Below are 115,343 nucleotides of genomic sequence, written 5' to 3' on the forward strand. Positions count from 1 at the left end.
CCTGGGGTGGAGAATTTTATCCGGGTATTGTTGGATCATGGCGTGAGGATTGCTTTGGTGACTAGTTCCAATGACATGAAAATGTCATACGCTTTGAAGGCTCACCCGGAGTTTACCGGGTATTTTGAACGAATAATTACGGCGGATAAGGTCACGAAATCCAAACCGGATCCGGAATGTTTCTTGTTGGCGGCGAAAGAGTTGCAGATGGAAACGGATGTTTGTTGCGTTTTTGAAGATTCTTTTGCCGGTATTGAAGCCGGACGCAATGCCCGCATGAAAGTTGTCGGATTGGCTACCACGAACCCGGCAGAAAAAATTCAAGGAATGGTGGATTGGGTACTCCCGGATTTCACGGGATACACGTATGATGAATTTGAAGATTTATGGTTATTCAAATAAAAAACGGCAGTTTTCGGGCTGCCGTTTTTTATTTGAATAATCACATCATTCTTATTTTACGATTCCGGAGAATCCCATAAATGCCAGGGCTAATAATCCGGCGGTGACTAACGCGATAGGAGTGCCTTTCATGCCTTTCGGGATAGAGGTCAGTTCCAACTGTTCGCGGATACCGGCAAAGATAGTTAGGGCAAGCCCGAAACCGATAGCGGTAGAGGCAGCGAAAACCACGGATTCCAATAAATTATAGTTCTTTTGAATCACCATGATAGCAACACCCAATACAGCACAGTTTGTGGTGATCAGGGGAAGAAATACCCCTAGAGCCTGATAAAGTGACGGGCTCACTTTTTTCAGGATGATTTCCACCATTTGCACGAGAGCCGCGATAATTAGGATAAACACGATGGTCTGCATGAATCCTATTTCGAAGGGATCCAGTATTGTTTTTTGCACGATAAAGGTTACCAGCGTGGCTAAAATCATCACGAAAGTCACGGCTCCCGTCATACCGAGTGCAGTGGGAACACTCTTGGAAACCCCGAGGAACGGGCAGATTCCCAAGAACTGTGCCAATACGATATTATTGACAAATACTGCGGCTATGAATATAAATATGTATTCCATAATAATTTACGATTTATGATGGATGATTTTTTAATTGGTTTTTCTTATTCTGTTGATAAAGGCGATCAGGTAGCCTAGTGCGATGAAAGCCCCAGGGGCTAACACGAAAACGATCATCCCGTAGTTTTCACTGTACAGGGTGATGTTGAAAAGTTTCCCGCTACCCAATACTTCACGAATGCATCCCAATAAGGTCAGAGCCATCGTGAAGCCCAAGCCGATACCCAAACCGTCCAACATGGAAGGAATCGCCTTGTTCTTGGAGGCGAATGATTCGGCACGTCCCAACACGATACAGTTTACCACGATCAACGGGATGAATAATCCTAATGATTCGTGCAAACTGGGCAGATAGGCTGCCATACACATGTCTACCACGGTAACGAATGCCGCGATGATAACGATAAAACCGGGGATACGGATTTTATCGGGGATAGAGTTTGCCACGAGTGAAATAGCGAGATTGGATAACACGAGCACGAAGGCGGTAGCCAATCCCATACCCAAGCCGTTGATTGCCGAAGTCGTGACCCCTAGCGTGGGGCACATCCCGAGCAACAGTACAAAGGTCGGATTTTCTTTAAAGAACCCTTTGGTAAAGTTTTGCCAGTTGTTCATATCTTTATTTTTTCGATTGTTCTACTTTTGTTTGGAATCTTTGTCTAGCGCTCGGGCGGCACGGTTTACCGCGTCCAAGAAGGCTCGGGATGAAATGGTTGCTGCCGTGATAGCATCCACGTCACCCCCGTCTTTTGAAACCTGCAATCCTTTTGTTCCCGGGTTTTTACCGATAATGTTGCCTTTCGCGCCTTTCACGAACCAAGAATCCATTTTGGAACCCAATCCCGGTGTTTCCTTGTGACTCAACACGGAATAATTGTAAATCACGCCGTCCGGGGTGAAACCGACCATCAATTCTATTTTTCCACCAAACCCGTCGTTCGTGTAAGTTTTGATGGCGGTACCCACTAATTCTCCATTTTGTTTGGCAGGGTAAAACTCGACCGCTTCTTCGTTGTCAGAAGCTTTCACCATGTATTTGTCTGTCATCGGGTCATTATCGAAAGCCGGAACCACGGCACGTATTGCCTGTGTCTGTTTTTCGATTTGTACCTTTTCTATTAATCCTGCCGTGAGTGAGTTGACAACTCCTACGGCAGCGGAGGATATTAGTGTTACCAGAAATAACACCAGTACCATATTCTTAAAGCTCGATTCTAATTTCTTTCCCATCTGTTAAATCGTTAAATCGTCAATTATGCAAATCTCGCGGGTTTACAATATCTGTTGATTAGCGGCGTGAATCCGTTCATAATCAATATGGCAAATGACATTCCTTCCGGATAGGCTCCGAATACGCGGATAATCACGGTTAATACCCCGATACCTACACCATAGATAATCATGCCTTTATGCGTCATGGGGGAGGTCACGTAATCCGTTGCCATAAAGATCGCTCCTAACATCATACCTCCCGTGAAAAGATGGAACAGGGGATCGGCAAAATGCACGGGATTTACCAAATGCAATATGCCGGCAAACACGATAACCGTGGCGAAGATGGTCACGGGGATATGCCAAGTGATGATCTTGCGGATCAGCATATAGGCAAAACCGAGCAGAAGGCCGATGGCGGCAACTTCTCCCAAACTACCTCCCATGTTACCGATAATCATGTTACTGGATGAAAGTCCGGTAGAAGCAAGTGCGTCTGTCACGGACTGCCCGTTTTTCACGGCTTCTTTCACAATCGCTAACGGGGTTGCTCCCGTCACCGCATCCACGGTGGAGAATCCATTAGGTACAGGCCATGAAGTCATTTGCACTGGGAACGAAATCAACAGGAATACACGTCCCACGAGTGCCGGGTTGAAGATATTGTTTCCTAATCCCCCGAAACTCATTTTACCGATACCGATGGCGACTAATGCCCCGATAATCACGATCCACAAGGGAAGAGAGGAAGGAAGGTTGAAAGCTAGCAATACTCCCGTGATGATTGCCGAACCGTCCCAAACCGTGGGGCGTTGCTTCATCAGGTATTTTTGGATAATAAATTCAAAGATCAGACAGGCTACCACGGAGGTCAGCGTTACCAGTATGGCTCCTATCCCGAAAAACACGATAGAAAAGATGAAAGCGGGGATCAAGGCAATCAATACTCCGTACATATTTTTTTCTATCGAATCCCCGCTATGAATGTGAGGGGAGGGTGATATGGTGAAATTACTCATACTTTATAAATTATTTAATTTTTACGTGTACGTATCATTTGTCCTGTTCTGGCTTTACCCAAGCGAATCACGTCGAGTAATGGGCGATTTGCCGGACAGGTATAGCTACATGAACCACATTCGATGCAGTCCATCACTTTCTCGGCTTCCAGGGCTTCCAGTTTGTTGTGTTCCCCGAGAAGCATCAAATGATAAGGTTCCAGTCCCATCGGACACACGCTGACACATTTAGTGCAACGGATGCAATTGCGATTTTCTTTTCGAGAGGATTCTTCCTGGCGCATGAGTAATACACCACTTGTTCCTTTCGTGATAGACACGTTGGTTGTCGTCAAGGCTTTCCCCATCATTGGACCTCCGCCGATCACTTTTCCCGTGTCCTCGGGGAGTCCTCCGGCAGCCTCAATCAATTGAGCAAGCGGGGTTCCGATGCGGCAAAGGTAATTACCCGGTTCTTTCAGTGATTTCCCGGTTACGGTAACCACCCGCTCGAACAGAGGTTTGCGTTTCATGACAGCCTCGTAGACGGCATATACTGTCCCGACATTCTGGACGACAGCTCCCACGGCGATGGGAAGTGCCCCGGAGGGAACAAATTTTCCCGTGGTGGCTTGTATTAATTGTTTTTCACCTCCTTGCGGGTATTGTATTTTTAACGGGCAGATTTCAATGCCGTCAGCTAGTTTCGCGTGTTTCTCGAGTTCCTCGATTGCGTCTTTCTTGTTGTTCTCGATACCCACGATGGTACGTTTCACCCCGAGGGCTTTCATCAGTAACTCGATTCCGGCGATAAGTTCTTTCCCGTGTTCCAGCATTAGGCGATGGTCTGCCGTGAGGTACGGTTCACACTCGACTCCGTTGATGATTAGTACTTCTGCGGTACTTCCGGGAGGCGGGGATAGTTTTACGTGTGTGGGGAAGGTGGCTCCACCCATACCTACGATACCGGCGGCGTTGATTGCCGCTATGATTTCTTCTTTCGTGAATGTGTTGGGATGTTGAGAGAGAGGTTCTTTCAATATTTTCTCGTCCCATTCATCCCCTTCAACTTTTATCGTGATGGCAGGTCGGGGATAACCGCTTGCATCAATCACGGGATCGACACTCGTGACGGTTCCAGACACGGAACTGTGAATGTTGGCAGAGATAAATCCTGCCGCCTGACCGATAAGTTGTCCTACTTTTACTGTATCACCTTTTTTCACCGTGGGTGCGGCAGGTGCCCCGATATGTTGAGATAATGGAATAATAACTTGTTCGGGGAGGGGAAGCGTGATGATTTCCCCTTGTGCTGATAATTTATTTTCGGGTGGATGTACACCCCCTATTTTAAATGTCTTTAGCACGGCGTATTAATTTTAGATTTACGATTTTAAATTTAAGATCTTATGGATTCAGTGATTTATAATCACATAATCATTGAATCGACAATTACTGAATGGATTCGTCGTTTTTCGCTTCCGTGGTTGCCGGTTCCGTGATCTTTCGCGGCGGGAAGTTTACCTCGTGGATAGCGTGTGTCGGGCATACGCTTACACACTTGCGGCAAAGTTTGCACTTGCGGAAATCGATGTAGGCCAAGTTGTTTTCCAGGGTGATAGCCTCGAATGGACATTCTTTGACGCATTTTCCACAACCGATGCAAGCGACTGTACAAGCCTTGCGGGCGATATTCCCCTTGTCCTTGTTCACGCAGCACACGAAAACACGGCGGTCTTTCGGACCTTTGTTCCGCAATTCGATGATGTTTCTCGGGCAGGTTTTCACGCAGGCACCGCAGGCAACACATTTCTCGTCGGAAACGACGGGCAGACCGTTGGCATCCATGTGTATGGCATCGAATGCGCAAACGTTGACGCAATCGCCGCAACCAAGACATCCGTAGGTACAATCCGTTTCACCCCGGTAGAGGGAATGCTCGATCGCACATGAACGGTACCCGTCGTAGGTACTCGTGCGTTGACGATGGTCACAAGTGCCGTTACATCTCACGACCGCTATCTGCGGTGTTTGTGCCGATACTTCCATACCTAGCGCGGAGGCGACTTTCGCCATAGTTTCCGCTCCTCCCACCGGACAAAACAGTCCATCCAATGAAGTGGCTTTTACCGTGGCTTCCGCGAAACCCCTACACCCGGGTTTGCCGCATCCCCCGCAATTTGCCCCAGGCAGAATGCTTTCCACGATATCAATTCTCGGGTCTTCCTCGACCTTGAACTTTTGCGCGACAAAATAAAGAATCACTGCCGATGCGATCCCTATGGCGCATAAAAAAATGATGGTGTAAATAATGGTAGTAGTCATCATAAGGTGTTTGTTTTGTCTCCTCTAGTTCTGTTATAACGCCCGTAAAGTTATTATTTTTTTTCTAGGTTATGCTATTTTAACCTTAAATTTTATTTTCCGGGCAAAGCTATTTCTGCAAAAATACAGTATGGTAAAGTAAACTGCGACGGCTAGGAGAACAAGAGAGGCGGCAACGATTTCACTCGTCCCCGATAAAGTTAGCAGGGCGAGTAACGCGATAATCAAGACAGAGGGAAGAATATAGGCGAAAACGACTGATAACGTGGCGTTCCGGGTGCTGGCGGTGACGATGACTTTATCACCGACAGCCACGGGAATGTCAGGTCGTTCCGCCGTGATATTTTTTTGCACGACTTCCGATAGACCACAAGCGCTTTTGGAATGGCAGGATGCACACGCCGATTGATTCTGTATTGCCACGATGATAGAGGATTCCTCTACTTTTATAACAATCCCGTCGTGTTCTATCGTGTCTTTTGCCATCTCTGCCTTCCCTTTCTTATTTTTTACGCATAAACACGTTGATCGGAACCCCGGTGAAATTCCAGTGCTCCCGGATTTTGTTTTCCAGGAAACGCTTGTACGGGTCTTTCACGTATTGCGGTAAGTTGCAGTAGAATGCGAAAGACGGCGTCTTTGTGGGTAATTGCGTTACGTATTTAATGCGGATATATTTTCCTTTTAAACTTGGCGGGGGATAGTTTTCTATCTCTTCCAGCATAATCCGGTTCAATTCCGAGGTCTTGAGTTTCTGTTTCCGGCTTTCGTAAGTTGCTATGGCGGCTTCCAGTGCTTTCAGCAAGCGCTGTTTCGTGAGGGCGGAGGTGAAAATGATCTCCACGTCGTTGAAAGGAGCCATTTTAGCCCGCAGGTCTTTCTCGAAATTGATAGTGGTCTTGTTGTCCTTCTCGATTAAGTCCCACTTGTTCACTAGAACCACGATTCCTTTCTGGTTACGCTCGATCAGGTGAAATATGGTCAAGTCCTGGGCTTCCATGCCCCGGGTGGCATCAATCAATAGCATACACACGTCGCAATCCTCGATGGCACGTACGGAACGCATCACGGAATAGAATTCCACGTCCTCGTTTACTTTGGCTTTCTTGCGCAGTCCGGCTGTATCCACGAGCAGGAAGTCGTGCCCGAAGCGGTTGTAACGGGTGGTCAACGTGTCGCGTGTCGTTCCCGCTATTTCGGTAACGATATTTCGCTCTTCCCCGATCAAGGCGTTGATCGTGGAGGATTTTCCCACGTTGGGGCGTCCCACGATAGCAATTTTCGGCAGCTCGTCTTCTTCTTCCAGCGGTTCGTCGGTAAAGTGGGATACCAGTTTATCAAGCAATTCTCCCGTTCCCGATCCGTTGATGGATGAGATGGGAAATATTTCTTCCCCGACACCTAGTTTGTAGAATTCGTGAACGTCGTAAAGTCGTTCACCGTTATCCACTTTGTTGGCAACAAGGTAGATTGGTTTCGTTACTTTCCGCAACATGCGGGCGAAACTATAATCCAGGTCGGTGATGCCTAGTTCCACGTCGCACACGAACAGGATCACGTCCGCTTCGTCCATGGCTAGTAGCACCTGTTTGTTGATTTCTTCCTCGAAAATATCAGAACTGTTGGAAACGTACCCTCCCGTGTCGATAACGGAAAAGTCTTTGCCGTTCCACACTGATTTACCGTAGTTCCGGTCACGGGTCACACCGCTTTCCTCGTTCACGATGGCTACACGTCCACCGACCAAGCGATTGAAAAGTGTTGATTTTCCCACGTTGGGGCGTCCTACTATGGCAACAATATTACTCATCTTATGAATTGAAAATTGAAAATTGAGAATGATGATTTGCAATCTCAATTTTAGTTATTAATGTTATAATTGTTTGTAACCGAAGCGTTTCAAGTCATTTTCCTTGTTGCGCCAGTCTTTCAGGACTTTGACGTACAGGTTGAGGAAAACTTTTTTACTGAAAAAAGCTTCGATGTCGGCACGGGCTTCCGTTCCGACTTTTTTCAAGGCAGAGCCTTGGTGCCCGATGAGGATGCCTTTTTGGGAATCGCGTTCGACGTTGATAACCGCCATGATGTTGATTCGTTTGGCATCTTCTTTGAATTCTTCGATGACCACCTCTACGGAGTAAGGAATTTCTTTGTCATAGTTCAACAAAATCTTTTCCCGGATAATTTCTGTCACGAAGAAACGGGCGGGCATATCCGTCATTTCTTCCTTGTCAAAGTAAGGTTCCCCGACGGGAAGCAATTCCAGAATCCGTTTGTACAGGTTGTCAACGTTGAAGTTCTCGGTTGCCGAGATTGGAAATATTTCCGCTTGCGGAATGATTTCCTTCCATTTCGTGAATAGTGCATCCAGCTTATCCGGCGTGGTCAGATCGATTTTGTTCAATACCAACAGGATGGGAACTTCGCTTTTCTTTACCTTCTCGATAAAGTCGGCATTCTTCTCGAAATTCTCCACCACGTCAGTAACGTAGAGGATGATGTCCGCATCGATGATGGCAGTCTTCGAGAAGTCCAGCATATATTCCTGCATCTTGTAACTTGGCTTCACGACTCCCGGGGTGTCTGAAAACACGATTTGAAAATCCTCTCCGTTCACGATACCTTTGATGCGGTGGCGTGTGGTTTGGGATTTAGACGTGATAATCGATAATTTTTCCCCGACTAATCGATTCATCAAGGTGGATTTTCCCACGTTGGGATTTCCTAAAATATTGACAAAACCTGCTTTATGCTCCATGTACTCAAAAATTTATTGGGTACAAAAGTACAATTAAAAATTGGATTTGAGAAATCAACTCTTATCAATCTCCAATCTATCCTCTATCGGGATAGATTTAGGATAGCCTTTTATTTGCAATTAGAAAAAAATTGTTATAAATCAACTTGCAGGTATGTTTATTATTGAATTCCGACAGGGGTAGTTCCTCTCCGTTATCACGGCTTTATCTTTTTAGGAAATGGAACAAGAAAAGTTATTTATGCTATATGACTCGCTTGGCTGGACGAGCAGATTGAAAAATGGTAATACCCCGCCGTTTGCACGTGGCGGGGTAAATGCTTGTATCTGCGGTATGACCGGGATTGGTGGAATTGTTACTTGTATATGTATTCTATCTTTTCCGAGTTGGCGGGATTTTGCGGGTCGGTTTTGACAATCCATGCTCCCGTGTTGTCGTACTCGTACTTGTAACGAGGATCGGTCTGGTTGCCGAATTCATCGTAATGGATGGTCGTGTTGCCCGTGATCTTCTCGTTTTGCAGGTTTTCTTTCTCGTAGGATATGGCGGTGAGGTAACCGTAAGGGTTGTAACCGTAGCGCGACGTTTGTTTTGTGATCGGGTTATGGATGTCCGGTTTCAGGTTTATTTTGATTTCTTGCATCAGGCGTCCTTTGTTGTCGTATGTCAGATCGGTTTGGGCGTATATTTGCCCGTTGGCGTATTCTTGTATTTGAATGATTTGTCCTTCGTTGTTATAGGTTTCTATACGGTTCCTGTCGTTATGCCATTTCGTGTTTTTCATGCTGATATGCCCTTGTATGTTGTACTGGCAATTGACTTGGCACAGGATGTTCTTGGAAAGGGAATCCACTGTTTCCTCCTCGAAGCATTTGCCGAGGTCGTTGTATTTGAAGGTCGTGACGACCGTGGACAGGGTGGAATCTTTTACCAGTGTCGTGGTGACGGATTCCAATAAATAGCCGTGATCATTGTATTTATAGCAAACATTGGTAGTGGTATCTCCCGTCACGAGGGTTTCGCAAGTGATTTTGTTGCCCCTGTAATATTTCGTGCACGAGGGGGTAGACCATATCATGGAGTCCACGAATTGTTCTCTTAACTGGTACGCCTTGTCCCTGAATGGCTTGTACTTGTGGTCTTGCAGGTATTTTTTCACGAGAGGGAGTCGTGCGGACGAGTCAATTTGGGCGATCAGGATCACGAGATCGACGCTGTCATTCGTGTATTCTACTTCCGGCAGGAAGTTTCTCGGGCAGCCGCTGAGATACGGGCAGTTCAGGTAGGCGTTGATGGCAGTTTTCATTTCTTCCGGGTTGTAGGCGTTCTTGATTTCGCCGTACAAATGTATGTCGTACATTTTTTCCACGTCTGCTTTATAGGGACGAGGTTCTTTCGTGCCCGAGTAGAATGTTTTCAGCACGGGGTTGTTGAAGAAAGCCAGTATGCTCGAGTCGGTGGTACAAGTACAAGCACCGTCGTAAAGTAGTTTGTTGTAAATGGTGGCTACTGCCGGATAGTTGTACAAGGTGTCGAAATCCGTGAAGTAGGTTTCGCATTTGCCCAAGGTCGGTTGTGATTTCAGATCGGCGAATTGTACCTTTTCTTTCAGTACGATGATCGAGTTGAATATTTTCGGGGTTATCGCGTATTTGTATTTTGCCAGCAGACCGAGCAAGGTGCGCGAATCTTTCAGTTGAGAGTCGGAATACGCCAGAATGGCGTAGATCGTGGAGTCGGCTTTCCAAACGAAAGTTTCGTAGTTCAGCCCAGCATCCCGGCAGATGGAACGGACACGAGCCCCGTCGTCCTGTTGATTTTCTTCCATGCTGGTTTTCAAGTAAGGTTCGACAGCCCCGAGGCTAGGGTCGAAAAGAAGTGTTTCCAGTGCATCGGCAAGAGCGATTTCATGTTTATACGTTTCGGCACTCTTGAGGTCAATCCTCTCTTTTACCCTCGCGTATTTATCCCGTTCCACTCTTGCGATGTGCTCGTATAGTTTTTCAATCCTGTTTTGCTTCTGCGCGAAAAGGTCGTTGGTGAAGCCCCCCGTGAAAAGCGTACAAATGATAATCGTTGGTAATAATTTTTTCATATCGTTCTCAAATTTAGCGTAGTATCTACGTAAAAATAGGGATAAAGTTCGATGTGGATAACAGTTTTAGCTATAATTATCTATCTTTGTTAGGTAATTTTAAATACGAGTTATGATTATTGATGTGATTGGCAATACGGAAAAAATAGAAGGATTAAATCCTTGGTTTAAAGTTGTTTTTGAGTATATAAGAACGCATGATCTCGTGAATATGCCCGTGGGGAGGATCGATGTGGCGGGGGATGATGCTTATATCAAGATCGAGGATGCCCGGGGACGAAGTGTCGGGGAGGCTGTGTATGAACGGCATGATAAATATATCGATATTCAGATGCCTCTGTCCGGGCAGGAATCTTACGGGTGGAAGGCAAAAAGCCGGTTGGGTGAGGAGTCTGCTCCCTATAACAAAGAGGGAGATTATACGTTTTATAAAGATCGGGTGGAGGATGTATTATTTACGCTTTCTCCCGGTGAATTCGTGATCTTCTTCCCGGAGGATGCCCACGCGCCTTGTATTGGCGAGGGAGTAATCCGGAAGATGGTGGCGAAAGTGAAAAATTCTGTAATTTAGTGATTTTCGATTGTCGATTTATGATTGGCTGTCGTGAACCTAGGAGAAAATTATAAATTGAGTTATTATGAAGAAATGGCATAAAATTGTATTGGGGATCGTGGCGGTTTTGGTGATCGCTTATTTTTGTTTGCCTTACTATGCCCGGCAGGCTCTGTTGTACTGGTATCCTTCCATTGACGATTTGTCGATGTTTGACAGGCACACGGTGCGGAAAGCCGATTCTACCTGGAATTGGGCTCAGGCAAGGGATTACAATACTTACGAGATGAGTTCGGAGGATGATGCTTACCTGGATAATTTTCGTACGGTGTCGTTTCTCGTGATTCAGAATGACAGTATCGTGTACGAGGAATATCGTTCCGGGTGGAATGACACGAAGACTTCGAATATATTTTCTTCGACGAAGAGTATCGTGGGGTTGTTGGTCGGGGTGGCTTATGACGAGGGGAAGATCGAGAGTTTGGACGATCCCGTGTGGAAATATGTTCCCGAGTTCAAGGAGGGGGAGAAGAAGAAGATCACGATTCGCGATTTGTTGACAATGAGTGGCGGGTTGAACTGGGACGAGGCTTATGCTTCCTTGTTTTCCGTGACGACACACGGGTATTACGGGAATGATTTGTACGAGTTGGTAACCGGGTTGGACGTGATCGAGGAGCCGGGAAAGCGGTTCTCTTACCGGAGTGGCGACACGCAGATATTGGCGTTTGTTGTGGAGAAGGCGACGGGGAAGACGATCAGCGATTACGCGGAGGAGAAGCTGTGGCGACCGATGCAGGCGGGGCAGGATGCTTACTGGTTGCTGGATAAGAAGGACGGGGACGAGAAATCGTTCTGTTGTTTCCATACCACCGCCCGTGAGGTGGCTCGCTTTGCCCGCCTGATGTTGCATCACGGCAATTGGAACGGGAAGCAATTGATCTCGGAAGAGTATATCAACGAGGCTATGAGTCCGGCGAGATACCTGAAAGACGAGTGGGGAAAGGATTCCCTGGATTATTACGGTTTCCAGATTTGGATTATGAATTATCACGGTCAGCGTAACCCGTATTTCCGGGGAATGCTGGGACAGTATATTATTGCCATACCGGAACGGAACGCTATTATTGTCCGGCTGGGACATAAAAAAGATGAAAAACGTATTCGGGAAACTACCCGTGACGTGTACCGCTATATGGATATCGGGATGAAGATTTTGGATAATAGACAATAGAGTGTTTTGTAGATTTTAAAAGAAAAATCTATATTTGTATATTCAACAAGGGTTGATTTACATGGATATGGATGAAATACGTTCAGATGAAATCTTCGAGGCTATAAAGCGGAGGGAGCATGGTGTCTTTAAGCAACTTTTTGAAACTTATTTCAAGAAGATGACGCTTTTTGCCGAATATTTTCTTCTGGACAGGGATGAGGCGGAGGATATCGCACAGGAGATTTTCGTGGATTTGTGGAATAATGCACCGACGCTTCCGGGAATTGCAAATTTGAAGTCTTATCTTTTCGTGCAAGTCCGGAATAAATGTTTGAATCGGTTGAAGCATCTTCACGTGGAAGACCATTATAAGCAATGGTTAGCGGAAGCACAAGCATATGCGGAGATCCCGGAGGTGGAGATTGACCCGGAATTGTTGCAGCGGGTGTATGAGGTGATCGAGGAGTTGCCCGATCAATCCCGCCTTGTTTTTAAAAGTTGTGTGTTGGAAGGGAAAAAGTATAAGGACGTGGCGGAAGAAATGGGAATTTCAGTCAACACGGTGAATACCCAGATGAAACGGGCGTATAAATATATTCGAACCCGTTTGGGAGTTTCTTTTTTGATTATTCTTGCTGTTGTCTAGGTCGGATAATCAGTGTTTTACAAAAAAAAAAAAAATTCTTCGGATTTTTGTCACTGTGTTTTTCCTTGAAGTTGTCTTATATATGATTACAGCAAATAAATGCTATGCAAAAAATAGATTGGTACATATTGAAACGATCGATAAAAGGCGATTTGACGGACGAGGAAAAGCAGACTCTAGGTGTTTGGCTGAATGAATCGGAGGAGAATAGAGGCTATTATCGGAAAATGCAGAGTTTCTTTGCCCACGGAGAGGAGGACAAAGAGATTGATGTTTTGAAGAATTTCAGGCAATTTGAACGGAAAACATATGGTAAACGGCGACGTTTGATTTTTGGTGTATTAAAATATGCTGCTGTGCTGGTTGTGTTGGTCGGGAGTGTTGTCCTGTGGCGAGGATTGGGTACTGATTCCCGGGAAACGGGTACGAGACAATTCGCTTTAGCACCGGGTATAGAGAAAGCTATATTATACACGGGGACGGGAGAGCGGATTGTGCTGGAAGCACAAGTGAGGAGAAATATCGTGGTTGCCGATAGTTTCCGGGTACAGCAAGATAGCAACGTGTTGAATTATGCAGCGATGAATGCGGAAGGAAAGGTCATCAACGAAATGCACATGATGCGGGTGCCCCGGGGCGGAGAGTTCTCCATGAAGTTGAGTGACGGTACGATGGTGTACCTCAACGCGGAAACCGACTTGCGTTATCCCGTGCAGTTTAACGATGACGAAAGACGTGTAGTTCTCATGGGCGAGGCGTATTTCGACGTGACGAAGTCGGGTAAGCCGTTTGTCGTAGAAGTAAACGGATTCGAGGTGAGGGTGTTGGGTACTCGTTTTAATGTGCATGCTTACAAGGGAGAAACTCGTTTTGAAACGACCTTGGAGCAGGGAAGCGTGGAAGTAAAGACCAAAGATCATTTTTTGCTTCTGGAACCGGGAGAACAAGCGGTGTTGACCGACGAGGGTAGATTAAGCAAGCAGAAAGTAGATGTCCATCGCTACACGGCATGGAAGGATGGGCATTTTGTCTTTGATGACGAGCGGCTGGAAGACGTGATGAACACGGTAGCCCGGTGGTATGATATAAAAGTGTTCTATCATAACCAGGACGTGAAAGATGTTCGAATAAACGGGAATATTAGCCGGTACAGGGATTTTTCCGTGTTATTGGAGAAAATAGAAAAATTGGATGTGGCACAATTTGAAATAAAAGAGAATACAATCATAGTGAAAAGTAGATAAAAGGAAGAGGAGTGTCCCCACACTCCCCGTTCCTGATTACAAAATTAGTCTTATTCAAACACTACAAAGTTATGACAAAAAAATGGAAAGGTGACTTTCTCTACCCGAGAAAGTGTACTCAAATTATGCGATTTATGAAAATTTATGTATTACTGATGGTGGTGGGTATGCTTCACGCGTATGGACGTGTACATTCACAGAATCTGACACTTAAGGTGAAAGATGTCACGTTAAAGGAGGTTTTTAAAGAGATCGAGAAAAGCTCGGAGTATCGCTTCTTGTTTAAATCGGACGATGTGGCGAACGTCAAGGGATTGACGCTGTCTGTTTCTATGGCTGACATTGACGAGGTGTTGGCATTGTGCCTGAAAGGGACGAAGTTGGTGTACGAGAAAGATGGTTCTTTAATCATAGTAAAGCGAGGAACAGACGAGGAGAAACCCCAGAAAAAACTGATAAAAGGAAAGATATTGGATGAAAACGGGGCAACTCTACCCGGGGCAACGATCGTGTTGAAAGGTACGGCTTTGGGGGGAGTGGCTAACGTGAAGGGTGAGTTTGCTCTTGAGATTCCTTACCGGGATTCCGTCGTGTTGTTGATTACTTTCGTGGGGTACGAGATGCAAGAGGTCGCTTTAGGCAAAGAGGATAATAAGGAGTTGGTTATCCGTTTGAAACCGGATGTGACGGAAATCGAGGAAGTGGTGATCACGGGATACGGGAAAGTGGATAAGCGATTGTCCGCCAGTGCGACCACTACTATAAAGATGGATGACATCCGTATTCCGAACGTGGCTTCGGTCGATGCAATGTTGCAGGGACGTGTGCCGGGATTGATGGTGATGACAAGTTCCGGTAGTCCGAACGCGACGCCTCGCATGAGAATCCGTGGTTCTTCCACTATTCATGGGAATGCCGCCCCGGTATGGGTGGTCGACGGAATTATCCAGGAAGATCCGGTAGAATTGTCTAACGACGAGATCAATAACGTGATCGCCGGTACGGATGCCACGTTGCGGGGACAATTGAACGATAACGCTAGTTTCAGTTTGCTGGGAAACGCTATTTCCGGTTTGAACCCGAGCGATATTGAAACGATGACATTCTTGAAGGATGCTTCCGCCACGGCTATTTACGGAACACGTGCGGCGAACGGGGTAATCGTGGTTACAACTAAAAAAGGACGGGTAGGTAAGCCTTCGGTTAATTTTTCTTCTTCTTTTGGTTTCACGGCTCGCCCGAGATACGAGGATTATAAATTGATGAATTCCAAAGAGCGGGTCGGGGTTTCCCGGGAAGTGGCGGAGAGTGGCTATCTGTATTCGGTAATGCCTTTTTCTACCGGTTACGAGGGGGCGTTGTTTGACTACTATGACGGAAAGATCAGTAAAAGTGAATTTGATGCACGTGTGGCTTCACTGGAAACGATGAACACGGACTGGTTCAAAATCTTGTTTCGGAATGCTTTCAATCAGGATTACGCTTTGAGTGTATCCGGGGGAACGGAAAATACCCGTTATTATCTTTCTGTCGGTTTTAATGATAGCAAGGGAAGTACCAAGGGCGACGATTTGCGGCGGTATAACGTGAACATGAATATCAATACTAAAATTGGTCGTTTCGTGGATGTCGAGGGAAAGTTGAGTTTTTCAGACCGGAAATCGGATGGTTTTTACATGGTGAATCCTTTGGATTACGCTTTGAAAGCCTCCCGGGCGATCAGTAAAGACGAGTTTTACACGACACAGTTGACAACGGTAGCGGGAATATCATCCAATTTTCCGTTGACCTATAATATTCTGAACGAGATCAAGCATACAGGCAACGAGGCAAAGGTTCGCCAAACGAACGCGAGCGTGGGTATCAATGCCAAGATTTTACCCGAGTTGACTTTGAATACACTTTTCGGGGTTACTTATGCCAATACCTTGAACTCGAAGTGGGCGGGTGAACGTTCAAATTATATTACTCAGATTCGAGGATATGATTACGGGAGTGTGGCGCCGAATAGCGCAGAGGAGAAGGCTTCCCGCTTGCCCAAGGGTGGTATTTTGATCTACGAGAACAAGAATAACACGACATTCACGGCTCGGGCTTCCATGAATTATAACAAAGTATTTTCCGAGGATCACGTGATTAATGCCATGTTGGGGTACGAGATTCGTTCTATCAAGTATGACGGTTTCAACACGACGGAATGGGGTTATTTCCCGGATCGGGGATTGGGTATCAGCTACGAGTACGACACGGGGACTTCCGGAAGTACATCATTAACCGGTAATTCTTCACTGGAAAAACACACGTCGAAGTTGACGAATACGGTATCCAACACGGTGTCGGGGTATGCGACTTTGGTGTATGCTTTCAAGAATCGCTACGTGCTGAATGCCAATATCCGTATGGATGCTTCCAATCGTTTCGGGCAATACACGAACAACAAGGCTCTGCCCGTGTGGAGCTTGGCGGGACGTTGGAGCGTATCGGAGGAACCCTGGTTCCGGCAGTTGGGCGAACAGGCGGAATTGAGTTTGCGCGCTTCTTTCGGTCGTCAGGGAAACGTGCCGTCTTCCGTGGGACCGAATTTGGTGGTAAAGTACCCGCAGACGGTAATCAATCGTTGGTCTGGAGAGTACGTGTTGAATATTAGTCGTTTGCCTTACCCGAATCTGCGTTGGGAGAAAACGAACACAATCAACTTGGGATTGGATTTCTCTTTCTTGAAAGGACGTATCAGCGGTACGGTGGATTATTATTACAAGAAAGGAAACGATATTATATTTAGCTTGGATGTGCCTGCCGAGTTTGGTGTGGCTAAGACTTATAAAAACGGGGCGGATATCAAAAATACCGGTTTCGAGTTGGCGTTGACTTTCGTGCCCGTGCGGACAAAGGATATCACGTGGACAATATCCCCGATATATTCAAAGAATAGTAACAACGTGGACAATACCGGAAAGAGTGAATACACGTACTTGGACTATTTGGCAGGAAATGCTTTCGAGAGCGGTAAGCCGGTGAATGCCATTTATTCGTGGAAATTCACGGGATTAGACCCGCAATACGGTTATGCTACTTTCGCGAATACTTCGCGGGTACAAAGTGAGGTGGTGAAAATGGATGACCCGAAAGAATATTTGGTGTATTCCGGTCAGAAAGATCCGAAGATCAGCGGAGGTTTTACTACTAGCTTGCGGTACAAAAACTTGACGTTGAATGCGAATTTCGCTTATAGTTTCGGAAACGTGAAACGTTTGAATTTCTTGTATGATGGCAAGTTCATGATGCCGTCGCCGCAGGATAATCTGCATTCCGATTTGCTGAAGCGTTGGAAAAAACCGGGTGACGAGGCGAAGACTAATATTCCGGGATTCGTGCTTGATGGTACCAGCGAGTATAATTTGTACGTGCCGATTCCGTCAACCGTATCGTTGAATTCTTATGATATGTACAATTACTCGGATATCCGGGTTGTTAAGGGTGATTTCTTGAGATGTCGTAATTTGTCGTTATCTTACGTGGTCCCCCCGAAGTTTATTCAGGATTTGGGTTTATCCTCGGCGTCCTGCACGTTCAACGTGACGAACCCGTTGACGATTTGCAGCAGCAAGTTCCGCGGACAGGATCCGGAACAGGAAGGAACGGGAGGTACGGCACTACCGATAATCCAGACTTACACGTTTTCTTTAAACATCAGTTTTTAATCTTTCAAAACGAGTGAACTATGATTTCTAAATTGAATATAATCTTATTAACCGTACTCGTTTTCGCGAGTGTTTCTTGCGGGGACTTTCTGAAAGAAGTTTCGCAGGATGAGTTCGAGCCTTCAACAACCACCGCTTACACGGAATTGTTGAATGGAGAAGGGTATAATTATAGCGTGGTAGATGCGTTGACTTGGTACATGGACGATGATGTGGACGGATGCGTGTCTTATACGCCTTCCGATGCACAAATGGCTTACAAGGATGTTTTCACGTGGCAATATTATATGGATCAGTCTTTGAAAGAGGCTTATTCGCAAGATCAGAGCACGTACGAGAATTTTTATTCCAAGATCATGGCGTGCAACGTGGTGATCGATAACGTGGAATCTTCTTTGGGAACAGAGTCGGAAATCGCTAACGTGTTGGGAGAGGCATTGACCTTGCGGGCGTACTATTATTTCCACCTGGTGAATATTTTCGCTACCCCGTACAATGATGCTCGCTCGGCTCCCGAGCAGAGATTAGGTGTGTCTTTGGTGACAAAATCCGAGATATTGGACGAAGGATACGCCCGTAATACGGTGGCGGAAGTGTACAAACAGATAACAGAGGATATCGAGAGGGCGATTGTTTTGTTGGAAAAGGATAAGGTCGATAACGGGCGTTTCCGAGTGAACTATGTGGCAGCCCATTTGATTGCTTCCCGGATTTACCTTTACATGGAAGAGTGGGATCAAGTGATAGACCATGCCACGAAAGCCATAGCAGGGGCTCCGGGATTGGTGTATTTGCCGGGATATACGTTTAGCGTGCCCAATTATCCGGAGAACTCCACGAATCCGGTTGTTTCATCTAATTTCCCGGAAACGATATTCGTGTATGGTTCGATGCCGTCGACGATGGGATTTGCCGGAACTCCGGTTTGTTTATCCGATGCCGTTGTCAATAGCTATACGGATAATGGTGACAGCCGGGTCGGGGCGTATTTCAAGAGGACAGCAAGTTATCTGAATTATCCTTACATGGAATTGAAGCACGGGAGAGCGGAACGGGGTTATGTGTGGCGTACCGCCGAATTGTACCTGAACAGGGCAGAGGCATATATGCAGAAATACAAGGAAGGGGAATCTTCTGCCGGGCAGTTGGCGGTGAATGATTTGAATGAATTGAGGAGCAACCGGATCACGAATTACACGAACTACCAGTTGAGTACGGCGGAGGATCTGGAAACGTTGTGCAAGCTGGAACGTCGTCGTGAATTGATTTTCGAGGGACACCGTTGGTTTGATTTGCGCCGTTACGGGATGCCACAGATTCAGCACAAGTGGATTGCCGATGAGGGAAGAACTACCACGTACACGTTAAGCGAGAAAGACCCGGGATACACGGTACCCATCCCCCAAGCCGTGTTGGATAGGAATAAGAAGTTGGTGCAAAATGAATTGGCTCCGGATAGACAAGGTTATTAACTGATAAAACACGAGAAAGATGAAAAATATATTATTTCTGTTATTGCTGATGGCTGGTATCATCGTGGCTTGCGATGAGGATAAGTTGACCCCGTCGGAACCTCAGGAGTTTTATGAGTTCCCGCAAGGTGATTCTGATTACGACCGGGAATTTGTAACTTTTTACGAGAAGTATAACACGCAATTCCTGTATAGATATAATGAATCTGATTTCCGCTGGAACGTGACGAGTTATATTCCTTTTTATTCAGTACCGGCGGATGAGGCATACGTGGAGAAAGCTTATCATTTTATAAAAGAGAGATGTTTGGACACGTGGGGAGAGGGCTTTTACAAGAATATATTACCGATGCGAATATTGTTGTCATCCAAAATCTATAGTGTGGCACAGAAATATGGTTCCATCTGGAATGAAGAAACGCAACAGTGGGAGTATAAAAGTTATTATGACACTACTTATCATGCTTCCACTTATGGTCTGAATCATATCGCTTTTGGTTACACGAGCGAGAAGTTTGATGAGTTGACGCCGGCGGAACAATTAAATGCAGTGGGAGAGTTGAATAAATCCTTGATCGGGTATGCGGCTTCCCGGGATAAAATTGTCATACCGGCAGAGTTTGTCGAATGGTATGATAAATATAGAAACAGTGTTTGGGAGGGTGCAGAGAATCGTTACGGTTTCCTTGAGTACTACAAGGATATGGATGTCGCTTATGATTTCGGGCTTTACGTGAAGTACCTGACCACGATGAGTGAAGAAGCGTTCAAGGCATGGGCGTTGTCAGATGATGTCGATACGAGTCAGGATTGGGATCAAGCGTCCGGTACGTACAAGCGGACTTACGCGATTACTAATAAATACAAGATCGTGTTGGAGTATTTCAAGACCGAGTTTAATATCGATCTTCATGCTATCGGAAATCAAGCTAATTAAATGATAGATATTGCCGATGAAGTAATCATCGGCAATAAAGAATGATAAAATAATCACTATGAAAAATAAGTTCGTAATTATTGTAATGCTGTTATGTGGTCTTGCCGTCAACGTGTTTGGGCAAGAGGAAAGCGTGGTTCAAGACCAGCAAGAGATTTCACGGTTGACGTTAAATCCGGAAGTTCCCCTGGTCGGGCGATCACTAGAATTGACCTATAACCCGGCGGGAGGACCGTTGGAGGGGAAGACAGATTTGGTCGGGATTGTCTATATGTATAATTTTTATCGTTGGGAGATTGGTGATGTACAACTGAAGCAGGAGGGGAAACTTTGGAAAGGAACGTTTGAAATGCCGGAGAATTGTGCATTTGTGGCTTTTAAATTCCAATCGACTTTTACTTTGCAACCGGATACAACGGATAACAACGGGGATAAAGGATTTATGTTCATTCCGAAAGATGCTACCGGGAATTATCTGCCGGGAAGGTATCTGGCTTGGGGGGTATTTCGTATGCCTTCGTTGGGCGAAGGGACGGGAAGTTATTTCACAGGGAATTACAAAGAGATTTCCGACGACGCGATTATGCTTTGGATAGATCAGGAGGCGAAGCATTATCCCCAGTACGGGCGTCTTTTTTTCGGGGTGATGAAGTCTGCTTTGAGAAAAATTCATGGAGATAATGCTAGTCGGGGGATTGCGCATTTGCTTAAAGTGATGGAGAATCAAGAAAATCTGACGGAAAATGAATACATGGAGATAAGTCATACTTACCGGTATGATTTAAAGAATAAAGAGAAAGCGGACAGTCTGGATCAAGTTATTCTTAAACTGTTCCCGCGTGGCGGATTGGCAAGGTTCAATCGTTCTTTGATCATGAATACAGTTCCGGCTGAAGAATATTTTGTCGCTGCCGATCAGTTTAGAAAAGATTTCCCGATAGCAGAATGGCGGAAGAATCCGGATTCAAGAGGATTCGTGTATGGTAATTTCTACCGGGAGTTAGCCACTAGATATTATAAAGCGGGAGATTACGGCAAATTGGAGGAAATATTACCGGAGATGAGTATGGTTATGCTGAATGATGTTTTTCGGAAAAGCGTGGAATTCGCGATTCGGAAAACTCCCACGCCGGCAGAAACTTTTGTCGATATATCCAAAAAGTTTATCGACCAGATGATCGTGAAAGTGGGTGATGGTTCGTATATGCAGGGAATGCAGTATTCTCCCCGTCAGGCGGAGGATCTGGCTCGTTTGTGGTTATATTATTACATTGGGGTTCATGCCCAGGTGGCAGAGAAGAGCGGTCGTTACGAGGAAGCCGTGAACTCGATGAACTTGATAGAAGAAGACCAACGTTATCTGTTCTATCCGGCGGGGAACGAGGCATATATTACAAGTTTGGAGAAATTGGGACGTCAGGCAGAGGCTTTCGAAGCGATGAAAGGAGCGGCTGGAGCAGGACAGATGACCCCGGTTATCTATGATAAGTTACGGGAGTATTATACGAGTTTGGAGAAGAAACCGGCAACTTTTGAAGCTTGGGTCGCGTCATTAAAACCTCGGAGTGAAGTAGAGAAAATAAAAAATAAACTTCGGGCAAAGATGATCGATATACCTTTTGAATCTTTTGTTTTGGAATCGCATCTTGGTGGTAAGGTGAAATCTGCCGGTTTCAAGAAGAATGAAATTGTGATACTTGATTTTTGGGCGTTGTGGTGTGCCCCGTGTATTGCCGCTTTGGATGGGATGCAGATGGCTGTGGATCTCTATGCGGACGATCCGAGTGTAAAATTCTATTTTATTATCACGCAGGACGAACCTAATAAGGTGAAGATCGATGCCTTGTGGAAAAAGAATAATTTCCATAACATGGAAGTGCTTTATGATGCTAACCGGGATGGAAAAAAATCTCGTGATGCCGTGTATAAATCCATGTTCCCCGGAACCTCGGGTATTCCCCAGAAAGCGATCCTTAAAAACGGTCGTATCCGTTATCTTGCAGAGGGATACGGGGGTAGTCCCAGTGGTTTGATGGATGAAATTTCTTACGTGGTTGAAATGCTAAAAGAAGAGAAATGATGATGTTGAAAAATAGTTTTATTGTCCTGTTGCTTGCGGCAACGGGACTCTTTTGCTCCTGTGGGAACGGGAATAATTACACGCTTACCGGTAGTTTGCCGATACGTTATGATGGTTGCCGTGTCTTCATGTCGCCCGCTACATATTATTTCTCTCCGGAAAAGCCTGCTCCGGTGGATAGTGGTGTGATCCGGAATGGAGAGTTTCAGTTCAGGGGAACGATTCAAGAACCCGCGGTGTTTGTCCTGACAGTCGAGGATGTGCGTGACAATGAAATTCCGGGTATGTATTCCACCCCGGTGATTATCGAACGGGGGAATATTAAAATTCTTTATGACACGGCAGGAATCACTTTATCCGGAACCCCTATCAACGATCGCTATATGGCAACTGTCGGGAAGGGACGGCTGGAGGAAAGGCGTAAACGACAGATATTGTTTCACGAGAGGGATAGTGTACTGCGTTTATCGGGACACGCCGGCAATGAGGTGAATAATTACTATAATACGCGAAGTCAAATCCTTTTTAGAGAAATCATGATTCCTGCAGCGGAAGAATTTATTCGAACGTATGCCGGAACAAGCGTAGGAGATTATTTCTTCTTTGATTGTTGTGCAAAAGATCTTTATAGTGAAGCTTTTGTCGAGGCTGTCTATCCAACGATCCAGCCGAAACTACGGGATCAGTATGAAACGTTAATTAGGACACGTCAGGAAAAGCAGAATTATTTTTCCAGTTCTCAGAAAGCGACGGAAGAGGGAATGCCTTTTCGTGAGATTGCGGCTCAAACCATCGAGGGGCAGGAAATCCGTTTGTCAGAATGCGTGAAAAAAGGAGGACTCGTGTTGTTGGATTTTTGGGGGTCATGGTGTATTCCCTGCATTCAGGAAATGCCTTTGCTGAAGGAATTACACGAGAAATACAGGAAGAAAGGTTTGGTGATAATAGGTATTTCGCTAGATAAAGATCGGGAAAAATGGCAAAATTCTCTCGAGAAATATAAGCCGACAGGTATTCAGGTTTCCGAGTTGAAGGGATGGGAAAGTGCTTCCCGTAATGATTACGGGGTTCAAGCGATCCCGTTTACACTATTGATAGACGGTTCCGGGAAAATTATAGCCCGCAACCCGCATGGTCCGAAATTAGTTGAAGCCATTGAGCAATATTTTGGTCATAAATCAAAATAGGGATTGTAATTAAAACCGTGGCGGCAAAGACTGGATAATTCTAATCTTGCCGCCACGGTTTTAATCATTTGTGTTCTTCGCAACTGCCGCATCCTTTGCAATCCTGTTTTTCGTTCTTTACAGCCGGATTGTCTTGCCCGCCTCGTTGACCGTGGTGATTCATGCCTTCCTTGCGGCGTTTTTCCATTTCTTGTTTTCTCTTTTCCAGGTTGGTTTGATAAATTTTATATTGCTCTTCCGTCAAAATTTTCTTTAAGGATAAATTCTGTTGGTCTTCAATTTTCTTGTTGTAGAACATCACGGAATCACGTTGTCCTTGGTATTTTTTCATGAGTTCGCCTCTTTTCTTGAAGTTTTCCGTGAACAACTCTTTCACTTGTTTTTCTTGTTTCTCGTCGAGTTTCAGTTCGGTCTTCATTTGTTCGACCATCTTTTTGACCATTTCTTCGGGATTCATGTGACCTCTTGGTCCGCGGTGTTGTTGCCCACGTTCTTGTGCGTTCAGATTAACAGTCATTAAAATGAATAATGACGAAATGATAAGGGTTAAAGTTTTCATGTTTTTATTCTTTAATTGTTTATAATTGCACGGGATTTAGGGGAAAAGAATATCCGTAAATCTCATGCTCGTTATTAAAATAGTTCTGCTTCTAAGACAAAACGGGAAAGAAAAGGTTTATCTGTATATATTTCATTTTCAAAAAAATCTTTAGGCGTGCGTCCAAAAAGGCTTTGTCTGCTTGCTATACAATTTAGAAATAAAATGAAGTGGAAAAAGTTTTGTTTCTACGGTTTTCTTCATAAGTTTGTGGTGTTTGACATATATGTCAGATTTGATCGTCAATCATAGGTCTATTTGTTATGAATGTTTATAAAGTTGGTCTTGATATTGGTTCTACCACGGCTAAGATAGTCGTATTGGATAAGAACGGAACGGATGTCCTTTTTTATAAGTATGAAAGGCATCAGGCAAAAGTGCAGGAATGTTTGTCCGGCTTTTTCCGGGAATTGGGAGAATTGGTCGGGGATGCCCCGTTGGCTGTTCAGGTTACCGGTTCTGTCGGTATGGGAGTTGCCGAGAAATGTGGCTTGCCATTCGTGCAGGAGGTCGTGGCAGCCACGAACTACATTCGTCAGCATCACCCCGGTGTTGCCAGTATGATTGACATCGGGGGAGAAGACGCCAAGGTCGTGTTCTTTCAGGATCATCAGGCTACCGACTTGCGGATGAACGGGAATTGTGCCGGGGGGACGGGAGCGTTCATCGATCAGATGGCAATACTGCTGGGTGTATCGGTTGAAGAATTGAATGAATTAGGATGCCGGGCGACACAAGTCTACCCGATAGCCTCCCGGTGTGGCGTGTTTAGCAAGACGGACGTGCAGAATTTAATCGCTAAAAACATATCGAAGGAGAATATCGCTGTTTCTATTTTTCACGCGGTAGCCGTGCAGACGGTTGTTACTCTTGCCCGCGGGTGTGATATAACAGCCCCAGTATTGTTTTGTGGCGGACCTTTGACTTTTATTCCGGCTCTTCGGAAAGCTTTTGCCGATTATTTGAATTTGTCTTTGGAAAAGGATTTCGTCCTGCCGGAGAAAGGTAATCTGATCCCGGCTTGGGGTGCCGCTTTAGCCATGACACCCCATGACATAAGTTTGTCCGCTTTACTCCGACTTTTGGAAACCCGCTTGGGCAATATATCATGTTCGGGTAGTAGCCTTCCGCCTATTTTCAAAGATCAATCGGAATATTCACGATGGAAAGAACGATTGGTACGGTACGGAATACAACGTGCAGAATTGAAAGCGAGAGTACAGCAGGTTGTTATCGGGATAGATTCCGGTTCCACCACGACAAAAATCGTGGTACTCGATGCGGATGACCGGATGGTTTATTCCTATTACCACGATAATAACGGGAATCCGATAAAAGCCGTGGAAGACGGGTTGCGGGAATTGTATGAAGAATGCCAAAGAAAAGGAACGACCTTGAAAATCAAGGGTGGTTGCTCTACCGGGTATGGAGAAGAATTAATCAAGGCGGCATTCCAGATGGACGCCAGTATTATCGAAACCATAGCCCACTATACTGCCGCCAAGCATATAGATAAGGACGTGTCTTTTATTTTGGATATTGGCGGGCAGGACATGAAGGCGATTTGCATCCACGACGGGGTAATTAACCGGATAGAAATCAATGAAGCCTGTTCGTCCGGTTGTGGTTCTTTCATCAGTACCTTTGCGCAATCCTTGGATTACGGGATTGACGATTTCGCCAAAGCTGCTTGTCATTCGCGAGCCCCGAGTGATCTGGGTACGCGTTGTACCGTTTTCATGAACTCCAAGGTGAAACAGGTACTCCGGGAAGGTGCTTCCGTGGCGGATATTGCGGCGGGATTGTCGTATTCGGTGGTTAAAAACTGCCTTTATAAGGTCTTGCAATTGAAAAACACGGACGAGCTTGGCGAGCATATCGTCGTGCAAGGGGGTACAATGCGCAATGACTCTATCGTGCGGGGACTGGAAATACTCACGGGACGGGAAGTTGCTCGTGGTGATTGTCCCGAATTGATGGGAGCCTTGGGATGTGCTTTGTATGCGCGACATATTGAACAAGCCCGAGAAATGGATTTGCGGGATATGATACATCTTGCCCGGTTCACTTCCAGCCAGTTGCAATGCCGGGGGTGCGAGAATCAATGCGCTGTTACCCGTTACACGTTTGATAACAAGAACAGTTATTTTTCCGGAAACCGGTGCGAGAAGGCGTACACGAACAAGGGAAACATCTCGGGCGAGGGAGTGAACGTGTACGAGAGAAAGATCAAGTTACTGTTCGACCGGGAGGCGCCCGTCGCTCGTCCTTTGCTGACCATCGGTATTCCCCGTTGCCTGAATATGTATGAAGAATATCCTTTTTGGCATACCCTGTTTTCCCGTTGCGGCATTCAGGTCAGCCTGTCATCCCCTTCCACCTTTGACAAGTATGAAACGGCAGCCAATAGGGTGATGTCAGACAACATCTGTTTCCCGGCGAAGTTGGTACACGGTCACGTCCAAGATCTTGTAGAACGTCGTGTCGACCGGATATTCATGCCGTTTGTCGTGTTCGAGAAAATGGACAAGCAACAGCAGAATAGTTACAATTGCCCCATCGTGTCCGGTTACTCGGAAGTGATCAAGAGTGTACAGTCCGAGGATATACCGGTTGATGCCCCGGCTATCACGTTTAAAGACCAAGCCTTGTTGTACAAGCAATGCGCTGAATACCTCGGGGCATTGGGTGTTCCCGGGCACACGTTTCGGGCGGCATTCGAGCGGGCATTGAAAGAACAGGATGCTTTCGAGCGGGAGATTGCCGCCTATGCCCGTGAGGTCATGGAAGAAGGGCGTCGGAAGCATAAGCTGGTGATCCTGCTTGCCGGGCGTCCTTATCATTCCGATCCGCTGATACAGCATAAGGTGTCGAATATGATTGCCGCGATGGGAGTGTACGTGATCACGGATGATATTGTCCGTCAACAAAAAATCTCGTTGGAAGGAGTAAATTTTCTCCCTCAATGGGCGTTCACGAACCGTATCTTGAAAGCGGCGAAATGGGCTGCCGGGCAAGGCAACGAGGTACAGTATATGCAATTGACCTCCTTCGGTTGCGGACCGGACGCATTCCTGACCGACGAAGTCCGCGCTTTATTGAAACAGTACGGGAAAAATCTTACCCTGCTGAAAATAGACGACGTTAGCAATATCGGTTCCATCAAATTGCGGGTACGTTCTTTGGTGGAGAGCCTGCATATCAGTCTGCGTCAGTCCGCTGACGGGTCAAAACGGATCGTTTCTACTCGCCCTTTCGTGAAAGAAGACAAAAAGAAGAAGATCATCGTTCCTTTCTTCACGCCTTTTATTTCACCGCTCATCCCGCCGCTCATGAAAGTAGCGGGGTATGATGCCGAGAATCTGCCGATAAGCGATACCCGTTCGTGTGATTGGGGGTTAAAGTATTCCAATAACGAGGTGTGTTACCCGGCTACCCTGATCGTGGGCGACATCGTGAAGGCTTTCAAGGACGGGCTTTATGACCCGGACAACACTTGTGTTGCCATTACCCAGACGGGTGGTCAGTGTCGTGCCAGCAATTACATTTCTCTGATCAAAAAGGCATTGATCGAGAATGGATACGTCAATACCCCGGTCGTGTCGCTTGCCCTCGGAAGCGGGATCAGTAACGATCAACCCGGGTTCAGCATCAATTGGTCTAAGATCGTGCCGATAGCCCTTGCCGCGGTATTGTACAGTGATTGTATCGCGAAATTCTATTACGCCTCTGTCGTTCGGGAGAGGGAGCAAGGGCAAGCAGCCGGGTTAAGGGATCTGTATCTAGAAAAGGCAAAAGTGGCTATTTTACGGAAAAGCATGGGCGATTTGTACCGTGATCTCTCGTTGGCAGCCCGCGATTTCGACAGGATTTGCCAGCAAAAGTTCACACCTAAAGTCGGTGTCGTTGGAGAGATATTCTTGAAATTCAATCCTTTCGCTCAAAAGAACGTCATGTCGTGGCTTGTCGATAAACAGATTGAGGTGATCCCCCCGTTGATGTCCGATTTCTTCATGCAGAGTTTTGTCAATTTGAAAGCGATGCAAGACAGTCATTTGAAACGCAAGTATGTACCGGATGTCGTGATCGACTGGCTGTATGGCAAGGTGCGGAAGCAAATCAACCGGATCAACGAGATCGGGAAAGAGTTTAAATACTTTCTTCCGTTCGAGAGTATTTACGAGAAAGCGGAAAATGCCAAGCGGGTGATCTCCCTGAACGCCCAGTTCGGCGAGGGATGGTTGATTGCCGGGGAGATGGTGTCGTTTGCCGCCCGGGGGATCAATCATGTCATCAGTTTGCAACCTTTCGGCTGTATAGCCAACCATATCGTGGAAAAAGGAATAGAAAAACGGATAAAATCTTTTTATCCGCAAGTGAATATACTATCTTTAGACTTTGATAGCAGTGTCAGTGATGTGAATATTGTCAATCGAATGTTATTGTTCATTGACAACATAAAAAAGTGAAACATGGGAGCATTAGAAAACAACGAGTTAGAGCAACAAATAATAGAAACGGCGAAGCGGCTTTTTGTGGAAAAAGGGTTTGTCGAAACCAGCATGAGTGATATTGCGGCAACCGTCGGGATAAACCGTCCCACGTTACATTACTATTTTAGGACGAAAGACCGGATGTTTCAGGCGGTGTTCAGTTCGATCGTCATGTCCTTGTTGCCGCGGGTACGGGAAATCATGAAACGGGATATTCCGTTTATGGAACGGGTGAGTATGGTACTGGATGAATATTTGGTACGTTTTATCGAGAATCCCTATATTCCTAAATTTATATGCGAGGAAGTACAACGGGATGTGAATCATCTACTTGCGACTGCCAAGGAAATGCAATTTGAGGAAACTTTTGCCATCATCAAGGAGGGATTACAGTCCGAGATGGAGGCGGGACGCTTGAAAACCGTGCCCCTGCATATTTTATTCCTGACGTTTTATGGTTTACTTCTTTTCCCACTTTTGTCGAAAAATTTGGTGGTCACCCTGTTCTTGAAAGAGGATTCCGAATTTGAACTTTTGTTGTGGGAGTGGAAACAATATATCCTTCTCCATTTGAAGAATTTGTTGTGTGTCGATGGATAAATGGAAATTAAAAAATTACCCAAAAAGAAATGGGAGTAGTATCTTTTGTCGTATTTTTGTGGGGAAATAGGTGATGAGAGTCAAAGAGGTATTCAAAAAATAACTTTCATAATGGTGGTAATTTGGGAAACGAAGAAGTAGATATTATTCTTGAATTTGCCCGTGGGGAGGAGAAAGCGTTCCGCGTGCTGTATGACAGGTATGCGGTTGCCTTGCGTTATTTTGCGGCGAAGTACGTGAGCGATGAGGATGTGATCGAGGATATCCTGCAGGACGCTTTCGTGGCATTGTGGGAGAAAAGAACGGAATTTTGCGTGGAAAATGCCGTGAAGGCTTATCTTTATAAGGTCGTGCGGCACGGTTGCCTGAATCTGATCCGACACAAACAGGTCGAAAATAAGTACGCAGAGAAGATATTGCAAGAGGGGGATGAGGCGGAGTCTTTTCTCGACCAAATACTGGAATCCGAGATATTCCAAGTATTGCTTACCGTGTTCGATGAATTATCTCCCGCCTGTAAAGAGGTTTACCGGATGAGTTTGAATGGGGACAGTCACGAGGAGATTGCCCGAAAGTTGAATATCTCTATCAATACCGTGAAAAAACACAAGAATAACGCTAACCATTATATGAAGGAGCGTTTGAAAAATGTGTTGTCCATCTTGTTGTGGATTTCCTGAAAAAGGGGATGTTTCAAGACAAATTCTAGCGTGTTAAGTGTGAAATAATATCAATGAAAGATATTTTATAGTAATCATTTTCGTATTTTCTTGGTAGCCTCTCCCATTCATCTCCCATTCTTTCCCTATTCATAGCCTATTTTAATAGTAAAAATATAGGATTTTTAAATAATTTATATGGTGTAAAATTCCTTATTGATATATAAAATATTCGAGATATATAAGGAGCATTGGTATAAATTGTATAGGACTTCGGTGGAAAAATAAAAAAAGTGCGGTTTGCTATTACACCAAATGGTACTTTGCGTGCTTTAGTATAAAACTAAAGAATGAAAGTATGCGAATGCGAGATGATAATAGGATAAAACAGTTGATCGTGGACCACGTGAAAGGAGTGTTGGACGACGTGGGGGAACGGGAGTTGTGGGTTTGGCGGAAAATGAGCGTGGAGCACGAGGAGATGTTTCAGCGGTTGGTATACATGCAGCGTTTGGAAGAAGGATTCCGTCGGTTCGTGAAGTCGCCGGAGGCGGAGAATCGGGCATGGGAAAGGATATTGAACCGAACGACACGTAAGGGACAGCGTGTAAGGAAATTATCGTGGCTTAAGTATGCGGCGATATTCGCTTTGCCGTTATTGATAGGAGGAATGATTTATTTTGCCTTGAACCGTGAGGACAAGAAGGTGCCGTTGGCTGTCGTGACAGAGATTATGCCGGGTAAGGCAAAGGCTGAACTTGTTTTGCCGGGAGGAGATAAAGTTTTGTTGGCAGACGGGACAAGACGGACGGTACGAAATGGGGTAAGTAATACGGGAGATACATTGCGTTATGAAGAAACGGAAGGCGAACCGTCGGACGGAGTGGAGGAATATCACTTGTTGCGGGTGCCGCGGGGTGGGGAATACACGCTCGTGTTAGCGGATGGGACGACGGTGTACCTGAATGCCGAATCGGAGTTGAGGTATCCCGTGAAGTTCTCGGGCGAGAGGCGGAAGGTGTACTTGCAGGGGGAGGCTTATTTCGACGTGGCACGTGATGAACGGAAGCCTTTCACGGTGGAGGCGCAAGGGATGGAAGTGCTGGTGTTGGGAACTTCTTTCGGTGTGCGGGCATACGGGAGTGAGGAAAACGTGCTGGCTACACTCGTGCAGGGACGAGTAGATATCTTGGTCGATGGGCAACGTGCCGAATTGGTACCCGGGCAACAGGCTGATTTTAACCGGAAGAGCGATCGGTTGACAGTGGCGGAAGTGGATGTCGAGTTGTATGTCGGTTGGAAGGATGGTCGGTTGGTGTTTGATAATCAACCGTTGTCCGTGATCTTGAACGAGCTGGGACGCTGGTATTCGTTCGACGTGGTTTACACGAACAAAGAGTTGAAGCGGATACCCTATTCGTTGAATATCAAGAAGCATGAGGATATAGCCCACGTGTTGAAGTTTATTGAACGGACGGGGAAAGTGAAATTTGAAATTAACAAGAATATGATTATCGTGAAATAAAAATAAAAGAGCAGTGCTGCGAACACTGCCCTTTGTCAAACTTTTCAATCCTGCTGCGAACAGGAGTTGAAATATTGTTCAATCATAAACACAAAGTTATGGAAAAAAGATGTTATGCCTATATGGATAGGCGTAGAAAAGTAATGAAGTTTATTTTAATGATGAAAGCGACGTTTATTTTATCGGTTTTATTCGTGCTGCAAGTGCACGCGGGGGTGTATTCCCAGCAGATTCGGATGAGTATGACGTTGGACAAGGCGTCACTTAAGCAGATTATTGGGGAGATCAAGAAAAACACGGAATTTAGTTTCGTGTATAGTGATGCGGATATTGCCGGGGTGGTGCGAGAGCATGTATCATTTAAGGATGAAACGGTGGAAAAGATTCTGGAGGTTTGCCTGAAAGGGACAGGGTTGCACTTCTCTATCGAGGAAAAAACGATTGTTATCCGGAAGGAGAATCCGTCGGAACAACATGCGGTTGAAAAAAAAGTGGTGAAAGGTTTGGTGACGGACGAGAAGGGGGTGCCGCTTCCTGGCGTGACTGTGTTATTGAAGGGAACGACGATGGGGGTGACGACCGATGTGAAGGGGAAATTTTCTATTTTGATTTCAGATACGACAAAGACCGAATTGGTTTTTCGTTTCGTGGGGATGAAAACCCTGACACTCAAGTATCAGGATCGCCCGAAAAAGGGAGAGTGGACGATACAGATGGAAGAGGATTTAGTGGCAATGGATGAGGTAGTCGTGGTGAGCACCGGTTATGGAGATGTGGATCGTCGTCGTTTGACGAGTGCCGTGACTTCTTTGAAGATGGACGATATCATGGTTGCGGGATTAAATTCCGTGGATCAGATGTTAGAAGGACGTATCCCGGGAATGATTTTCATGCAAAATTCTGGACAAGTGGGTGCTACCCCGAAGGTGAGAATCAGGGGGAATTCCACGGTGATTGGTAATAGGGAACCCTTGTGGGTGGTGGACGGTATCGTGCAGAGTGATCCCGTGAATGTGGATCCTGCACAGTTGAATGACTTGGATTTCGTGAATTTGTTAGGTAACGCGATTGCCGGGTTGAACCCGGAGGATATCGAACGGATCGACGTGTTGAAGGACGCTGCCGCCACGGCAATTTACGGAACCCGGGCGGCTAACGGGGTAATTGTGATTACGACGAAGAAAGGTAAGATGGGACCTCCGACTGTTTCTTATGCTTTCACGGGAACGTTTACTCGTCGTCCCCATTACACGGATGATGCGATCTATATGATGAATTCTAAGCAGCGCGTGGAGGCTTCCAGGGAGTTGTTCGACCGGCAGATTGGTTACGAAAATGTTTACAATTTCGTGGGATTTGAGAAAGCTGTATTGGATTATAATGCTGGACGCATTGATTACAAGGAGCTTTCCCGATTGACCGATTACTACGAGACGTTGAACACGGACTGGTTCGATATCCTTTGCCGGAATTCATTTTCAAACAAGCATACTTTGAGTTTGAACGGAGGGTCCGAGAATATTCACTATTATGCTTCCGTGGGGTATAATGACCAGCAGGGTGTGATTAAAAAGGAAGAGTATAAACAAATGACCGCGAATTTGAAGTTGAACGGGACATTTAATAAGTTGCAATTCCAATTCAGCACGAATTTCAATACTTTGAAGAAACATTATACCCCAAGTGTGGATGGGGTCAGCGTGACACAATATGCTTACGAAACGAACCGGGCATTGCCTGCTTATAATCCTGATGGTAGCCGGGCTTTTTACCAGAAGAGCGAGGTCGGGTTGAACAAGGAGTTGTTGTTCAATATGGAGAACGAGATGGATAAAACCTACCAGAAGATCGAGGGCAATACGGTGAATCTTACCGGATTGGTGAAATACATGTTTTGGGATGTTTTGACCGTGGAGGGGACGGCTTCGTATTCTTCCAGCGTGACGAACCAGGATGATATTTACGAGGAGGGCTCCTATTATATCGGAAAATTGCGAGGAACAACTGATAATAAATATAATCTGTGTCCTGTTGGTGGCGAGTGGAATAATATGAATACGCGGCAAAATTCATGGTTAGCCCGTTTGCAACTAAATTATATAAAGGAATTCGGAGAAAATAATGAGCATTACGTGGTAGGAACTTTAGGAGGGGAGCTTTCGTCTAAAAAGTACAACACGGTAAAGATGACTCAAAGAGGGTATTACCCGGATAGGGGATTGAGTTTCGGGAATGTGGATAGTAAGGATTTGCTTGATAACGGTCTGGACGGGTATACTGAGTTCCGTAATTGGTTGGCCTCTAATGAGCCGAAACTCACGGAAATGAAGACGAATTTAGGTTCATTGTATTTCTCTGCCAGTTACACGTATAATAATTTGTACACGATTAATTTCAATACCCGTATGGATGTTTCGAATCAATTCGGTAGCCGTAGCCGGGAAAAGTTGTTGCCTATCTGGTCCGTGTCCGGGCGTTGGGATATCGGGCGCCAGTTTTGGAAAGATAATGATAACGTGAATGAATTGGCGTTAAAGTTGTCTTATGGGCACCAGGGGAATATGATTGACGGGCAGACTAGTAGAATGATTATTAATAAAGATGCTCCTGATGAGTATTTCGGAAAATTTGTTTCCACGTTAAATGCGTTCCCGAATCCGGATTTGAAATGGGAAACGACTTCTTCTTATAATGCCGAGTTGACGTTTTCGTTGCTGAAGAATAAAATCTCGGGTTCCGTGGGTTATTTCTACAAGAAGACGAGCAATGCTTTCTTGAATAAAACGATTTCTACGGTGAACGGGCGTAAAACTTACGTGGTAAACGAAGGAACTTTGGAGAATCAGGGAGTGGAAGTTACCTTGAGTTTTATGCCGTTTAATCAACAAGTTGGGGCTAACGGTAAGCGGGGATTCGTGTGGCGTTTCGATCCGCAAATCGGTCAGGTCGTGAATAATTTGATCAATAAGGCTATTAATAATGATAATAACGTGTTGCGCAATGACGTGACTTACGAAGATTTCTTAAACGGTGATGCGGAAGTGTCCGGGAAACCGTTGGAAACTTTTTATTCATACCGGTTTAAGGGATTAAGTCCAGAGGATGGTAGTCCCTTGTTTTATGGGCTTGAAGCGGATCGGGCAGAAGAGTTGGCCGAGAAATATAGTAAGATGTCGAACGAGAACGTGATTTTGGAGGTGATGGAGTCTAGTGGAACCCGTGTGCCGGTGTTGCAAGGTGGTTTCTCGAACTATTTCGGGTATCGTCAATTCGGGTTGTCGTTTAATTTTACATACAGTTTGGGAAACAAGATTCGTATGTTGAAGTTGTGCGAAGATTTTAATATTCGTCCTTATCCGCATAAAAATATGCGTCGCGAGTTCGTGAATCGTTGGCGGCGTCCGGGTGATGAGGCAAAAACCAATATCCCGGGATTGGTTACCGGTGATAAAGCGGGTAGAGGTTCTAGCTGGTGGAATAATACAAGTTATACGTTTGAGTTTGCGGATAGAGCTGATTCTTATTACTCTTTATATGATTATTCAGATGTCCGCGTGATAAAAGGTGATTATTTGAAGCTGCAATCCCTTTCGTTACGTTATAACGTGGATGACAGGCTTTGCCAGAAATTGGGGTTGAAGTCTGCTTATGTTAGTTTGTCGGGAACGAACCTTTTCACTTGGCAAAGTAAAAAAGCAAAGGGAATGGACGTGACTTCGCAGTCAGGAAGCGCATCGGTGATTAATTTGTCCGTTCGTCCGAGTTATTCATTATCCTTAAATGTAACTTTTTAATTGAACTATCATGAAGATATTGAAATTGTTGTTTGTCGGAATCATAATCATTCCTACGCTTTGTGCATGTGGTGATTTCTTCGAGGAAGATTCACAAAATCAGGCTTACGTGAGTAGTGTCGCGGATTTGGATGAATTGTTGATGGGGGAGGCATATATTAATGTGCCCGGTTTTGCAATCAGCTTAAAAGCTCATCAAAGTCAATTACTTACTCACACGGATAAATATTTTCCATGGATTCATTTACAAGATGACGATATCACGGAGTTTGCAGAGGGATATGATAGTTCAATCGATAGTTGGATACGTTCGAATACGGCTTCCGCTTACCGATGGCAGGAGAATCCGTTTTGGAATAAAGAGCATGTGGAGTATAAACCGGATGATTGGGAAAAGGCGTATAAACGAATTGCCATATTGAATTCCATTCTTTCAGAGTTGGATAATGTGCGGGAAGGGGAGTCGGATACGTTAGCTAACCGGGTGGCTGGAGAAGCATATTTCTTGCGGGCGTATAATTATTATTGGCTGGTGAACGTTTATGCCCAACCTTATGCCTTGAGCTCGGCGGATAAGGAGTTGGGAGTTCCTTTAAAAATTGTAGGAGAGGTGGAGGACAAACACTTCTCTAGGGCTTCGGTGCAAGCTGTTTATACGCAAATCCGGAGTGATTTGGCAAATAGTGTCGCAGCCTTTCGGGAGATTCCCAAGTACAGTCGTCCGATCAGGGCGGATTACACGGCGGCTTGTATCTTGATGAGTAGGGTGTGTCTTTACATGGAGGATTACGAGGAGGCTGTTGCTTACGCGGACTCCGCTATTCTACGAGAGAGTCATTCTATTTTGGATTTAAATAGTTTAGAAGAAGGGGACAGTTTTACTTACGAGGGGTCGCCGGAAACGGTGTTTACTCAAGGAGGGTATATTATGGCTCAAATACATACGTCTGATGCTTGCTGGTGGAATTCTTCCAGTACGGCTTCTTCTTATAAAACTTCGGATGATTTGTTGAATTGTTACGGGGAGAATGATTTGCGTCGTAAGATTTTTTTCACGCACCCACCATTCTCCACGGATGCTTGGCGTTGTTTGAAGTTTCGTGAAGAATCCGGGCGTATCGGGGATTACATGTTGTTCCGTTTTCCCGAGGCTTATTTGAATAAGGCTGAGGCACAGGCGATACTTGGAGATGAAGCGGGGGCAAAGAGTACTTTGAACGTGTTGCGAGAAAAACGTTTCCTCGTGGGAGAAATGCCCGCGATCGAGGAGGAGATGGCAAGGAGTGGAGAGAATTTAGTGAACTTTATCCGGAGTGAACGCCGCCGAGAGTTCTGTTACGAGGGACAACGTTGGTTTGATTTACGCCGTTATGCGGTAAATAGCAAGTATCCGTTTAGTAAACCGATTCGCCATGAGGTAAGAGAACGGCAAGGAGGAGAAGGGGCAGAGGGACATTACGTGACGGTCGGATATTACGAGTTGAAACCTTATGCCGAGGATCGGGCTGCTTACGTGTTCCCGTTGCCTTCCAGCGAAATTATTTTTAACAAGGGAACTTTGGTGCAAAACGAGGACCGTCCGGCAAGAAAAATGGTTCGTTATTAATTTTTAGAAATGATAGTTATGAGGAATATATATATTATTGGATTATTGATAAGCCTCTTTTTAACAATCGCTTGCGAGAAAGAGGATGCCTTGAGTCCTTCCGGTTACGGGAGAGATTGGAAAATTATTGAAGAGCCGACGACGGATGATCCCGTGGATTGGGTGCGTTATGAAATCTATAAGAATTACGGTATTTCCACGTATTATAATGATACGTTAGGTTTCGAGAAACGGACAGATATGTCGGGTAACGATTATATATTTTACGAAACATTGAAAGTGTATTATATGCCGGGAAGTAGTAAACCGGACGGGATCTACGATTTACTGGAGGATCATTCCGTTTTGGAACCGATACTTACGTATTTTTCCAAACATGTATTTCCCCGTTTTGGCAATGCTGATTTGTTACCTTCTTTTTTATTCGTGGACAAAATATGGAGTGATAAGTGGCGTGATTCAGAATTGAATGATTATTTCGGCTATAATACAATGGTTTTCAAAGCTGTGAATGGTTTTGCCTCTTTGCCTGTCGAAGAGCAACAAGCATACGCCAATTCTTTCATATCTGCTTATTTTGGTAATATGTTGGCTTCATCCACTCATGCCGCCTGGCGAGATAAGTTTTTAGGAATTAGTAAGGCATTGAATCCTAATAAACCGGATTTGTATTCGACGGAATTAAATTATGGAACACTGTTGAATGCTTATCAGGCTTTTAAAGGGACGAATTTCACGGAAAAGGAACAATTGGGATTTATCGCGTCTGTCAAGAATTCGAGAGGGCAGGATATCACCCCGACAATAGCGCTTGATTTGGGTTCTTATGTTGAAGCCGTGTTGACTTGTACCCAAGCCGAATTTCAGGCTATGTACGGGAAATATGATGGAGTGATGAAGAAATTCAAGATGATGCGGGAGCAGTTGAAGGCATTGAAGTTTGTATTGGAAGATTGATATAGACAATTTAAAAATCATTTAAATTTTTAACAGTAATCATGATGAAAAAGAGTATTGTATTACTAGCACTGGTATTGTTTGTTTTACCATTTTTTGAGGTTACGGAAGCGTGTGCAAAAGAAAAAAAGAAAGGGAAAAAAGGAGAGGTTGAAAAGGTGGAGAAGGATAAAACTCAAAGCAAGTATGATAAATTATTGAAAAAGCCGGAAACGCAAACGGTTGCCGGTAAGTTTATCACGTTGCATCGGGTGGGGAATAAATTGTATTTTGAATACCCTGTGAAATTTTTGGGGCGTGAATTGTTGATCGCTTCCACAATTACGGAAACCAGTAATCCTCAACTTTGTACGGTGGGTTACAAACCGTCTGATCCGTTACATGTTCGTTTTGATTTGATTGATAGTAATCTGTATATGCGTTCGGTAAATTCCGTCGTGGATTTTGATAAGGCGGATGCCAATATCGGAGAGGCTGTCCAGTTGAATTATATTGATCCGTATATGAAGAAATATTCAATTGCCGCTTATAATGCGGATAGTTCGGCTGTCGTTTTTGATGTGACACCGTTATTTGCCGCAAATGAGCCGGATTTGGCTCCCGTAGGGGAAATGGATATGGGAATGATTTCACTGAGTTCGACTCCTAAAACGGAATTATTCTTTTTAGGAGAGATGAAAGCTTTTGACGATAACGTGTCTATCCAAACTACGATGACCCATAGTGTAAAAGCATCAGTACTTTTTTTCTCGATGGATTTGGGAGACGTTTCTAACAAGATGACCCGTACGGTGTTGTTATTACCTGAGGACAAGGATCGGATGAAACCGAGAATCTCGGATTCGCGTGTTGGTATTTTCTTGACGGGGAAACAATATATTTCCACGGAAGAAGACGGTATTCAAGCGTACACTTACGCGAATCGTTGGAGAGTAGAGCCGAAAGACGCACGGGCTTGGGAACGCGGTGAGTTGGTTGAAGCGGTAAAACCGATCGTATGGTACGTGGATAATACTTTCCCGGAAGATTGGAAAGGTGCGATTCGTAAGGGGATTTTAAGATGGAACCAAGCTTTTGAGAAAATCGGTTTAAAAAATGCCGTTCAGGTACGTGATTTCCCGACGAAAGAGGAGGACCCTGAATTTGATCCGGATAATTTGAAATATTCTTGCGTTCGTTATTCTCCTGTGAGAATGATGAATGCTTTCGGTCCGAGTTGGGTAGACCCGAAAACCGGAGAGATTATTAGTGCTTCCGTGGTTATATATAATGATGTGGTGAAGTTGAATAACATGTGGCGTTTCACGCAAACAGCGCAGATCGATCCTCGCGTAAGAGCTAAAAAGATGCCTAAAGAGGTGATGGATGAATCGTTGGAATATGTTGTCGCTCACGAGATCGGTCACACGTTGGGTTTGATGCATAATATGGCGGCTTCCAGTGCCTTTCCTGTCGACTCTTTGCGGTCTGCTTCTTTCACGCAAAAATATGGAACTACAGCTTCTATTATGGATTATGCTCGATTTAATTATGTAGCACAACCCGGGGATAAAAATATTAAATTGACTCCTCCTGTACTTGGTTGTTATGATGAGTATGCTATTAAATGGTTGTATTCTCCGATAGCCGGAAATTTGAGTGTCAAGGAGGAAGCGAAAATCTTGGAATCTTGGGTAGATGAAAAGGCCGGAGATCCGTATTATCGTTACGGGAAACAGCAAATAGCTTCTCGCTATGATCCGAGTTCTGTGGAGGAAGATTTGGGTGATGATCCGTTGAAAGCCGGTGAATATGGTATTAAGAATTTGAAATATATAATGGCTCATTTGAACGAGTGGGTACCGGATGATGCTTCTACCGCTCACCGTCAATTTTTGCACCAGGGGATTATAACACAGTATTACCGCTATTTAATGAACGTGTTATACAATGTGGGTGGTATTTATTTGACAGAGGTAAAAGATGGTACTCCAGGTGCTCGTTTTCAACCTGTAGATGCCAAGTGTCAGAGCGCTTCCTTGAAATGGTTTATGAAGCAATTGAGTGATAATGAATGGTTGGATGATGAAAAGGTGCTTTCTAAATTTGGCTTCTCCGCAACTGGAACGAGTATGAAATTGTATACCAAATTGATTGAGTCGGCATTTAAAGCAGGTGTAAAGGTGAATGTGGCTTCTCAACTTGCCGGTAGCGATTATACACAGAAAGATTTTTATGATGATTTGTATGCTGCGGTATTCGCTAATACAATAAAAGGTAATAAGTTGACGAGAATTGATAAGGCTATGCAGCGTGAGATCGTGAAGCAAGTTGCTCTCCGCATGAAGGCTGCGGGAGCAGACGCAAAGAGCAAATTGACAGATGTTGCTCCTTATACTCCTTCTTTTGATGAAGTATTGGCGTATGGGTTGGATGAAAGTGGTTTTCTTGCTTATTTTAAAGAGCAATTGCAAGAGATTGAAAGTAAAGAGGGAATTGGAACGGTAATGTCTCAAATGAAACAGCAACAGTTTGGTGATGTCTATGGGTATGGTTTCTTGCGTGAAGTGAATGCGGGGTTGTATGATGAAACGGCGACTCATTACGTGTCGATGTATGCTAAAGTACTTTCTTTGTTAAAGTCAAAGATTGATACAGCTCATAAAGACGACCGTTCACATTATCAAGCAATGATTGTTGCTTTGCAAGCAGTGCAGAATAAATAGTATTATATGTTTGTATAAGTAGGGGGAGTCCATGGAGTTCATGGCTCCCTTTTTCTTGACTTCGTCACTCAAAAAATGCTAATTTTTAAATTCCTTATAATTAATTATTTGTAGCTTTGCATACCCTGATTTTGGGGTACGCAAAGTGTTTTCATAAGAAAATTGTTATAGGACACTTGTATACAATGTATCACTAGTACAACTTTCACATAGAAGTTATACCATGTAATCGTTCTAAATAGTGGTCAATCATTGATCGTTATTTGGAACGATTTTATCTTTATTAATTTTCTCGTTACAAATATCAAAATTATAAATAGTAATTTAAATAAATCAAACATTTTTGCCGCAAAGTACTATATAAATACCAAAACTATTGCAAAAGCGCTAGCTTCAAGTGCAGGTCGAGCAAGGAACCGCAAAAACGCAACTCCGTCGTCTTCGGCATGGTGACCGGTATGGAACGCTGGCTACTCAAAATTATCCGCATCGAGTTCCCCGGTCACAACGATTACCCGAAAGGAGCCAATGGCTTCGCCACGAGTGCTTCCGGGAAAGAAGCTTCCGACTCGATATGCTTGCGGGAACCCTGCGGACAACCTGCTTGACCAAGAAACCACCGAACAACAAGCATACAAATATTTAAAATTTCACTTCTTTATTTCCTATTTTTCAAATAGCTTTGCATAAATACAACATATTTTTGTACGGATGTGTGTGAAACGAATGATATGAAAACAGGGAATAAATACAGTAACCCGGAAGAGGAAGAATACCTCTCCGAACCGGAAGATGAAAAGTATCAAGAGAATAATCGGGATGTATCCCGCGACCTTAAGCCTAATATCCGCCTCAGGAAGATCGGTAAGAAATACGCGGGCATCCCGGAAGAAGATTTCTATCAATTCATGCTTTACAAATTCCGTCAGGATGACATGGATTTCATCATGGACATTTTCGAGGGAGCGGATTTCCTCGGACCATCAATATTGAAAGCCTACAAGAAAGATTACCGGGGAGAATTGACGTTCAGGGAACTGATGGATGAACTTTACCTTCACCTGAAAGAAAATGACTGGAAGGCCCTCTCGGATTTCAGGGGGGAATGCAGCCTGGTCATCTGGTTACGTTCGATCGCCTCCAATTTCTTCAAGAGATTTTACAAGCAAAATCACTTGAATCATCCAACTTCCCCAAAAGAACAATTCAACATCGAATCACCTTATGCCACGGAGTATGACGTGGTCAATCTCATCAACCGGATCAGCGAGGAAAAAGAAAAAAATCTACTTTTTTTGAAATACGTTCAGAGAATTCCCGACGAGGAGACTCTTATAAAAATGAAGCTGAAGGATAACAAGAGCCTCGAACGCCTCCACCGCTTGGCGATCGAACGGGCCGGAAGGATGGCCGCCCAAGACGAATTTCTGAGCGCTATCTTTTTCGAGCAAGTCAACGGGGGAGTAGCAACGGTCCCGTTATCCGCGGTAAATTTAAACCATCACCACGGGTTGCTTGAAGAGCCCGAATGGAGTTATAATTTAACGACAGAGCAAATGAAAGATATTGTAAGAAATACGATTTCAAAATGGAAAACGGAAACCTATCGACGGGTCATCGAACTCCGGCTTTTGGAAGGGAAATCGACCGAGGAAACGGCCGAGGAAATGGGAGTTACACCCGGTAAAGTGTATAATTACCTGAACATCGCTTACAAGCGATTGCTGACGGAGATTCAAAACAATAAAAATAAATACTATGCCTGAAAGATCGAAACAAACGAAGAAAATCACTCTTGACCAGATAGAGAAAATTCTTGACGGCAGTGCCTCGGCGGAAGAATCGCTTGCCGGATTAAGTGCGGCCGTCGCTAACGAAGAGGTGGGAGAACTACTGACATCGGAGACCCCGGAAAACGACAAGCAAGACATCCGTTTCTTCAACAATATGTTTGCGAAGTATGAAGACGAGATCAAACGTTTTATAGAGAAACGAGAAAAGGGTAAAGTCGTTAACGTTGATTTTAAACCGGGTAACACCGGGGTCGCCGCAGCCCTGCCCCAAATCCCATCAAAAAAGAAGAAAAAGAAATAAATATTACCGATCATGAATGAATTCAATCAGTTGTGGGACGAAGTCTCGATCATGGTAGATTTCGAGGCCAAAAGAATTAAAAACAGTTCAGGCAAAGTGAACGTGCAACAAATTGAGAACTATTATAAAATCGAGATTATTGATAAACTATGGTTCAATTTCACGTTTCCCAATAAATACAACAAGTGGGTATGTGATTATTACGGAGAAAAACCTGCCGTTCAACAAGCGATCAGGAAAGAGATGGACCATTTTTCTCCCGCCTCCCGGGGAAAACGGTCTATCGGATTACTCGCGACCGGAATCGTGATTCTCATTCTGGGACTTCTATCTTACGCGATCCCGGATATAAAAAACGTTGTCCCGCTCGGCCTGACGTTAATCGGGATCGGTCTCACGATAGGCGGGACGGTCAAAAATGGTAACTCCCGAAAGTATTGTGATATGGCAAGCCTGACCGGAGAATTAAACCGAATAAAGAATCAAGTAAATACCCTCATACATGAGCATGCAAATATTTGACAACACGTATCTTTCTCTTTCCGAATACATGGAGAAAGAGGTACAAGGGTTCAAGAAATTTATCGACCCCCCGTTGTACGTGACCGAACAGGAAAAGGAGTTTTTGGACAGTATCGCCAAGTTTAACGAGGTGGCACCGGGATTTATCAAGTACACGTTCAACGAGAGTAATATGCTGCGTATTCAAGTTCTCCGGAGCGTACTTGACAGACAACCTGTTAACGTGAACAATAATTCTCGTCTTTTTGATATTATCACGACGCTATGCAAAAATCTGGGCATCCCGATGCCGTTGGTATACGTGTATTCGGACGAGGATATATACCGGATGGAACGGGCTTTGGAGGAAACGAGTCTGAAAGGACAAGAGCTTTTCCAAAGCAACAACGCTTTTACCTGCGGGTCAAAGGAGATGTTGTATGTCTTTATTTCCGAAGAATTGATGGCAAAGACGGAATACACGGACTTGGAGATCATGGCCCTGATCGGGCACGAAATCGGGCACGCTTTGGCGAATCACCCGATTAAAGGCAGTATCATGGCAACAGATTTGTCAACGATAACCAACCCGCAGGTGATTGCCCGGATCAAGCAATTGCAACAGAATAATCAATATTCCCGGTTGCAGGAGATCACGGCAGACCGGGCGGCGGTGATCGCTTGTCGCGACGCCGCAGCAGCTCAATCCATGATCAAGAAAATGAATAACCTGGACGAGGCTCTTTGGGATTATGATCATTCGGAAGCAAGTCATCCTAACGGAAAGACCCGCGCACGGGCGATCGAACTTTTCGGGAAATCGCTTCTCTATGCCCGTTGTATCGAATTGATCGATCACACGACCGTTGACAAGAGTGCTTATCTTTTGTCAGCCCGTGATTTGCAAGCAGAAATCATGAAAATCATCTAAACCTATAAACCCGTTATGAGTGACAAAAATGATATATTGATTCCGGATCTACCCGGAGAGATCGGTTCGAAAGTGCAGGAGATGGTTGATCTCATTCCCTCTTCCGAGAAACAAGTATGTATCGCGTGTAGTCGGGATATTGAAGCCGAGGTCTGCTCGCTGTTCTCGGGGATGCTTCATTCCGGGATGTTTGAAGATTACACGTTTGAATTTTCTTCTATCGGCAACGACGAGGATATTTCCCGAAATGCACCTGTAAACCGGGCGGCACGTAATGTACTCGTGATGGATGCACAACACCTTCTGAAAGGTTCAGATGTAGCCTTACTTGATTACATCGCAGTACACGACGCGCTCCGGGCCGGACTGGCGATAGTGCTTCTTCACGCTCACTTGATCCCTTCCGTGACAGAGGCGGTAGCCACCGTGGAAAAGGTGTTGGAGGTAAAAGGGATCACGGCTCCCGTACACGTGGAAGGCAAAGGGAATACCGGGGTGTGGCTCGTGCAGCATTTCATATCAAATCCGGTTAACCTGGATGATGTGGCTCGCGAGAAAGCACGTGATATAGACGTTTTCGTGCAGGCTTCTTTGGAAGAACAGTTAGCCCGGGTGGAGGGCAAGCTGGAAACTCTCGAACAGGCTATCGCTCGTTTCAAAGAGCGGCGGGAATCGTTCGAGGTATACGCGAAACAGCTTGACCTGACGTTATGGGTGAAGATTCAGAATTACTGCTCGACTCATTTTGACGAGGATATCACGAAGTTCGCCCGAGAAGCTCGCTTACTGATTGACAAGGAATTGCATGCGATAGATGTTCAGAAAATACAATTTTATTTCAGCCCTTATCTCAACTACCTGTGGGGAGAGTTCTTGTGCAACGAGATCAGGAAGACGATGGACGTGGTGCGTGATGACATGGAATACAAATTGGCTTCGTTGACAGCGAAGTACAAAAGCTATTTCGGGAAAGAGATGGATGTTTTGCATCTGGAAGCGGACGGGGTTCGTGCGGGAAATCAACCGATCAGTTTCGACACGGTCGATTTGTATAACAATTCGATCAAGAACGCGGTTGAAGGCGTGATTCGTAACGTGCTCGTGTTCGTGGCTAGTTTTCATGGCGGATTCTGGGGATATTTGCTGGGAGAGGTCGTGACGAATATTCTCATGAAGCTTTTTGGCGGCTTGCTGAAGATTAAACGCAGTAACACGGAACTCGTGCAACTTTACTCGGAGGCATTGACCCAGCAGTTTCAAGAAGGGCTTGAACACATCAAAACGCAACTCAAAGAGACGCTGATGCCCTTGCTGGAGAGAAATTTCAAAAATTCTATTCACGAGATCAAGGAGATGTTCCTGAAAAATATCGACGAGATCGGACAACAATACGAGGGGGAAAGGACAAACCTTCTGGCTCGTCAGGCGAAGTTGAAGAATTTGCTAAATAAGATGATTTGAGTGTTATAAAAACAGTTGGTTATACAAAAATAATCTTTAAGATTGTATGAACGTAAAAGAATTTAACGAGACGGTTAACGTTTGCAACAAGTCTCTTCAAGATGTATTACTTAATATCGGTCATGAAGCACCCGCGTTGCAGTCCGCGGCTACGATCGAATACGCCGAAGCTATAGCGAAAGAATCCGTACGTAATAACATGGGACTTGTACGGGTGCTGTTCTTGGGAGCATCAAATTCGGGTAAGAGTGCGCTGATCAACAATTTGGCACGTAAGATTATTGTCCCGGAGGTAATTCATACCTCGACGCTCATGCCTACCTGGATCGGACGCACGGAGGATTACGCGAACGAGGGGGTTACGGTGAACTATTTTGATATTGACAAGGAAGGACGCCGGAAAGGTAGTTTGAAATCCAAACGGGAGACGATTGATGATTTTCGCTGTTATTATTGTTACACGGAGAAAGATTTGGCCGATCGTGATCGTCTCGTGAAACCCGATCGCTTTAAAAGTATGGAACTGAACGAGGCTTATATTTCGCTTCACGAGGTGGAGGGTGCCTGTAAAGATTACGCCCTCGTGCTTGTCGATACATTGGGGAACGGGGCTTCAAGCGTGGATGACGAGAAGGCCCAACACAACATGAAGAATTGCGATTTCGCTTTCGTGTTGGTTGATTCCCTTGGGAATCTCACGGATCAAGATATTGATTTTTTCGGTTCCACGCTTTTTAACCCGAAGGTTTCCAATATCAAGCCGGAGCATATTATTTTTGTCATCAACAAGATCGACCTGTCTCCCTCTCGGCATGGTTCAATCGAGAATTGCAAGAACAATATCGCGGCCCTGTTGAAAAAAGCCTATTCCGGTAAAGTGCCCAAGGAACTTTATGAACGATTGTGTTCGCAGATCGTGACTTACTCCGCTTTATATAATCGTCTGGCATTTTGCGGCGTGTATCCCTACAAGGAAGATGCCATTAAAATCAATGGCCTGAATCGAAAGGAGTTGGAAACTTCGGATGAGAAAAAGGTGGAGACCATTCGCACGATCGTGAAGGAGAAGGAAGAATTTGAAGAGGAAAAATCCTATCTGCCTAAAGAAATGTTACTTAAAAAGGGGTATTACGAGGATTTTAACGCCATATTGGGCAAGGTGATCGGCAACATGTTCGCTGACGGTACGATCTATGATAATCACCTGAACGGCACGAAAGAGATGGCGATGAATATTCGGCTGGCGATTCAGAATAGGATCAACGCCCTCGCATCAAATGCCGAGGCGATCGAGGCAAAGATAGCGGCATTCCAGAAAGCGAAAGAGACGATCCAGACCCTTTCCGGCAATTACGAACAGGAGAGCGAAACGATCGCCCGCAACTTCCCGTCGGAAGTCGATACGTATATCAAGCATCATTCCCAACAATTGCTTATTAGCGCAACCGTGGGGATCAACAAGATGATTGACGGGATCAAAATAGATGTCCCTCATGGTAATTACACGCCAAAGTCTTTGAAGGAGCTGACTTCCATCGAGATTGAAAATGACTTTTTACCTTCCCTGCTTAAACCGGTTCCCAAGATTGTCGATTTGATATGTAACACGATTAGCGCAAATATATTCACTCCCGTACAAACAACCCGGCAAACCCCGTATCGCCAGATCGTGGATAAGTTATCACAATCCATGAATAATTATATCACGTCTGTATTGGATGAGATTCGCGCTATCAATTCGGATAACAAATTTAAGGTTACCGTGGTGAACAAATCTATTTTCGAGAAAAAGATCAGCGACAGCCTGTACGAGATGAGCGTGCTTCTGATTATTATTATCCAGAAACAGATTGACGAGATCATCAACACGTCGATCTCTTCGACGGTCAGGAAATCGTTACGCGGGTGGTGGACTAGCGTGAAGATATTTTTCGGAGGCGGTAACGTGGATAAGATGTTCGAGAAGATGGAGGAAGCAGCTCGTACAGAGTTGCGGAACAAGATAAATTCGGATATTGCCGGACGTTTGGTTCGTTCGGAAGGTTTTCTGGGCAAGGATGCTACCCTGAATTTGTATAGCCTTCTTTCGAAAGCCACCCGCGAATGTGATAATATGGTCAAACTTTATCTCAGCAATATCGAACACGAGCTTAACGCTCTTCGCGATCACCTGCAGGAGAATCAGGGGCGTATAGAGTTCTATCGTGATTTTGCCACGGAGAAGGTGAATAAACCCCTGGATCACGTAATCGAGGAAATTGATCGGTTGCGCGCGGACGTGATCGCTAACGGGATAGATACGATAAATTAGTGCCATGCCAACTCTTGATATAGAAGAAATAACCGAGATTCAGAAGCACCTGCTACTTTGTAAATCTTTATCTTTCCGCCGTAAGTTGGCCCTTGATTTAGGACTGTACAAGGTGGTAGTGGCGGGGACTTCGAATTCCGGGAAAAGTACGCTTGTCAATGCACTCTCGGGGCGGGAATTACTCCCGGAATCCATGTCTACGAGCACAAAAATCACGACTTATATCGGGCGTTCGTGTCTCGGGGCTAGCTATGATGTTATCGTTATGGGAGGCCAGGACAGGACACGGCAACACATGGAATATGACGCTTTTCTTCGCGAGTATGTTTATGGTTTGAAAGAAATTTATCAGGGGGAGCAAAGTGCCGAGAATTTAATGTCGGGATTCGTCAATTGTTCCCATGATTTGACGGATCACGGGGTGTGCCTGATTGACACGATCGGTATCGGGATTAATGACTACGACGTGAAACGCACGGCTGAGATTATGCGGGAGGCTGATGTTGTCGTGTTCCTTTATGACGGTTCCAAGCATGGAAATCTCACCAGTGATGAGATTGATTTTCTCAAAGCAACGTTGTTCAAAGATAAGAAACGGCCGTTGTTGCCTTACGAGCGAATGATTTTTGCCCCTAACAAGATGGATTGTGTCGCCTCGACGGCTCAGATCAAACAGATATTAAGTTATGATCTTGGTAATTTCGTCCCATCGGGTTCCGGGGAATGGCAGCAACTCGTGAAGAATATTTTCCCGATTTCAGCCCGCTATCACCGTTTGGCTCAAGTGGGAATCGCGAATTACTCGGCCGTGAAGGATTCAATGACCAGAGCCGAATTGATGAACAATGATTTTGAAATTATACAAAACGCCAGTTTTCGAAGCGGTGATTATAAAAATTACCTGAAAGAACGGTCGGGAGTGAACCTTTTAGTTGATCGTATCGTTGATATATTAGGAGATATCGACATAGACGATATTATAGATAAATATATTTAAATGCAACTTGTTATGGAAGCGTATTTAGTAGATCAGTTCAAGACACTATGGGACGAGGTAAAGGTCATGGTGGATTTCGAGACCAAACGGTTGGTAGGGATGCACGATCAGAATATCGTGAAAAAACTCAACGGGTATTACGTTTATGAAATTCTTCGCGGCTTGTGGTTCTCCGAATCATTTCCCAACAAGTATAATGCCTGGTATGCCGCTCTCGCCGAGGCTGACCATCTCCGTGCGGAGAAAGTTGAAAAGATTTTGATGAAAAATAATGCTCTTCTGGATGATAATGATGAAGATCGGCTTGTGCGTAACGTGATCACGGGAGGATTGACGGGAACCGGATTGTTCGCCGCTCTTGCCAAGAAGCCCAAATTGGCATTGTTTATGCTTGGAGCAGCTTTGATTACCTTCTTTTTCACGGGCAATGAAAACAAGATTATCGCCGAGGCCCAGTCGCTCGTATCCAAACGATTATCCGAGATTGAAAACGAGATTCTCTCTATTCTCGTGGAACCGTAAATCCTACGTTATAGACCGATAGAAAGCAAGTGCGACAAAAAAATGTCGCACTTGCTTTTTTATTTCAGAGATTTTCTTCGAGGATGCCTCTATTGTATTTAGAAAGCGAATAATAATACAAATAACATGAACGATTTTGTAAATACATTTGTACATCCGGAAGATGCCGCCGCCCTCAAATTGATGAAATCAATTCCCGGCTTTGATCTGGTGGTGAAGAAGGTTCTCGACCTGAGCTACGAAACTCTCTTGTACGGGATCAACATGGCCTCGAAAATCAGGCTCTCGGAAAAGCAAATGCCCAAGTTATATTATCGCCTTGTCATCATATGCAAACGACTGGGCATTGATGTTCCCGAGTTCTACCTCGAAATGAATCCCTATCCCAACGCCTACACATTCGGAGATACCCGGATATTTCTGGTTATCACCTCCGGCTTGCTTCAATACCTCAAAGAAGATGAGGTCGATTCCGTGTTAGCCCACGAATGCGGACACATCCTATGCCGTCACGTGCTATATACCACGATGGCCGACCTGCTGAAAACAGGCGGGGATGCCTTGGGACTTCTCGGACCTTTCCTAGTCCCGCTTCAATACGCCATGCTATACTGGTCACGCAAGAGCGAGCTATCGGCAGACCGCGTGGGAGCGATTATCAGCGGCAAGGATACGATCGTGAAAACTCAATTGCGACTGGCCGGTGGACCGGAAGAGGTTACCGGCGAGGTTAACGTGGAAGAGTGGGCGAAACAGGCCGACAGTTACGAGGAAATTCGGGACGGGAAGACATGGGACAAATTCCTCCAGATCGTGGCAACCGCAAATCTTGATCACCCGTTCGCCGCCGTCCGGGTGAGAGAAATCATGAAATGGTGTGACACTCCCGATTTTCAGGATGCCCGAAAATATATTCACGAACATTACGCGATCAAAAATCGCTGTCCCCGTTGCGGGGCCAAAGTTGAGGAAAACTGGATCCATTGTATCTATTGCAACACGAAACTTTAAACGCTCTTGTTTCATAAGTTCTAATCCAATAAATCATTTGTCATGAAAAAAGAAAAGACAATCAAGCATTCCTCCCTCCGGGAGAAACTGTTAGAATATTCGAGAAAAGTGGGAAGGGCAAGCGCTCGCCCGGTACTACTCATGTACCAAGTCATGAAAAGTCCGAAAACCCCGAAGGGCGACAAACTTCTGATCTTTGCCGCGCTCTCCTACCTGTTACTACCCATGGACATTATCCCAGTAAAACGGTTGCCCCTTCTCGGCTGGTTCGACGAGATATTCTCGCTAACCGTAGTTTACCAAAAAGTCTGCAAGTATATCACCCCGGAAATAGAATACAAGGTTAATTGTACCCTGGACAAGTGGTTCCCAGAATACTCCAAATACGAGGTATTAACCCAATAACAAAGAACACCCGCATGAACAGAGAATTACGATATGCTTTACAGGGGACAGCCCGACACACTATCTTCGAGGGTGAAACATGGGTCAGCGATCTATTGGCCGACCTCACGGAAGAAAACGCGCGACACCAGATCTCCCAAAGATTTGACGACCGTTTTTCATACACCTGGTTCGGGATTTTGTTCCAGCGAGGCCGAGCAAGCTGGGTCGAGAAATACGGGCTATTGTCGTTATTCAACAAGGGAAGTCACTTCATGTACATGCCGATTCACAAGAAACAATTCCGAGATCCCATCTGGGATAATTATCTGCCGGAACGTCTGAAAATGCTAAAGAAAGGGCATGTTCTGGCAGAACTCTCCTGGATTTCGGAAGACGAGATCGAACTCAACAAATGCATCCGAAAATATACCGACTGCGACAACGAGGAGTACGATGAACTGGAAATCCGGATGAAAGGATTTTATAACAGGAACGGTCATTTGAAAGCCCCGTTTACTATTGAAAAAGTTGAAATATATTAAATTAAAATACAAAACCATGAAATATTACGAAGTATGGGGACAGGACACATTTGCCGGAGAAGACTACTTTTGCGGGCGGTATCTTACCCGTCAGGAAGCTGTTGAAGCACTCCTGCAAAAAGAGAAAGAAGTCGAGAAAACACAAGACGAAGAAATACGAGATACATATTCCATTATCGTCATTACCGAAAACGAAATCGAAGAACGGGAAAAAGAACAAAACCGGATTAATATCGAGAAAGCAGCCGAAGTGTCCTTCAACGTAAAACACTTGACCCTCCACATTCGCGAACTTTTAAGGCTATTCAAGAATGCATGGGAAAAAACCGATCCAATAGATTTATTAAGAAAAAACGAAGAAGAAAACAAGTTAATCCAAGAAGTAACATGCAATAATGAAGAAGATTGTTTCTCTCAAATAGGATTCAGCACATTTCACAGCAACGGGTGGCTCATCGTCAGCATTAATGTCACGGTACGAAGCGGAAAATATTTCCACGGAGGCCGTATCACGTCCAACCACGTGTTTATAAACTCCCGACGGGCTATGTTGGAATGGGCCGATACGAAGGAAGCCCTGGACGATTGCACGAACAAGATAAAAGAATTAATAAAAACTTTTTACAAAGACTAGTCTGAATAAAAAAAAGAAAGCTATGAAAAGATTGAAAAACATGACCATATTCTGGAAAATCATTGCCGGGAGCCTGACCGCTTGTATTTTGATTTTCACGCTGGCATTCTGCTATTTTTTCTACGAGAAAGAAATAAAAGATGACTTGTTTTATACATCCGAGTATTATGATACACAAATATCAAGGCATATATGGTACCACAAAAGCAGTTATGACGGCAAGGGATACATTTTCAACTGTGAAACCGGGAAGAAAACATTGAAAGATGTTAGCTGGATTACCCTCTCGGAAGAAGGAGATCCTCTTGCTGTCTTCTCCACGGGAGAGAAAAGAGGATATTTCAATATCCACACCGGGAAAGTATCCTTACCCGCCCAGTATTCCAAAGCCTGGATATTCTCGGAAGGTGTTGCAGCCGTGTCAACGAATGACAGCCTATTTTTTATAGACCACACGGGAGAGAAAATATTCGAGCATGGTTTCATCCTCCCGCAAGAAACAAGGGATTACTGTTTCCACAACGGTTATTGCCTGTTGGCAAACGAAAAAGGACAAATGGGATTGATTGACAAAAGCGGTAATTGGGCTCTTGCCCCGGAATACGATAACCTAGTACGTGAAGGACGCAATTACTGGTCCGCTTGCAAGGATGGACACTGGGGTGTTTACTCCGATTCTCTGGTAGAGATTCTCGCTTGTGAATATGAAATGGTCACCGTGTCGGAAGACCGCGGGATTTACATCTCCCAAAGCGATCACATCCAAAAACGTTGCGACTACGACGGTACGATCCTCGACGATTTTATTTGCGGAAGTATCTATCAACTCAGTTACGACACGGGAATATACAACGAAAACGGAGAGACCATGATGGCCACGGCTCAATGCTGGATGTACGCGGTGGAAACCGGATATTACGGATTAATAAGTCCCGAGGGTAAACTCATCACCCCTCCTCGCTATAAAAACATCGAGGCTCTTGGCAAAGATATTTATCTCTGTTCATACGATTATAACGGAATATTCAGCCTTCTCCTTGACAGCAAGGGAAATATTATTCATCCACAATCGAGCAACCATTAATCGGGACATGATGAAATTCAAAATTCATAAAGCGACAATCTACCAAGATGCTTTCGACAAAGAAATCGGAACCTGTATCACCGTATATATCGAAAACGGGATTCTCTCGATCATTCAAGTCGATTGGGGCGGCATTACCCACGAATACTCCCGCGACGGCGAGGTCGAAAGCTTCCTGTTCTTCGATCTACCGAACATGAAGAAACTCGCCGGGACCTTACATGTCAAAGGAGATGAAATGCTGGTAAAGAAAATCGCAGAACATTTCGGACGACACAAGAGTTTTGCCAAGCACGAGATCCAAAAATACTGCGACAAACGGGAAATCATGTATAAAACTCACGTGTATTACTAGCGGATAATTTCTCCCGTTCTTTCTTGGTAAGGCCGTTGACTACAATATCGTAAGATTTTTTCACAAGTTCCCGGATCTTGTTATCCGGGACATCCTGGTTGAAATGGACGCTAATCCAATATTTCTTGTTCATGTGCCAGCCGGGGGTTATCCCGACGTACCGGGCCCGTAATTCTACCGATTCGTCGGGATCACACTTGATACAACAAAAATCGAACACCTCGATATTCATTTTATCTGACTTTTTCCGATTCCGGTTTTACCCGCACCCAAATATAAAGAATTCTAAAGAGTATGATTGTGTACAAAATAAAGAGAATGAGTTATATGTTCAAAGTCCGTCTTGTATTTATGAATTACTAAAAAAAGAATATCTCATGGCTATCTTGTAACGTATTTCAATAAAAACTTGTCCTGTGTTTACTTTATTTTAATCTTTTTCCCTTTCGACTCGTTGTGGAAGCGGTCGATGGCGGTAATCACGTAACGGTATTTTGTTCGGGAGACGGGGAGATAACATTCCGTGTAACGCGTGATGGCGGCGATTTTGGTGGGATCGTTGAGGTTGATCTTTTCTTTCGGGGCAAAGCGGTAGATCACGAAATATTGGGGATTGCGCGGATCTTCGCGGTCGCCGATAGAGAACCATTTCACGGTGTAGCCTTTGTCCGTGCGTTCGGTTCGGGGTTTGGCGATTTTCTTGGGGTGTCCGTTGTGCATATGCGTGTACGCGGGAATCAATGCCGGGTAGCGGTGGTAATGCTCCCGGAGGCTGTCGGCGACGCCCTTGTTATTCCACAATATCTCGTTGGCAGGCCAAAAGCAATTGCCTTTCACGTGGCGTAGGGAACGGGCGGTTTCCATTTTGGTCGTCAGGTCGCCGGCTTTCATCGTTCGAGCCACGTCTTGCCCGAGGTAAAGGTGGATGTCGTGAGCGTTTTTGTTCCACCATTGGGCAAGGGTGATATAGTCTGCTGCCGGGTGTCCGATTTCCCAGTATACCTGGGGGATGTTGTAATCGATCCATTTCTTTTTAACCCACAGCGTCACGTCTGCGTACAGGTTGTCGTAGTTCTGCAACCCGTTGGTATTGCTGCCGCTACCGTCCGGGGTGCTTTGTTTGTTGCGGTATATCCCGAAGGGGCTGATACCGAAACGTACCCAAGGTTTGGTTTGAACGATTGTTCGTTTCAGATCCCGGATGAGTTGGTTCACGTTCTCTCGGCGCCAGTCATCCCGTTCGTCGGGTGAATATCCTTTCGCCTGCCCGTAAGTATGGAAACTATTGTCGTCGGGGAAAGGCATCCCGTTCACGGGATACGGGTAAAAGTAGTCGTCCATGTGAATGGCGTCCACGTCATAGCGGCTTACGATGTCTTCCACTACCCGGCAGATGTATTCCCGGCAGGCGGGGATGCCCGGGTCAAAAAGCAATTGCTTGTTATAGGTGACGAACCACTCTGGATGCTCGTGATAGACGTGGGAATCCGACAAGGTGGCGGTTCCCGAGGTACACGCCCGGAAGGGGTTCAACCAGGCGTGAAATTCCATGTTCCGGCGGTGGCATTCTCGGATGAGGAAAGCCATCGGGTCAAAGAACGGCTCCGGGGCAACTCCTTGTTTACCGGTGCAGAAACGGCTCCACGGTTCGATCTCCGAGTGATACCATGCGTCGGCTTCCGGTCGTACCTGGAAAACGATAGCGTTTATCCCGCATTCCTGCAAATAATTCAATTTGCGGATAAAGTCAGCTTTCATCTCGTCCGGTGACATCTTGGCATATTCGCTCTGGAACACGGTTTGTATCCATGCCCCGCGAAATTCGTGTTTCGGGTATTCCTGTGCCGAGAGGCGTGCCGTGCCGAGAAGTGCTAGAAAAATGAACGATAGAATATATTTCATGTTTCGGGTCTTTGATTTTGATTGTCGCGAATATACGGATTTATAGGTATAAAAGAAAAGGGAGACTTAGAATGTCTCCCCAAAGTGATGGATTTAGATGTACTATGGTGTGAATGGACCAGGACGGTCCTAGGTGGGCTTTTTTAATGGATACTCCTAATGAGTGACTCCATTTGCTTTTTCATTTCCTGTGTTTCTTTTGATTCTTTTTTCGTTTTTTGCGTGATTACTTGTTGGGCGCATTGCAGGGTTTCGTCGTGCAGTCCCATTTCGTGGTAAAGGTTTGCCAGCAAATAATTGGAGTACACGAGGCTGGGGGTCATGTAATGAGCCCTTCGGAAATTCTGTTCGGCAAGCTTGTACTCACCCATGGCCTGATAATTTTTCCCGATAATATTGTATATCATCGGGTCGGATACAGATTGTGACACTTCTTGGAGAACAGTGATACTATCTTCATATCGACCTATTTGGGAGAGTGCTTGCCCGTATTCAAACAAGAAATTAGGATGTTTCAATGTTTTCGTCAACGGGGTATATATATTGACCGCCACCGCGTATATTTTCATGTCGTAATAGCGTTTGCCGTTAGCCCACGAGCGATAGGTTTTGTATTCTTCCAATCGGGGGTACGTGCACATGATGGCAATTCCTGCCAGCACGAGGTAGATCAGGTTGAAACTTAGTTTGGTTTTTTCGTTGCGGACAGCCCGGGGAGTGCATAAGACTAGTAAAAGTGTCAGAACGATAGCCAATGGTAACGATTTGAGAGGGGATGATAAGATCCCTGCCAACGAGAACGTGACCAAAGCCCCGAGGATAGCCAGTTTCTCCGGATGTCCTTTTAAATCCCGGAAGCCTTTCACGAGAATGGTACCGATAAGCCCAAGGATGAGCAGGAGCCCGAGGAACCCGGTTGCGGCAGTAATCCGGATAATATCACTGATAGGGTGTTTGGGCGTGTTTGCTAACGAGAGTTCCCGCTCGTCGTGATCGCCGTGTGCAAAATAGTCGGATTGGGCGTCACCGAATGCTTTTTGGAAGTTTCCGATGCCGATGCCGAATAACGGGTTTTCGGACAGCACGTTCATGGATATTTTCCACGACAGCAATTGTTCGTCCACGGCGTCTTTCCGGAGTTTATAATAGCCTCCCAATGAGCAACAAGCGATCAGGAAAACGATTAATGGGAAAATGATTCTTTGTTTTCGAGTTTGCAGGTAACGACTTTTGATTCTCGTGTAAATATTCAATTTGAAGTACAGGATAAGCCCGCACCCGCAAGCGGCAGTGAACCAGGCAATCCATTTCCCGGTGAAGGGGAGAATGGTGGCAATCCCGATAAGCCCGAGAGCGGATAGCAAAAATAACATGATCTCGTCGATGGTTTCAGACCTGCTTTGCTCGGAATAGGAGGGTGTCGCAAGTTTTTGGATTAATCCCTGGTAAAGCGTGATTGTCCAGTAGAGGGCAATGGGGGCGACTGTTGCCAAGAATAGGGCATAAGCGTATGCGCTGTTGAACGATCCCCGGAGTCGGAAATCCGTTTGCAATTCCGGGATATAGACGTACAATTGACAATAGCCCCAAATGACTTCTAGCAGGGCGAAGCCGACCAGTATGAAGTGAAATTTATTGATAGCCTTTATGTTGTGATGGAAATAGATGTCGAAGAAAAAAAAGGAAATGACTACTAGCAGAAATATTTCCGCGTTCATCATTTCCCATCTGGAGTTGCGGGATATGCCAATAATCACTACAGTCAGTATCCCTAGTATGATAGTTTTGATCTCATCGACACGTGTTGTCGACGTCTTATAAAAAGCCAAAATGATAGACAGAACGCCTGTCACGCACATGAAAATATAGAACCAGAAACGTTTGGCAACAGCAATCCCGTTCATGCTCTCGGCATCGATCACCACGATCGTGGCAAGGAGCAGGAGAAGTCCTATGAAGGACACGGAATTTACTATGTTACTGATCCATTTTGTCATGTGTCGTTTTTTCAATTTGTTGTTTGTATAGTTTCCACAACGAGTTGTTTCTCGCCGGATTACCAATTAACACGACCTTTTGCTCCCGATCGAGGAGGAATGCTTGCAATTCGGGGCAGTCCGGCAGGTTCGGGTTTGCCTTCCATAGGGCATTGTCCGTGTCGTAGAATATCAAGTGGTCGAACTTGTTCTTCACGGCAAATGCCGATACCGCCTCATCGTTTTTAGCGTGGACGACAAAGATGAAGTTGACTTTATCTTGTTGCCCGGCTATATCTTTTACGCGTAGGTGCCAATCATGCAATTTCATGTTGCACTCCGTACACCCGGTTGAATCAAAAAAAGCAAGAACGCAATATTCTTTATCCAGTAGTTCCGTGATCGTGACGGTGGTATCTCTCCCGAGGATTTTTGCCTCCGGCGAGTCGGGGAACGTGACCGTTTTCCCGTACCACTCTTCGATTGCTTTTCGGGCTTTGTAATCCTTGGAATGACATCCCCCGAGGAGGATGAACATCCCAAGGCACAAAACTCTCACACGGAAATTAATCCAATGCATATTTAATCAACACTGAATTCGGATGGTTTGTCAAGCCATAAATGGCATTTTCTTCTTTACAAAAGGAGATAGAGGTGAACGGATTGCCTAACAAGTAGGTGTGAACGTGATTGCCCTCCCAGTCGAACACAACAATCCGCTCACCGTAACCTATCTGATCTTTGTATTTGCTGTAGCTTCTTCCTGAATACAAAGCGTATATGTATTCGTCGGAAACTTCAACATCCAAGAATCCTAAAAGGTTGTCTGTGGAATACGCGACGGGCTTTCTCCTGGTACTCTTGACCGTGGCTTTTGGAGAATAGAGATTTTGCTCGGTGATGCGAGTGATGGTGTTGCAAGGTATGAGAGAGCAAACATCTATTACACCGCTCTGCATATTCGCACAGACAAATTTCGTTCCATCTGGTTTTATCTTTATTATATTACTTGCAAATAAAATGCTTTGTTCCGTGGTTTTATTGTCGCGGAAAGACGGAATCTTCGGGTAATCGAGGAAGAATTCTTCTTTGCCGTTTTCCAATAGTCCGTAACGTTTGTCGAACATTCCCGTGGACACGATTGTGTTGCCCGATTTAGCCGCACACAAGTGCCTTTTGTCTGTGGGGACGGGCGTAAAGGTCGGACCAAATCCGGCTTGTCCCAATTGTTTCAAGTCAAACTCTACCATCCGGTTGTTTCCGAAATCATAAGCAGACAGGATATCCTTCTCGTCAAGGTGCATGGTCAGGATATATAGACCATTGTTTTCTCCTAATCCCGTCGGGAGATACTTCCCGATCTGAGTTCCATCCTTTTTGTAGAAAGAAATCTTGTTTAAACCATCCCGGTCAAGTACGATAAGTAAGGAATCTTTTTTGATTACTTTGGTCGGGTTGTAAATTCCGATTTCCTTCAAATTGATTCTTGTATCCAATTTGTTTAATGAAACGGCACGACTCATGCTAAACAATGGATTTTGCTCTTTTGGTTTTGTATTACGAACTTCATCAGAACAACTGTAACCGAATGCGATAACGAGTAATATGGATAGTATCTTTTTCATAGTCATATTTTTTATATATCAAGGGCTAGTCCCGGGCAAAATATAGGGTTACCTTGGGTGTCGTAATATATACAAAGAGTGCCGATTACGTAACACTGATCCGGACCACCCGGTTCATTTTCTCCTAACGCTTCGATATTTTTTAATTTTATATCTATATTCGTGTCATCTTTCCTAAGGGTAACATTAACTAATGTTAGCCCAAGGGTGATAGTTATGAACAGAATACTAAAAATTATTTTCTTCATAATTGTTATGAGTTTTGATGTGCTACAAAAATATAATGAAAAGTTGAGACAAATTGTACCACAATTGTATCGATTTGTCTTAAATTTTTCTTAAAATTGCAGTACGAGGGAATGGGGTAAAATGATGAAATTATTATATATTTATGTGTGATTTTTAATTGATGTTTATGAGTATAAGAATCCATGTAGCCTCCGCTATTTCTATGTTTGCGATAGCCTGTCTGTTGACATTTCAGGCGTTTTGGTTGTATCGTACAGTCAAATATAAAGAGGCTGAATTCATAACTAATGTTAATGAAATTTTGGCAATGGCAGTGGAGACAGGTTTCGAGGAATATTTGGTCGGAAATCAAACTTTACGACAAAATTATCCTCGGGTGAGTTTTAATATAGACCAGGAATTGGTCACGTTTGTAAATAGAGGTGACACAACTGCTTTAGACTTTAATAAAGGTGGAGGTTATTCGGGGCTATTTAGAAAAATCTGCTATGATGTGATTAATCGACAATCGGCAGAAAATATGCTTGCGCTAGATAGTATTTGTCAAACCTATTTTAAACGTAATGGCATTACAGATAATTTTATCCTCGAATTAATTGATATAGAAAGTGGTCAAATTATAGCGACCACGGAAAATGGTTCTTCTCGTGTTGATAAGCGTATTATTTCCAATGTGATAGAACTTGGTCTGAAAAGTCATCACGGATTGATGGCTTATTTTGATATGCCTTATAAGATGTTCTTTTTCCAGATGGCAGGTGCAATTGCAAGCTCGTTTCTTATGTTGATATTTATAGTTGTTTGTTTCATATACCAATGGAAAACAATATCCTTCCAATTTGATGTGGCGAAGATCAGGGAAGAGTTTATGACGAGTATGGTGCATGAGTTGAAGTTGCCTTTGGCGATTATTCAAAAGGGTTTTCTTGATTTGAAGCTGGAAAATGTTGAGGGATTGAAGAAAGAGCAGCTGGAACAATTGAATGCCGTTTCGTTCCGGGTGCAGAGATTGGCTAATTTTGTGCATAAATTATTAAATGTTTGGAAGCAGGGGTTCAAAATAACGTGGAAAAAGCTAAATTTGCGTGTTACAATTGATGAACTTGTTCAACAGTTTGATTCCGTCTTCGACGAGAAAAAGGTTTCGATCAAGGTTGATTATCAATTGGGAGTTGACGTTGTTGAAGCCGATACGCTCCATTTTCCCAACGCAATCAGTAATTTGATCGAGAATGCGATCAAGTATTCTGGGGATACGCCGGAAATTGAAGTTTTGTGCAGGAGAGAGGGGAAAATGTTACTCGTGGCGGTGAAAGACCACGGGATTGGTATCCCGGAAAAACTTAGAGAGAAGATATTCGATCGTTATTTCCGGATTTCAAAAGGTCGTTCCGCTGACGTGCACGGTTTCGGTATCGGGTTAAGTTACGTGAAACAGGTAATAGAAGGACATAACGGCGTGATTCGGGTAGAGGACACGGAAGGAGGCGGAACCACGTTTATCGTAATGATTCCTTTAATAGTAGATGAAAACGATTAATATTTGACAAAACGGGAATGGCTAAGATTTTGTATGCTGAAGACGAGGCAGAATGGTGGGTAGGTTGTATTGATTTCTTGAAAAAGAAAGGTTACACGGTTTATCATGCCGAGGATGGCGAGCAGGCTCTGAAAATGTACAAGCAGGTGAAGCCGGATTTGGTGTTGCTTGATATGATGATGCCGAAGATGACCGGCTTGGAAGTGGCACAAGCTATCCGAAAGGACGACCTTTTGATTCCGATCCTATTTTTGAGTACACTCGGCGAAACGATGAACGTGGTAATCGGGTTGAAGACTGGTGCGAACGATTATATCCGGAAAGAAGTTAGCAACGAGGAATTGGCTGCCCGCATCGAAGTGGGATTGAGGTTAGTCGGTTTTCGAGAACGCAGCGAAAAAGTCATTGAAATAAACGATAAGGATTATCTTGATTTAGTAAATCGTGAACTTGTCGTGAACAACCAAGTGATTCCGCTTACCCCGTTAGAAATTAAGATTATGATCGAATTGTGCATGAACAAAAATTGCTATATACCAAAGAAAGCACTGGTGGAAGCGGTGTGGGGCAACAAGTTCAAGGAAACAGTCCGTTATCTGGACAGGCATCTGGTGAATTTGAGAAAAGCGATCCCGAAAGGTTGCTCTATCTCTATTGCCTCCTCGTGGGGTACGGGAATTGGATTGATGGTGAAGGAGAAATAAAGGTTTACTTCCGTTTGGAATGATATTGAAAGTCTTGTATCAAGCCCTCGCTAATCCAATTTGCCAAGGCTTGGCGGTTGTCGTTGAGGAGAAAACGTTGTTGATCCCGGCTGTTTTGGATGTTTCCCAGTTCAAGGAAAACGGCGACGGGCAGGGTTTGTTTGATGACGTATAGGTCACGGGTATTTACAGTGCCGGAGAATCCCCTGTTGGGTTGGTGTTTATCGTATTTTTTGTTGAATACTTCTTGTAGCGTGTTGGCTAGGTGTTGCCCCTTGGCGCTTCCCTCGTAATGGTAGAAAAAGACGTCGATCTGTTTGCTCTCGCTTCGGCTGTCCAGGTGGATAAAGATTGCCCGGCGGTAGGCTTCTTTGTCTTTGCGGAAGAGGGTGTTGATCTTATCGCAGCGTTGTTTGAGGCGTTGTACCTGATTCAAGGGAATCGGGTCGTCCATACAGGTTTCCCGATCACTGGTGGCAAGGAATTTATCGTCCCGGATGCCATCCACGGCGTCTTGAATGATGATGTGTACTTTGGCGCCCTTCGATAGGAGAACACGAGCCAGTCGAAGCGTGATGTCATAGGCATACTCGTCCTCGTGCAACTGGTGTCCCCGTAATACCCCGATGGCGCCGGGATCGGGTCCGCCATGACCGGAAACCAGATAAAAACAGGCTCCGTTGAGTTCGTCGGATTCTATTGTGTATTTTTTTAGCGGGCTACCGAACAAAGGTTCGACTCCCTCCCGGTTCATTGGGGGAAGGGTGTATTTTACTCCCAAGCGAAGCCCGTTATTTTTATCTAATTTGCTTTTGTTCAGTTCTAGAAATTGCGCGTGATGCTCCGGTTTCGTACGATCGAAACGTTTCAGGAATTGAAGCACGCCTTCCCCTTTTCTCGGGGTGGCGGTTTCTTGCGCGAAACCGGGAGTGGCGAAAAGGATAAATACAATGCCCGTGTATATAATAAGTATATATTTCATGGTTGATTTCTGCCTGAGTTTAAAATGTCATTGCAAATATAGTTTTTTTCGTTAGTACCCGAAAGATATTGTTACAAAGAAGGATATAACAGGTAAAATAGCGGTGGGAAAATAATAAATTTAGACAAACGAAAATTAAAAAATACAATAATTCAACCACTTGACGCAACGAAAGGGAAATAATGGCATCTTATAAGTAAACGTTAAAAAAACAGCTATGAAAAGTAAGACATGGAAAATTGCATTAATGTTGTCGTTATTTGTTGCCGTGTTCGCGGCGTGTGACGACGATGACGAGTATTATTACGTGAGCGGTGGAAGCTCGTGGATCAGTTACGGGAATCTCGAGAAGATAGATAACGGCACACGTTCTAAATTCGCGATCCGTCGGGATGACGGTAGTCGCCTGATCGTATCCGAGGGAGCGGCGATTAATTCTTCCGATGCAGAGGAAGGTTTGCGGGTATTCGCCAATTACTCTATCCTGGGAAGCGAGAGAGATGAAACCGGATTGGAGGGGAATATGAATTATTATATCCGTTTGTACCGTGCAACCGAGGTGTTGACGAAAGATCCCGTGAAGCTTTCTTTTATCAAAGAAAACGAGGAAGTACGTCAAGACAGTATCGGTAATGACCCGATCAACGTGTCGGAAGCATGGTTCGGTGGGAAATACCTGAACGTGGAATTTAGAATTCCCGTGAAGTCCGGTTCTTCGACCAAGCATTTTATTAACCTGGTAGAGGACGACGTGGAGGTTCACCATGACACCGTGTACGTTACCTTGCGTCACAATGCTTACGGGGAAGCTCCTAAAGAAGGCGACCGGGGTACGGGTTCTCACGTGTGGAGCCGTGGCAGAGTGTCGTTTGACTTGACTTCTATTGTCCCCGAGGGACAGAAATCCGTACCGGTGAAACTAATCTGGACGGAATACAAGAAAGATTCATCCGAAACCGTTACCCGTGAAGATAGCGGAACCTTCACTTTGTCCGAAACCAACGAGCCGGAAGTAACCAACGGTTTGAATCAAAACAATAACGAGCGGAAATTGGTTACCAGCGAGGATGTTGTAGGGGAGATTAACTAAGATATTAAATTCAAGTAATAAAACTACTCTAAGGGAAAATAAAGGGGCTGTCCGTGAAGACAGTCCTTTTATTTTTCCCAATATTGATAAAAATATTTTCTACCAAATGGTATTATACCTTTGGGTGAAGAATTGAAATGAGAATCCCGTGGAGCTTTAGATTTGGGCTCCACGGGATATTAAGGAAGGTAATCTTGATCTGTTTTTTAGAATATACCAAATTTAATTCCGGCGAAATAGGTTCTCGGGAGACCGGGACCGTAGATGTAACCGGAATCCCGGAATTCACCCTTGTCGAAATCGTTCTGGTAGCTGTCGAACACGTTTTGCACGCCACCATTGACTTGTATCGTGTAGCCGCTGCCGATCTTGATGTCATAAGCCAGTTTCAGGGTACCGTCAAAGAAAGAGGATGTTTTCTTCAATACGTCTTTCTCGATATATCCGGCGAAATGCCCCACGTACATGGAACCCGTGTAGGTTCCCGATAGGGCGGCAGAGAAATTCTTGAAGGGGAGCAAGCTCAACGTGATGTAGCCGTATTCGTCCGGGGAACGTAGTAATTTACGGCAGGGTGCCACCTCCGGGTCATTGCTCCAAGCCACGGGATCGGCGTATTTGCTGCTTTGCAGGGTGGCGCCGAATTGGATCTGGGCGGATTTGTGTGGGGCGATTCTTCCCTCGATGTTGATGCCTTTTACTTTGGCATCCGAACCGTTCCGGCGTTCCAGTATTTTGTTTTCCTCATCTTCGGTTTCAATTTCTTCCAGCACAAAAGGATTTCTTAATCGGGTGTAGAATCCCTCCACGAGCAAATTGATCTGCACGGGACCCAGCGTGGTGTAATAATCGACGGAAGCACTGTAACTGCGGGACTTTTCTGTTTTCAAGTCTTCGGCAACCTGGATCAGGGTTACTTCTCCACCGACTGCCGCGACGTGTAAGTCCTCGTCGTAAGTTTGGGGAGCCCGGAATCCTTCCGAGTAGCTGGCCCGGAAACTAAGGTCTGTGACCGGGTTGTAGCGGATGTTTACGCGGGGACTGAATATCGGGTTGTCCACGTTGCTGTTCTTGTCAAGTCGTCCGCCCAACAAGAAACTGAAACGGGCTGTTTTCCATTCATTTTGCAGGTAAGCGCTGTAAACGTTTACTTCCTGGTTGATCTCCCGGTTGTAACCGAGCATCTTGTCATGTAATTTATTGTGCGAAAATTCAATCCCCATGGTTAGCACGGAAGGCATGAATAGCAAATTGTCGAAATCATAAGCGTATTGTGCTCCGCCCACGACGGTGAAGTCCTTGGTTCGCCCGTAAGCGTTCGGGTCTTGTCCGGCGCCGTAATAAGATTTCCGCTCAATGTTTTGCAAGGAGGTGTACGCGTTGAAACGATGCTTGTAGTCTTTGGACGATAGCGTGTAATTTAGTCCTCCCCCGTGGATATTATGGTCGGCTTGTTCCGCCACGTCTGCCTCATGAGGGGGAAGGTCTAAATTGTTTCCTCCCCGGCGGAATTCCTTGATGTGGTGGTATTCCATCGAGAGCTTGCTGAAATGCGTGGGTTTGTAGTAAGTGCGAAACCCTAGCGTGGTGCTGTTGATTTCTCCCAATTCGGAGTATCCGTCGCTGTCATGGTCGTAAGGTTGACGGTCACGTACCATGCCGAAAAGATGAATCCCGGCGTTGCGTTGCTCGCTGACGATAGCCCCGTTGAATGAGGTCACGTTGTCGAAACTATCGCCGTTAATGGCAGAGATGGTGTGTCCTATCTGAAAATAATTGTATAACGGTTCTTTGGTGATGATGTTGATCGTTCCGGCGATTGCGTTTGCCCCGAATAATGCGGAACCGCCCCCTCGAAGGATTTCTACCCGTTCGATCATGTTTGCTGGGATTTGTTCCAGACCGTAAACTCCGGCGAGGGAGCTGCACATGGGGCGGCTGTCAATCAATATTTGCGAGTACGGACCGTCCAATCCGTTGATGCGTACTTGTTGAAATCCACAGTTCTGGCAATTGTTCTCTACCCGTAAGCCCGGTTGGAAATTCAAACCTTGCGATAGGCATACCGAATTTGTGTTCTCGAATATTTTGGGTGACAGGACATTTACCACCACGGGTGCTTCCCGGCGATCCGTTTCGTTTCGGTTGGCGGTAATCACGGCTCCTTCAAGCATGACAACGTCTTCCTCTAGTTCGAAGTTAACCTCTAGTGTTTTGCCTTTTACAATATTGATTTCTTTCTCGATGCTTTTGTAGCCTACACCCTGCACCCGTAGTGTGTATTTTCCGAGAGGAAGGTTTTTCAGGAAGTAGTGTCCGCTTTCGTCGGTGGCGGTACCGATGTTTGTTCCTTTTAGCAATATCGTGAGAAAGGGGAGGTGTTCTCCGGTTTCTTTAAGGATAACATGCCCATTGATGTTCGCATCGGTCGTTTTTTTGATTTTTTCTTCTTCCTCGGCGCGACAATAAAGAACGGGAAGGAGAAGTATAATAAGTGTAAGTAAGTTTTTCATAATCCATATTTTTTACGGGTGTACCTATGTTATATGGGTACAACCTCGAGTGCTGTTTCAAAATGAAATAACATATATACCCGTGATAGATTTTTTGTTTTATTTCACGGGATACTGACCGAAGGAATACTTCGGTAGAAAAATAATTTACACGGCGAAGGGTGGAGCCCGGAGGAGGCTTAGCGTGAATGTTTGTTTATCAGGTTCTTTTGCCTGGTTGAAAATATAGTGATGTACTTTGTGAATAAGATGAGGGGTCACAATAGCGAGAGCTACGCTAATCAGCGTGATGAAGTTGCTCAAGTGAGCTATTAAAGTAAGCTCTTTAGCCGTGTGGGTATGATCGGCACCCCCGTCCGAATTGGAATTACCGCAGAAAAAGTGCGAGTGCACGATGGTAACTCCGTTGACCACGTGGTAGTGCGAGAAAAACGTGATACTCCCGTAGTAGCTCAGGAAAAGAACTAACAGGAACAGGTGTATAAGCTTATTTACATTTTTTCTGTGCATACCTTGTGTACATTGCAAGACAAATGTAGAGCATTTCTAAATAATAATAAGGAATTTGTTTCTTAAAAATATATTAAATAAATGGAGGGGAAAAGGAAATCCGTAAAGTTCCGGGATGTTCCCGAACTTTACGGATTGTATTGAAAGGGAGATAAATCTATTCTCCCCGGGAGATCGTGATCTTGTTACCCGGTAGGGTGGCGGTGATTGAGTTATCATACATCGCCGCACAAGTGACAGCCGGAAGTAAATAAGTGCCTGGATAGGCAGCGTTGAAACGCAACCTAAAAGTCTTCGAGTTCCCTTGTTGGAGCGAGAAGTAGAGGTGCACCCGGTCGTCGCGGATGTCCACGTTATCGGCTCCCTTGAACGGGTTCTCGTTCGTGGTAAGGCGTTCATTTAGGAATTCAAAGCCGGAGGGGAACATGAACGTCAAAGCCAGTTCCTCGTAAAGTCCAATGTTTCCGGTATTTTGAATCGTGATTTCAGCCACGATATCCTCTCCTTGGCGGTAGTTGGTTTGGTTGTTGAGAACTCCGTCACGGTAGTAATTGACGGTCATTTTCAAACCGGACATTTCGCTCTCCGTGATGATTCCCAGCGGGGTCGAACTGTTGATCGTGCGCACGTGAAGGGTGCCGGAAGTGTTATTCTTCACGGTCACCTCCGAACGGTTGTCTTTTACAGCAAGTTCTTTCTGCAGCACAGTCTTCGTGGTTTTGAAGTTTTCTTTGCCGATTTGTACGTCAATGCCGTTGCCATCCTTGAAGTAGCGACCCACGTAATTGCCGATAGCACAGAGCCCAAAGGCGCTTTCCTGGGTACTTAGCCACTCGTTGGAAGCGAATTTGCGAGCTATCTTTTGCAATAACTTGTAGGCTTCATCCTTCTTGTCTATATCTATCATACTTTGCATGATGATGGCGTTGTCCCGTAAGTCTGAACCGTAGCATCTGCCCAATTGGCGGTAAAGTTTGGCTTCCGCCGGAAGGTTGGCAACGAGGTTGTTGGCTATCTTGTCATGTTTGCCGAGGGCGTAAGCACCTGCCAATTGCCAACGGGCGACCGGGTTGTTGTAGGTGTCCTCCTTCATCCGGTTCATGGCTGCCATATTGGGCTTGCCTGCCAGCGCCAACACGTAGAGGCGGTATGATTGTTCCAATTCGGAGTAATAATCTCCCCGACGCCAGGAATTGGCTTGTTTTGACAGGTAATCAAGAGCCGACGTCTTCATGGAAGCCGGAATCCGATAACCCAGTTTCTCGGCTTGCGTCAGGAAGTCCGTGATGTAGGTCGAAACCCAGTCGGACACGTAGTTTGAGTTAGTCCAATAACTGAATCCTCCGTTGCTTAGCTGGTAATTCCGCAAGCGGTTGATAACGTCCTTCACGTGCAATTCCGCCGTGACTTTTTGAGCCTCGCTGAGATCCATCAGTCGGTCGAGCATCAATTGTGGGAAGACGGCAGAGGTGATCTGTTCGCCGCATCCGTGAGGATAGCGGATCAGGTATTGAAGGCGTTCCTCCAGATTTAATGGCGGGATGGACGTGATCTCCAGGAAGGAGGTCGGTTCCAGCCCGTCCAGGGTATTGTTGAAGGTGATTGATTCGCCGCTTGCCATCTCTCGGGCATCTACACGGGTAACTCTGGGGTTGGGTACCCGGATGTCCACGTCGCAACTGAAATGCGCTTTCTCCGATCCGCTTTGAGCGGTGAAGGTAAGCGTGGATTTGCCGATAACTTCTTTGATCTTCGCTTTCAGGAATACGATTTGTTCGCCTGTCCCGGAGAATTTAATCTCTTGGCTTGCCGGGGCAATGACTTCTATTTTGTCGTCTGTTTTGAGGTTCACGGTAACGTCCTTGATGTTGTCCTTCATGGCGAACACGGTGACGGGGATCTCAATGATGTCCCCGGGCGTGAACAAACGAGGCATCGTGACGTTGAGCATCAACGGTTTGTTGACTTTCGTGTTACGGGATGCCGAACCGTAGCGACCATTGTCCTCGGCTACGACCATCGTGCGTACTTCACCGATGTACTCGGGCATATTGAAATGATGAGTTTTCTTTTCTCCTTTCTTGAGGGTAAACGGACCTTTGAAGATCACGACAGGGGTGAATCGGTCACTCTTGCGGGTGTCTTCCGGGTCTAGGGATTCGTCACCTCCCACGGCAAAGGCTTTTTCCAGGCGTCCGCCGAAGGCTCCGACTACGTCGTCATAGAAGTCCCAAGTCTTCACGCCGAGAGCTTCCCGGGCATAGAAAGCGGGGAAAGGATTCGGGGTCTTGAAAGAGGTAATGGCAAGCAATCCCTCATCAACGATAGCGATGGAGTAAGTCATCGGTTTACCCTCGCTTTCGCTCACGGTGACCGAGAAGTCTTGTGACGGACGGAGTTCTTCCGCCATATCGATTTTGGGCGTGAGGCGTAGATTTGGGTCGTCGATGTCTATATTCAATATTCCGTAAAGGCGTATCGGTTTATCGTTATTCCGGTTTTTATGAGGTTGGATGAGCGATACGTTGACATAGATGTTGGGGCACATTTCGCTCGTGGCGGGAATCTCGAAAGAGGTCGATCCGGCAGTTGTCGGCACCCGGAAAATGTCTTTCACGGTCTTGCCGTTCTCGATGCTCACGAGAGCCACGCTACCTTCCGATGAAGGGAAGGTGATTTTGATTTTTTCACCGGCACGGTAAGATTTCTTGTCGCTGGTCAGCGTGAGCAAGTTTGCCATTCCCGGAATATTCATGTCGTTAGCCCAAGAACTGATGTAGAACGTGGAACCGCTGGAATGTCCGGATGCTTTGTCCCGGGCGATCACGTAATAGCGTCCCCATTGGTCGCAAGTCACGTTGACGTTGAATTTACCGTCCTGGCTCTTTACTGTTTTGTTGAATACCGGACGACGGTAAGAGCGATTCACGTATGAACCGATGTAGTCTTCCTCCGAATCCCACCACCAGCGCCATTCCAGCGTGTAGACCTCTACTTCAATTTCACTGTTGCTGACGGGTTTACCTTCCGGGGTAAGTACGGCTCCGCTGATAGCGATCGGTTTGCCTGCCTTGTACCAGTTGTCGTCTGATTCCGGTAGTTTTATCCCGACATATTCCTTGTAAGGGGAGTATTTGAACCCGGAAGTGACAATGCTGAAGTCGCCGCCCGGCTCGAATACCCGCATCGTGAGCAGGGCGTTGAGCATACCGGGGGCATTCTCCGATTTGATATTGTCAGCCGACAGGGTGAAGTTCCCGTTCGCGTCGGTCGTGCCGTCAAAGAACGTTTCGGTGGTTGTGTTGAAATAGCGGGAGCGGTCGTCGAAGTTATACCCGTTGTAACCGGGGAACGTCGTGTTACCCTTGGAGAGCCGCAGTTCGGTGATGACTTTCAGGTTACTGGTCTTTGCGCCATGCATCCATCTGGTTTGCACGGGTATAGAGTTGTTTGTCACGCCTACCCCGAGTATGTTATTCGGAAGGTCGGTGATGATATTCAAGCGATTGGGTTTAATACTCTCGATACGGACGGTTTTTCTGAAAGAAACACCCCCGATGCGTACTACTGCTTGCCAGTATCCGGTGACGGCTTGCTCGTCGGTGCTGAATGTGAAGCAATATAACCCGTGTTCGTTACGTCCCGCTTTACGGGTTTGGGTCACGTTACCGTTCGGGTCGTAGAGTTCGGCGATGATCGGGTGACCCGCGGGAATCACGTTTTCCTTGTCTTCCAGCATGAAAGAGAGGTGAATGTCATTTCCCGGACGCCATACGCCTCGTTCACCGTATATGAAACCTTTAATACCTTGTTGCACGACTTCGCCGCTGACGTCAAAATTACTCAACGAGAGAGATTGCGCATCATTTACTTTGAGGTAAGCCTTGTCGCTGCCTTTGGCTGCCACGATGACAAAAGGTTTGCCGGGTACCCGCAACGTGGCGATACCTGCCGAGTTCGTAACCGTGGAGTCTATCTTCTGGTTTTGGAAATTATAGAAGAATATTCTGCAACTTTCCACGGGAGCCGCCGTGAGCAGGTCGTTGACGACAACCACGTACTTCCCGTCGGTTCCGGCTTTTGCCGTGATACCCAGGGAGGTCACGATTAAATTCTTTTTCGGGAAGCGGTCTGACACGTAATAATAGGAATTAGAGTTAGGATCGTCCCGTTCTTCCCACGAATAGTCGGAAGGGTAACTGTAATAATAGTCGTCATCGTCGTAATATTCGTCTCCGGAAGAAGCGTTATCCCAGTCTTCTTCGGTAATGCCATCTTGTGCTTCCTTCGCGCAATCGAGCGAGGTATAAGATTTTTGGAACCGGAGTTGTACCCGGTAAATCACTCCTTTTTCCAGTTGGATATGGTCTGCCAGGTTGATGGTGTAATCCTGCCATTTATTAAAGTCTTGGGGTTGTCCTTCTTTCACGAGGGAAATTTTCTCGTCGAGAATGACACGCCCAACCCGGCGTAACTGGTAGTCGCTACTATAATTATAGTTCCCTTCCTGAAGGTAAAAATTCATGTTTTGGTTGAATACTTTTACTACCCGCAACTGTACGGCTTTCAGGGCAACTGCCGAGAAGGGGATAAGTACATTGCCTTCTGCCGGGGTAAATGTTCCCTCGCCGATAAATGCCACTTCAGGTTTGGCAGATTGGAAACTCACTGTGAAGGTTGCATCTGATTGGAGTTTCTCGCCTGTGGTATTTTTAATCCCTTTGAAGAGGTTTACTTGAACCACGCCTTGCATTTTATCCCGGTCGTTTGAATATGCCCGGATAATATTGCCTTGCACGTTAAAATTCAAGTTGCTGACGCCGTCCACGGTGATTAATCCCTGGAGATCCTGGCTGATGTCCACGTTGTCCGACATCGTGATGTCTATGGTGCGGGAGTTTTCGCTGCTTGCTTTCACTTCCAGCACGGAGAATACTTTGCTGCCCGGAATTTCCACGATCAAGTCGTTCCCGTTCTTCACCTTTTTGTCAAAAGAGAGTTCGAGAGCCTGGCTGTCGTTTGCCCGAGTGATATTGGCTATCTTGAAATAATGGATGTACGGGGTATGTTCCCATTCCAGCGTCGGGGTTTGCCCGTTGAGCTTGGCTTTCACGAGTAGTTCTACTTCGTTTGGGGTAACCGCGTCCGAATTGGAGATGGAGGCCCGGTACGAGAATTTGTCATTGTCAGAGGGATCGACGCTAAGGCTGCCTTCCTGAAAAACGTAAGTCAGGGGCAATACTTTCACGTCAAAACGGAACGTCGAGAGATCCGAGGGCACGTTGCACAGTTTGTCCAGCGCGAGCGTGACTTCATAAGTCTGTCCGTTTTTCATGCGTTGTGTCGGGGAAAATTCTATCGTGTTGCCGTCCCGAAAAGAAACCGTCCCCTCGATTTTCGGACTGATCTTTAGTAACTTCCCGGGTTGTGCCAGAGCATCGTTGTCTGTTTTCAAGGCTTTTCCTTCCAACCGGATATAAATGGGATCGGTGGATTTTATCATTCCCTGCGTGAAACCTGAAATGTATTTACTGTACTCTAGTTTGCTTTGCTCTTTGGGTTTATCCTTACACGAGAATAAACCAATCATTAGAAACAGGATGGAAATGAGGGAAATACCTTTTTTCATATTCGCCAATATTTGTATTGTGTGTATTATATCATCGTGTTTACAAAATTAGATAAAAAAACGGTATAGTTCGTTTTTAATTTATATTTTTGCGAATATAAAACAAGGCAAAAAAGAGGAGAATTTATTATGAGAATAGCTGTTGTTGGAACCGGTTACGTGGGACTTGTGTCCGGAACGTGTTTAGCAGAAACGGGAGTGACCGTTACTTGCGTCGATGTGAATCGTGCCAAGATCGATTTGTTGAATAACGGGGGAATGCCGATATACGAGCCGGGGCTGGCGGAATTGGTCACCCGGAACCGGGAAGACGGACGACTCTTTTTTACAACTTCATTGCGGGAAGGGCTGAAGGATGCGGATGCCGTGTTTATTGCCGTGGGTACGCCGCCCGACGAGGACGGAAGTGCCGATTTGCATTACGTGTTGGATGTTGCCCGTGAAATAGGGGAGATAATCAACGACTATATCGTGGTCGTGACCAAATCTACCGTGCCCGTGGGTACGAATTATAAGGTGAAGGCGACAATCAAGGCTGCTTTGGACAAGAGAGGGGTGGACGTGCCGTTTGATGTGGCTTCCAATCCCGAGTTCCTGAAAGAAGGCGATGCCGTGAACGATTTTATCTCACCGGACAGAGTGGTGATCGGGGTCGAGAGCGACCGGGCAAAACACGTGATGGAGCGCTTGTATCATGCGTTTATTTTGAATAATACGCCTATTTATTTCATGGATATATTGTCGGCAGAGATGACGAAATATGCCGCCAATTCAATGCTTGCTACCCGCATCTCTTTCATGAATGACATTGCAAACCTGTGCGAGATTGTCGGGGCTGACGTGGAAGCCGTGAAGAAAGGCATCGGCAGCGATAGCCGTATCGGGAAGAAATTCCTGAATGCCGGTTGTGGTTACGGCGGTTCCTGTTTCCCGAAAGACGTGAAAGCATTGATCCGCACGGGCGACGAGCACGGGCATAGCTTGGAATTGCTGAAAGCCGTGGAACGGGTGAACGAGAATCAGAAAAGCGTACTATTCCAGAAGATAACTTCCCATTTCGGGAAAGATTTGCAGGGAAAGCGTTTTGCTATGTGGGGATTGGCTTTCAAGCCTGGAACGGACGACATGAGGGAAGCCCCTTCATTGGTTTTGATAGACAAATTGCTGGAAGCGGGTGCCGTGGTGCGGGCTTTTGATCCCGTTGCCGTGGAAGAATGTAAAAGACGGATTGGCGACCGGATAGAGTATGCCGAAACAATGTATGATGCCCTGGAAGGTGCGGATGCTTTGATTGTTGTGACGGAGTGGGCGGAATTCAAGATACCAAAGTTTACCTTTATCGAGAAAGCCTTGAAACACAAAATTATATTTGATGGAAGAAACATCTACAGTCCCGACCAGATGCGTGAATTCGGATACGTGTATTACGGGATAGGAAGAAAGACAAAATAAATGGCTCATTATCGAATATTATTTATCGTGAACCCGATTTCGGGATTTGGCTTGGGGTGGGAGATCCCCTACCGCATCCGGCATATTGCTGCCTACAAGCATATCGAGTATAATATTCGATTCACGGAATATGCCGGGCATGCCAAGGAAATCGTGGAGCAGGCTAAGAGTCAGAATTACACGCATATCGTTGCGGCGGGTGGTGACGGTACGGTGAATGAGATCGGCACGGCGCTCATGGGAACGGGTATTGCTTTCGGGGTGATTTCCTTGGGTAGCGGTAACGGTTTTGCCCGCCATTTGGGGTTCTCCCAGATGATGACAAAGGCGCTGAAGCAGATATTGAAAAGCGAAACGACGAATATCGACGTGGTAGAGATAAACGGGCATTATTCATTGAACGTGAGCGGATTCGGCTTTGATGCCGAGGTGGCTCATTTCTTTAGTACGATGAAAATTAGAGGGATATTCTCGTATATCTATTCTATCGTGCGGATGTGGTTCCGGTATCCCGGTAAACGTTATCGTTTCCATGTGAACGGGAAAACGTGGGAGGAAGAATGTTTCGTGTTGAGCGTGGCGAACAGTTCCCAGTACGGGAATAATGCGTCCATTGCCCCGAAAGCCTCACTACGTGACGGGTTGGTGGATATATGTATATTGAAACGTCCCAAGTATTACCAGATTCCCCGGTTTCTGTATTGTTTCATGAATTCTAAGATTGCCCGCCTTTCTTATTTTCGTGAAATACAATGCACGGAAGCATTGATTGAAGGAGAGTTGTCAAAAGCCCATATCGACGGCGATCCTTATACTCTCGAGCCTCCCGTGACTGTGAAAGTACATCCGGGAGTGCTGAAAGTAATAGCCCCGAAATTATCTTATAAGAAAAGTAAGGGGACGGTTTAGGAATTTATTCTGATGCTCTCGAGGATGCCACTGTGATTTGCCGGTCAATCAGTTCATCGAGTGAAATGAAAGTTTCGGTTTTAGCTATACCCGGAATATTCTGAAGCGTATTGATTAGAATGTCCATCAAATGTTGGTGATCGTTACATCTCAATTTAAGCAGGAAAGTAAAGCCTCCCGTGATAAAATGGCACTCCATGACTTCCGGTATGCTCTCTATTTCTTTCACGACGGTTTTGTACGTGTGGGCGTGATCAAGGACTACCCCGATGAAAGCGCATACGCCGAAGCCTAGGGCAGCCGGTTTCACGATGAAGCGCGAGCCTTCGATGATCCCTGCGTCTTCCATTTTCTTCACCCGTTGGTGGATTGCCGCGCCGGAAATGCCGCATTCCCGTGCTATTTCAAGGAAAGGGACCCTGGCATTTTCCACCAAGTGGGATAATATTTTTCGATCTACATCGTCTATTTGATATTTTACGCTCATGTTTTTCTTTTTTACCTGTTAAAACTCAACACGCTATACAGTTGTTTCCTTTGCTTGTAATATTGCCATCCGTCTTCATTCGTGATCGTGCGGATGACTCCGTCGATCAGATTGTTGAAGATCGTTCCGAAGTCGAATACTTCCGGGGGATATATTTCCCGGTTATGAATATCGTTGAGTTTGGCGATGTACATACGGGCAACCATTTCGCTGGACACGTCATTCTTGTACATTCCTTGTTGCATTCCTTTCTCGATATTGATCTTTATCTTCTCGAAAATAAAGTCTGAACGCCGTTGTTTGTGTTGTTCAAAGATATCCGGAAATTTCTCGGCTAGTTTGAACGAAACAGAAGGCGACACGTTAAAATAACGGTCATGAATCTCGTTTCCTACCAGTAACAGAATATCTATCGCGTTCCACCCGTCAAAATCGTATTCCTCGAATATCTTCTCGAAAGCAACACGTTCTTGTTCAAAGATGCAGTTGGCGATGTCTTCCATTCCAGAGAAATTCTCATTGATCTCTTCCAGAGAAGTTCCCATTTCCTTCAATTTTTCGTCCGAGAGTTCCGTTCCGTAACGAAAAACGTAATTCCTCAATTTGTCTGTTAATAGACACTTCTTCTCAGTCATAATGGGTATGGTTGTTTATAGTTTCTTGCCGTAAAGATACGAAACAATTAAGAATTGAAAGAATTTTAGATTGCAAATTATCATATTCTGATTATTTTTGCAGGAATACTGAAAATTTGAAACTTCGATAGATAATGAAAATAATTGCCGTGAAAAAGTTGATATTGATAGGATTTGCGCTTTTTGCTATGCAGGGAGCGTTTGCCGAAGGGAATAAGCCGAAATTGGTCGTGGGGATTGTAGTAAGCCATTTCTACCCCGAGTGGTTGGACATGTATGGGAACGAGTTGTCCGATAACGGGTTGAAACGGCTGATAGAACAAGGTATGCGGGTGGAAGCGAATTATAATTATATGTACACGCAGACGGGTGTGGACCACGCTTCGATTTACACGGGAATGTTGCCCGCGGAACACGGCATCGTGTCACGTGCGTGGTATGACCGCTTGCGGCGGAAACGGCAGTTCGCCACACGTTCCGAGCGATATACCGAGACCGGGGAACAACAGGCGGATAGCATCAAAAGCCTGGCGCCCGATTATTTGCAGGCAATGAGCCTGGGAAGTGCCATGAAGATGGCCAATTCTTTGTCCCGGGTGTTTAGCATCGCGATGAACGGCGACGAGGCGGTGTTAAGCGGGGGCTCAAGTGCGGATATGGCGATCTGGTTTAGCGAGAAAACGGGCAAATGGGTATCGTCAACTTATTATAAACCCGAATTGCCCGACTGGTTGCGGGCTTATAACACGTGGGGAGATAGCGAAACTTTCGTGAATAAAGGATGGATGATGCTTTCCGACGAGGATAAATCTTCGGCACGAATTCGATTACGCAACCATTTTTATTACGATATTGCCCGGGCGAAAAGGGAATACAATACTTACCGGGTGTTGAAGGCCACGCCGTACGGAAACACGCTCGTGCGGACGTTAGCCGAGAGGTTGATAGATGCGGAACGCCTGGGTGAAGATAGCGATCCCGATCTGCTGGCGTTAAATTTCTCTTGTCTGGATTATATGTATCGTGACTTTACTATTGATTCGGAGGAGGAGAAAGATATGCTGGTCCGTTTGGATTTAGATATTGCCGTTCTGATGAAAAAATTGGATGCTAAAGTGGGGAAGGGTAATTACACGGTGTTCCTGACTTTTTCCGAGATGAGGGAGTTGATGCCGGAGGATTTGCAGAAGATAAAAGTTAATTCCGATTATTTCAGTATTTTCCGGGCTGTAGCCTTGTTGAAATCTTACTTGGCATTAGTATATGGTCCCGGCGACTGGATTGTTGATTACGACCAGGGACAAATTTATTTGAACCGGGAATTGATTGAAGAACGGAAGCTGGACGTGAAGGAGATGCAGGATAAGGTTGCCGATTTTATGATCGAGTTCGAGGGCGTGGCGAAGGTCATGACAGCCTATTCGTTGACACACACGTCTTTCCCGGAGGGAATGAACCGGTTGGTGCAAAATTCTTTTTCGCGTAAACGTAGCGGGGATGTCCTTTTTTGTATTCACCCGACCTGGGTGTCCGAGTTGAAAGAGATAGAGGATATGTATTTCCGTTATAGCAGGCGTTCAGTCGTACCGCTTTACCTGTACGGGGCGGGAGTGAAACCGGGCGTGCAAGAAAACGGCATGATGATGTCCGACTTGTTGCCCACGTTGTGCGAGATACTGGGTATCCCGGTTCCTTACACGGCACACGGGAAGCCTTTATAAACCCGAGTTCTTGTACTGAATTTTCTTGATCCGGCGGTTGTCGACTTCAAGGATTTTGAATTGATGATCCCTGTAAGCAATCACTTCGTCCTTTTTGGGTAGTTCTCCTTTCAACTCGAGAATGAGCCCGGCTAGCGTGTCGGCGTCTCCTTCCACTTCCTGGAAGGTGTCTTCGGCGATGTCCGTGATCTTGTAGAAATCGTTCAACAGGGTGGAAGCTTCGAAAATGTATGCCCCGTTCTTGTCGCGGGTGTAGACGATTTCCTGTTCGTCGTACTCGTCGTTAATGTCGCCCACGATTTCCTCTATAATATCTTCCATGGTGACAATTCCGGTCGTCCCGCCGTACTCGTCCACGACAATAGCCAAGTGAACTTTCTTTACCTGAAATTCTTCCAGAAGGTCATTGATTTTTTTGGTCTCGGGCACGAAGTATGCTTGGCGTATCAAGGTCTGCCATTTGAACTCGTCGGTTTCATCCAAGTGTTGCAGCAAGTCCTTCACGTAGAGAATACCGATGATGTTATCCAGGTTTTCCTCGTACACGGGCATTCGTGAATAGCCATGTTCCGCGATGATCTCTTTTACCTGTTTGTAAGTGGATTGCGAGTCAATGGCGATTACGTTGATGCGGGGACGGATGATGTCCACCGCATCGATGTTGCCGAAGCGGACAATGCCTTCCAGGATATCTTTTTCCTCGTTGATAGCTGTATCTTTGGTTAATTCGAGAGCTTTGGAAAGTTGGTCGATGGAGATTCCGTCTTTTTTGTCCAGGCGTTTCCGGATGATCGAGGTCGAACCGATCAAAAGGGCGGATAACGGGCGGAATACATGGGACAGGAATGTCAAGGGACCTGCCATGAAAATCACCATGTTGAGGCGTGAGCGGTTGGCGTAGAGTTTAGGGATGATTTCCCCCACAAGCAAGATCACGAAGGTGACCACGATGACCTGAATGACGAAACCGAGTACCGGGTAGGTCGAGAAGTCAAAGAGGGAATTGACCAGGTAGGTGGAGATCACCACGATTGCCACGTTGACAAAATTGTTGGATATCAATATTGTCGCGAGCAATCTCTCCGGCTTCTCGTGTAGGTTACGGGCTTTCGTGTAACCTTTGTCTTCCAGATATTTTAATTGTGAGGGAGAGAGCGAGAAGTATGCTACCTCCGACCCAGAAACCAGTGCAGAGCACAATAGTAAGAACAATAATATAATACAAAAAATTAAATCAATGAGGGTGAAGTCACCCGTGAATATCTGTCCCGCTAGGGGAATATAATCTGCGTCCAAAATTTAAATAATTGGTTAAACTTAAATCGCCGAAAGGTACGTATAAAAACTAAAAGTAACAACGAATGGGTTCATAAAGTTTATAAAGTTCATCATTTGCTTTATAAACTTTATGAACGTAACGAACTTTATAAATTAAAACGGTAGATCGTCATTGTCATCGTTGCTTGGACTCAAGTCCGGGGCTTGTGGCATGGGGGAGTCTTGGGGACGTTCGTTGCTATCTTGTTTGCGGGACAGCATTTGGAGGTTATCCCCGTAAATCTCGGTCGTGTAGCGTTTCACTCCGTTTTGGTCGTCCCACGAGCGGGTCCTGATGCGTCCCTCGATGTATAGCATCATGCCTTTTTTCACGTATTTTTCTGCGATTTGGGCTAGATTGCGCCAAAGGACGATATTGTGCCATTCGGTTTGCGTCACGCGTTCCCCGTTCTTGTTATTGTACACTTCCGACGTGGCAAGGCTGAATCGAGCCACGGCAACGCCCCCGTCGAGGTATCTTACATCGGGATCCCCCCCGACATTTCCGATTAGAATGACTTTGTTTACCATATATCAATGAGCATGGGTTAAAATTTTTCACAAATTACGGAATATTTTCGGAGAATCAAAAATAAATTTCGTGAATTATATTCTGGTATGTCACTTCCCCTCTTGTTTATCTTTTCTTCATCCCAAGCCTGCCGTTACGCTACCCCATGAACCAATCACGAACCAATCATGAACGTAGCATAGACGTCCGTTTGCGTTCATGTTACGTTCATGATTGGTTTATATTTGGTTTTTGGGGGCGAGCAGGGGACAGGCAAAGTATGGGAAGGGTTATCTCGAATTTCAATGACGTTAAAACGAAAAATTTGCTACATCTTCATGCTCTTCATATTATGAACTGTAAGAGAAGTATTTGTCTTGATTTTTAGAGTGTTATTTATCGATCGTTTATTAAAATACAAAGATACACCATTTTCATTTATACCAAATTTTTCTTGTTCATTTTTTCATTTCTCAGAATTAGATAATTACAAATTTGTGGATAGAAAACTTAAAATAATTCCAGTTCATATCAATAAACGATCATTTTTTGATATGGAATATTGTTTATCGTAACAGTTTGCAATGTGCTCAAAGAGAAAAATATATAACGGTGTGTCGCTTACATGTGAAAATTTGGAGAGACAAAAAGTTTGAATGAATAGAATGTATTGTAACGGATAAAGAATATGAAACTCAAATTAATTATCACGGTGGTTCTGCTGGCGCTGTTCTCGGGCGCCAAGGCCCAGAAGGTGGCGGTCAAGACCAACTTGGTTTCGGATGTTCTCCTTTCGCCCAGTTTAGGGGTGGAGGTAGGGCTGGCGCCGCGTTGGACCGTTGATGTCAAGGGGCAGCTCAATGCCTGGACATTGTCGCACGACAGGAGATGGAGGCATTGGCTTTTGCAACCCGAGATGCGGTATTGGTTCTGTGACCGATTTGCTGGTCATTTCCTTGGTGTACACGTGCACGGCGGACAGTATAACATCGGGGGATTCAACGGGCGTCTTCATTTCCTGGGCACCGATGCGCGGAAGTTGCAGGGAGTCCGCTATCAAGGCTGGTTCGCCGGGTTCGGGGTGGCTTACGGTTACGCCTGGATCCTGGGGCGGCACTGGAACCTGGAAGCGGAGTTCGGTTTCGGCTATTCCTACACCCGCTATGACAAATTCCCGTGTGCCGTGTGCGGGGAGAAGATCGCGAGGGGCAAGTCGCATCATTACGTGGGGCCCACCAAAGTGGCGGTCAATTTAGTTTACCTGTTTTAAAGCGCGATGAAGATGAAAAGGATAATATTCATAGTGGCAACCCTGCTGGGGTTGGGAAGCCTGCCGGGGGCAGAGGCCCAGGAGGTAAAAGAGAGCACGCCCGGGGTATCCGTCAGCCGTTTCAAGGTGGAACGGAATGGCAAGTACCTCACGGTGGAGATGGAGATGGACCTGACGGGAGTCGAGGTGGAATCGAACCGTGCCGTGTTGCTCACGCCCCGTCTGGTCAAGGGGACGGATTCGCTCGACCTGCCGTCGGTGGGGATTTACGGGCGCCGTCGGTATTTTTATTACGTGAGAAATGGCGTGAGCACGATCTCGGGCGAGAGTGAAACGGCTTTCCGGGCATCCGGGAAACCGGACCATATAGATTACAACCGCTCCGTCCTGTACGAGGAGTGGATGGACGGGGCGATGCTCAAGCTGCATCGCGGCGACTGGGGATGTTGCCACGAGATCGTGGCGGAACACGACGATACGCTGGGACGGCACGACGAGGCGTTCTTCCCGGAACTGGTGTTCGTGCGCCCGGAAGCCGAAGTGATGAAAAGCCGCTCGCTGTCGGGTTCGGCGTTTATCGATTTCCCGGTAGACAAAACGGAGATTTACCCCGACTACCGCCGCAACACGGAGGAGTTGGGCAAGATCGAGGCAAGCATCGATTCGGTGCGGGGGGACAAGGACGTGACCATCGTGTCGGTGTGGCTCAAGGGGTACGCTTCGCCCGAGAGCCCGTACGCGCACAACCGGGACCTGGCGATAGGGCGTACCCGCTCGCTCAAGGAGCATATCCGGAAACTGTACGATTTCCCCGAAGAAATCATTACCACGGCGCACGAGCCGGAGGACTGGGAAGGGTTGCGGCGGTACGTGGAGAACTCCAATCTCGACCACCGGGCGGAGATCCTCGCGATGATCGACAGCGACATGGACCCGGACGCGAAGGAGGCGAAAATCAAGCGGACGTACCCGGAAGAGTACCGCTTCCTGTTGCAACATTGCTACCCGGCGTTGCGCCACACGGATTACCGTATCGACTATAACATACGCCGCTACAGCGACGTGGAGGAGATCAAACGCGTGCTGGCGGAACGGCCTCGGAACTTGAGCTTGAACGAGTTCTATCTCGTGGCGAGGATGTACGAACCGGGTTCGCCGGAGTTTACCGACGTGTTTGAAACGGCGGTGCGTATGTTCCCGGACGACGAGATCGCTAACCTGAACGCCGCGAATGCCGCCATGCGCCACGGTGATCACGAGGCAACCCGCCGCTATCTCGAGAAGGCGGGCGATTCTCCGGAAGCCGTCTACGCGCGGGGTGCCCTCGCCATACGCGAGAAGGATTACAAGCGTGCGGTGACGTTCCTGGAAAAAGCCCGGGTGATGGGGTTCGAGAAGGCTGCCACCACCTTGAAGGAGTTGAAGGAAAGAAAATTCATGGAATAAATACAAAGAGTAATCAAATAAATTTTAAATGTCCACATTATGAAAAAAGGAAAATTATTTCAATTTGTTGCAACCGCACTTGCATTGGCGTTTGCTGGTTGCAGCCATGATACCTTGACCGGTGACGATCCGGAGGGGGATCAGAATGGCTCAAAAGACGCCGTTTACATGAACGTGACGGTACAACTGCCCGTGGCTGGAGGAATGGGGTCGAGGAGTACGACTGGTGAAACCGGAGGAAGTAGTGATGGTACAGAAATCGGTTTGGACCGTGAGAATAAGGTGAATTCCGTTCTATTGGTATTGGCTGACACGGATAACAAGTTTATCGGTTGTGCGGAGAAATCCGAGGGGATTACAACAGGTGATGATGGTAAAACAACAACTGTTCAGTCTATTTCCAAGTCCGTTCTTTCGGAGTATTATAATAAGAATGGAGCAAATGGTACGCTTAGTGCGACGAAACAACAGATAAACGTATTCATATTTTGTAACCCGACCGATGCCTTGAGAAGAATTTTTGACGGTGTGTCGGCTGGAGACGAGACTTGGTATGACCAAGTATGCATTGTATCAGAGGTTCCTGGGCAATCAAGTGATAACGCAGCTATTTGGGGAGGGGCTGATTATACAGCTGGTTTTTTGATGTCATCATACAAACTTTCCACGAAAAAGATTCCTGCAAAGTTTTCTGACTGGGATGAATTTACCACGAAGGAAAAACCCTTCAAGCTTTCTGGAAATAATCCTAATATAGGTGGTAGTACGGATGCTGGAATAGACAATAGCATAGATGGTGGTGCTATTGAGGTGGAGCGTTCTGTTGCTCGCTTTGATTTTAAGGATGGTTCGAAAGGGAATAATACCTATGATGTTGTGAAAGATCAAGAAGATGATACGAAATATATCATGCAGATTCAGCTTCAGAGGATGGCACTTGTCAATATGAGCAAGAACTTCTATTACCTTCGTCGCGTATCGAATGACGGTTTGGGTAAAAATGAAGCTAATACTAATGGTTATGGGCTTTGCGGTCTTGAAACTTCCAACAATTACGTGGTGGATACCGATGCAAAAGAGAAAAATGACGGAACTATCATATCAGGCAATAAATATTCAGAGTATTTCAATTTCTGTTTAGGGCACACACCGAAGGATGGCGAGTGGACGATTGACCCGATAGCTAGAGATCAGTGGTATACTTCCAAGATTCAAGATGTTATTGATTCTAAAGATGTTGATAATGATACGCCTTGGAATGAGGGTGGCACGAAAGGTGATTATAAAATTTGGCGTTATGTTACGGAAAATACCATTCCCGGTGCAACTTCTAATCAGATGACTGGTATTTCCACCGGTATTGTGTTCAAGGGTAAAATGATTGTCCCCGCGGGTGTTACAGGTACATTAGCAGATGCTCTTCAAAATGCTACCGGAGTTGCTGCAGATGACCCCATCCTTTATGTTTACGGGAATGGGAATGATGTTTACGGGAGAAATATTTTCGTAAGATGGACAGAAGTTCGTGCAATGGCTATAGAGCAAGGAACGAGTAGTCCGATGTATAAGGCTGTGTTCGGAAATGCAACGAATACGCCTGCTGTGGGAAAAGCTGCAGAAGGCGAAATACCTGAAGTGCCTGCCGTTTATAGTAACGATGCTGAAAGCGCAGATGCTAAATGGGACGCTTGGTATAATAATGGTAAAGCTGTGGCAGCACTAAAAGCATTTAAACTTGCAGCAACGGAAGCCAATTTTACTCTTTATGAGTCAAGTGTAGATGAAGATTATGGTAAGGGATATTACTGCTATTATTATTATTGGAATCGTCATAATGATAACAGTAATGCCGGTGTCATGAGATCGATGGAGTTTGCTGTCGTGCGTAATAACGTGTATAAACTGGCAGTGACTAATATTAGCAAACTCGGTCATCCACGTGTATCCGAGAACGATCCGGACCCGGTAGACCCGGAGGATCCAGACGAGGATGGAGATGTTTATTTGAGCGTATCTGTCGAGGTATTGCCTTGGGTAGTTCGCGTGAATAATATCGAATTCTAAGATAAAGTAGAATCATGCGAAGTAGCAAACGAAATATTATATCAAGACTCGTGGGTGCGGCGTTGTGCGTCGCATCCATGGGGCTTGCTTTTTCGTCGTGCGAACTCATCAATGAAGACCTTGACCCGTGCCCGCACGGTGTATCGTTGCGCTTCGTCTACGAGTACAACATGGAGTATGCCAACGCGTTCCACAAGCAGGTGGACTGCCTGACGCTCTATATCTATGACGAAGATGACAACCTCGTGGACACGCGGGTGGTGACCGGGGCGGAATTACAGGACGAGAATTACCGGATGGTGCTGGACCTCGAGGAGGGGAATTATCATTTCGCGGCATACGGGGGTATGGCGTGCGAACGGAGTTCTTTCTCGCCGGTGGAAACTCCCGTGAAGGGCTGCAAGCGGACCGACTTGAAAGTCATGCTGGATGCCGACTGCCTTACCAAGCCCGAACGGCGAGAGCTGCACGATATGTTCTGGGGTGAACTTGCCCTCGGGACTGCCGACCTTTACAACGAGGGAACGGTGGAGATGATGAAGAATACCAACAGCATACGCATCGTGCTGCAACAAGAGAACGGGGGAACGGTCAACGCTGACGACTTCGACTTCGAGATTATTGACGATAACATCCTGTTCGGGTATGACAACGACCTGATACATGATGCCGTTTTGTTCCCCGAGGGGGAAACCGTAACCTACATTCCCTGGGCGAAGGGACAGGCACAGACGGGAGTCGCTATCGTGGGTCCCGACGAGGTGGTGCCCCAACCCGTGGAAGTGGCGTACGCCGAACTGAGTACCTCGCGGTTGATGATGAAGAACAACCCGCGCCTGCTGGTGAAAAACCACGAGACCGGGAAGACGGTGATAGATTTCCCGCTGAAGCGCTACTTGTTGTTGCTCCGTGGCGAGCGTTACAAGATGGGCGACCAGGAGTACCTGGACCGTGAAAGCCGTTGGACGTTGTTTTTCTTCTTGAGGAGTAACGATATTTGGTTGAATACGCGCATCGTGGTGAACGACTGGGTGGTGCGTATTAATGACGTAGAATGGTGACAGACTGAAAAATGAAACTGAAGCATCGACATATCATCAGCATAATTCTTCTGCTTTGCGGTTTGTTGGGATTCATCTCGTGCAACAAGGAGTCCTTCAAACTGTCTCGCGAAGAGGGAGAAGAAAAGGATAACAGCGTGTTCCTTACGTTCCATGCTGACGTGGCGGGAGGTTTTTCCCGCGCGGGTGAGGGTGAAGAGGGCGCTGACGAGAAGATCAGGCAGTTGCTGATCGTGATCGTGTCGAAAGAACCGGGGAATGACGGCAAGTGGGTGGTGGAACACAACTACCCGGTACCAGTTGCTTCAACCGGGATCCCGTTGATTGACGGGTACTCCTTCAAGGTGGAAGCCGGTCGCCCAAAGAGAATTTACCTGATTGCCAACCACGGGAACTTGAAAGACACGGGTGGAAAGCCGTTTGACTTCACTAACCCGGCGTTCCTCCCGGATGAATCCGGAAAAGCACCGGTGGAGGCATACGTCTTCAAGCCCGATTACAAGCCCGGTGATGACGGCATACCCATGACCGCCGTGTACGATATCACGGTTCCGGACAGGGAAAATATCACAAACGATGAATATGAATTAGAATACACGCTGTACGTGGTGCGGGCTGCCACCAAATTCTCGTTCAATTTCATCAACAAGTCGGCACAGAGGACGATTTCCGTGACCGGCATTGACATCGAGAGCGTGATAACCGACCAAATGTTCCTGATGCCCCACGTGAACAAGAATGACGGGGGGCACTATTGGGTGGTCGATCATGAAGAAGCATCCAACCTCACGGGCAAAGACTGGATAGATTGGATGGTAGAGGAAGCGGAAAAAACGGAAACAGCCCAATATCAATGGCTGACCGACTACGAGGTGCCAAAGGAAGCTACTCCTGAAAAAGTTTCTCACGAGTTTGCTCCCTCGCTGGAGATGGCGGCAATGACAGGCAACATGCCTTCTATGGCAGCTGCCGACGCTATTTACCTGCCGGAGAGCAAGGCCGTGAAAAGCGGAGCAGACAACACCTTGGGATTACAGGAATACAACGTGACTATTCACACGACAGAAAATTCGGGTTACCAAAGCACGAAAGCAATATATACTTCCACGTTGCCACGTCTTGGTTCGCTCTTCCGTAACACGCACGTGAAGGTAAATATTGTGTTTAACGACTACACCCTTGAGTGGCAAGTTGACGTGGAACCGTACTGGGGTGTAACATTGGATCCTATATTCGGTTTGGACGACCCTAAAGAAGAAACGAACGAATCCGAGAAATCGCAACAGATATGAAACGTAAGATAACCATATATACCCTCTTGTGTCTGCTGTTTGTCGGCACATTTTCTTGCAGGGACGATTTGTACATTGACGATGAAAGAATAGGTGAAGGAGAGTGCGTGATCAGTGGAACCATGAAGTTCAAACCTTTTACTCCCACCTTGAACGGGAACTCGCGTTCTGCCGGGGATGCCATAAAGGCAATTGAAAGTTTATGCGTGTTGTTATATGATGAAGGGGAAAATTTGGTAAATAAATATCTGATTAATGACTATACTATTTCAGATCCAGATCCCGAGAGAACAGGAGAGAATGTTGCGGAATCCAGTACACCGCGTGCTACATTCCAGTTGACGATACCTTACGGGAAGTATTATATCTACGCGGTAGCCAATATGGGGGACTTATCCGATTATCGAGATAGTATTCAAACCGTGAAAGGATTGAAAAATATTCCTTTACAATGGGACGAGAAAAATGTAAGTGCCAATAACCAGATGTTTGGTCACTTCTTCTCGGAAGCTGAAACCGCGAGTGACGATAACAAGGCTCCGTTAGTGACTATTAACAAAAATGGCTTAAAACTGCAAGCGTGGGTACGCCGGGCGGCATCAAAGGTGACCGTGGCGTACGACGGCACGAACCTAAAAGACGGTGTTTCCATATATATTATGGCTGTATCTATAAAGGATATACCCAGATCATGCTTGTTGGGGACAAAGAACACACCCGATCACGTTGATTCGCTGATACGCGATGGTGAAATAATAAAATATTTCGAGGGTGATGTTCAGCCTGGTTTGGACAATTTCATAACCGATTATAAGGCTGTTGTTTCTAAAAAAGAACCAATATATGGGTCAGATCATTCAGAAACTGCTGAAGCTCTTTTCTTTTACGAGAATATGCAGGGAGCAGGAGAAGATATGCCCGACAAGCGGCAGGATGCAAACAATGATGGGAAACTTGATCATCCCGGACTGCCGGGCGACGATACTTACCGGTTGAAAGATGATGTACTCTGTGGCACATACATCGAGGTTGATGCGATCTACCGCTCAGAGAATACGGAGCGTCCAGGAGTTGGGATTATAAAATACCGTTTCATGCTTGGCAAGAATATAACTACTGACTACAATGCGGAGCGCAACCACCACTACAAACTGACCTTGAAATTCAACAATTTTGCCAATGATTATGATTGGCACATAGAATACAAGGAGCAAGTCCTTGAAGTGACCGAACCTAAAGTGATGAATTACCAGGGAAAGGTTTTCATTCCGGAATACCGCCCGGGAACTGCCAATTATAATTATGGACATCATTTCGAGGATAACACCATCATGGTCACCAGTTATATAGAGAATGGCGAAGGCAAAATGGTGAACTGGGAGATAGAATATGATGAAGATGGCGACGGGATTTATACCAAGGAGTGCAGTTGGCTTGAGCCTGTCATTACAGACGGTTACCTCCCTTATATAAAGAATATTTCGTTTAAAGTTACCCCTAATAAGGAGGAAATAGATATAGACAAGTTGCTTCAAGATGCGCCACAGAAGGGTACGGAGGCCGCTCCTTACAATCTGGCAAACCCGGGACAAACAGTCGCTCCTGCCGATGCAACGATAAAATGCACGGCTAACTGCTATATAGTAGATGCTCCGGGTTACTATATTTTACCGTTGGTGTATGGCAACGCCTATCATAACTTTCAGCCAAACGAAAATGCCTATAAATACACCGGCAGTTATACAGGCGATCAAATTCTTCCAACGTTTAAGAATTATAAGGGTTTTGAGATAAAAAGCCCCTATATTATAGATGATACAAAAACGACTCCTCAAAGTGCGTTCTTGCTATGGCAGGATGAAAAGGATTTGATTCCATATGATTGTTGGAGTCAAGGTACAGTTATAAAATATATACCAGGAGCTTATGGTGGAAAAGGAGGCATTCAATTCTACATTGAAAAGACGAATATAAAACAAGGAAATGCAGTGATAGCATTGGGAGCTGGTAACGTAGATGGAACAAATTTTCCGCCTATGATGTGGAGTTGGCACATCTGGGTCACCAATTTTAGTTATCTTGAAGAGGATGATAAAAACATCGAAGTCACCAGTCATGACCCTTCCCAAAAGTTTAAACTTCTACCGGTGAATCTGGGCTGGTGTTCCGGCTATGGCGATAAAATAAAATATTATAAGGCACGAAAGTGTAAGGTGAAGGTTACTGCCGGTGCGAAAGAAAAGGTTATAGAACTTGAACAGAAATCGCACATAGCCTTTACCCGTGGCAATAACCCATATTACCAATGGGGACGTAAAGATCCTTTCGTCGGTGCGACAGGAAATGTACAAAATAAGGCACGGTATTATTCCACTCAGGATTGGGCTAAGGATATATATAATCCTCCTATGCTCTCTGCAACTACTACACCCGATGGAGATCGCTATACCACCCGAGGTGCTATAGATGCAGGAGTGCTCATACAGAATCCACAAAAGTGGCATAATCCACGGCGTATAAAGAATCCTGTCCCAGGTGGTTATCCTTACTTGAGCGACAATGAGATATACCGCAATTTGTGGCAAGGTCGAATCGAAGTTCAGCCTGGTTCGCCCAGCTTCAAGACTATCTATGACCCATGTCCGGTTGGCTATCAGGTACCTCACTATACTGCAGTTTCCGGCTTTACCACCACGGGAGATAATACCAATACACCTTTCGAATGGTATGACGTGCGAGTTGAAAATATTGCAGATTATGATGCGGCTACCGGGACGTGTGGGGAAAACGGGATATATTCAAAAGGCTTGTATGAGTTTTATACCAATCCCGAAAAACTTCAGTCAATCATATTCCCTGAGACAGGCTATCGAGATTGGGATGATAATTCAAATGCATATCAAGTTGATATAGATACTCCTATCGGTTATATATGGACGGCGGGAAATAAGCAGGGTGATGATAATAACTCGTATAACTTCGAGTTTGCGCGTAAAGACAATGGAGGTGCAAGTTATATTCGCCCGAGAAACTTCTTCTATCCCTGTGACGGTTTTCCGATACGTCCCTGTGTTTATGATACACATAGTACAAGTACGCCTTAATTCTTGTACTATGCAGGACGTCCAATCACGCTATCACTCTGCGTTGGAATTATACCGCACCACCGACATGACGGTGAAGAAGATCTGCGAGCAGACCGGCACGCCGCTGACGGCGTTTAGGGCATACGTGTGGCGCTATCACCGGGAGCTGATGTTTGCCCGCCATGGCGTCGAGATTTCTCCCGGGGAGGCTGCCAAGACACGGTTGCGGAAGAAGAGCGGGCAGACCGCTGCCGCCTATGCCAAGTACAAGGATGCCATCCGGGCGTGCGATGACGTTGCGTATATCGAGTTCAATGTGTCGCAGATAGCCCGCCTGTTCGGGCTGAACCCGACAGCCCTCGGCAACCAGTTGCGGAACCATTATCCCGATATTGTGGAACGGCGGGAGCGGGAACGCCACCGCCTGGGGGTGAACGACAACCTGCACCGGGGCGTGAAACCGTGGTGCAAGGAGCAATATGCCGATGCCGTGGAGCACCTGCGTGCTACGGAGGATACCATCTGGCAGACTGCCGACTTGTACGGACTCTCGCGCTCGGGACTACGGGAACATTTGATGTATTATTACAAGGATCTGATCCGGGCACGGGCGGGTAAACGTGAACGGGCGAAAACGAACAAGACCCGGGGAGAATTGACCGGGAACGGCAGGAAGCATGAGCCCATGCCCCAGAGCGAGGAAAAGTACCGTGAGGCGATACGGCTGTACCGGACCACCGCCATGACCCAGGAGGAGATCTGTGCGGCAACAGGAGTCACGGTCATGGGATTGCGCCATTATTTGCGGTCGTGGAACAAGGAGTTGATGGAGGAACGTCACGATGTCGACGGGCGTGGAGAGGAAGCCCGTCCTGCCGGTACAAAATGTTACCTGAAATCGACTGCTGCGAAGTACGCCGGGGCTATCGAACGGTTGAAGGCAACCGGGCGCCCCACGGCGGAAGTGGCGAAAGAGTTCGGGCTGAATCCCGATATATTCAGGGAGTACCTGCACGAGCACGAACCGGAGCTTGCCGCCACCCTTGGCAGGACGAAGTTGCCGAACGGCAGGTCGGTCCTGGTGCGGAGCGCGGAGAAGTATGACGAAGCGGTGCGCCTGTATGCAACGACAACCGAAACGCTAAAGTCTATCGCCCTGCGGCTGGGGCTGCAATACAAGAGCGTGGGCGGCTTTGTACGGCGCAATCATCCCGAGGCGATAGCGGCCCACGAGCGTCTGCTTGAACAGGAAAAGAGATTGCAGGAACAGGAAGAGTGTCGGAGGCGCGAAAAGGAACAGGCGGAAGCAACTGTTTCCGTGCAAGAAGAGGAAAACAAGGAGAGAGAACGCATCCTGCAGGCCTTGAAACAGACCGGCGGTCATAAAAGAAACGCAGCAAAATTATTGGGTATCAGTAAATCCGCACTATATAATAAACTGAGAATATTTAATCTTTCCGAATAATGAGGGGGTGCCAAAACACCCCCTCTAGTTTGTAAGGTTCATAAAGTCGAACCTTCGGTTCTGAAAGTTTTAAAGTCAAATTATTTTTCCAAATTTAGCCCTATTTCCAGTTTCGTGGTTTTTTGTAAAATGGCGGGAACGCCTTGAAGCAATCCTTTGATCATGTTGCCCATGCCTCCCATGGCGCTGGCGTCAACGTTGTCGAGTCCCGAGAGAATAAGCGGGAATATATTTTCAATAAATGGTTTGTCGATGAATAATTTTGCCGTGTTGCCCTCGAGTTTGTAGTTTACCGGGATGCCGTTTTTCAGCATCTCGACTGCTTTTTGCAAAGCGGGGTCGTTTTTCAGGCTGTCAGACGGAATGGAAGACAGCAGGTTGTCAACGTTGGGGAAAAAGAGAATCTGGTTGTCTTTTACCTTGTAGGTGACCATACCGGGTTCTGATTTTTTCCATTGTGGGTCAGCTTGCGCTTGGCCGTCTTGGTTCGGTTCGGCATAGGTTACGATCACGTTGCCGTCTTTTTGGAACGTGATGTCTTTCAGTTGTTGTGCCAATTTGCTGCTTCCCATAGGAACAACCATATTGGGGATTCCCGTTACCCTAAAGAAACCTAAAACGGCGTCATCAGGAGCTTCCCAGGTCATGAACAAGGGACCGGATATGAATTTGGGTTTTCCTCCCGGCACGTCTTCGGTTTTTATTTTACTAAGATTCCAGGTTCTGGCAATCCCGTCGTCACAGGAAGAGAATAGATTTAATGCACAGAGCATTATTAACACACATACAATAGATTTTCTCATACTTCTTTAAATTAGATTGTGAATTTTTACTATTAAAACGACGAGTTAGCTGTTATCGGGTACAAATGTATGAAAAAAGATTAGATAATTGTATTATCACGGGTGTGATTATTGGGTTTATCCTTTGCTTGAATGACATAGGTATCAAAAAATATTGACAAAAATGCTGAAGTTTGTTTCATTGTTTGTGGAAAAGATATATATTTGCAGACTGAAATCTAGGATAAACGAAATATAATATTGAATATTAAATACTTAAAGAAAATGACAAAGGCGGACATTGTGAATGAAATTTCCAGAACCACTGGTATTGAAAAAGTTGCAGTGCAGACAACTGTTGAGGCTTTCATGGAAGCGATTAAGGGTTCTGTAATTGATGGAAAAAATGTTTATTTAAGAGGTTTTGGAAGCTTTGTAGTGAAAAAGAGAGCTGAAAAAACTGCTCGTAATATTTCTAAGAATGTAACGATCAAAATCCCGGCACATAATATCCCTTCGTTTAAGCCTTCGAAGAGTTTTGTGAACCAGGTTAAAGATCAAGTAAAATAAAGAAAGGAGTGAGATTATGCCAAGCGGAAAAAAAAGAAAAAGACATAAGATGGCTACTCACAAACGGAAGAAGAGACTAAGAAAGAACAGACACAAGAAGAAATAGTCATCGTTTGTGAGTTGAAATTATAAACCTAAGGGCTGTGCCTTTAGGTTTATTTTGATTAATAGATTAATTATCGGGTAGTGAATACTGAGTTAGTCATAGATGTAAAAGCGGAAGAAATTGTGATCGCTTTGTTAAAGGACAAGCGATTGGTAGAGTTGACGACGGAGAAGACTAGCGTAAAGTTTGCGGTGGGGGACATTTATTACGGGAAAGTCAAGAAGATTATGCCCGGATTGAATGCAGCTTTCGTCAATGTAGGTTACGAGAAAGACGCCTTTTTACATTACCTTGATCTCAGCCCCCAGTTTTATTCTTTAGAGAGTTATATCAAGCAATGTATCGCCCGCAAGGGGATGCCCGTTGCTAAATTGAAGCTGGAGCCGGAAATCAATAAGAATGGAAAGATCGGGGACGTGCTTACCGTGGGGCAATATGTTGCCGTACAGGTCGCGAAAGAGCCTATATCCACGAAAGGACCGCGCTTAACGTCAGAGTTGAGTATTGCCGGTCGTCATCTGGTTTTGATGCCTTTTTCAGAAAAGGTGTCCGTGTCACAAAAGATCAAGTCGGTAGAGGAACGCAAGCGTTTGAAACGACTGATAGAGAGTATACGCCCCAAGAATTACGGGGTGATTGTCAGAACTGTCGCGGAGGGCAAGAATGCAGAGTTGTTTGACAGTGAACTTACTGAGCTTGTCGAGCGTTTCGAAACCGCCTTCAAGCATCTTCGGGATATCGAGCCTCCCAAGTTGATACTGGGAGAGATTGACCGAACCAGTGTTATTCTCCGGGATATTTTGAATCCCTCTTTTGAAAATATATACGTGAATGATTTAGCCGTGAGCAAGGAGATAAAACGTTATATCAGTACAATAGCCCCGGAGAAAGAAGATATCGTGAAATTTGTGTCAACCGACGTGCCTATTTTTGACCACTTCGGGGTAGACAAACAGATCAAGTCTTCGCTGGGACGTACCGTTTCATTCAAGAACGGTGCATATCTTATTATAGAACATACCGAGGCTTTCCACGTGATCGACGTGAATAGCGGTAACCGCGTGAAGCTTGGGGATGACCAGGAATCCAATGCCCTGGAGGTAAATTTGGCAGCAGCCGACGAGGTTGCCCGCCAGTTGCAATTGCGCGACATGGGGGGAATCATCGTGATTGACTTCATTGATATGCAGCTCGCCGAGAATCGCCAGAAATTGTTTGACAAGATGCGTTCGGCGATGGAACTCGACCGAGCCAAACACACCATACTTCCTTTAAGTAAATTCGGTTTGATGCAGATTACCCGCCAACGGGTGCGACCGGAAATGACAGTGACGACCACGGAAACTTGTCCTGTCTGCCACGGGAGCGGAAAAGCGGACGCCGCGGTTCTGGTGATCGACAAGATCGAGGATCAACTGGAATATTTGGTGGAAGAAAGGAAAATAAAGAATCTCGTGCTAAAGGTGCACCCTTTTATCGAGGCATATCTTAAAAAAGGTTTCTGGTCACTGCGTCGGAAGTGGGCTTTTAAGCATCATATACATTTGAAAGTGCTTGGAGTGCCTTCATTTTATATTTACGAATATAAGTTTTTCAATCGTTTTAATAGAGAAATAGAAGCAGAATAGCTGTTTTACTTACGAATTTACTTTCTCGTATTAAATCGATGTTAAAATAGTACCATCAATTTGTGGGAGCACAAATTAATGGTACTTTTGTGTCCGCTGTGTGATAACGCATACGATTTCGAGAAGCATGCAAATTGATGTTTTATTAAATAATTTTTTATGAAAAAAAGACTATTGACGTTGATCTTTACGTTGTTCGTAGGTGCATTCTCGGCTTTTGCCCAGATATCCGACCCGACAAGTTGGACATTCTCGCAGGAGAAGACCGGGGATAACGAATACACTTTGACCTTTAAAGCAACTATTCAACCCGGGTGGACGGTTTATTCCATCAACACCCCGGATGGTGGTCCTATGCCGACATCAATTACGATAGAGGAAGTAGGTAAAGGCGTGGAGTTGGTCGGTGAACCGGAAGAGAGTGAACCACACAAGAAACACGATGATGTCTTTGGAGTAGACGTGTTGTATTTCACGGACACGTATACTGTAAAGCAAAAGGTCAAGGTTACCGATTCGGGAATTACTTCCGTGAACGGTAGTGTTGAATTCCAGGCTTGCCAAGAAGGTGCTTGTGTGCCGGGAACAAAAGATTTTACAATTAAACTAGAGGACAAGGACGCTAAAGCTGAAAAGAGTGCCACGGAAGACGATTCCCTGTGGATATTCTTTTGGGTAGCATTCGGTAGTGGTTTGCTTGCCGTCGTGATGCCTTGCGTGTTCCCGATGATTCCGATGACGGTGTCATTCTTTATGCACGGGGATGCCAATAAAGCAAAAGCGAAAGCGAAAGCGGTTTTCTTTGCCTTGTCGATTGTGGCTATTTATACAGCCTTGGGATTGCTTATTTCTTTCCTGCTGGGACCGGGATTTATCAACTGGTTGAGTACGAACTGGCTGCCTAATATCTGCTTCTTTATTATATTTATGATTTTCGCCGCTTCTTTCTTCGGGGCGTTCGAGATCGTGTTGCCGTCTTGGATTGTAAACAAGTCAGATAAGCAAGCAGACAAGGGCGGATATATTGGAGCTTTCTTTATGGCGTTCACGTTGGTTTTGGTGTCATTCTCTTGTACCGCACCGATCGTGGGTACCGTGTTGGTTGAGGCTGCCCGGGGATCTGTATTACGTCCGATTATCGGTATGTTAGGATTCTCTATCGCCGTGGCTTTGCCTTTCGGTTTCTTCTCCTTCTTCCCTTCAAAATTGAGCAATCTTCCGAAATCAGGAGGTTGGTTGAATGCCGTGAAGGTCGTATTAGGATTTGTCGAGGTTGCTTTAGGTTTCAAATTCTTGATGGTAGCCGACCAGACTTACCATTGGGGATTGTTAGACCGTGAGGTTTATATCGCTATCTGGGTAGCCGTATTTACTTTGCAAGCATTGTACTTAATGGGTAAAATCAAATTCGCTCACGATAGTGACTTGCCTTATATTGGAGTTCCTCGTTTAGTAATGATTATTATAACGATGTCTTTCGTGATTTATTTGATTCCGGGTATGTTCGGTGCTCCGTTGAAGGCGCTTGCCGGATATTTCCCGCCACAAGAAACGATAGACTTCGATATCAACCGTATCGTTCGCGATAATGCCAAGGAGATCATGAAGAGTGGTGTCCAGGTCGGAAACCAATCATCTAGTGCGGCTTCTAATGAGCCTGTGAAGTATTCCGACTTTCTGCACTTGCCTCATGGTTTAGACGGGTATTTTGATTATGAGCAGGCATTGAAAGCCGCACAAGCTCAGAATAAGCCGTTGTTTATTGACTTCACGGGTCATGGTTGCGTGAATTGCCGCGAGATGGAGCAAAGTGTATGGTCTGATCCTCGTGTATTGGAGATGTTGAAGAACGACTATATTGTAGTAGCGCTTTACGTGGACGACAAAACGAAATTGCCCGCAGAAGAGGTTTATGTATCTGATTATGATGGTAAGAAAAAGAATACGCTTGGAAAGAAGAATACCGATTTCCAGATCAAGCAATTTGAATCAAACGCTCAGCCGAATTATATCTTGTTAGATAGCCGTGGCGGGAAGGATGCAGATTTGAAGAAGCATGTGTTACAACCTGCCAGAGGTCATAACAAAGACCGGGATGCTTTCGTGAAGTTCTTGCAGGACGGATTGAAAGAGTATAAAGCTCGGGGCAACAAATAAGATGTGATAGATTATGCAAATGAAAAAGCCACCCTTCGGGGTGGCTTTTTAGCACTAAACTAATTCTATATATTCTTGGTTTCATCCCCGACCGTCAATCGTCCTACTTGAAAAAGCGAGGGGATAAAGAATGATATTGCACCGATAGCGCAAACCACGAGTCCTCCGATCACGAAGGTGTTCGTGATTCCTATATTGTCGGCGATAAATCCGGTACCCATGAGTCCAAGAATGGAGGGAAGCATACTAACGCTCATGAATATAGAGAATACCCGACCCAATACCGCCGGGTTTATTTTTGTCTGAATCACGGTCATGAAAGAGGCGTAGTACACGGAACCCGATACACCTTCAATCGCTGTCAACACGACAAACCACACGAAAGCCGATGCCGGTAAGAGTCCGGAGAAGACAAAGGCTGTTCCCAACAAGATGTACATGGCGTTTATCAATATGATTTTGTTGACCTTGTATTGACGGGCGCTTAGGGCGAGTCCCCCGGCAAGCGAACCGACGCTCCATATCGCTTCGACAAGGCTCATTTGGTAGGCACTGCCGGAGAAGTGATTGAGCGTCATGAGCGGAAACAACACGCTAATCGGCATAATGAAAAGTGTCGCCAAGATGGAGAGCAGGAAAAGAGGTGTCATTCCTTTATGGCTTGTGACTTCCCGTTGTGCTTCCCGTAAATCTCGTAAGAGATTCAATTTATTCTTGGTTTCGCTAGGTTTGGGATTGGGGATCGTGACAAACAATAATGACGTACAAGCGAGCAATGCGCCCACGACATCAAGCATAAGCACATAAGTCATGTCGAGCATGGAGATCGCTAAGGCTCCGAGAGCAGGTCCCGCTATATTACTGACGGATTGAATCATCTGGTTGATCCCGGCAATGCGCAATAGTTGGGGTTCCGGAGCCAGCAACGGAATGGATGCCTGCATGGAGGGCATATGGAAAGCCGATCCGACGGAACGTAATGCTAGCAACGTGTAAATCTGCCATATTTCTGCTTGTTCGAAATAGAACAGAATGGCAAGAATCAGTGTGCAAAAGGCAATAAAACTATCGGATAGAATCATAATTAACTTCCTGCTCCATCGGTCGATAAGAATTCCGGAGAATAGCCCTAGTATAGCTTGTGGAAGCAAGGCTGCAATGGTAGCAAATGCCAGTGTTTCGGCAGACTTAGTTTCAAAAGTCAGCCATAATATGATGGCAAAATTAACAAGAGAACTGGTCAGAATAGAGAAAAACTGTCCGGTCCATATAATAGCGAATACTTTTTTCCAGTTATTCATGGTTGTTTTGTATGAGTTTTAAACATTAAAACGCATCTCTCCCAGGAGATGTGCTATTTTTTCTTGAAATAATAATACACGAGAAAAACCTTTCTCGAAAATAGAAAGTTTTTAAGATCTCCGGCAAACAGTTCCGGGGTTGGTTAGCCTCTCACCCTATAATTTCTTGCCATAAAGAAATGATAAATCTTCATAGATGGTATTTCGTTGTAAATTTTCACGAAAATAAATATATAAAATGAATATTCCTAATAAAATGAGGGAATGATAGGGATTATTTTGCATATCTTTGCATGGAAGGGCGTCTGTAATGACCTGGATATGTAATAATTCACATAAAGTGTTGATTCATGGAAAGTAATCCACAATTGGAGTTGGCATATGATTTTTTGGAATATACCGGGGTGAACGTGTTCCTGACGGGGAAGGCGGGTACGGGAAAAACCACGTTTTTGCGGAACTTGAAAGAGCGTTCGCCGAAACGGATGATCGTGGTGGCACCGACAGGTGTAGCGGCGATTAATGCGGGAGGTGTCACGATTCACTCGTTTTTCCAGTTACCGTTCGGTCCTTATATACCGGGAGTCACGGATGTCGTGACTCAGGACGGCAAGGCTCGTTTCACGAATAAGTTTAGCCGGGAGAAAATCAATATAATCAAGACCATCGATTTGTTGGTGATCGACGAGGTGAGTATGGTGCGAGCGGATTTGTTGGATGCCATAGATGATGTGTTACGGCGTTACCGGAATCGCAATGAGGCTTTCGGGGGAGTGCAATTACTGTTGATCGGTGATTTGCAGCAGTTGGCACCTGTGGTGAAAGAGGATGAATGGGCGTTATTGAAACAACATTACGAGTCGGCTTATTTTTTCCATAGCAAGGCGTTGGCGGCAACCCGTTACGTGCCAATCGAATTGAAACGGGTGTACCGTCAGCAGGATGGCGTGTTTTTAGATTTGTTGAACCGGGTGAGAGAGAATAGAGTGGACGCCTCGGTATTGGATATGTTGAATCAGCGATATATACCGGGATTCGCCCCGTCAGATGAGGAAGGCTATATCACGCTGACAACGCACAATCATCAGGCGCAGCGGATTAATGATTTGAAAATGGCGGCTTTGGACACGAAGGCATACACGTTTAAGGCGGAGATCAAGGATAATTTTCCGGCTTATTCATATCCCACGGATGATTTGCTCGTGTTGAAGAAAGGGGCGCAGGTCATGTTCGTGAAGAATGATTCATCCCCGGAAAAGCGTTATTACAACGGGAAAATCGGTAAGATTACCGCGATAAACAATAACACGATTGAAGTCGTGGGGAAGGAAGACGGGATGCGGATTCTGGTTAACCGGGAGGAATGGACGAATACGAAATACACGCTGGACGAGGAATCGAAAGAGATTGTCGAGATGGTGGAAGGACGATTCAGCCAATATCCATTGAAGACGGCGTGGGCGATTACGATACACAAAAGCCAGGGATTGACCTTCGAACGGGCAATTGTGGATGCCAATGCGGCTTTTGCCCACGGGCAGGTGTACGTGGCATTGAGTCGTTGTAAGACGTTCGAGGGATTAGTGTTGAGTTCCCCGGTATCTTCCCGATCCTTGATAAATGACGATGCGATCAATCATTTCGTGGACGAGGTGGAACAGCGGGAACCGGGGTCGGAGGAATTGCATCAGGCGAGGCAGTCTTATTTCCGGGAATTGTTGCTCGAGCAATTTGATTACGAGGCTATCCGTTGGCGCTTGCATTATTTATATCGCATATTAGATGAGCAATTACGCCGCCTGTATCCCGAGTGGGTGGAGCGTTACCGGTTAGCGGGAGCCCGTTGTGCAGAGGAATTGTTAATGGTGGCGGAGCGGTTTCAGAATCAATTGGAACGGTTGATGCCGGAGGAAGGAATTTACGAATCCGACCCGACGATTGCGGAACGGGTGCGAAAAGGTGCTGTTTATTTCCGGGAGCACACGAAGGCAATATTCACCGATTTTTTGGAAGAGGATATACCGGAGATTGATAATAAAGAAGTACGCAAATCCGTGGAACAAGCCATGGAGCGTTTCCGGGGAGAGGTGACGTTGAAGATGGAAACCTTGAAAACGATAGAGAATGGTTTCTCTGTAACCGCTTATTTACGGGCGAAAGCGAAAGCATTGATTGATGCCCCGAAAGTGAAAATCAAGGCAAAGAAAGCGGGTATGATAAAAGCGGAAGTATCTTCCGATATATTGCATCCCAAATTGTACACCATACTTCGTACTTGGCGGAACAAGGAAGCAGAGCGATTGAAACTCCCCGTGTACACGGTGCTGCAACAGAAAGCTCTGTTAGGTATCAGTAATCTGCTGCCGACAAATACGAAGGAGCTGTTAGCCGTGCCGGGAATCGGCAAGCGGATTGTGGAACGCTACGGAGCTGTCATTCTGGATATGGTAGATGAGTACAGGGGATTTTAAATCTTCATATTATAAAAAAAAGACCGCTGAAAAGCGGTCTTTTTTACAAACAAGTAATATTATCTTATTTTTTCTCCGGAACGAACATCAAATCAACAACGTCAGCTCCCTTGAATAATTTCTTGGTGAATTTCTGTACATCCTTCGTGGTGATCTTGTCGATGATATTATCGAAGTTTTTCGGATCGGTAATATCGATACCGCGGAGGTAGTAAGTTTGAATAGCACTCATCCAATAGTTATTGTGAGGCTTAGCTTGTTCACGGTTTTTCTTTATGGTCGTGATTACTTTGTCGATCTCTTCCTGGGTGGGAGCTTCTTGCATTAACTTGTCGATTTCGGCATAGATTAATGATTTCAAGTGTTCAGCTTTGTCCGGGTCGCAATCGAAAATCATGCTCATGCTATAACTTTGGTACGGTTCTCTGGATGATCCGGCTTGAACGCTAACGCCATAAGTGCCGCCTTCTTTTTCACGGATATTTGTCAAATATCTTTGATCGAGTACGCCTTTCAAGATATTTTGGCAGATATTGTCGTGAGTATTGACTTTCATGTCTTTAGAGAAGCTCGTGATAACGGTAGCTTTCGGGTCTTGCAGCGGAAGTTCGATTACTTTCACCGTTTTGCCCTTCGGACCTCTCACCTTGTTGTCAACCCAATTTTCTTTGCGGTTGTAAGATTTTACGGAACCCAAGTATTTTTCAACCAGAGGTTTCACGGTTTCTGCATCGATGTTACCCACGATGAAGAAGGTGAAGTCGCTGATGTCTTTGATACGGTCGCGATAGATCTCTTCAATTTGCTCGATGCTTATTTGATCCAGGAATTCCTTGCCGAACAAGATGTTTCTCGGGCTGTAATTACTCATGATTCTGCTGATAGAATCCTGCATGATTTTTTTGGGGTTATTGTTCATGTTGGCAATAGCCGCATAATTACGCTCCATGATGGAGTTGTGTACTTCCTTGTCAAAACGGGGTTTTTCGAAGGTCAAATAGATCAATTGCATCAAAGTTTCGAAATCTCCGGGAGTTGAACCTCCGCCAACAGATTCGGACAATCCGCTGATACCGATACCCACGCTGGCTTGTTTACCCGTTAACAATTTCTTCAAGGTAATTGCGTCGTAGTCACCCAATCCATAGGCTCCCATAAAATCAGCCACAACTTGTGCGGATGCTAATTTGTCCACGCCATACAAGGAAGTTCCTCCCTTGCTATAAGAAGCCACGGATACTTGATCTTTCTCGAAATCGGCTTTACGGAATACTACTTTTGCGCCGTTTTCCAGCGTCCACTCTTCGGCTTCGAATTGCGGTAATTTCTTGGTAGCGATAATCTTTGAACCTTTTAAATCTTCGTTGATCAACTGGGCTTCGGAGTCTTGATCCTTGTACGGTTCGAGCTGAGAGTTCTCCACGTTGTTCAAGGCTGCAATGGCTTCGGCTTCCGTGATGTGTTTTACTCCTTCAGCCGGACCTTGTACAATGATTACCATGTTGTCTTTCTTGATGTATTGTTTAGCCAGAGCGGATACTTCCTCAACGGTAATCGTCGGGATAACGGCTTTGGCAAACTCGTAGTAATAATCAAAGTCAACGATAGGATCACCTTCCAAGAAGTTTTCTTTTATTTCATTGATGTAAGCTTCGGAAGTAGTTTTGTCTTTTTGCTTGTTAGCTGATTCCAAGCCTACCAACATATTTGTTTTTGCTCTTTCGAGTTCTCCTTTCGTGAAACCGAATCTCTTCACTCTTTCGTTTTCACGATAGATTGCTTCCAGTGCTTCTGCTTCTTCGTTCGGCTTTGCCGTAGCACCGAAGTAGTAAGCGGATACACCTCTCACGATATTACCGGCGAAACCTGCACTTCCGTTGATGAAAGGAGGATTACCTTTTTGAAGTAGTTCTGAGATGCGTTGAGCCAACATGGTGTTGTAGAAAGATTGAATGATTCCTTTTTTCAAGGCTTCGTTTTTCCCTTTTTCTTCTTTCGTGGCTGACGGGTATTTGATGTACACGGCAATAGAAGAATTGGTTACTTCCTTATCCGTGGCACATACGAATTTGATTCCTTCGTGAGGAAGAACTTCGAAAGATTCCCTCACGGCAGGATTCACGGGAGTCGGAATCTTGGAAAATAATTCTTTTACTTTTTTCTCCATTTGATCCGCGTCGAAATCACCTACAACGGCAATCGCTTGTAAATCGGGACGATACCATTTGTGATAGTAGTCACGGAGTGTTTGGTATTTGAAGTTCTTGATGATGTTCAAATCTCCGATTACATCTCTTTTGGCATATTTTGAACCGTTCAAAAGAACCGGCATAGTTACGGCTCTCATGCGGAAACCAGCATCTCTTCTGGTTCTCCACTCTTCGGAAATAACACCTCTTTCGCCGTCGATCTCCTCGTCAACCAGCAAAAGATAGTGTGACCAGTCGTGAAGCACGAGCAGGCAAGTATCCAGTAAGCCCGGGTTTGTCGTGGGAACGTCACTGATATTGTATACGGTTTCGTCCTGTGCCGTGTAAGCGTTCACGTTTCTACCGAATTCAACGCCATGTTTTTCCAACATATTGGTGATACCTTTTCTCCCGGGGAAGTGTTTGGTTCCGTTGAATGCCATGTGTTCCAGGAAGTGTGCCAAACCGTTTTGGTCGTCGTTTTCAAGGATAGCCCCCACGTTCTGGATGATGTAAAAACTTGCTCTCTCTTTGGGTTCCGCGTTGTGGCGGATGTAGTAAGTCAATCCGTTAGCTAATTTTCCCGTCCTGACATTCGGGTCTTTGGGAAGTGGTGCGTTCATGTCATATTGGGCGAACAGGCTCGTGCTGAGCAGCGCCAATAAAGCACACACGGTTAATAGTTTCTTTGTCATACGAATTATTTTAATGTTTTAATGTTTGTGGATGCAAATATAGTAAAGTGTAAGTAAATATATTCGACTCCTTAAAATCTTTAACGTTAATTTATGGCGGAATTGTGAAAATAGAGAAAAATAAGAGGTTACGAGAGTTGTTGGGGAGGTATCTATGTTAATATGATTTTAACTTATCAGGTGTTTTAGAAGCAGAAAAATATATAATTCTCATCTTTTCCTTGTCGAATCTCGTATAGGGCATATAAAAAAGGAGGAAAATAGGATGATGTTGAAAATGGATTTAAGCAAGTGGTTTTCTTGGCTCAATTTAGGAATAGAAAATCCCGAAACGGCATCTGTCGTGGAAGTGATGTTGCAGATTGTTGTGATTTGTCTGGTCGCTTTTATATTTGCTTTTCTGGTTCGGAAGGGTACAATCCGGTTGATTACCGGGTTGGTTCGTCGAACGAAGACCAAATGGGATGATATTTTCTTGGAGGAACATGTTTTTCAGAAGATTTTCAATTTGGTTCCCCCTGTGTTTATTGATTTCGCTTTTAAAATTGTTTACGGGAAATGGGATCATATCGAACTTTTCCATCGTTTTATCGTGGCATGGATTCTCGTCGTGGCAGGGTATGTGATTGTTTCGGTGCTCGACGCTATTAACCGGATTTACGAGTCCTACCCGGTATCACGTGACAGACCTATCAAGGTGTTCGTGCAGGTGATTAAGATATTCGTGGTATCGGCAGTCGTTATCACGATCGTGAGTGTATTTATAGGGGAGTCGCCCCGGAACTTGCTCGTGGGATTGGGTGCGTTTGCAGCCGTGTTGATGTTGATTTTCAAGGATGCCATTTTGGGATTTGTCGCGGGGGTGCAGTTGCTGTCGAACCAGATGGTGCGTATCGGCGATTGGATCGTGATGCCGAGTAATAACGCTAATGGTACTGTGTTGGAAATCAATTTATACACGGTGAAGGTACAAAACTGGGACATGACGATCACGACCGTCCCGACGTATCAACTGGTGTCCAATTCCTTCACGAACTGGCGGGGTATGGAGGAATCGGCGGGGAGGCGTATCATGCGTTACATCAGCATTGATATGCTCTCGGTGCATTTCCTGTCGGACGAGGAAATTGATATGTTGAGGAAGTCCGAAGTGTTGAAAGAGTATATCGAGGATATCCTTCCCGTGTTGACAGAGCAGAACAAAGGGAAAGAGGACGTGTTGGATGAACGGCGGTTAACGAATTTGGGCGTGTTTCGCCAGTATGCCGTGCGGAAGTTACAGGCGAACCCGAACCTGAATATGGATATGACTTATATGGTGCGGCAGTTGCAACCCACCGCCACGGGTATTCCGTTGGAAATATATTGTTTCTCCCGTATTCAAGAATGGGTAGCATACGAGAAAGTTCAATCCGATATTTTTGACCATTTGCTTGCCGTGATGCCTTACTTCCATTTGCGGGTGTTCCAGTACCCGTCAAAATTGTAAACGAGAGGGAAGAACGTGAAAAGGAATATTTTACATGTTTGAAATGAGGTATATTTGTTGATGGTTTATATTTGTTATAGGAATTCATCATAACTAGGGTAGTTCGAAGCGAGAAATTATGAGGTCGAGGATGGTGTGGGCGGTAAATTTTTCTTTTTCAGTTTCAATATTCGTATATTTTTTTGTATATTTACATATTGATTTTAAAAACGTAAATTAATAGGTAGGTACTTTTTGAATTGTATATGTTTCGTTATGGTTCTGGTTACAAGTATACAAGCAATTCGGAAATTATCGAGAAGAGGACGGCATAATCAGGGGAATAAGTTTCTCGCGTTTTTTCCTTTGTCAGGTACGAGAAGGTGCCTGGTGGCAATGGGTATGCCAATAAAAAAATACAGCTTTTCCCGTTACTGGCGATAGCTCCTGTTGTAAAAGCAGGAGCGGTGCCGATAACTTATTTTTCTTCTAAACCGAGGGGAAAAAATTAACCTTACTACACGTGTCGAAGTTTAAAATTTGAAAGCTAATTACTAATAACAAAAGATTATGAAACGGACGATGTTATTGTTTTGTTGTATCCTTTTCATGGAAGGAACAGCGGGAGCACAGGACTTTGAACCGAGCAAGCAGGCACAAAGTTACCTGGATTCCAAGAATGTCACGGTGGATCACTCGACCGGAATTTTTCATTACAAGGTTCCATTATTCACTCTCGGGGTGGGTGATTTCCAGTTGCCTATCAGCCTTGATTATGCGGCTCGAGGGGTAAGGGAAGAGGACGAGAGCGGGCTCGTGGGCTATAACTGGTTGCTGAACACGGGAGGTGTTGTAACCCGAACGATACGGGGAGGGATTGCCGACGAGAGTTCGCCTTATGGGTATTTATGGGCAGACAGAGCTCGAGACGCGCTTCCTTTGTCCGATGATGTTACCGGGGTGAACAAGCGGGAGCGTGACGGGGAATGTGATATTTTCACCGCGGTTTTTAACGGGCGGTCCGTGAGTTTTATAATCAAAATGGACGAGAATTACCGGGTGTACGCGGACCCTTTGGAGCGGACGAATGTCCGTATCGAGTGTGAATCGGAGTACGGGCGTGAAATCGACGGTTGGATTGTCACGGACGAAAGCGGGAATCGATATATTTACAGGCAAAAAGAATATTCTGTTGACATCATAAAGGAAGATGCCATCAGTTTTAACGGGATCCGCAATAAAACTTACGTTTCGTCGTGGTACTTGAACCGGATAGAGCCATGCAATCAAAAGCCTATCGAGTTTACTTACCTGGCGGAAGTGCAACTTTACGAGGATTCGCAGGAAGATATTAACACGACAAGGTTTTATTCCTCTTATAAATCTCTGTATTTTTACGGGAGGAAAATGCGGGAACGGGTGTTCGATTTCTCGAAATACAAAGCCGAATTTGATCAAGATATTAGTATGGCTAAAAGTTACTTGAATAGTTTTTCCCTTGAAATGCAGTTGAATAACGAGATGTACAAGTACCTGGCAAGCGGGCAATGGATACGTAACCCTTTTTTTGAATCCGGGCAAGCAGCCATTAACGCTAATTTCAGAATCATGGGACAAGTGGCGAACTTCACTAGCATAACGAATGCCTCCAACGAGTTGATTCAAATACTGAATGAATTGATTCACATGTACGAGAATTCATCATCCCATAATGCCAGAATGGCTGCCTTGTTTTTTAAGTCGGCTAAAAGTTGCGTCACGCGCAGCTTGGACGAGGTGGATTATAATGTTTCTTCGCGGGAATGCTCGAGCGGTACCGCGTTCACCGTTAAATCCCCTGTTTTAACCCGCATCTCGAGTGACGGGCAATTTATCGAGTTCAAGTACTCGAGCGGGTGGGGAAAGTACCGCCTTGAACAAATTTTGTCGAGAAACGTGCTGGGGGAAGTGATCTCGAGCGTTAAACTAGATGGTTATAACACGTTAAACCGGTTGTGTGTTTTGGATAAGAGCGAGCGGGAAGTCCAGCGGATTAAATTTGATTATTACACGAGACCCTCGTCCGGCGGAGAGATTGTAGACGCATGGGGATATTACAGGCGCAGGTCGGGGGACAACGATGACGAGTTCAGCCTTGCCGTGGATGCGGATTACGCTAAAATAGGGTCTCTTGAGAGAATTACGACAACGACGGGGGGAAAAATGATTATCGATTATGAAAGTAACACGCTGATCACTTTCGGTTCCAATCTTTTCGGGGGAATTCGAATAAAATCATTGCAAGTGGATGAGGACAAGAGCAACACGCATGACACGATTCATTACCGGTATCCCACGCGAGGTGTTCCCGTTTTCTCGCATGTATCGAATCATGATATCATCGAGTATGCCGGTTTTTATGATGATGTCACACTCTCGAGAGTGAAATACACGAATATGTCTTGCGTGAACACGGGCAATAACGGGATTTATTACCCGTACGTGCTGGAATCTACCCGGGGAAAGGGGACAAAAGCTTACTTGTTTTATGAGCCTCCTGTTGTCTACTCGTTGGACCCACGCGCTTTTTGGTTGGCTGGTTTGCCACTTGGCGAAGCGACTTACGATAGTGACGGTCGGCTCAAGGAACTCGTGAAATTCAAGTATGCCACCGATTCGTACCACGCCTTCGGGGACGAGTATTTCGTGCTCGCGGACACGGCAGATTGGTACAAGCGAACGATCACGCAAGTTAAAGCTTACGAGTACTACATGGACGAAGAATTCCTGGAAAATTATTATCGAGACCAAGGTAAGATTGTATTATACCAGGATGGTTATTCATGGTATTATATTGACCCGTATGAAGAGTACTACGTGTATAATATCAAGCCTCGCGTGAGCGTGCGATTGCCAGGGCAAGTCTATTGTATTAAATATGGGGGAAAAACACGGTTGAAAGAGAAGTCCGTGTACCGGTTTGAATCTCAAGTCACGAGCAGTCCATCGAAGTCGGATTTTTCCAGTAAAGCAACCGGAATGCCTTATCAGAAAGTAGAATATTTCTATGATAATGCTGTGAACTCGAGTTATCCCACGCGTGTTTTGACAACAGATGCCAAGGGAAACACGTACACCACGGTCACGAAACGAGTGACGGAGATGGCGGATGTATCCAATCCGGTTTTTGAGAGGATGAAAGAAAAGAATATCCTGACCCCGGTAATCAAGGAGATCCGGTTGAAAGGTGACACGATAGAAAAGGAACGTGTTTTCGTGCACGAGATGCCGCAAGAGGATAGTTGTTGTTACTGGGGAGTGGCACAGGCATACGCTTTTTACCCGAGCTCGACTAACACGCTGGCATTCTCTTCGCTCGCGTCGCCCGATGTAAATTTGTTCACGCTGGGGCAAGCCAACTATTTGCTGGAACAGGATGTGGTTTACCGGCAAAGCAATCAACGGTACTTGCCGGTAGCCATTAAAACGAACACGGGAGAAGTTGCCCGATGTTACGATTCCAACTTCGGGCACATGATATTGAAAGCGGAACACGTGCCTGCGGGAGGCGTGGCGGCGATAGATTTGAAGAAATACGGCGAGGCATCGCGGGCGATTCGTGGAATGCAAGTGTTACAGGAGTCTCATTCTGTTTTCTCGAGATTCTGGCAGATATTCGAGGGAATAGATATAAACCAAGAATCGGAAGAGTTTCAACGCTATGCTTGGAGCCGAGAACATGAGATCATGAAAGAGGTGATCCTTGCGGTTGCTGCCCGGCAAACCATGGCACTTGAGAAATTTCACGCTTTACTGGATAGTGTCAGCGCCAATAATTACCGGTATCTTCATACGTTCCAGGATCGATATTGGCAATTGGCTGGCGATCATCCCGAGCTGACTGATTTGTCATACTTGGTCTATCGTCTTTGTGATTTTATATATAGGGATATAATCCGGGAATTTAATGTTTTAAAGTACAATTATTTACCGGGGATGGAGAGGTACTGGAACTGTAACGACCTTCTTGAAATAACGGTACTTCCGGAAATCAAGCGCGTGAGGTTGTTTGCGGTGGCGAAAGATTGTGCCGGTGATATAAACTACACGATCGTACATTCCGGGGGAAGTGTATCGGGAACTTTCAAATTATTGAATTCATCGGGGTATTCTTTGCAAAGTTTTGATCTGGAGCTCGGCAATCACGAGAACGTGACGTCAGTGAGAATAAACACCCCCGCTTCCGGGGTGGCGTATTGCGCGTTGGTCCCGGCGGACGTGGCATTCGAGGCTACCTCGTACAATTGGGACGGCACGGTATTTTGCCGTTTCAACCAGAACGGCGAGATGGAGGTGAACGAGTACGATGCGGCGGGACGCTTGACGCGGGTGAAGGACCGGCACGGGAACGTGATAAAAGAGTACCAGTATAACGTGGTGGAATTGAATTGATAACCTCAAACCTGAAAGATATGAAACGATTACAATTGTTAACCTGCATGTTGTTCTTGTCCCTGTTGACGTTGGGGCAAGGCTATCCCAGCTTGGATTTGTCGGCAAACCCGGACACGATCAAGATAGACGGGGCGGAAGGTTATTTCGCGCTGCGATACAGCGCGAGGGAAACCCTGGATAAACAAACCACGATCAAGCAGATAAATGATTTTTTACAGCAGCAATCCTGGACGTGGCTGCATGTCGTTGACGTGATACCGGACGGTTCCTCTTTGACGGGAGTGCTCGTGGCGCAAGTACAGGCGAACGACACGGGAGAGCCCCGGTGGTGCGTGTTCCTCTCGCTCCTGACGAGCAGGCCGTATTTTGTTTATCAATACGGTCCGGGAGTGGTTCCTAAAATGTTCACGGTTGGCGGCAACGCCACGATATATCCCGGTAAAAGGACCCCGGTGACCTTGACGGGTTCGGAACAAGGCACGACGTATAAATTGTACCGGGGAACGACCTTGCAAGCTTCCTTGCCGGGCACAGGTTCCCCGTTGTGTTTCTGGGTGGTTAACGCGGGTGATTACACGATAAAGGCCACTCGCGGTGACATGACACGAGAGATGAACGGGAGCGCAAGCGTGGCTTGTTACGGCGTGTTGCAAGGGAAAATAACCGTGTCATCCTCGCCCCGGGTAACCCTGTCCAAGGATGGTGAAGGGCAGCTAATCCCTTTCACCATAGACCCGGGCTATTCGCGAGGGAGGGAAGAGCTTGAAGAGATCTCGCTTTCGCTCTGGCGGGGAGAGTCCGCCGCGTGGGACTCGACGTTCGTGTTGAGGTTCGTTTTTTCCACGTCGACAACCGGTCAGATTGCGATAGGCCGGGGACCCAATTGCGGCGACACGACAAAATACGCTTTTTTCATGTTGAACCCGGTGGATAACCTGTTCCTGGAAGTCTCCCAGCCTCCCGGTGGAACTTTGCAAGTGTACGATTTGAGCGGCGGCGGGGAAATCGGGGAAGGCGAGTACGGCACGGTAAAGATGAGCGGCCAGCAGATACTGGTCAATTACAAGTTATATCGTGACGGCGAGTTGGTCGCGGGTCAAACCCTGTCGGCACAACAATTCTCACGCTTGCAGGCGTACGGGCGATACCGGGTGAAAGCGGAGCAGGACGGGCAGGAAGTTTGGATGAACGGTAGCGTGGGCATCTGGCCGAAGATCACGCGGGAGCGTGTCGGCGGCGGGGGAACCATTTACAATAACAACCCTGTTGAAATAACCTTACCCGGCTCGCAAACCATACTTACTTATCGTTTACTGAAAGACGGGAACGTGGTGGCGTCTCGACAAGGGACCGGGGCAGCACTCTCTTTCAGCGCGAGGGAAGCGGGAAATTACACGATAGAGGCTGGGCTGCAAGATTATTTCGTACCGATGACGGGTAGCGTGACCGTTGACCGTGATAACGGTGTCCATTACACGTCAACGGAGAATTACGTGGTGGAAACCGTTTATCTTGACCCGACCACGACAAGCACGACGGCTCGAACGGTCAGTGACGTGACTTACCTTGATGGTTTCGGCCGCCCGTTGCAGGAGATCCGGGTGAATGGGAGTCCCGGTGGCACGGGGGATATCGTGAAAGTCCACGAGTACGGTGTGCTGGGGCGGGTGGAGCGAGAGCACGTTCCCTACGCCCTGGAGGGTAATCAAGGCGGTTTCGTGGCGGGCGGCTTGTCGCCGTCGAGGTGGTCGATGTATGGCACTGGCGAGGCGGGTTACATGTACACTTTAACCGGGTATGACGGTAGTCCCCTCGACCGGGTGGTGAAGCGGACAGGACCGGGAAAGAGCTGGCACGAGGCAGGAAAGGGCGTGACGACGGGCTATCACCTGAACGAGGCGAACGAGGTGCGCCTGTACCGGGTGAGGGATAACGGCGAGCTGGTGCAGTCGGGTTACTATCGTGCCGGTAGCCTGGAGAAGGTGGTGACGACGGACGAGGACGGCAACCGGGTGGAAACGTACACGGACAACCAGGGGCGTACGGTGCTGGAGGTGAACGTGGAGAGTGACAATAACCGTTTGGAAACTTACAGCGTTCACGATGACCGGGGGCTGTTGAGGTACGTGTTGTCGCCGGAGGCTAGCGCCCGGGTGGGTACGACGGCAAGTCGGGCGACGGCGGCGATACGTCAGTTCGGGTATTACTATGAACATGACCGTTTCGGGAGGTTAATCCTGAAACAGTTGCCGGGGTGTGACCCGGTGTACCTGGTTTACGACAAGCGTGACCGGCTGGTGTTGAGCCAGGACGGGAAGCAGCGGGCGGAGAACGCCGACAAGTGGAGCTACTCGCTGTATGACGGGCGGAACCGCGTGGTGGAAACGGGCGAGGTCGTGATAACGGGAACGGTGAAGAGTCATGCTGCGTTACAAGGGGCGGCGACGACGAGTGATAATTACCTCCCCGCGGGGAGCCGCTCTCCCTTGCAACACACGTTGTATGACAGTTACACGGGCACGGCGGATGTGCCCGTCCTTCCCTTCGAGGCGACGGGAGGGTACGCCACGGGGTACCATAACCTGGTGACCGGGCTGGTGACGAGCGTGAGGACGAGGGTACTGGGAGTAAACCCGGTGAAATGGTTGACGGTGACGACGTATTACGATGACCGTTGCCGTGTTATCCAGACGGTGAGCGATAACCTGGCGGGTGGTTTGAGCCGTGTGGACATGAAGTACGATTTCACGGGTAACGTGGTGAGGCAGCGGGAGAGCCATGTTGTCGGGGGTCGGACTGACGTGCTGGAAACGGATAACACGTACGACGACCGTGGTCGGTTGTTGTCCTCGACGGTGAAGTTAAACAACGGGAGCCCGGCGACGACGAGTTACACGTACGACGCGGTGGGTCGGCTGGTGAAAAAGAAACACGGTACGGTGGAGGAAACGCTGGCTTACAACACCCGGGGGTGGTTGACGGGGAAGGAGAGCGTGCCTTTCAAGATGAAGTTGCGTTACGAGAACCCGTCGGGAGGCGCGGATACTTGCTGGAACGGCAACATCAGCGAGTGGGAGTGGCAGCAGGGGACGGGCGCCGCCTTGATGTACGGTTTCGCTTATGACGGTGTGAACCGGTTGACGGGCACGGTGCAGAAACAGAAGAGTGGGACGACGTGGTTGGCGTTGTCGGGCAGTTACCTGGAAAGGGGGATCACTTATGACCGTAACGGGAATATCAAGACGTTGCAGCGGACGGCTAACGGGACCACGGTGGATGACCTGGTTTACAGTTACACGGGGAATCAATTGACGGGTTTGACGGAGAATGTTCGAACCTCTCCCACCGGTGATGTTTACTCGTCGGGAAGTGCCGCCGCGGGTAGTTACGTTTATGACAAGAACGGTAACCTGGTAAATGATAGCCGCCGTGCTTTGAATTTATCTTATAATGTATTAAATTTGTTGAGTGAAGTCAAGACCGGCAGCACGGTGAAGGCGAGTTACGGTTACCTCGCTGACGGTACGAAGTTGCGGGTACGTGACGCGGGGAGCAACGGTTTTGACTACGTGGGTTCTTTGACATACAAGAGTGGCGGTGGCGGTTTGCAACTGGAGTCGGCGAGTTTCGGTGATGGCGTGATTCTGACGGGCACGGGTGGACAGGAGGTGAATTACTTCCTGACGGATCACCTGGGTAGCGTCCGGGTGATCGTGGATGGTAGCGGGGTGGTGAAGGAGCGGAACGATTACTATCCTTTCGGGGCTAGGCACATGAGGGCAGATTACCCTCAACAGGCCGTGAATCGTTTCAAGTACAACGGGAAGGAGGAGCAGGTGACGGGTGGTTTGGGTTACCTGGATTACGGCGCAAGGATGTATGATAGCGAGTTAGGGATATGGTTTGTGGGAGATCCTTTTCAAGAGAATTGTTTCATTATCTCCTTATAATTATTGTTCGGGAAACCCCATGATATTTATTGATCCTAACGGGGCTTTGATGACTCATTACGTGGATGAAAATTACAATGTGATTTTGCAAACGAATGACGGTAGTGATGATGTTGTTATGGTTCCTAATAATCGTCGCCAAGAGTTTGATAAAGAAGTGAAGTGGTATAATAGTTGTGGATACTTGAATAACCCGACATGGAATCAATACTGGAAAGACGAGTTAGGTTTAGCAGGTTTCCAATTTTCCGAAGAAGCTCTTCGAGTCTTGGACCAATTTAATAGCAAGTGGGCTCGAAATAATGCCGCTCGTTTTTTATTGAAGCCAACTTTTTGGAATGCTATAAGGATGTCCTTTAGCGAGGCAACAAGTCAATGGACTAACCCGGAATTATTGTTAGTGGGTGCAAAGGCGACAATTGTTGGCTTGAATACAACAGCTCGCATGAGATCTGAAGTGGTATTTGTTGTGACAGAGAATGGAGTTGTGTTACCTAAAGGAGCTAATATACCAAAACATTATGTGCAAAATCCTTATAGAAAAGGAAGTTATGGAATAATTAAAGATGGAGTATTTCATGAAAAATTGAGAATAGATGCGGCAACTCCCAAGGGAAAGAAGGGGTCTAATGTGAGTCACATTCATGTAAATGGAAGTGGGCATCATAAAACGAAATGGGATTTTTAATAATAAAATTAGAGTGATATGAGATTTGATGATTTTGATTGGCATGATTCTATATTGGAGTATATAATAATAAATAGGCAAGATTTAGGTTTAAACGATATTGTTGAGTTAGGTATAACGTGGACTTCAGGAGGGAGTGTTACATTGTTATTTATGAATGTGCGTAAATGTATAATGAATTTGAATTTTGGAATAGACACAAAAGATTGGGTCTATTGTGCTTATGAAACAGATGATGATGAAGATTTTATATTCTATAAAAAGCAGGTAGTAAATATTTATGATGATATAGATAAGTTGAAATGTTTTGTGATAGAAACATCAACAACGGGTAGTGTTATGAAAATTTTTGCATCTCAAATGGTTGTAAAATAGAATATTAGTTTTTTTAAGAAGTTTAAACAGTGCAACGGCTAGCATCGGAATTTTATTAATTGTTTTGTTCTAGAAAAAGTTAACAAAACTTTATAATTAACTTGTTTGGGCAAATTGTATGATTTATACTAACGAGAAAACGTAGAGTAATGTTTGTTTCGAGTAAAAGACGAGCGAGGAAATGTAATTTGTATTATCCTGAAAAAAGTTTACTTGTATCGATAACTTTAGGCTGTATATTGAAAGTTTGAAATATCGAGGAGGAAAAATAGAATCTCCTCGATATTTATTTTGTTAGGTTTGGAATTATTCTGGCAAAGGTGGCAAGATAACTTGTAGGCTTAACGCTTTGGGGAAGCATGGTAAAAGGGTGGAATCGTACACGGATAACACGGGGAAGGTGTTGCCTGTTGGGAGGGTAACATGATAAATGATAGCCGTCGTGCTTTGAATTTATCTTATAATGTCTTAAATTTGTTGAGTGAAGTCAAGACCGATAACACGGTGAAGGCAAGTTACGGTTACCTTGCCGACGGGACGAAGTTGCGTGTACGTGACGCTGGGAGCAACGGTTTTGACTACGTGGGTTCTTTGACATACAAGAGTGGCTGTGGCGGATTGCAGTTGGAGTCGGCGAGTTTCGGGGATGGCGTGATCCTGACGGGCATGGGCGGACTGGAGGTGAATTACTTCCTGACGGATCACCTGGGTAGCGTCCGGGTGATCGTGGACGCTAGCGGGGTGGTGAAAGAGCGGAATGATTACTATCCTTTTGGGGCAAGGCACGTGAAAGCGGACTACCCTCAACAGGCGGTTAACAAGTTCAAGTTTAACGGCAAGGAGGAGCAGGTAACAGGAGACTTGGGTTACCTGGATCATGGGGCGAGGATGTATGATAGTGGGTTGGGAAGATGGTTTGGAATGGATATATTATCAGAGTATTACCTAGAGAGTAGTCCTTATCATTTTAGTGGTAATAATCCTATTTTGTTCATAGATGATTCTGGTATGGATTATTGGAGTACCAATGACCCTTCGCGAATTGCAAGTTTTTTATGGTCGTTAATGAATGGGGCCAATTATTTTGATTTTTGCGGGTGGAATCACGCTACAGACGCTGAATTTACAGGAAATCTAACTTATAATGATGAAACAGGTAAATTTTACACGTGTTACGGAACCGAGAGAGATGGAGAAACTGTTATTTTCGGATTATCATTTGATGCTAATATATTACCAGTAGTGGAATCAGCACCGTATCAAGGTGCTTTTGTTCGAGAGCCATTATCAGGTTTTTGGCAAAATCTAGGTTATTATACCGGTATCGGGGGATATGATACATATCCCGGGTTTATGTATGATTGGAAGGTTAGTAGAGAGGGAAGATTAACTGGAATAAAACCAATTGAATTAGTAGCTCCTGATATTGGAATAGGAAAAGGTGGGTTGTTGAAATCTGTGAGGGGAGGTGTAAAAGGTGCAAAATCTTTAGGAACAGCTGCAAAAAGTTTTAGTAAAAATGTAATACCTCCAGGTTTTAAGGAAGTTAAAAAATTTGGATATCAGCATGGACAAAAAGTTTATGAATACAAGGGTAAATATTATTCAAAAGATATTGATGGTCATAATGGTGGTGTATGGAAAGTATTTGAAGCAGTTGGTGGAAAGTTAAAAAGAATAGGTACGGCAGATGAAACTCTGACTATTTTTAAAAATTAGTGTTATGGAAATAGAAAATATAAACTCGAGCAATTTTGATCGAAATTTAAAAAAACTACTTAAAATTAAAGAGGGTAGAAATATAGCTAATGGAAGATTATGTCTTGAATCAATAAAACTTAAAGATAAAGCAGAATTAGTAATTCTTTT

General features: G+C 45.8%; 84 protein-coding genes and 1 pseudogene (2 of these 85 cut by a window edge). 57 read left to right on the forward strand and 28 right to left on the reverse strand.

Going from position 1 to position 115,343, the window contains the following annotated elements; all coding sequences use genetic code 11:
- On the forward strand, window positions 1–402 hold the 3' portion of the coding sequence (locus A3CY_RS0114440) for an HAD family hydrolase (protein WP_026207700.1). 255 nt of this gene lie to the left of the window's left edge; the window shows 402 of its 657 coding nt (coding positions 256–657); its start codon lies beyond the left edge, outside the window; it ends in the stop codon at window positions 400–402.
- 51 nt (window positions 403–453) lie between these two features.
- Here the strand turns inward: A3CY_RS0114440 and rsxA are convergent, their stop codons facing one another.
- The 10 genes from rsxA to A3CY_RS0114490 all read right to left on the reverse strand — a co-directional run bounded on the left by rsxA (window position 454) and on the right by A3CY_RS0114490 (window position 10,421).
- On the reverse strand, window positions 454–1,029 hold the full coding sequence (gene rsxA / locus A3CY_RS0114445; protein WP_018338641.1) for an electron transport complex subunit RsxA: 576 nt from the start codon (window positions 1,027–1,029) through the stop codon (window positions 454–456).
- A 30-nt stretch (window positions 1,030–1,059) separates the two neighbouring features.
- Window positions 1,060–1,647 carry an RnfABCDGE type electron transport complex subunit E gene (locus A3CY_RS0114450; RefSeq protein ID WP_018338642.1) on the reverse strand — a complete coding sequence of 196 codons (588 nt, stop codon included), beginning with the start codon at window positions 1,645–1,647 and terminating at the stop codon, window positions 1,060–1,062.
- A 21-nt stretch (window positions 1,648–1,668) separates the two neighbouring features.
- On the reverse strand, window positions 1,669–2,262 hold the full coding sequence (locus A3CY_RS0114455; protein ID WP_040371872.1) for an RnfABCDGE type electron transport complex subunit G: 594 nt from the start codon (window positions 2,260–2,262) through the stop codon (window positions 1,669–1,671).
- Window positions 2,263–2,285: 23 nt separating this feature from the next.
- Window positions 2,286–3,263, reverse strand: coding sequence for an RnfABCDGE type electron transport complex subunit D (locus A3CY_RS0114460; RefSeq protein WP_018338644.1), 978 nt, complete (start codon window positions 3,261–3,263; stop codon window positions 2,286–2,288).
- A 14-nt stretch (window positions 3,264–3,277) separates the two neighbouring features.
- On the reverse strand, window positions 3,278–4,609 hold the full coding sequence (rsxC, locus tag A3CY_RS0114465; RefSeq protein ID WP_018338645.1) for an electron transport complex subunit RsxC: 1,332 nt from the start codon (window positions 4,607–4,609) through the stop codon (window positions 3,278–3,280).
- Window positions 4,610–4,694: 85 nt separating this feature from the next.
- A complete protein-coding gene (locus A3CY_RS0114470) occupies window positions 4,695–5,570 on the reverse strand; it encodes a Fe-S cluster domain-containing protein (RefSeq protein WP_018338646.1) in 876 nt (291 codons plus the stop codon).
- A 66-nt stretch (window positions 5,571–5,636) separates the two neighbouring features.
- On the reverse strand, window positions 5,637–6,053 hold the full coding sequence (locus A3CY_RS0114475) for a SoxR reducing system RseC family protein (RefSeq protein ID WP_018338647.1): 417 nt from the start codon (window positions 6,051–6,053) through the stop codon (window positions 5,637–5,639).
- Window positions 6,054–6,069: 16 nt separating this feature from the next.
- The gene (gene der, locus A3CY_RS0114480; RefSeq protein ID WP_026207701.1) at window positions 6,070–7,377 is read right to left on the reverse strand and encodes a ribosome biogenesis GTPase Der; all 1,308 of its coding nucleotides are present in this window, start codon (window positions 7,375–7,377) and stop codon (window positions 6,070–6,072) included.
- A 63-nt stretch (window positions 7,378–7,440) separates the two neighbouring features.
- A complete protein-coding gene (gene era / locus A3CY_RS0114485; RefSeq protein WP_018338649.1) occupies window positions 7,441–8,325 on the reverse strand; it encodes a GTPase Era in 885 nt (294 codons plus the stop codon).
- A gap of 356 nt (window positions 8,326–8,681) precedes the next feature.
- Window positions 8,682–10,421: a hypothetical protein gene (locus A3CY_RS0114490; RefSeq protein WP_018338650.1), complete on the reverse strand. Its 1,740-nt coding sequence runs from the start codon at window positions 10,419–10,421 to the stop codon at window positions 8,682–8,684.
- 112 nt (window positions 10,422–10,533) lie between these two features.
- On the opposite strand from A3CY_RS0114490, the gene A3CY_RS0114495 reads away from it, so the two are divergent.
- From A3CY_RS0114495 to A3CY_RS22145, 9 genes are all read left to right on the forward strand, one after another.
- Complete coding sequence (locus A3CY_RS0114495; RefSeq protein WP_018338651.1) at window positions 10,534–10,992, forward strand: YhcH/YjgK/YiaL family protein; 459 nt, start codon at window positions 10,534–10,536, stop codon at window positions 10,990–10,992.
- A 67-nt stretch (window positions 10,993–11,059) separates the two neighbouring features.
- Complete coding sequence (locus A3CY_RS0114500) at window positions 11,060–12,208, forward strand: serine hydrolase domain-containing protein (protein ID WP_018338652.1); 1,149 nt, start codon at window positions 11,060–11,062, stop codon at window positions 12,206–12,208.
- Between the two features lie 67 nt (window positions 12,209–12,275).
- The gene (locus tag A3CY_RS0114505) at window positions 12,276–12,836 is read left to right on the forward strand and encodes an RNA polymerase sigma-70 factor (protein WP_169503671.1); all 561 of its coding nucleotides are present in this window, start codon (window positions 12,276–12,278) and stop codon (window positions 12,834–12,836) included.
- A 104-nt stretch (window positions 12,837–12,940) separates the two neighbouring features.
- Complete coding sequence (locus A3CY_RS21135) at window positions 12,941–14,080, forward strand: FecR family protein (protein ID WP_018338654.1); 1,140 nt, start codon at window positions 12,941–12,943, stop codon at window positions 14,078–14,080.
- A gap of 134 nt (window positions 14,081–14,214) precedes the next feature.
- Window positions 14,215–17,781, forward strand: a complete 3,567-nt coding sequence (locus A3CY_RS0114515; protein ID WP_026207702.1) for a SusC/RagA family TonB-linked outer membrane protein — start codon at window positions 14,215–14,217, stop codon at window positions 17,779–17,781.
- Window positions 17,782–17,801: 20 nt separating this feature from the next.
- Window positions 17,802–19,253, forward strand: coding sequence for a RagB/SusD family nutrient uptake outer membrane protein (locus A3CY_RS0114520; RefSeq protein ID WP_018338656.1), 1,452 nt, complete (start codon window positions 17,802–17,804; stop codon window positions 19,251–19,253).
- A 19-nt stretch (window positions 19,254–19,272) separates the two neighbouring features.
- On the forward strand, window positions 19,273–20,190 hold the full coding sequence (locus A3CY_RS0114525) for a zinc-binding metallopeptidase (protein ID WP_018338657.1): 918 nt from the start codon (window positions 19,273–19,275) through the stop codon (window positions 20,188–20,190).
- Between the two features lie 58 nt (window positions 20,191–20,248).
- Window positions 20,249–22,270 carry a TlpA family protein disulfide reductase gene (locus tag A3CY_RS0114530; RefSeq protein ID WP_018338658.1) on the forward strand — a complete coding sequence of 674 codons (2,022 nt, stop codon included), beginning with the start codon at window positions 20,249–20,251 and terminating at the stop codon, window positions 22,268–22,270.
- On the forward strand, window positions 22,267–23,457 hold the full coding sequence (locus tag A3CY_RS22145) for a TlpA disulfide reductase family protein (protein WP_018338659.1): 1,191 nt from the start codon (window positions 22,267–22,269) through the stop codon (window positions 23,455–23,457). The genes A3CY_RS0114530 and A3CY_RS22145 overlap by 4 nt, the downstream gene beginning before the upstream one ends.
- A 64-nt stretch (window positions 23,458–23,521) precedes the next feature.
- On the opposite strand, the gene A3CY_RS21145 is transcribed toward A3CY_RS22145, so the two are convergent.
- Window positions 23,522–24,016, reverse strand: a complete 495-nt coding sequence (locus tag A3CY_RS21145) for a hypothetical protein (protein ID WP_018338660.1) — start codon at window positions 24,014–24,016, stop codon at window positions 23,522–23,524.
- A gap of 302 nt (window positions 24,017–24,318) precedes the next feature.
- On the opposite strand from A3CY_RS21145, the gene A3CY_RS0114545 reads away from it, so the two are divergent.
- From A3CY_RS0114545 to A3CY_RS0114655, 23 genes are all read left to right on the forward strand, one after another.
- Window positions 24,319–28,524 (forward strand): acyl-CoA dehydratase activase-related protein, encoded by a 4,206-nt coding sequence (locus tag A3CY_RS0114545; protein WP_018338661.1) that lies wholly within the window; start codon window positions 24,319–24,321, stop codon window positions 28,522–28,524.
- A 3-nt stretch (window positions 28,525–28,527) separates the two neighbouring features.
- Entirely contained in the window at window positions 28,528–29,148 is a 621-nt protein-coding gene (locus A3CY_RS0114550) for a TetR/AcrR family transcriptional regulator (RefSeq protein WP_018338662.1), read from the forward strand.
- Between the two features lie 122 nt (window positions 29,149–29,270).
- A complete protein-coding gene (locus A3CY_RS0114555) occupies window positions 29,271–29,828 on the forward strand; it encodes an RNA polymerase sigma-70 factor (protein ID WP_018338663.1) in 558 nt (185 codons plus the stop codon).
- Between the two features lie 337 nt (window positions 29,829–30,165).
- Window positions 30,166–31,332 (forward strand): FecR family protein, encoded by a 1,167-nt coding sequence (locus tag A3CY_RS0114560; protein ID WP_081619474.1) that lies wholly within the window; start codon window positions 30,166–30,168, stop codon window positions 31,330–31,332.
- Between the two features lie 98 nt (window positions 31,333–31,430).
- The gene (locus A3CY_RS0114565; protein WP_018338665.1) at window positions 31,431–35,126 is read left to right on the forward strand and encodes a SusC/RagA family TonB-linked outer membrane protein; all 3,696 of its coding nucleotides are present in this window, start codon (window positions 31,431–31,433) and stop codon (window positions 35,124–35,126) included.
- 10 nt (window positions 35,127–35,136) lie between these two features.
- Window positions 35,137–36,732 (forward strand): RagB/SusD family nutrient uptake outer membrane protein, encoded by a 1,596-nt coding sequence (locus tag A3CY_RS0114570; RefSeq protein ID WP_018338666.1) that lies wholly within the window; start codon window positions 35,137–35,139, stop codon window positions 36,730–36,732.
- An 18-nt stretch (window positions 36,733–36,750) separates the two neighbouring features.
- Window positions 36,751–37,689: a hypothetical protein gene (locus tag A3CY_RS0114575; protein ID WP_018338667.1), complete on the forward strand. Its 939-nt coding sequence runs from the start codon at window positions 36,751–36,753 to the stop codon at window positions 37,687–37,689.
- Between the two features lie 44 nt (window positions 37,690–37,733).
- The gene (locus A3CY_RS0114580) at window positions 37,734–40,394 is read left to right on the forward strand and encodes a zinc-dependent metalloprotease (protein ID WP_026207705.1); all 2,661 of its coding nucleotides are present in this window, start codon (window positions 37,734–37,736) and stop codon (window positions 40,392–40,394) included.
- Window positions 40,395–40,840: 446 nt separating this feature from the next.
- On the forward strand, window positions 40,841–41,002 hold the full coding sequence (locus A3CY_RS23000) for a hypothetical protein (RefSeq protein ID WP_018338669.1): 162 nt from the start codon (window positions 40,841–40,843) through the stop codon (window positions 41,000–41,002).
- Between the two features lie 123 nt (window positions 41,003–41,125).
- The gene (locus A3CY_RS0114590; protein ID WP_018338670.1) at window positions 41,126–42,160 is read left to right on the forward strand and encodes a sigma factor-like helix-turn-helix DNA-binding protein; all 1,035 of its coding nucleotides are present in this window, start codon (window positions 41,126–41,128) and stop codon (window positions 42,158–42,160) included.
- On the forward strand, window positions 42,153–42,488 hold the full coding sequence (locus A3CY_RS0114595; RefSeq protein ID WP_018338671.1) for a hypothetical protein: 336 nt from the start codon (window positions 42,153–42,155) through the stop codon (window positions 42,486–42,488). Before A3CY_RS0114590 ends, A3CY_RS0114595 begins: the two co-directional genes overlap by 8 nt.
- A 12-nt stretch (window positions 42,489–42,500) precedes the next feature.
- Window positions 42,501–43,010 carry a hypothetical protein gene (locus A3CY_RS0114600; protein WP_018338672.1) on the forward strand — a complete coding sequence of 170 codons (510 nt, stop codon included), beginning with the start codon at window positions 42,501–42,503 and terminating at the stop codon, window positions 43,008–43,010.
- Window positions 42,991–43,920 carry a M48 family metalloprotease gene (locus tag A3CY_RS0114605; RefSeq protein ID WP_018338673.1) on the forward strand — a complete coding sequence of 310 codons (930 nt, stop codon included), beginning with the start codon at window positions 42,991–42,993 and terminating at the stop codon, window positions 43,918–43,920. The genes A3CY_RS0114600 and A3CY_RS0114605 overlap by 20 nt, the downstream gene beginning before the upstream one ends.
- Before the next feature lie 15 nt (window positions 43,921–43,935).
- On the forward strand, window positions 43,936–45,381 hold the full coding sequence (locus A3CY_RS0114610; protein WP_018338674.1) for a hypothetical protein: 1,446 nt from the start codon (window positions 43,936–43,938) through the stop codon (window positions 45,379–45,381).
- A 46-nt stretch (window positions 45,382–45,427) separates the two neighbouring features.
- Window positions 45,428–47,692 carry a dynamin family protein gene (locus A3CY_RS0114615; protein WP_018338675.1) on the forward strand — a complete coding sequence of 755 codons (2,265 nt, stop codon included), beginning with the start codon at window positions 45,428–45,430 and terminating at the stop codon, window positions 47,690–47,692.
- A 4-nt stretch (window positions 47,693–47,696) separates the two neighbouring features.
- Entirely contained in the window at window positions 47,697–48,689 is a 993-nt protein-coding gene (locus tag A3CY_RS0114620) for a dynamin family protein (RefSeq protein WP_018338676.1), read from the forward strand.
- Window positions 48,690–48,701: 12 nt separating this feature from the next.
- Entirely contained in the window at window positions 48,702–49,211 is a 510-nt protein-coding gene (locus A3CY_RS0114625) for a hypothetical protein (RefSeq protein WP_148375198.1), read from the forward strand.
- Between the two features lie 126 nt (window positions 49,212–49,337).
- Window positions 49,338–50,222, forward strand: coding sequence for a M48 family metallopeptidase (locus A3CY_RS0114630; protein ID WP_018338678.1), 885 nt, complete (start codon window positions 49,338–49,340; stop codon window positions 50,220–50,222).
- 42 nt (window positions 50,223–50,264) lie between these two features.
- Window positions 50,265–50,627: a YkvA family protein gene (locus A3CY_RS0114635; protein ID WP_018338679.1), complete on the forward strand. Its 363-nt coding sequence runs from the start codon at window positions 50,265–50,267 to the stop codon at window positions 50,625–50,627.
- Between the two features lie 14 nt (window positions 50,628–50,641).
- A complete protein-coding gene (locus tag A3CY_RS0114640) occupies window positions 50,642–51,151 on the forward strand; it encodes a hypothetical protein (RefSeq protein WP_018338680.1) in 510 nt (169 codons plus the stop codon).
- 16 nt (window positions 51,152–51,167) lie between these two features.
- Window positions 51,168–51,785 carry a hypothetical protein gene (locus A3CY_RS0114645; protein ID WP_155828364.1) on the forward strand — a complete coding sequence of 206 codons (618 nt, stop codon included), beginning with the start codon at window positions 51,168–51,170 and terminating at the stop codon, window positions 51,783–51,785.
- 22 nt (window positions 51,786–51,807) lie between these two features.
- Window positions 51,808–52,869 carry a WG repeat-containing protein gene (locus A3CY_RS0114650; RefSeq protein ID WP_018338682.1) on the forward strand — a complete coding sequence of 354 codons (1,062 nt, stop codon included), beginning with the start codon at window positions 51,808–51,810 and terminating at the stop codon, window positions 52,867–52,869.
- A 10-nt stretch (window positions 52,870–52,879) separates the two neighbouring features.
- Window positions 52,880–53,224, forward strand: coding sequence for a hypothetical protein (locus tag A3CY_RS0114655; RefSeq protein ID WP_018338683.1), 345 nt, complete (start codon window positions 52,880–52,882; stop codon window positions 53,222–53,224).
- Here A3CY_RS0114655 and A3CY_RS0114660 read toward each other — a convergent pair.
- From A3CY_RS0114660 to A3CY_RS0114685, 6 genes and pseudogenes are all read right to left on the reverse strand, one after another.
- Window positions 53,196–53,456, reverse strand: a pseudogene (locus A3CY_RS0114660) (MmcQ/YjbR family DNA-binding protein); the annotation flags it as partial. The gene A3CY_RS0114655 and the pseudogene A3CY_RS0114660 overlap by 29 nt on opposite strands.
- 188 nt (window positions 53,457–53,644) lie before the next feature.
- On the reverse strand, window positions 53,645–55,126 hold the full coding sequence (locus tag A3CY_RS0114665; RefSeq protein WP_018338685.1) for a glycoside hydrolase family 10 protein: 1,482 nt from the start codon (window positions 55,124–55,126) through the stop codon (window positions 53,645–53,647).
- 143 nt (window positions 55,127–55,269) lie between these two features.
- The gene (locus tag A3CY_RS0114670; protein ID WP_018338686.1) at window positions 55,270–57,123 is read right to left on the reverse strand and encodes a tetratricopeptide repeat protein; all 1,854 of its coding nucleotides are present in this window, start codon (window positions 57,121–57,123) and stop codon (window positions 55,270–55,272) included.
- Window positions 57,104–57,682 (reverse strand): redoxin domain-containing protein, encoded by a 579-nt coding sequence (locus A3CY_RS0114675; RefSeq protein WP_018338687.1) that lies wholly within the window; start codon window positions 57,680–57,682, stop codon window positions 57,104–57,106. The genes A3CY_RS0114670 and A3CY_RS0114675 overlap by 20 nt, the downstream gene beginning before the upstream one ends.
- A complete protein-coding gene (locus tag A3CY_RS0114680) occupies window positions 57,669–58,727 on the reverse strand; it encodes a BF3164 family lipoprotein (protein ID WP_018338688.1) in 1,059 nt (352 codons plus the stop codon). Before A3CY_RS0114680 ends, A3CY_RS0114675 begins: the two co-directional genes overlap by 14 nt.
- An 11-nt stretch (window positions 58,728–58,738) precedes the next feature.
- Window positions 58,739–58,975 carry an NVEALA domain-containing protein gene (locus A3CY_RS0114685; RefSeq protein WP_018338689.1) on the reverse strand — a complete coding sequence of 79 codons (237 nt, stop codon included), beginning with the start codon at window positions 58,973–58,975 and terminating at the stop codon, window positions 58,739–58,741.
- Window positions 58,976–59,142: 167 nt separating this feature from the next.
- Here A3CY_RS0114685 and A3CY_RS0114690 point away from each other — a divergent pair, with 167 nt between their 5' ends.
- Both A3CY_RS0114690 and A3CY_RS0114695 read left to right on the forward strand, forming a co-directional pair.
- Window positions 59,143–60,516, forward strand: a complete 1,374-nt coding sequence (locus A3CY_RS0114690) for a sensor histidine kinase (protein WP_169503673.1) — start codon at window positions 59,143–59,145, stop codon at window positions 60,514–60,516.
- Window positions 60,517–60,533: 17 nt separating this feature from the next.
- Window positions 60,534–61,220 carry a response regulator transcription factor gene (locus A3CY_RS0114695; protein WP_018338691.1) on the forward strand — a complete coding sequence of 229 codons (687 nt, stop codon included), beginning with the start codon at window positions 60,534–60,536 and terminating at the stop codon, window positions 61,218–61,220.
- 4 nt (window positions 61,221–61,224) lie between these two features.
- On the opposite strand, the gene A3CY_RS0114700 is transcribed toward A3CY_RS0114695, so the two are convergent.
- Window positions 61,225–62,202 (reverse strand): N-acetylmuramoyl-L-alanine amidase family protein, encoded by a 978-nt coding sequence (locus A3CY_RS0114700; protein ID WP_018338692.1) that lies wholly within the window; start codon window positions 62,200–62,202, stop codon window positions 61,225–61,227.
- Window positions 62,203–62,419: 217 nt separating this feature from the next.
- On the opposite strand from A3CY_RS0114700, the gene A3CY_RS0114705 reads away from it, so the two are divergent.
- Window positions 62,420–63,292: a NigD1/NigD2 family lipoprotein gene (locus A3CY_RS0114705; protein WP_026207708.1), complete on the forward strand. Its 873-nt coding sequence runs from the start codon at window positions 62,420–62,422 to the stop codon at window positions 63,290–63,292.
- Window positions 63,293–63,498: 206 nt separating this feature from the next.
- Here the strand turns inward: A3CY_RS0114705 and A3CY_RS0114710 are convergent, their stop codons facing one another.
- The 3 genes from A3CY_RS0114710 to A3CY_RS0114720 form a co-directional block, all read right to left on the reverse strand.
- Window positions 63,499–65,805, reverse strand: a complete 2,307-nt coding sequence (locus A3CY_RS0114710; RefSeq protein WP_018338694.1) for a TonB-dependent receptor — start codon at window positions 65,803–65,805, stop codon at window positions 63,499–63,501.
- A gap of 147 nt (window positions 65,806–65,952) precedes the next feature.
- On the reverse strand, window positions 65,953–66,315 hold the full coding sequence (locus tag A3CY_RS21155; RefSeq protein WP_018338695.1) for a hypothetical protein: 363 nt from the start codon (window positions 66,313–66,315) through the stop codon (window positions 65,953–65,955).
- A gap of 157 nt (window positions 66,316–66,472) precedes the next feature.
- Window positions 66,473–71,944 (reverse strand): alpha-2-macroglobulin family protein, encoded by a 5,472-nt coding sequence (locus A3CY_RS0114720; protein ID WP_040371889.1) that lies wholly within the window; start codon window positions 71,942–71,944, stop codon window positions 66,473–66,475.
- 129 nt (window positions 71,945–72,073) lie between these two features.
- Here A3CY_RS0114720 and A3CY_RS0114725 point away from each other — a divergent pair, with 129 nt between their 5' ends.
- Together A3CY_RS0114725 and A3CY_RS0114730 are read left to right on the forward strand one after the other, a co-directional pair.
- Window positions 72,074–73,396: a UDP-glucose dehydrogenase family protein gene (locus A3CY_RS0114725; RefSeq protein WP_018338697.1), complete on the forward strand. Its 1,323-nt coding sequence runs from the start codon at window positions 72,074–72,076 to the stop codon at window positions 73,394–73,396.
- A complete protein-coding gene (locus A3CY_RS0114730; protein ID WP_018338698.1) occupies window positions 73,397–74,305 on the forward strand; it encodes a diacylglycerol/lipid kinase family protein in 909 nt (302 codons plus the stop codon).
- A gap of 4 nt (window positions 74,306–74,309) precedes the next feature.
- On the opposite strand, the gene A3CY_RS0114735 is transcribed toward A3CY_RS0114730, so the two are convergent.
- A complete protein-coding gene (locus tag A3CY_RS0114735; RefSeq protein ID WP_018338699.1) occupies window positions 74,310–74,792 on the reverse strand; it encodes an Lrp/AsnC ligand binding domain-containing protein in 483 nt (160 codons plus the stop codon).
- 11 nt (window positions 74,793–74,803) lie between these two features.
- A complete protein-coding gene (locus A3CY_RS0114740; protein WP_018338700.1) occupies window positions 74,804–75,427 on the reverse strand; it encodes a hypothetical protein in 624 nt (207 codons plus the stop codon).
- A 149-nt stretch (window positions 75,428–75,576) separates the two neighbouring features.
- On the opposite strand from A3CY_RS0114740, the gene A3CY_RS0114745 reads away from it, so the two are divergent.
- Window positions 75,577–77,148: an alkaline phosphatase family protein gene (locus tag A3CY_RS0114745; protein WP_155828366.1), complete on the forward strand. Its 1,572-nt coding sequence runs from the start codon at window positions 75,577–75,579 to the stop codon at window positions 77,146–77,148.
- Here A3CY_RS0114745 and gldE read toward each other — a convergent pair.
- Together gldE and A3CY_RS0114755 are read right to left on the reverse strand one after the other, a co-directional pair.
- On the reverse strand, window positions 77,143–78,444 hold the full coding sequence (gene gldE / locus A3CY_RS0114750) for a gliding motility-associated protein GldE (RefSeq protein ID WP_018338702.1): 1,302 nt from the start codon (window positions 78,442–78,444) through the stop codon (window positions 77,143–77,145). The genes A3CY_RS0114745 and gldE overlap by 6 nt on opposite strands.
- Before the next feature lie 135 nt (window positions 78,445–78,579).
- Window positions 78,580–78,996 (reverse strand): single-stranded DNA-binding protein, encoded by a 417-nt coding sequence (locus A3CY_RS0114755; protein ID WP_018338703.1) that lies wholly within the window; start codon window positions 78,994–78,996, stop codon window positions 78,580–78,582.
- Between the two features lie 668 nt (window positions 78,997–79,664).
- Here A3CY_RS0114755 and A3CY_RS0114760 point away from each other — a divergent pair.
- The 7 genes from A3CY_RS0114760 to A3CY_RS0114790 are packed head-to-tail and all read left to right on the forward strand — an operon-like array spanning window position 79,665 to window position 90,660.
- Window positions 79,665–80,246 carry a DUF3575 domain-containing protein gene (locus A3CY_RS0114760; RefSeq protein WP_018338704.1) on the forward strand — a complete coding sequence of 194 codons (582 nt, stop codon included), beginning with the start codon at window positions 79,665–79,667 and terminating at the stop codon, window positions 80,244–80,246.
- Window positions 80,247–80,258: 12 nt separating this feature from the next.
- Window positions 80,259–81,692 (forward strand): DUF3868 domain-containing protein, encoded by a 1,434-nt coding sequence (locus A3CY_RS0114765; RefSeq protein WP_026207712.1) that lies wholly within the window; start codon window positions 80,259–80,261, stop codon window positions 81,690–81,692.
- Window positions 81,693–81,731: 39 nt separating this feature from the next.
- Complete coding sequence (locus A3CY_RS0114770) at window positions 81,732–83,756, forward strand: Mfa1 family fimbria major subunit (RefSeq protein WP_018338706.1); 2,025 nt, start codon at window positions 81,732–81,734, stop codon at window positions 83,754–83,756.
- 14 nt (window positions 83,757–83,770) lie between these two features.
- Window positions 83,771–84,817: a FimB/Mfa2 family fimbrial subunit gene (locus A3CY_RS0114775; RefSeq protein ID WP_026207713.1), complete on the forward strand. Its 1,047-nt coding sequence runs from the start codon at window positions 83,771–83,773 to the stop codon at window positions 84,815–84,817.
- An 11-nt stretch (window positions 84,818–84,828) separates the two neighbouring features.
- Window positions 84,829–86,109 (forward strand): hypothetical protein, encoded by a 1,281-nt coding sequence (locus A3CY_RS21160; protein WP_018338708.1) that lies wholly within the window; start codon window positions 84,829–84,831, stop codon window positions 86,107–86,109.
- Window positions 86,106–89,213 (forward strand): DUF4906 domain-containing protein, encoded by a 3,108-nt coding sequence (locus A3CY_RS22150; protein ID WP_018338709.1) that lies wholly within the window; start codon window positions 86,106–86,108, stop codon window positions 89,211–89,213. The genes A3CY_RS21160 and A3CY_RS22150 overlap by 4 nt, the downstream gene beginning before the upstream one ends.
- A gap of 10 nt (window positions 89,214–89,223) precedes the next feature.
- On the forward strand, window positions 89,224–90,660 hold the full coding sequence (locus A3CY_RS0114790) for a helix-turn-helix domain-containing protein (RefSeq protein WP_018338710.1): 1,437 nt from the start codon (window positions 89,224–89,226) through the stop codon (window positions 90,658–90,660).
- Window positions 90,661–90,740: 80 nt separating this feature from the next.
- On the opposite strand, the gene A3CY_RS21170 is transcribed toward A3CY_RS0114790, so the two are convergent.
- The gene (locus tag A3CY_RS21170; protein WP_155828368.1) at window positions 90,741–91,463 is read right to left on the reverse strand and encodes a hypothetical protein; all 723 of its coding nucleotides are present in this window, start codon (window positions 91,461–91,463) and stop codon (window positions 90,741–90,743) included.
- 246 nt (window positions 91,464–91,709) lie between these two features.
- Here A3CY_RS21170 and A3CY_RS0114800 point away from each other — a divergent pair, with 246 nt between their 5' ends.
- From A3CY_RS0114800 to A3CY_RS0114810, 3 genes are all read left to right on the forward strand, one after another.
- Window positions 91,710–92,012: an HU family DNA-binding protein gene (locus A3CY_RS0114800; RefSeq protein WP_255366243.1), complete on the forward strand. Its 303-nt coding sequence runs from the start codon at window positions 91,710–91,712 to the stop codon at window positions 92,010–92,012.
- Between the two features lie 186 nt (window positions 92,013–92,198).
- A complete protein-coding gene (locus A3CY_RS0114805; RefSeq protein WP_026207715.1) occupies window positions 92,199–93,746 on the forward strand; it encodes an Rne/Rng family ribonuclease in 1,548 nt (515 codons plus the stop codon).
- 159 nt (window positions 93,747–93,905) lie between these two features.
- Window positions 93,906–95,903, forward strand: a complete 1,998-nt coding sequence (locus A3CY_RS0114810) for a protein-disulfide reductase DsbD family protein (protein ID WP_026207716.1) — start codon at window positions 93,906–93,908, stop codon at window positions 95,901–95,903.
- Window positions 95,904–95,968: 65 nt separating this feature from the next.
- Here the strand turns inward: A3CY_RS0114810 and A3CY_RS0114815 are convergent, their stop codons facing one another.
- Window positions 95,969–97,204 (reverse strand): MFS transporter, encoded by a 1,236-nt coding sequence (locus tag A3CY_RS0114815; RefSeq protein WP_018338715.1) that lies wholly within the window; start codon window positions 97,202–97,204, stop codon window positions 95,969–95,971.
- Window positions 97,205–97,554: 350 nt separating this feature from the next.
- Here A3CY_RS0114815 and A3CY_RS0114820 point away from each other — a divergent pair, with 350 nt between their 5' ends.
- Complete coding sequence (locus tag A3CY_RS0114820; RefSeq protein ID WP_018338716.1) at window positions 97,555–99,675, forward strand: HRDC domain-containing protein; 2,121 nt, start codon at window positions 97,555–97,557, stop codon at window positions 99,673–99,675.
- A gap of 64 nt (window positions 99,676–99,739) precedes the next feature.
- Here the strand turns inward: A3CY_RS0114820 and A3CY_RS0114825 are convergent, their stop codons facing one another.
- A complete protein-coding gene (locus tag A3CY_RS0114825; protein WP_018338717.1) occupies window positions 99,740–102,559 on the reverse strand; it encodes a M16 family metallopeptidase in 2,820 nt (939 codons plus the stop codon).
- Between the two features lie 265 nt (window positions 102,560–102,824).
- Here A3CY_RS0114825 and A3CY_RS0114830 point away from each other — a divergent pair, with 265 nt between their 5' ends.
- The 7 genes from A3CY_RS0114830 to A3CY_RS0114855 all read left to right on the forward strand — a co-directional run.
- Window positions 102,825–104,048 carry a mechanosensitive ion channel family protein gene (locus A3CY_RS0114830; RefSeq protein ID WP_018338718.1) on the forward strand — a complete coding sequence of 408 codons (1,224 nt, stop codon included), beginning with the start codon at window positions 102,825–102,827 and terminating at the stop codon, window positions 104,046–104,048.
- Window positions 104,049–104,597: 549 nt separating this feature from the next.
- On the forward strand, window positions 104,598–108,458 hold the full coding sequence (locus A3CY_RS0114835) for a hypothetical protein (RefSeq protein WP_018338719.1): 3,861 nt from the start codon (window positions 104,598–104,600) through the stop codon (window positions 108,456–108,458).
- Window positions 108,459–108,478: 20 nt separating this feature from the next.
- Entirely contained in the window at window positions 108,479–112,411 is a 3,933-nt protein-coding gene (locus tag A3CY_RS21175; RefSeq protein ID WP_155828370.1) for a DUF6443 domain-containing protein, read from the forward strand.
- A gap of 19 nt (window positions 112,412–112,430) precedes the next feature.
- Window positions 112,431–113,099, forward strand: a complete 669-nt coding sequence (locus A3CY_RS22155; protein WP_018338721.1) for a hypothetical protein — start codon at window positions 112,431–112,433, stop codon at window positions 113,097–113,099.
- 18 nt (window positions 113,100–113,117) lie between these two features.
- On the forward strand, window positions 113,118–113,474 hold the full coding sequence (locus A3CY_RS0114845; RefSeq protein WP_018338722.1) for a hypothetical protein: 357 nt from the start codon (window positions 113,118–113,120) through the stop codon (window positions 113,472–113,474).
- 423 nt (window positions 113,475–113,897) lie between these two features.
- Window positions 113,898–115,193 carry an RHS repeat-associated core domain-containing protein gene (locus tag A3CY_RS23340; RefSeq protein WP_026207718.1) on the forward strand — a complete coding sequence of 432 codons (1,296 nt, stop codon included), beginning with the start codon at window positions 113,898–113,900 and terminating at the stop codon, window positions 115,191–115,193.
- Between the two features lie 4 nt (window positions 115,194–115,197).
- On the forward strand, window positions 115,198–115,343 hold the start of the coding sequence (locus tag A3CY_RS0114855; protein WP_018338724.1) for a hypothetical protein. It continues 346 nt past the right edge of the window; only the first 146 of its 492 coding nucleotides appear in the window; the start codon lies at window positions 115,198–115,200; its stop codon lies off the right edge, out of view.

It is taken from the genome of Butyricimonas synergistica DSM 23225 (genome assembly GCF_000379665.1).
Taxonomy (GTDB): Bacteria; Bacteroidota; Bacteroidia; order Bacteroidales; family Marinifilaceae; genus Butyricimonas; species Butyricimonas synergistica.

Excerpts from the sequence above, each read along its gene's own strand:
- rsxA (WP_018338641.1), bottom strand. The coding sequence starts at position 1,029 with ATGGAATACATATTTATATTCATAGCCGCAGTATTTGTCAATAATATC.
- A3CY_RS0114450 (WP_018338642.1), bottom strand. The coding sequence starts at position 1,647 with ATGAACAACTGGCAAAACTTTACCAAAGGGTTCTTTAAAGAAAATCCG.
- A3CY_RS0114455 (WP_040371872.1), bottom strand. The coding sequence starts at position 2,262 with ATGGGAAAGAAATTAGAATCGAGCTTTAAGAATATGGTACTGGTGTTA.
- A3CY_RS0114460 (WP_018338644.1), bottom strand. The coding sequence starts at position 3,263 with ATGAGTAATTTCACCATATCACCCTCCCCTCACATTCATAGCGGGGAT.
- A3CY_RS0114470 (WP_018338646.1), bottom strand. The coding sequence starts at position 5,570 with ATGATGACTACTACCATTATTTACACCATCATTTTTTTATGCGCCATA.
- A3CY_RS0114475 (WP_018338647.1), bottom strand. The coding sequence starts at position 6,053 with ATGGCAAAAGACACGATAGAACACGACGGGATTGTTATAAAAGTAGAG.
- der (WP_026207701.1), bottom strand. The coding sequence starts at position 7,377 with ATGAGTAATATTGTTGCCATAGTAGGACGCCCCAACGTGGGAAAATCA.
- era (WP_018338649.1), bottom strand. The coding sequence starts at position 8,325 with ATGGAGCATAAAGCAGGTTTTGTCAATATTTTAGGAAATCCCAACGTG.
- A3CY_RS0114490 (WP_018338650.1), bottom strand. The coding sequence starts at position 10,421 with ATGAAAAAATTATTACCAACGATTATCATTTGTACGCTTTTCACGGGG.
- A3CY_RS0114495 (WP_018338651.1), top strand. The coding sequence starts at position 10,534 with ATGATTATTGATGTGATTGGCAATACGGAAAAAATAGAAGGATTAAAT.
- A3CY_RS0114500 (WP_018338652.1), top strand. The coding sequence starts at position 11,060 with ATGAAGAAATGGCATAAAATTGTATTGGGGATCGTGGCGGTTTTGGTG.
- A3CY_RS0114505 (WP_169503671.1), top strand. The coding sequence starts at position 12,276 with ATGGATGAAATACGTTCAGATGAAATCTTCGAGGCTATAAAGCGGAGG.
- A3CY_RS21135 (WP_018338654.1), top strand. The coding sequence starts at position 12,941 with ATGCAAAAAATAGATTGGTACATATTGAAACGATCGATAAAAGGCGAT.
- A3CY_RS0114515 (WP_026207702.1), top strand. The coding sequence starts at position 14,215 with ATGAAAATTTATGTATTACTGATGGTGGTGGGTATGCTTCACGCGTAT.
- A3CY_RS0114520 (WP_018338656.1), top strand. The coding sequence starts at position 17,802 with ATGATTTCTAAATTGAATATAATCTTATTAACCGTACTCGTTTTCGCG.
- A3CY_RS0114525 (WP_018338657.1), top strand. The coding sequence starts at position 19,273 with ATGAAAAATATATTATTTCTGTTATTGCTGATGGCTGGTATCATCGTG.
- A3CY_RS0114530 (WP_018338658.1), top strand. The coding sequence starts at position 20,249 with ATGAAAAATAAGTTCGTAATTATTGTAATGCTGTTATGTGGTCTTGCC.
- A3CY_RS22145 (WP_018338659.1), top strand. The coding sequence starts at position 22,267 with ATGATGATGTTGAAAAATAGTTTTATTGTCCTGTTGCTTGCGGCAACG.
- A3CY_RS21145 (WP_018338660.1), bottom strand. The coding sequence starts at position 24,016 with ATGAAAACTTTAACCCTTATCATTTCGTCATTATTCATTTTAATGACT.
- A3CY_RS0114545 (WP_018338661.1), top strand. The coding sequence starts at position 24,319 with ATGAATGTTTATAAAGTTGGTCTTGATATTGGTTCTACCACGGCTAAG.
- A3CY_RS0114550 (WP_018338662.1), top strand. The coding sequence starts at position 28,528 with ATGGGAGCATTAGAAAACAACGAGTTAGAGCAACAAATAATAGAAACG.
- A3CY_RS0114560 (WP_081619474.1), top strand. The coding sequence starts at position 30,166 with ATGCGAATGCGAGATGATAATAGGATAAAACAGTTGATCGTGGACCAC.
- A3CY_RS0114565 (WP_018338665.1), top strand. The coding sequence starts at position 31,431 with ATGGAAAAAAGATGTTATGCCTATATGGATAGGCGTAGAAAAGTAATG.
- A3CY_RS0114570 (WP_018338666.1), top strand. The coding sequence starts at position 35,137 with ATGAAGATATTGAAATTGTTGTTTGTCGGAATCATAATCATTCCTACG.
- A3CY_RS0114575 (WP_018338667.1), top strand. The coding sequence starts at position 36,751 with ATGAGGAATATATATATTATTGGATTATTGATAAGCCTCTTTTTAACA.
- A3CY_RS0114580 (WP_026207705.1), top strand. The coding sequence starts at position 37,734 with ATGAAAAAGAGTATTGTATTACTAGCACTGGTATTGTTTGTTTTACCA.
- A3CY_RS23000 (WP_018338669.1), top strand. The coding sequence starts at position 40,841 with ATGGTGACCGGTATGGAACGCTGGCTACTCAAAATTATCCGCATCGAG.
- A3CY_RS0114590 (WP_018338670.1), top strand. The coding sequence starts at position 41,126 with ATGAAAACAGGGAATAAATACAGTAACCCGGAAGAGGAAGAATACCTC.
- A3CY_RS0114595 (WP_018338671.1), top strand. The coding sequence starts at position 42,153 with ATGCCTGAAAGATCGAAACAAACGAAGAAAATCACTCTTGACCAGATA.
- A3CY_RS0114600 (WP_018338672.1), top strand. The coding sequence starts at position 42,501 with ATGAATGAATTCAATCAGTTGTGGGACGAAGTCTCGATCATGGTAGAT.
- A3CY_RS0114605 (WP_018338673.1), top strand. The coding sequence starts at position 42,991 with ATGAGCATGCAAATATTTGACAACACGTATCTTTCTCTTTCCGAATAC.
- A3CY_RS0114610 (WP_018338674.1), top strand. The coding sequence starts at position 43,936 with ATGAGTGACAAAAATGATATATTGATTCCGGATCTACCCGGAGAGATC.
- A3CY_RS0114615 (WP_018338675.1), top strand. The coding sequence starts at position 45,428 with ATGAACGTAAAAGAATTTAACGAGACGGTTAACGTTTGCAACAAGTCT.
- A3CY_RS0114620 (WP_018338676.1), top strand. The coding sequence starts at position 47,697 with ATGCCAACTCTTGATATAGAAGAAATAACCGAGATTCAGAAGCACCTG.
- A3CY_RS0114625 (WP_148375198.1), top strand. The coding sequence starts at position 48,702 with ATGGAAGCGTATTTAGTAGATCAGTTCAAGACACTATGGGACGAGGTA.
- A3CY_RS0114630 (WP_018338678.1), top strand. The coding sequence starts at position 49,338 with ATGAACGATTTTGTAAATACATTTGTACATCCGGAAGATGCCGCCGCC.
- A3CY_RS0114635 (WP_018338679.1), top strand. The coding sequence starts at position 50,265 with ATGAAAAAAGAAAAGACAATCAAGCATTCCTCCCTCCGGGAGAAACTG.
- A3CY_RS0114640 (WP_018338680.1), top strand. The coding sequence starts at position 50,642 with ATGAACAGAGAATTACGATATGCTTTACAGGGGACAGCCCGACACACT.
- A3CY_RS0114645 (WP_155828364.1), top strand. The coding sequence starts at position 51,168 with ATGAAATATTACGAAGTATGGGGACAGGACACATTTGCCGGAGAAGAC.
- A3CY_RS0114650 (WP_018338682.1), top strand. The coding sequence starts at position 51,808 with ATGAAAAGATTGAAAAACATGACCATATTCTGGAAAATCATTGCCGGG.
- A3CY_RS0114655 (WP_018338683.1), top strand. The coding sequence starts at position 52,880 with ATGAAATTCAAAATTCATAAAGCGACAATCTACCAAGATGCTTTCGAC.
- A3CY_RS0114665 (WP_018338685.1), bottom strand. The coding sequence starts at position 55,126 with ATGAAATATATTCTATCGTTCATTTTTCTAGCACTTCTCGGCACGGCA.
- A3CY_RS0114670 (WP_018338686.1), bottom strand. The coding sequence starts at position 57,123 with ATGACAAAATGGATCAGTAACATAGTAAATTCCGTGTCCTTCATAGGA.
- A3CY_RS0114675 (WP_018338687.1), bottom strand. The coding sequence starts at position 57,682 with ATGCATTGGATTAATTTCCGTGTGAGAGTTTTGTGCCTTGGGATGTTC.
- A3CY_RS0114680 (WP_018338688.1), bottom strand. The coding sequence starts at position 58,727 with ATGAAAAAGATACTATCCATATTACTCGTTATCGCATTCGGTTACAGT.
- A3CY_RS0114685 (WP_018338689.1), bottom strand. The coding sequence starts at position 58,975 with ATGAAGAAAATAATTTTTAGTATTCTGTTCATAACTATCACCCTTGGG.
- A3CY_RS0114690 (WP_169503673.1), top strand. The coding sequence starts at position 59,143 with ATGAGTATAAGAATCCATGTAGCCTCCGCTATTTCTATGTTTGCGATA.
- A3CY_RS0114695 (WP_018338691.1), top strand. The coding sequence starts at position 60,534 with ATGGCTAAGATTTTGTATGCTGAAGACGAGGCAGAATGGTGGGTAGGT.
- A3CY_RS0114700 (WP_018338692.1), bottom strand. The coding sequence starts at position 62,202 with ATGAAATATATACTTATTATATACACGGGCATTGTATTTATCCTTTTC.
- A3CY_RS0114705 (WP_026207708.1), top strand. The coding sequence starts at position 62,420 with ATGAAAAGTAAGACATGGAAAATTGCATTAATGTTGTCGTTATTTGTT.
- A3CY_RS0114710 (WP_018338694.1), bottom strand. The coding sequence starts at position 65,805 with ATGAAAAACTTACTTACACTTATTATACTTCTCCTTCCCGTTCTTTAT.
- A3CY_RS21155 (WP_018338695.1), bottom strand. The coding sequence starts at position 66,315 with ATGCACAGAAAAAATGTAAATAAGCTTATACACCTGTTCCTGTTAGTT.
- A3CY_RS0114720 (WP_040371889.1), bottom strand. The coding sequence starts at position 71,944 with ATGAAAAAAGGTATTTCCCTCATTTCCATCCTGTTTCTAATGATTGGT.
- A3CY_RS0114725 (WP_018338697.1), top strand. The coding sequence starts at position 72,074 with ATGAGAATAGCTGTTGTTGGAACCGGTTACGTGGGACTTGTGTCCGGA.
- A3CY_RS0114730 (WP_018338698.1), top strand. The coding sequence starts at position 73,397 with ATGGCTCATTATCGAATATTATTTATCGTGAACCCGATTTCGGGATTT.
- A3CY_RS0114735 (WP_018338699.1), bottom strand. The coding sequence starts at position 74,792 with ATGAGCGTAAAATATCAAATAGACGATGTAGATCGAAAAATATTATCC.
- A3CY_RS0114740 (WP_018338700.1), bottom strand. The coding sequence starts at position 75,427 with ATGACTGAGAAGAAGTGTCTATTAACAGACAAATTGAGGAATTACGTT.
- A3CY_RS0114755 (WP_018338703.1), bottom strand. The coding sequence starts at position 78,996 with ATGGTAAACAAAGTCATTCTAATCGGAAATGTCGGGGGGGATCCCGAT.
- A3CY_RS0114760 (WP_018338704.1), top strand. The coding sequence starts at position 79,665 with ATGAAACTCAAATTAATTATCACGGTGGTTCTGCTGGCGCTGTTCTCG.
- A3CY_RS0114765 (WP_026207712.1), top strand. The coding sequence starts at position 80,259 with ATGAAAAGGATAATATTCATAGTGGCAACCCTGCTGGGGTTGGGAAGC.
- A3CY_RS0114770 (WP_018338706.1), top strand. The coding sequence starts at position 81,732 with ATGAAAAAAGGAAAATTATTTCAATTTGTTGCAACCGCACTTGCATTG.
- A3CY_RS0114775 (WP_026207713.1), top strand. The coding sequence starts at position 83,771 with ATGCGAAGTAGCAAACGAAATATTATATCAAGACTCGTGGGTGCGGCG.
- A3CY_RS21160 (WP_018338708.1), top strand. The coding sequence starts at position 84,829 with ATGAAACTGAAGCATCGACATATCATCAGCATAATTCTTCTGCTTTGC.
- A3CY_RS22150 (WP_018338709.1), top strand. The coding sequence starts at position 86,106 with ATGAAACGTAAGATAACCATATATACCCTCTTGTGTCTGCTGTTTGTC.
- A3CY_RS0114790 (WP_018338710.1), top strand. The coding sequence starts at position 89,224 with ATGCAGGACGTCCAATCACGCTATCACTCTGCGTTGGAATTATACCGC.
- A3CY_RS21170 (WP_155828368.1), bottom strand. The coding sequence starts at position 91,463 with ATGAGAAAATCTATTGTATGTGTGTTAATAATGCTCTGTGCATTAAAT.
- A3CY_RS0114810 (WP_026207716.1), top strand. The coding sequence starts at position 93,906 with ATGAAAAAAAGACTATTGACGTTGATCTTTACGTTGTTCGTAGGTGCA.
- A3CY_RS0114815 (WP_018338715.1), bottom strand. The coding sequence starts at position 97,204 with ATGAATAACTGGAAAAAAGTATTCGCTATTATATGGACCGGACAGTTT.
- A3CY_RS0114820 (WP_018338716.1), top strand. The coding sequence starts at position 97,555 with ATGGAAAGTAATCCACAATTGGAGTTGGCATATGATTTTTTGGAATAT.
- A3CY_RS0114825 (WP_018338717.1), bottom strand. The coding sequence starts at position 102,559 with ATGACAAAGAAACTATTAACCGTGTGTGCTTTATTGGCGCTGCTCAGC.
- A3CY_RS0114830 (WP_018338718.1), top strand. The coding sequence starts at position 102,825 with ATGATGTTGAAAATGGATTTAAGCAAGTGGTTTTCTTGGCTCAATTTA.
- A3CY_RS0114835 (WP_018338719.1), top strand. The coding sequence starts at position 104,598 with ATGAAACGGACGATGTTATTGTTTTGTTGTATCCTTTTCATGGAAGGA.
- A3CY_RS21175 (WP_155828370.1), top strand. The coding sequence starts at position 108,479 with ATGAAACGATTACAATTGTTAACCTGCATGTTGTTCTTGTCCCTGTTG.
- A3CY_RS22155 (WP_018338721.1), top strand. The coding sequence starts at position 112,431 with ATGATATTTATTGATCCTAACGGGGCTTTGATGACTCATTACGTGGAT.
- A3CY_RS0114845 (WP_018338722.1), top strand. The coding sequence starts at position 113,118 with ATGAGATTTGATGATTTTGATTGGCATGATTCTATATTGGAGTATATA.
- A3CY_RS23340 (WP_026207718.1), top strand. The coding sequence starts at position 113,898 with ATGATAAATGATAGCCGTCGTGCTTTGAATTTATCTTATAATGTCTTA.